This is a genomic window from Candidatus Enterococcus avicola (assembly GCF_047470845.1).
In the GTDB taxonomy this organism is placed as follows: domain Bacteria; phylum Bacillota; class Bacilli; order Lactobacillales; family Enterococcaceae; genus Enterococcus_D; species Enterococcus_D casseliflavus.
Genome location: NZ_JBLGTY010000001.1, coordinates 288,358 through 403,700, shown reverse-complemented (window position 1 = coordinate 403,700; position 115,343 = coordinate 288,358). Strand labels below are relative to the sequence as shown.

General features: G+C 44.1%; 121 protein-coding genes and 1 other annotated feature (2 of these 122 only partly in view). Of the genes, 17 read left to right on the top strand and 104 right to left on the bottom strand.

Features of this window, described 5'->3' with window-relative positions; all coding sequences use genetic code 11:
* A protein-coding gene (locus tag ACI3E5_RS01940) for an iron chaperone (RefSeq protein WP_081118262.1) crosses the window boundary here: on the top strand, positions 1-129 show its end. 231 nt of this gene lie to the left of the window's left edge; only the last 129 of its 360 coding nucleotides appear in the window; the start codon falls outside the window, past its left edge; the stop codon is at positions 127-129.
* A gap of 64 nt (positions 130-193) precedes the next feature.
* On the opposite strand, the gene ACI3E5_RS01935 is transcribed toward ACI3E5_RS01940, so the two are convergent.
* From ACI3E5_RS01935 to ACI3E5_RS01740, 40 genes are all read right to left on the bottom strand, one after another.
* The gene (locus ACI3E5_RS01935; protein WP_077453983.1) at positions 194-547 is read right to left on the bottom strand and encodes a hypothetical protein; all 354 of its coding nucleotides are present in this window, start codon (positions 545-547) and stop codon (positions 194-196) included.
* A 106-nt stretch (positions 548-653) separates the two neighbouring features.
* Positions 654-1,112 carry a low molecular weight protein-tyrosine-phosphatase gene (locus tag ACI3E5_RS01930; RefSeq protein WP_195265417.1) on the bottom strand — a complete coding sequence of 153 codons (459 nt, stop codon included), beginning with the start codon at positions 1,110-1,112 and terminating at the stop codon, positions 654-656.
* A gap of 3 nt (positions 1,113-1,115) precedes the next feature.
* On the bottom strand, positions 1,116-1,685 hold the full coding sequence (locus tag ACI3E5_RS01925; RefSeq protein WP_077453985.1) for a TetR/AcrR family transcriptional regulator: 570 nt from the start codon (positions 1,683-1,685) through the stop codon (positions 1,116-1,118).
* Between the two features lie 209 nt (positions 1,686-1,894).
* Positions 1,895-3,355: an AcpB/EbpR/MafR family transcriptional regulator gene (locus tag ACI3E5_RS01920; protein WP_498820742.1), complete on the bottom strand. Its 1,461-nt coding sequence runs from the start codon at positions 3,353-3,355 to the stop codon at positions 1,895-1,897.
* A complete protein-coding gene (locus ACI3E5_RS01915; RefSeq protein WP_077453987.1) occupies positions 3,333-3,824 on the bottom strand; it encodes a hypothetical protein in 492 nt (163 codons plus the stop codon). The genes ACI3E5_RS01920 and ACI3E5_RS01915 overlap by 23 nt, the downstream gene beginning before the upstream one ends.
* Positions 3,825-3,867: 43 nt before the next feature.
* Positions 3,868-4,662: a class A sortase gene (locus ACI3E5_RS01910; protein WP_244353423.1), complete on the bottom strand. Its 795-nt coding sequence runs from the start codon at positions 4,660-4,662 to the stop codon at positions 3,868-3,870.
* On the bottom strand, positions 4,652-5,734 hold the full coding sequence (locus ACI3E5_RS01905; protein WP_195265419.1) for a WxLIP family cell surface protein: 1,083 nt from the start codon (positions 5,732-5,734) through the stop codon (positions 4,652-4,654). Before ACI3E5_RS01905 ends, ACI3E5_RS01910 begins: the two co-directional genes overlap by 11 nt.
* A 67-nt stretch (positions 5,735-5,801) precedes the next feature.
* On the bottom strand, positions 5,802-6,542 hold the full coding sequence (locus ACI3E5_RS01900; protein ID WP_077453989.1) for a WxL domain-containing protein: 741 nt from the start codon (positions 6,540-6,542) through the stop codon (positions 5,802-5,804).
* An 11-nt stretch (positions 6,543-6,553) separates the two neighbouring features.
* The gene (locus ACI3E5_RS01895) at positions 6,554-7,354 is read right to left on the bottom strand and encodes a WxL domain-containing protein (RefSeq protein ID WP_096742140.1); all 801 of its coding nucleotides are present in this window, start codon (positions 7,352-7,354) and stop codon (positions 6,554-6,556) included.
* 37 nt (positions 7,355-7,391) lie between these two features.
* Positions 7,392-8,114: a WxL domain-containing protein gene (locus ACI3E5_RS01890; RefSeq protein ID WP_498820740.1), complete on the bottom strand. Its 723-nt coding sequence runs from the start codon at positions 8,112-8,114 to the stop codon at positions 7,392-7,394.
* A complete protein-coding gene (locus ACI3E5_RS01885; protein ID WP_077453992.1) occupies positions 8,047-8,415 on the bottom strand; it encodes an EF2685/EF0750 family sortase-dependent surface protein in 369 nt (122 codons plus the stop codon). The genes ACI3E5_RS01890 and ACI3E5_RS01885 overlap by 68 nt, the downstream gene beginning before the upstream one ends.
* A 14-nt stretch (positions 8,416-8,429) precedes the next feature.
* Positions 8,430-13,298 carry a hypothetical protein gene (locus tag ACI3E5_RS01880; protein WP_498820739.1) on the bottom strand — a complete coding sequence of 1,623 codons (4,869 nt, stop codon included), beginning with the start codon at positions 13,296-13,298 and terminating at the stop codon, positions 8,430-8,432.
* A gap of 635 nt (positions 13,299-13,933) precedes the next feature.
* Positions 13,934-14,893, bottom strand: coding sequence for a LacI family DNA-binding transcriptional regulator (locus tag ACI3E5_RS01875; protein WP_077453864.1), 960 nt, complete (start codon positions 14,891-14,893; stop codon positions 13,934-13,936).
* Positions 14,894-14,906: 13 nt separating this feature from the next.
* On the bottom strand, positions 14,907-18,197 hold the full coding sequence (locus ACI3E5_RS01870) for a GH36-type glycosyl hydrolase domain-containing protein (protein WP_498820738.1): 3,291 nt from the start codon (positions 18,195-18,197) through the stop codon (positions 14,907-14,909).
* Positions 18,198-18,212: 15 nt separating this feature from the next.
* Positions 18,213-20,363, bottom strand: a complete 2,151-nt coding sequence (locus tag ACI3E5_RS01865; RefSeq protein WP_498820737.1) for a glycoside hydrolase family 3 N-terminal domain-containing protein — start codon at positions 20,361-20,363, stop codon at positions 18,213-18,215.
* 6 nt (positions 20,364-20,369) lie between these two features.
* On the bottom strand, positions 20,370-21,149 hold the full coding sequence (locus ACI3E5_RS01860; RefSeq protein ID WP_498820736.1) for an endonuclease/exonuclease/phosphatase family protein: 780 nt from the start codon (positions 21,147-21,149) through the stop codon (positions 20,370-20,372).
* Positions 21,146-22,060, bottom strand: coding sequence for an acetylxylan esterase (locus ACI3E5_RS01855; protein ID WP_498820735.1), 915 nt, complete (start codon positions 22,058-22,060; stop codon positions 21,146-21,148). Before ACI3E5_RS01855 ends, ACI3E5_RS01860 begins: the two co-directional genes overlap by 4 nt.
* Entirely contained in the window at positions 22,053-22,655 is a 603-nt protein-coding gene (locus tag ACI3E5_RS01850; protein ID WP_144771022.1) for a DUF624 domain-containing protein, read from the bottom strand. The genes ACI3E5_RS01855 and ACI3E5_RS01850 overlap by 8 nt, the downstream gene beginning before the upstream one ends.
* 13 nt (positions 22,656-22,668) lie before the next feature.
* Positions 22,669-22,812, bottom strand: a complete 144-nt coding sequence (locus ACI3E5_RS01845; RefSeq protein ID WP_313151220.1) for a hypothetical protein — start codon at positions 22,810-22,812, stop codon at positions 22,669-22,671.
* 127 nt (positions 22,813-22,939) lie between these two features.
* Positions 22,940-24,541 carry a type 2 periplasmic-binding domain-containing protein gene (locus ACI3E5_RS01840; RefSeq protein ID WP_005227174.1) on the bottom strand — a complete coding sequence of 534 codons (1,602 nt, stop codon included), beginning with the start codon at positions 24,539-24,541 and terminating at the stop codon, positions 22,940-22,942.
* Between the two features lie 14 nt (positions 24,542-24,555).
* Positions 24,556-25,437, bottom strand: a complete 882-nt coding sequence (locus tag ACI3E5_RS01835) for a carbohydrate ABC transporter permease (protein ID WP_005227173.1) — start codon at positions 25,435-25,437, stop codon at positions 24,556-24,558.
* Positions 25,438-25,448: 11 nt separating this feature from the next.
* Positions 25,449-26,360, bottom strand: coding sequence for an ABC transporter permease (locus ACI3E5_RS01830; protein WP_005232388.1), 912 nt, complete (start codon positions 26,358-26,360; stop codon positions 25,449-25,451).
* A 352-nt stretch (positions 26,361-26,712) separates the two neighbouring features.
* Positions 26,713-27,714, bottom strand: coding sequence for a Holliday junction branch migration DNA helicase RuvB (ruvB, locus tag ACI3E5_RS01825; protein ID WP_005227171.1), 1,002 nt, complete (start codon positions 27,712-27,714; stop codon positions 26,713-26,715).
* Between the two features lie 14 nt (positions 27,715-27,728).
* Positions 27,729-28,319 (bottom strand): Holliday junction branch migration protein RuvA, encoded by a 591-nt coding sequence (gene ruvA, locus ACI3E5_RS01820; protein WP_005232405.1) that lies wholly within the window; start codon positions 28,317-28,319, stop codon positions 27,729-27,731.
* A gap of 181 nt (positions 28,320-28,500) precedes the next feature.
* Positions 28,501-28,932, bottom strand: coding sequence for a peptide-methionine (R)-S-oxide reductase MsrB (msrB, locus tag ACI3E5_RS01815; RefSeq protein ID WP_008376288.1), 432 nt, complete (start codon positions 28,930-28,932; stop codon positions 28,501-28,503).
* Positions 28,933-29,020: 88 nt separating this feature from the next.
* On the bottom strand, positions 29,021-29,419 hold the full coding sequence (locus ACI3E5_RS01810) for a GFA family protein (protein WP_269924151.1): 399 nt from the start codon (positions 29,417-29,419) through the stop codon (positions 29,021-29,023).
* 2 nt (positions 29,420-29,421) lie between these two features.
* Positions 29,422-29,982 (bottom strand): Maf family protein, encoded by a 561-nt coding sequence (locus ACI3E5_RS01805; RefSeq protein WP_201705669.1) that lies wholly within the window; start codon positions 29,980-29,982, stop codon positions 29,422-29,424.
* Entirely contained in the window at positions 29,979-32,087 is a 2,109-nt protein-coding gene (mutL, locus tag ACI3E5_RS01800; RefSeq protein ID WP_498820734.1) for a DNA mismatch repair endonuclease MutL, read from the bottom strand. The genes ACI3E5_RS01805 and mutL overlap by 4 nt, the downstream gene beginning before the upstream one ends.
* A 15-nt stretch (positions 32,088-32,102) precedes the next feature.
* Positions 32,103-34,655: a DNA mismatch repair protein MutS gene (gene mutS, locus ACI3E5_RS01795; protein WP_498855847.1), complete on the bottom strand. Its 2,553-nt coding sequence runs from the start codon at positions 34,653-34,655 to the stop codon at positions 32,103-32,105.
* The gene (locus ACI3E5_RS01790) at positions 34,639-35,028 is read right to left on the bottom strand and encodes a YlbF family regulator (RefSeq protein ID WP_005227164.1); all 390 of its coding nucleotides are present in this window, start codon (positions 35,026-35,028) and stop codon (positions 34,639-34,641) included. Before ACI3E5_RS01790 ends, mutS begins: the two co-directional genes overlap by 17 nt.
* 7 nt (positions 35,029-35,035) lie before the next feature.
* Positions 35,036-35,833: a TIGR00282 family metallophosphoesterase gene (locus tag ACI3E5_RS01785; protein WP_005227163.1), complete on the bottom strand. Its 798-nt coding sequence runs from the start codon at positions 35,831-35,833 to the stop codon at positions 35,036-35,038.
* Positions 35,834-35,982: 149 nt separating this feature from the next.
* Entirely contained in the window at positions 35,983-37,218 is a 1,236-nt protein-coding gene (gene pepT, locus ACI3E5_RS01780; RefSeq protein WP_096742125.1) for a peptidase T, read from the bottom strand.
* 37 nt (positions 37,219-37,255) lie between these two features.
* A complete protein-coding gene (locus tag ACI3E5_RS01775; protein WP_008376307.1) occupies positions 37,256-37,678 on the bottom strand; it encodes a methylglyoxal synthase in 423 nt (140 codons plus the stop codon).
* Between the two features lie 118 nt (positions 37,679-37,796).
* Complete coding sequence (locus ACI3E5_RS01770; RefSeq protein WP_498820732.1) at positions 37,797-38,573, bottom strand: Cof-type HAD-IIB family hydrolase; 777 nt, start codon at positions 38,571-38,573, stop codon at positions 37,797-37,799.
* 135 nt (positions 38,574-38,708) lie between these two features.
* On the bottom strand, positions 38,709-39,458 hold the full coding sequence (locus ACI3E5_RS01765; RefSeq protein WP_233618990.1) for a 5'-methylthioadenosine/adenosylhomocysteine nucleosidase: 750 nt from the start codon (positions 39,456-39,458) through the stop codon (positions 38,709-38,711).
* Positions 39,440-40,312, bottom strand: a complete 873-nt coding sequence (locus ACI3E5_RS01760) for a MetQ/NlpA family ABC transporter substrate-binding protein (protein ID WP_142424753.1) — start codon at positions 40,310-40,312, stop codon at positions 39,440-39,442. Before ACI3E5_RS01760 ends, ACI3E5_RS01765 begins: the two co-directional genes overlap by 19 nt.
* 33 nt (positions 40,313-40,345) lie before the next feature.
* Positions 40,346-41,119: an SDR family oxidoreductase gene (locus ACI3E5_RS01755; protein WP_081118858.1), complete on the bottom strand. Its 774-nt coding sequence runs from the start codon at positions 41,117-41,119 to the stop codon at positions 40,346-40,348.
* An 8-nt stretch (positions 41,120-41,127) separates the two neighbouring features.
* Entirely contained in the window at positions 41,128-41,601 is a 474-nt protein-coding gene (locus ACI3E5_RS01750; RefSeq protein WP_498820731.1) for an S-ribosylhomocysteine lyase, read from the bottom strand.
* A gap of 25 nt (positions 41,602-41,626) precedes the next feature.
* On the bottom strand, positions 41,627-42,757 hold the full coding sequence (locus ACI3E5_RS01745) for a 5-methyltetrahydropteroyltriglutamate--homocysteine S-methyltransferase (RefSeq protein ID WP_498820730.1): 1,131 nt from the start codon (positions 42,755-42,757) through the stop codon (positions 41,627-41,629).
* Between the two features lie 50 nt (positions 42,758-42,807).
* Positions 42,808-43,065 (bottom strand) — a binding site (T-box leader).
* A 98-nt stretch (positions 43,066-43,163) separates the two neighbouring features.
* Complete coding sequence (locus ACI3E5_RS01740; protein WP_077453877.1) at positions 43,164-43,961, bottom strand: formate/nitrite transporter family protein; 798 nt, start codon at positions 43,959-43,961, stop codon at positions 43,164-43,166.
* Between the two features lie 368 nt (positions 43,962-44,329).
* Between ACI3E5_RS01740 and rpsD the strand changes: the two genes are divergently transcribed.
* Positions 44,330-44,941 carry a 30S ribosomal protein S4 gene (gene rpsD / locus ACI3E5_RS01735; protein WP_005227158.1) on the top strand — a complete coding sequence of 204 codons (612 nt, stop codon included), beginning with the start codon at positions 44,330-44,332 and terminating at the stop codon, positions 44,939-44,941.
* A gap of 155 nt (positions 44,942-45,096) precedes the next feature.
* Here the strand turns inward: rpsD and spx are convergent, their stop codons facing one another.
* From spx to ACI3E5_RS01715, 4 genes are all read right to left on the bottom strand, one after another.
* Positions 45,097-45,546, bottom strand: a complete 450-nt coding sequence (gene spx, locus ACI3E5_RS01730) for a transcriptional regulator Spx (RefSeq protein WP_010748641.1) — start codon at positions 45,544-45,546, stop codon at positions 45,097-45,099.
* 50 nt (positions 45,547-45,596) lie between these two features.
* Positions 45,597-45,998: an Asp23/Gls24 family envelope stress response protein gene (locus ACI3E5_RS01725; RefSeq protein ID WP_005227156.1), complete on the bottom strand. Its 402-nt coding sequence runs from the start codon at positions 45,996-45,998 to the stop codon at positions 45,597-45,599.
* A gap of 287 nt (positions 45,999-46,285) precedes the next feature.
* On the bottom strand, positions 46,286-47,728 hold the full coding sequence (locus ACI3E5_RS01720; protein WP_498820729.1) for a M23 family metallopeptidase: 1,443 nt from the start codon (positions 47,726-47,728) through the stop codon (positions 46,286-46,288).
* A gap of 253 nt (positions 47,729-47,981) precedes the next feature.
* A complete protein-coding gene (locus tag ACI3E5_RS01715) occupies positions 47,982-49,343 on the bottom strand; it encodes a citrate/2-methylcitrate synthase (RefSeq protein ID WP_288308763.1) in 1,362 nt (453 codons plus the stop codon).
* Between the two features lie 234 nt (positions 49,344-49,577).
* Here ACI3E5_RS01715 and acnA point away from each other — a divergent pair, with 234 nt between their 5' ends.
* The 4 genes from acnA (at position 49,578) to ACI3E5_RS01695 (ending at position 55,122) form a co-directional block, all read left to right on the top strand.
* A complete protein-coding gene (gene acnA / locus ACI3E5_RS01710; protein ID WP_086293802.1) occupies positions 49,578-52,274 on the top strand; it encodes an aconitate hydratase AcnA in 2,697 nt (898 codons plus the stop codon).
* The gene (icd, locus tag ACI3E5_RS01705) at positions 52,267-53,517 is read left to right on the top strand and encodes an NADP-dependent isocitrate dehydrogenase (RefSeq protein ID WP_288308219.1); all 1,251 of its coding nucleotides are present in this window, start codon (positions 52,267-52,269) and stop codon (positions 53,515-53,517) included. Before acnA ends, icd begins: the two co-directional genes overlap by 8 nt.
* Positions 53,518-53,621: 104 nt before the next feature.
* Positions 53,622-54,476 (top strand): helix-turn-helix domain-containing protein, encoded by an 855-nt coding sequence (locus ACI3E5_RS01700; RefSeq protein ID WP_086293798.1) that lies wholly within the window; start codon positions 53,622-53,624, stop codon positions 54,474-54,476.
* Between the two features lie 106 nt (positions 54,477-54,582).
* Complete coding sequence (locus ACI3E5_RS01695; protein ID WP_086293796.1) at positions 54,583-55,122, top strand: biotin transporter BioY; 540 nt, start codon at positions 54,583-54,585, stop codon at positions 55,120-55,122.
* 91 nt (positions 55,123-55,213) lie between these two features.
* Here ACI3E5_RS01695 and ACI3E5_RS01690 read toward each other — a convergent pair whose 3' ends face one another.
* From ACI3E5_RS01690 to ACI3E5_RS01665, 6 genes are all read right to left on the bottom strand, one after another.
* Positions 55,214-55,780 (bottom strand): nucleotidyltransferase family protein, encoded by a 567-nt coding sequence (locus tag ACI3E5_RS01690; RefSeq protein ID WP_498820728.1) that lies wholly within the window; start codon positions 55,778-55,780, stop codon positions 55,214-55,216.
* A 24-nt stretch (positions 55,781-55,804) separates the two neighbouring features.
* Complete coding sequence (locus ACI3E5_RS01685; protein ID WP_498820727.1) at positions 55,805-56,554, bottom strand: 3-oxoacyl-ACP reductase; 750 nt, start codon at positions 56,552-56,554, stop codon at positions 55,805-55,807.
* Entirely contained in the window at positions 56,551-56,772 is a 222-nt protein-coding gene (locus ACI3E5_RS01680) for a DUF2829 domain-containing protein (protein WP_005227147.1), read from the bottom strand. Before ACI3E5_RS01680 ends, ACI3E5_RS01685 begins: the two co-directional genes overlap by 4 nt.
* 84 nt (positions 56,773-56,856) lie before the next feature.
* Complete coding sequence (locus ACI3E5_RS01675) at positions 56,857-57,750, bottom strand: metallophosphoesterase (protein ID WP_086293791.1); 894 nt, start codon at positions 57,748-57,750, stop codon at positions 56,857-56,859.
* Position 57,751: 1 nt separating this feature from the next.
* A complete protein-coding gene (locus ACI3E5_RS01670) occupies positions 57,752-58,129 on the bottom strand; it encodes an iron-sulfur cluster biosynthesis family protein (protein WP_005227145.1) in 378 nt (125 codons plus the stop codon).
* Positions 58,130-58,144: 15 nt separating this feature from the next.
* Positions 58,145-58,714 (bottom strand): GNAT family N-acetyltransferase, encoded by a 570-nt coding sequence (locus ACI3E5_RS01665; protein ID WP_077453888.1) that lies wholly within the window; start codon positions 58,712-58,714, stop codon positions 58,145-58,147.
* Positions 58,715-58,821: 107 nt separating this feature from the next.
* Here ACI3E5_RS01665 and ACI3E5_RS01660 point away from each other — a divergent pair, with 107 nt between their 5' ends.
* Positions 58,822-59,274 carry a YueI family protein gene (locus tag ACI3E5_RS01660; protein WP_086293789.1) on the top strand — a complete coding sequence of 151 codons (453 nt, stop codon included), beginning with the start codon at positions 58,822-58,824 and terminating at the stop codon, positions 59,272-59,274.
* A gap of 14 nt (positions 59,275-59,288) precedes the next feature.
* A complete protein-coding gene (locus tag ACI3E5_RS01655; protein WP_005232469.1) occupies positions 59,289-59,708 on the top strand; it encodes a hypothetical protein in 420 nt (139 codons plus the stop codon).
* Between the two features lie 71 nt (positions 59,709-59,779).
* Here ACI3E5_RS01655 and gshAB read toward each other — a convergent pair whose 3' ends face one another.
* The gene (gshAB, locus tag ACI3E5_RS01650) at positions 59,780-62,044 is read right to left on the bottom strand and encodes a bifunctional glutamate--cysteine ligase GshA/glutathione synthetase GshB (protein WP_086293787.1); all 2,265 of its coding nucleotides are present in this window, start codon (positions 62,042-62,044) and stop codon (positions 59,780-59,782) included.
* A gap of 246 nt (positions 62,045-62,290) precedes the next feature.
* On the opposite strand from gshAB, the gene ACI3E5_RS01645 reads away from it, so the two are divergent.
* Entirely contained in the window at positions 62,291-62,659 is a 369-nt protein-coding gene (locus ACI3E5_RS01645; protein ID WP_077453891.1) for a BlaI/MecI/CopY family transcriptional regulator, read from the top strand.
* A 282-nt stretch (positions 62,660-62,941) separates the two neighbouring features.
* Here ACI3E5_RS01645 and ftsY read toward each other — a convergent pair whose 3' ends face one another.
* The 14 genes from ftsY to ACI3E5_RS01575 form a co-directional block, all read right to left on the bottom strand.
* Positions 62,942-64,234 (bottom strand): signal recognition particle-docking protein FtsY, encoded by a 1,293-nt coding sequence (gene ftsY / locus ACI3E5_RS01640; RefSeq protein WP_201705654.1) that lies wholly within the window; start codon positions 64,232-64,234, stop codon positions 62,942-62,944.
* A gap of 1 nt (position 64,235) precedes the next feature.
* A complete protein-coding gene (locus ACI3E5_RS01635) occupies positions 64,236-65,054 on the bottom strand; it encodes a Cof-type HAD-IIB family hydrolase (protein ID WP_086293783.1) in 819 nt (272 codons plus the stop codon).
* 12 nt (positions 65,055-65,066) lie between these two features.
* Positions 65,067-68,645 (bottom strand): chromosome segregation protein SMC, encoded by a 3,579-nt coding sequence (gene smc / locus ACI3E5_RS01630; protein WP_086293781.1) that lies wholly within the window; start codon positions 68,643-68,645, stop codon positions 65,067-65,069.
* A gap of 15 nt (positions 68,646-68,660) precedes the next feature.
* Complete coding sequence (gene rnc, locus ACI3E5_RS01625) at positions 68,661-69,353, bottom strand: ribonuclease III (RefSeq protein WP_005227136.1); 693 nt, start codon at positions 69,351-69,353, stop codon at positions 68,661-68,663.
* 213 nt (positions 69,354-69,566) lie between these two features.
* Positions 69,567-71,351 (bottom strand): oligopeptide ABC transporter substrate-binding protein, encoded by a 1,785-nt coding sequence (locus ACI3E5_RS01620; protein ID WP_096742111.1) that lies wholly within the window; start codon positions 71,349-71,351, stop codon positions 69,567-69,569.
* A gap of 16 nt (positions 71,352-71,367) precedes the next feature.
* Positions 71,368-72,237, bottom strand: a complete 870-nt coding sequence (locus tag ACI3E5_RS01615) for an ABC transporter permease (RefSeq protein WP_153883525.1) — start codon at positions 72,235-72,237, stop codon at positions 71,368-71,370.
* A gap of 63 nt (positions 72,238-72,300) precedes the next feature.
* A complete protein-coding gene (gene opp4B, locus ACI3E5_RS01610; protein WP_086293775.1) occupies positions 72,301-73,257 on the bottom strand; it encodes an oligopeptide ABC transporter permease in 957 nt (318 codons plus the stop codon).
* A complete protein-coding gene (locus ACI3E5_RS01605; protein ID WP_077453896.1) occupies positions 73,257-74,201 on the bottom strand; it encodes an ABC transporter ATP-binding protein in 945 nt (314 codons plus the stop codon). Before ACI3E5_RS01605 ends, opp4B begins: the two co-directional genes overlap by 1 nt.
* Positions 74,202-75,209 (bottom strand): ABC transporter ATP-binding protein, encoded by a 1,008-nt coding sequence (locus tag ACI3E5_RS01600; protein WP_086293773.1) that lies wholly within the window; start codon positions 75,207-75,209, stop codon positions 74,202-74,204.
* A 323-nt stretch (positions 75,210-75,532) separates the two neighbouring features.
* A complete protein-coding gene (acpP, locus tag ACI3E5_RS01595; RefSeq protein WP_005227129.1) occupies positions 75,533-75,775 on the bottom strand; it encodes an acyl carrier protein in 243 nt (80 codons plus the stop codon).
* A 110-nt stretch (positions 75,776-75,885) separates the two neighbouring features.
* A complete protein-coding gene (plsX, locus tag ACI3E5_RS01590) occupies positions 75,886-76,905 on the bottom strand; it encodes a phosphate acyltransferase PlsX (RefSeq protein WP_077453897.1) in 1,020 nt (339 codons plus the stop codon).
* A 45-nt stretch (positions 76,906-76,950) separates the two neighbouring features.
* Positions 76,951-78,981 (bottom strand): ATP-dependent DNA helicase RecG, encoded by a 2,031-nt coding sequence (gene recG / locus ACI3E5_RS01585; RefSeq protein ID WP_142424743.1) that lies wholly within the window; start codon positions 78,979-78,981, stop codon positions 76,951-76,953.
* A 111-nt stretch (positions 78,982-79,092) separates the two neighbouring features.
* Positions 79,093-80,775: a DAK2 domain-containing protein gene (locus tag ACI3E5_RS01580; RefSeq protein WP_086293769.1), complete on the bottom strand. Its 1,683-nt coding sequence runs from the start codon at positions 80,773-80,775 to the stop codon at positions 79,093-79,095.
* A gap of 46 nt (positions 80,776-80,821) precedes the next feature.
* Complete coding sequence (locus ACI3E5_RS01575) at positions 80,822-81,184, bottom strand: Asp23/Gls24 family envelope stress response protein (protein WP_005227125.1); 363 nt, start codon at positions 81,182-81,184, stop codon at positions 80,822-80,824.
* A 266-nt stretch (positions 81,185-81,450) separates the two neighbouring features.
* Between ACI3E5_RS01575 and rpmB the strand changes: the two genes are divergently transcribed.
* On the top strand, positions 81,451-81,639 hold the full coding sequence (rpmB, locus tag ACI3E5_RS01570) for a 50S ribosomal protein L28 (RefSeq protein ID WP_003128045.1): 189 nt from the start codon (positions 81,451-81,453) through the stop codon (positions 81,637-81,639).
* Between the two features lie 162 nt (positions 81,640-81,801).
* Positions 81,802-84,450 carry a YfhO family protein gene (locus tag ACI3E5_RS01565; RefSeq protein ID WP_498820725.1) on the top strand — a complete coding sequence of 883 codons (2,649 nt, stop codon included), beginning with the start codon at positions 81,802-81,804 and terminating at the stop codon, positions 84,448-84,450.
* Positions 84,451-84,652: 202 nt separating this feature from the next.
* Here ACI3E5_RS01565 and ACI3E5_RS01560 read toward each other — a convergent pair whose 3' ends face one another.
* The gene (locus tag ACI3E5_RS01560) at positions 84,653-85,639 is read right to left on the bottom strand and encodes an Rgg/GadR/MutR family transcriptional regulator (protein ID WP_086293763.1); all 987 of its coding nucleotides are present in this window, start codon (positions 85,637-85,639) and stop codon (positions 84,653-84,655) included.
* Between the two features lie 303 nt (positions 85,640-85,942).
* On the opposite strand from ACI3E5_RS01560, the gene ACI3E5_RS01555 reads away from it, so the two are divergent.
* Positions 85,943-87,256: an MFS transporter gene (locus tag ACI3E5_RS01555; RefSeq protein ID WP_252704761.1), complete on the top strand. Its 1,314-nt coding sequence runs from the start codon at positions 85,943-85,945 to the stop codon at positions 87,254-87,256.
* A 57-nt stretch (positions 87,257-87,313) separates the two neighbouring features.
* Here ACI3E5_RS01555 and truA read toward each other — a convergent pair whose 3' ends face one another.
* The 34 genes from truA to thiD form a co-directional block, all read right to left on the bottom strand.
* Positions 87,314-88,060 carry a tRNA pseudouridine(38-40) synthase TruA gene (gene truA, locus ACI3E5_RS01550; protein ID WP_498820724.1) on the bottom strand — a complete coding sequence of 249 codons (747 nt, stop codon included), beginning with the start codon at positions 88,058-88,060 and terminating at the stop codon, positions 87,314-87,316.
* 155 nt (positions 88,061-88,215) lie between these two features.
* Positions 88,216-89,013, bottom strand: coding sequence for an energy-coupling factor transporter transmembrane component T family protein (locus ACI3E5_RS01545; RefSeq protein WP_005227113.1), 798 nt, complete (start codon positions 89,011-89,013; stop codon positions 88,216-88,218).
* Entirely contained in the window at positions 89,003-89,869 is an 867-nt protein-coding gene (locus ACI3E5_RS01540; protein WP_005232516.1) for an energy-coupling factor ABC transporter ATP-binding protein, read from the bottom strand. The genes ACI3E5_RS01545 and ACI3E5_RS01540 overlap by 11 nt, the downstream gene beginning before the upstream one ends.
* Positions 89,845-90,681: an energy-coupling factor ABC transporter ATP-binding protein gene (locus ACI3E5_RS01535; RefSeq protein ID WP_077453906.1), complete on the bottom strand. Its 837-nt coding sequence runs from the start codon at positions 90,679-90,681 to the stop codon at positions 89,845-89,847. The genes ACI3E5_RS01540 and ACI3E5_RS01535 overlap by 25 nt, the downstream gene beginning before the upstream one ends.
* A 271-nt stretch (positions 90,682-90,952) precedes the next feature.
* Positions 90,953-91,333: a 50S ribosomal protein L17 gene (rplQ, locus tag ACI3E5_RS01530; RefSeq protein WP_003128038.1), complete on the bottom strand. Its 381-nt coding sequence runs from the start codon at positions 91,331-91,333 to the stop codon at positions 90,953-90,955.
* Between the two features lie 70 nt (positions 91,334-91,403).
* Positions 91,404-92,342 carry a DNA-directed RNA polymerase subunit alpha gene (locus ACI3E5_RS01525; protein WP_008376367.1) on the bottom strand — a complete coding sequence of 313 codons (939 nt, stop codon included), beginning with the start codon at positions 92,340-92,342 and terminating at the stop codon, positions 91,404-91,406.
* Positions 92,343-92,421: 79 nt separating this feature from the next.
* Complete coding sequence (gene rpsK, locus ACI3E5_RS01520) at positions 92,422-92,811, bottom strand: 30S ribosomal protein S11 (protein ID WP_005227104.1); 390 nt, start codon at positions 92,809-92,811, stop codon at positions 92,422-92,424.
* Positions 92,812-92,838: 27 nt separating this feature from the next.
* The gene (rpsM, locus tag ACI3E5_RS01515) at positions 92,839-93,204 is read right to left on the bottom strand and encodes a 30S ribosomal protein S13 (protein ID WP_005227102.1); all 366 of its coding nucleotides are present in this window, start codon (positions 93,202-93,204) and stop codon (positions 92,839-92,841) included.
* A gap of 17 nt (positions 93,205-93,221) precedes the next feature.
* Positions 93,222-93,338, bottom strand: coding sequence for a 50S ribosomal protein L36 (gene rpmJ, locus ACI3E5_RS01510; protein ID WP_002288710.1), 117 nt, complete (start codon positions 93,336-93,338; stop codon positions 93,222-93,224).
* 32 nt (positions 93,339-93,370) lie between these two features.
* Positions 93,371-93,589 carry a translation initiation factor IF-1 gene (gene infA / locus ACI3E5_RS01505; protein ID WP_002288695.1) on the bottom strand — a complete coding sequence of 73 codons (219 nt, stop codon included), beginning with the start codon at positions 93,587-93,589 and terminating at the stop codon, positions 93,371-93,373.
* 188 nt (positions 93,590-93,777) lie between these two features.
* Entirely contained in the window at positions 93,778-94,422 is a 645-nt protein-coding gene (locus tag ACI3E5_RS01500; RefSeq protein WP_005227100.1) for an adenylate kinase, read from the bottom strand.
* A gap of 60 nt (positions 94,423-94,482) precedes the next feature.
* Positions 94,483-95,778, bottom strand: coding sequence for a preprotein translocase subunit SecY (gene secY, locus ACI3E5_RS01495; protein ID WP_144771003.1), 1,296 nt, complete (start codon positions 95,776-95,778; stop codon positions 94,483-94,485).
* Positions 95,778-96,218, bottom strand: coding sequence for a 50S ribosomal protein L15 (gene rplO / locus ACI3E5_RS01490; RefSeq protein WP_003128016.1), 441 nt, complete (start codon positions 96,216-96,218; stop codon positions 95,778-95,780). Before rplO ends, secY begins: the two co-directional genes overlap by 1 nt.
* 40 nt (positions 96,219-96,258) lie before the next feature.
* Entirely contained in the window at positions 96,259-96,438 is a 180-nt protein-coding gene (rpmD, locus tag ACI3E5_RS01485; RefSeq protein ID WP_003128015.1) for a 50S ribosomal protein L30, read from the bottom strand.
* A gap of 13 nt (positions 96,439-96,451) precedes the next feature.
* Positions 96,452-96,952, bottom strand: a complete 501-nt coding sequence (rpsE, locus tag ACI3E5_RS01480; RefSeq protein ID WP_003128014.1) for a 30S ribosomal protein S5 — start codon at positions 96,950-96,952, stop codon at positions 96,452-96,454.
* Positions 96,953-96,972: 20 nt separating this feature from the next.
* Positions 96,973-97,329 carry a 50S ribosomal protein L18 gene (gene rplR / locus ACI3E5_RS01475; protein ID WP_081118833.1) on the bottom strand — a complete coding sequence of 119 codons (357 nt, stop codon included), beginning with the start codon at positions 97,327-97,329 and terminating at the stop codon, positions 96,973-96,975.
* Positions 97,330-97,386: 57 nt separating this feature from the next.
* Positions 97,387-97,923: a 50S ribosomal protein L6 gene (rplF, locus tag ACI3E5_RS01470; RefSeq protein WP_005227095.1), complete on the bottom strand. Its 537-nt coding sequence runs from the start codon at positions 97,921-97,923 to the stop codon at positions 97,387-97,389.
* A 31-nt stretch (positions 97,924-97,954) separates the two neighbouring features.
* Entirely contained in the window at positions 97,955-98,353 is a 399-nt protein-coding gene (gene rpsH / locus ACI3E5_RS01465) for a 30S ribosomal protein S8 (RefSeq protein ID WP_005227093.1), read from the bottom strand.
* Positions 98,354-98,385: 32 nt separating this feature from the next.
* Entirely contained in the window at positions 98,386-98,571 is a 186-nt protein-coding gene (locus ACI3E5_RS01460; RefSeq protein ID WP_003128010.1) for a type Z 30S ribosomal protein S14, read from the bottom strand.
* Positions 98,572-98,589: 18 nt separating this feature from the next.
* A complete protein-coding gene (gene rplE / locus ACI3E5_RS01455) occupies positions 98,590-99,129 on the bottom strand; it encodes a 50S ribosomal protein L5 (RefSeq protein ID WP_005227088.1) in 540 nt (179 codons plus the stop codon).
* A 27-nt stretch (positions 99,130-99,156) separates the two neighbouring features.
* Entirely contained in the window at positions 99,157-99,468 is a 312-nt protein-coding gene (gene rplX, locus ACI3E5_RS01450; protein WP_003128007.1) for a 50S ribosomal protein L24, read from the bottom strand.
* Between the two features lie 35 nt (positions 99,469-99,503).
* Complete coding sequence (gene rplN, locus ACI3E5_RS01445; protein WP_003128006.1) at positions 99,504-99,872, bottom strand: 50S ribosomal protein L14; 369 nt, start codon at positions 99,870-99,872, stop codon at positions 99,504-99,506.
* A 60-nt stretch (positions 99,873-99,932) separates the two neighbouring features.
* Complete coding sequence (rpsQ, locus tag ACI3E5_RS01440) at positions 99,933-100,199, bottom strand: 30S ribosomal protein S17 (protein ID WP_003128005.1); 267 nt, start codon at positions 100,197-100,199, stop codon at positions 99,933-99,935.
* 24 nt (positions 100,200-100,223) lie between these two features.
* Positions 100,224-100,412, bottom strand: a complete 189-nt coding sequence (rpmC, locus tag ACI3E5_RS01435) for a 50S ribosomal protein L29 (protein WP_002288664.1) — start codon at positions 100,410-100,412, stop codon at positions 100,224-100,226.
* A complete protein-coding gene (gene rplP / locus ACI3E5_RS01430; protein ID WP_005226918.1) occupies positions 100,402-100,836 on the bottom strand; it encodes a 50S ribosomal protein L16 in 435 nt (144 codons plus the stop codon). Before rplP ends, rpmC begins: the two co-directional genes overlap by 11 nt.
* 2 nt (positions 100,837-100,838) lie before the next feature.
* Positions 100,839-101,495: a 30S ribosomal protein S3 gene (rpsC, locus tag ACI3E5_RS01425; protein ID WP_005226916.1), complete on the bottom strand. Its 657-nt coding sequence runs from the start codon at positions 101,493-101,495 to the stop codon at positions 100,839-100,841.
* Between the two features lie 13 nt (positions 101,496-101,508).
* Positions 101,509-101,856: a 50S ribosomal protein L22 gene (rplV, locus tag ACI3E5_RS01420; RefSeq protein WP_003127973.1), complete on the bottom strand. Its 348-nt coding sequence runs from the start codon at positions 101,854-101,856 to the stop codon at positions 101,509-101,511.
* A gap of 23 nt (positions 101,857-101,879) precedes the next feature.
* Positions 101,880-102,158 (bottom strand): 30S ribosomal protein S19, encoded by a 279-nt coding sequence (rpsS, locus tag ACI3E5_RS01415; RefSeq protein WP_005226914.1) that lies wholly within the window; start codon positions 102,156-102,158, stop codon positions 101,880-101,882.
* A gap of 42 nt (positions 102,159-102,200) precedes the next feature.
* Positions 102,201-103,034, bottom strand: coding sequence for a 50S ribosomal protein L2 (gene rplB, locus ACI3E5_RS01410; protein ID WP_005226912.1), 834 nt, complete (start codon positions 103,032-103,034; stop codon positions 102,201-102,203).
* A 39-nt stretch (positions 103,035-103,073) separates the two neighbouring features.
* Entirely contained in the window at positions 103,074-103,367 is a 294-nt protein-coding gene (locus ACI3E5_RS01405; RefSeq protein WP_005226911.1) for a 50S ribosomal protein L23, read from the bottom strand.
* Positions 103,367-103,990, bottom strand: a complete 624-nt coding sequence (gene rplD / locus ACI3E5_RS01400; protein WP_005226910.1) for a 50S ribosomal protein L4 — start codon at positions 103,988-103,990, stop codon at positions 103,367-103,369. The genes ACI3E5_RS01405 and rplD overlap by 1 nt, the downstream gene beginning before the upstream one ends.
* A gap of 29 nt (positions 103,991-104,019) precedes the next feature.
* Positions 104,020-104,649: a 50S ribosomal protein L3 gene (gene rplC / locus ACI3E5_RS01395; RefSeq protein ID WP_003127967.1), complete on the bottom strand. Its 630-nt coding sequence runs from the start codon at positions 104,647-104,649 to the stop codon at positions 104,020-104,022.
* A 22-nt stretch (positions 104,650-104,671) separates the two neighbouring features.
* Complete coding sequence (rpsJ, locus tag ACI3E5_RS01390; protein ID WP_003127966.1) at positions 104,672-104,980, bottom strand: 30S ribosomal protein S10; 309 nt, start codon at positions 104,978-104,980, stop codon at positions 104,672-104,674.
* 327 nt (positions 104,981-105,307) lie between these two features.
* The gene (gene thiD, locus ACI3E5_RS01385) at positions 105,308-106,138 is read right to left on the bottom strand and encodes a bifunctional hydroxymethylpyrimidine kinase/phosphomethylpyrimidine kinase (RefSeq protein ID WP_252704777.1); all 831 of its coding nucleotides are present in this window, start codon (positions 106,136-106,138) and stop codon (positions 105,308-105,310) included.
* Between the two features lie 107 nt (positions 106,139-106,245).
* Between thiD and ACI3E5_RS01380 the strand changes: the two genes are divergently transcribed.
* Together ACI3E5_RS01380 and ACI3E5_RS01375 are read left to right on the top strand one after the other, a co-directional pair.
* Positions 106,246-107,691: an aminotransferase-like domain-containing protein gene (locus tag ACI3E5_RS01380; protein WP_270273001.1), complete on the top strand. Its 1,446-nt coding sequence runs from the start codon at positions 106,246-106,248 to the stop codon at positions 107,689-107,691.
* Positions 107,675-108,400, top strand: coding sequence for a nitroreductase family protein (locus tag ACI3E5_RS01375; protein ID WP_086293747.1), 726 nt, complete (start codon positions 107,675-107,677; stop codon positions 108,398-108,400). The genes ACI3E5_RS01380 and ACI3E5_RS01375 overlap by 17 nt, the downstream gene beginning before the upstream one ends.
* A 130-nt stretch (positions 108,401-108,530) precedes the next feature.
* Here the strand turns inward: ACI3E5_RS01375 and tuf are convergent, their stop codons facing one another.
* The 4 genes from tuf to rpsL form a co-directional block, all read right to left on the bottom strand.
* The gene (gene tuf, locus ACI3E5_RS01370; RefSeq protein WP_005226902.1) at positions 108,531-109,718 is read right to left on the bottom strand and encodes an elongation factor Tu; all 1,188 of its coding nucleotides are present in this window, start codon (positions 109,716-109,718) and stop codon (positions 108,531-108,533) included.
* 148 nt (positions 109,719-109,866) lie between these two features.
* Positions 109,867-111,951, bottom strand: coding sequence for an elongation factor G (gene fusA / locus ACI3E5_RS01365; RefSeq protein ID WP_077453910.1), 2,085 nt, complete (start codon positions 111,949-111,951; stop codon positions 109,867-109,869).
* 80 nt (positions 111,952-112,031) lie between these two features.
* Positions 112,032-112,502 (bottom strand): 30S ribosomal protein S7, encoded by a 471-nt coding sequence (rpsG, locus tag ACI3E5_RS01360; RefSeq protein ID WP_003127957.1) that lies wholly within the window; start codon positions 112,500-112,502, stop codon positions 112,032-112,034.
* A gap of 70 nt (positions 112,503-112,572) precedes the next feature.
* Positions 112,573-112,986: a 30S ribosomal protein S12 gene (gene rpsL, locus ACI3E5_RS01355; RefSeq protein WP_003127956.1), complete on the bottom strand. Its 414-nt coding sequence runs from the start codon at positions 112,984-112,986 to the stop codon at positions 112,573-112,575.
* 303 nt (positions 112,987-113,289) lie between these two features.
* Here rpsL and rpiA point away from each other — a divergent pair, with 303 nt between their 5' ends.
* From rpiA to gpmA, 3 genes are all read left to right on the top strand, one after another.
* The gene (rpiA, locus tag ACI3E5_RS01350) at positions 113,290-113,964 is read left to right on the top strand and encodes a ribose-5-phosphate isomerase RpiA (protein ID WP_086293745.1); all 675 of its coding nucleotides are present in this window, start codon (positions 113,290-113,292) and stop codon (positions 113,962-113,964) included.
* A 151-nt stretch (positions 113,965-114,115) separates the two neighbouring features.
* The gene (locus ACI3E5_RS01345; protein ID WP_086293744.1) at positions 114,116-114,697 is read left to right on the top strand and encodes a recombinase family protein; all 582 of its coding nucleotides are present in this window, start codon (positions 114,116-114,118) and stop codon (positions 114,695-114,697) included.
* A 192-nt stretch (positions 114,698-114,889) separates the two neighbouring features.
* A protein-coding gene (gene gpmA, locus ACI3E5_RS01340; protein ID WP_005226871.1) for a 2,3-diphosphoglycerate-dependent phosphoglycerate mutase crosses the window boundary here: on the top strand, positions 114,890-115,343 show its 5' portion. The gene runs 233 nt beyond the window's last position; 454 of the gene's 687 nt are visible here — the first part of the coding sequence; its start codon is at positions 114,890-114,892; its stop codon lies beyond the right edge, outside the window.

Here is a 115,343-nt window from a genome sequence, read left to right as displayed (position 1 = left end):
GAGGCTCTACAACCCTACAAGACTAGTAAAGGGGCGGTCCAGTTCCCTTTTGCGCAACCGATCCCTTATGAACTGATCGCTATGATGACTGCTTGGCGACTCGCTGAAGTCAAAAACAAGCACGCTTAATTACCAATTAAAAAAACCGCTATGTCTAATGACCCAGCGGTTTTTTTGCTATGCATAGGCTTGATTACAAGCCGGGTTTTGTATTCAAGGTGCTGACTTTCAGCACATGATTCAGGGGAATAATTCGCAGCTGCTGACGGTCACTTTGTAATTTCAAGACAACTTGTTCTTTTGCTACCGTTTTACCGACGATCCACCCGGTAACGGTTTCAAAACCACCCAATTTCTCTGTCTTTACTTGCAACACCACCAGATGCTTCGCAGCAGCTGCTTCTTGCAGCGTTCGCTGGATCTCTTTCACTTTTTCAGACTGATTCTTCTTGTCAGCATCATCACTGAAGAAGGTATCTAGCAAGGTTGTGGATGTCATCACAATGAGTTTACCCAACTGTTTAATGGGTGATGGTTTCTTTTCCATTGGACATTCCTTTCTGCGCGTTACAGCAGTTTATAAAACCACACATACGTTCGCATTTCATAATCCTATTTTAGCAAATTTTTGATAAAATACAAGCGAACACGTCTTATTTCTCCGAAGAAATACTCTCTAGCCAATAAGGAATTCCTTCTTGTAGCAGTTGGTAGGTCTCTTCAAAATCCCCTGTATAATAAGGATCTGGCACTTCCTCAGTCTCTTTGCCGGGAACGACACTCATATACGAACGGATCTTGGCTGTCGTATTGGCTGGTGCCAGCCCATGCAGGTTTTTAACATTGCTCTCATCCATGCCAATGATCCAATCAAATTTTGTAAAATCTGCCTCTGTGATCTGGCGGGAGATAAGACCTTCGCTTGATAACCCCACTTGACGGAGCTTTTTCTGAGTTCCTGGATGAGCTGAGTGTCCGACTTCCCAAGAGCTAGTCGCTGCCGAATCGATCTGCCAATCCAATTTGCGTTTTGCTATTTCTGCTCTATAAATGGCTTCTGCCATGGGGGAACGGCATATATTACCTAAACAAACAAATAAAACTTTCGTCATCGCTCACTGCTCCTCTTTTTCATAGATTTGGTGGCCAAAAAATTCTACATCCTTCGCCAAACGAAACAATTGCGTTGCAATCTCTAATGGCGTCTCTGGAAAGTCGTTATGAATCCAATTTTCCAAAATGCCTCCGCAGCCGTAGGAAAAGAACCGGCTATAAAATAGAATGTCTTGTTTCGTCAATTGCTGCTCTTGATCGACCTCCAAGAATAAGCGCTGAAAAAGCGGTTCTGTGATCTGTAAAAAACCGTTCATTAAGATCTCGCGGTCATAAGCCAGTGATTTGCGGTAAAAGGCCGGCGCTTGTTTCATTGCTTTCAGCATGCGTAAGGCGGCCTCTTCCCAATTATCAAGGGCGACATCTTCAGTCGTCAAAAAAATCAGCGCATCTTGCCGATAGATCCATTGGATCAAGGCTTTCTTATCAGGAAAATGATAGTAAAACGTCTGCCGATTGACCTGCGCTTTTTCGGCGATCTCCTGCACGCTGATCTTATTCACTTCTTTGGTCTCACAAAGGGTGATCAATGTCTGGCCAATCACAGCCTTCGTTTGTTTCCCATCCATCATAGGGCACCTCTTTTTCTTCTCTTTCTATCATACCAAATTTTCTAGCAAAAAAAAATCCTATCAAATGTTCCTTTTTCACAACCAATAAGTGATACATTACAAAGATGACCGATTCATGATTGTTCTTTTGGCAATGTGATTCTCTGCAAAAAAAACGCCTGCCTCCTTGAGAGGACAGACGACGCTTTATTATTAAAACAGCGAGATGCTCATTGTGCCGTTTTGTTTTGAAACTGTTCCCTGCGGATCGCGCTGACTTTTTCTGTGAAATTGGCCCAATCAATAGGTCTAGGAGGGGCCAACCATAAGATATGGTCGATTCCTAAGGCACCATAAAAGGGGAGGTTTGAAAGAATCAAATGCGTATGATCATCTGGGTAACTCTGGAATTGCACATTCAAATCGAGAATTTTTTCGATATTCTTTTGGATCATCTGATTATAAGAATCACCAAAAGAAAAATCAACGCAGACATACAAGGGAACCAAAATCTCTTTTAAAGGAATCGTAGAAACTAATAAAATCAGGTATCTGAAAAACAAAAATTCCTTGTTGTTCCATAAGATTGGGCGATTGCGGTTTTCTTCTAAATAGTTGCGACAAAAGGCTGCATATTCGGGGTACGTCTCAAGAAAATACGTCACATCCATATATTGGTATTCATAGCGGGAACTAAAGGAAAACGATAAGAGCTGGTAATGGATCGTGGTCGTCTCGGTCTGAAGGAGTGTCAATGTTTCAGCCGTTAATGAGAACTGCTGTTGGACCGATTGAATAAAATCCGTGTTTAATTGCTGAATATAGGTTTGTTCTTGATCAATGTAGCTGTTATTGTCGATCAACCACCCTTCAACGATCAAAAAGCGTAAAATATCCCGTGCCTCACATTCTAGCACTTCTTGATCTGTGATGGCTAAAATCTCTTGTAACCAGCTTTTCAACTCATCAATAATCACCAAGTGCTTCGGCATGATCAAATCATTTTCTAGCGTATTTTGCATGTAATACCCTTTATCCATGCGGGACAAAATAATGCCTAAATAGTGTTTCTTGCGAATTCGCATGCGAGCAGACTGTTTGTGATTAAGCCAATTACTCTCATTGAATCGCGCAAAAGACTTTTCTTTTTCGAGGATCTCTTTTGGAAAGGGAGAATGATCCAAATAATATTCCTTCATAAAAAAGAGAAAAATAAATTCTCTGATTTCACTTTCCTCCCCCACCAGCTGAAACTCTTTCGTCACATCAATGTCGTATTCCTTCAAAATCAGTTTAAACTGTTTAAATTCTTTATAGACAGGATTGTGACTCAAATAATGATTGGTGGCAAATTCATATAGCGAAGACAATTGTTCAAAAAAACATTCTTTCAACATGGAAAATTTTAACGCTTGATCCAAATAATAAGTCAATAGCGTATCGGAAGTTGCCAGCCCGGACGCATTGAGTTTAATGACCGTCCCATCGGTCACGATCTCAAATTCCTCATTCAACCCTAGTTCATAAAAATCAAGATTCAATTCTTGAACGGTTTTGTTGATTAGAAATTCCGACATGGTCAATTGATCCATCAAGGTTTCTTTCGTTTCAGAAAGAGCGATGGCGTTTTCCAAATATTGTAACAGGACCAATTTTCGTTTGTCCGCTTTATTCAAAAATGTCACAAACATGCGTTTTCAAGCCTCCATTATTTTTTTGGCCATAAAGAACGTTTCCTGAAAATAAATAGCAGAGACTGGCAAGATACGAAGGTTTATCATCCCCATCGCCATCCGTATTATTTCCTGGGAGTGCTACATCCACTTTTAAACTATCCGATACGAAAACATCTTCTAGCATGACTCGTTGTCCAAAGTGTTTCTGTTTGTCCAAAAAATTACTTTCTGGAGATATGGATTGCTCCTGTTCTTTCTTCGGAACCGTTTCCGGTTCAGGAGCTGGTTGCTCTTCTGGTTCTTTTTTTTCAGCAGGTGGTTCATTCACTTTTTCTGGTACTTCTTCCGGAGGATCTGTCGGAACGATTTCTTCTGAGGGGTCCAGCGGATTATAGATGGTGGCAAAAACGACTTGTTCTGTAACAAGATCAATCAATCCAATAAACATGCAGGCACCAATGACAAAGCCAAATCTGCGTTTCATTTCTTCACCTTCCTTATCATCCGCGCACTTTCTGATGATCTTTCTATGACGCTGAACGTTCCAACAGTTTGTGAACGCTTAGCAGGCATCCACTAATTATAAATAAAATAACAAATAAAAGAAACCAATTTTTTTTAGATTGTTGTTTCCATTGCTTTTCTTGTTTTTCAATCATCCCATCCGATGATTGTGGCGTACTGCTCGACGATTTTTGCGACTGCTGGGCAGTTGTCTGCTCAACAGGAATCGCTGTCAGCACTAAACGTTCGTCCGTTCGCGTTGGTGTTGGACAAGTGATCAAGGTCAGCCTTGGCCCTTGGTCATCCGCTAAAACCGACAAGTCTGTTTCCTCCACGATTTTTTTATCGATGATGATATACTGTTGATTTTCCTCGAGATAGCTCACTGACACTTCCATCCCCACCTGTGCTTCTAGCAATTGACCAAATAACAAACTTTGTCTACCGAGATGATGCCCTAAAACGACAAAATTGCTATTTTTTAACAAACGCTGAGGAAACATCACGACACCGCCTTTCAGTAGCTGCTGATTGGTTATCCCCACCAATAGCGGCTGCTGGAACTCGATCGCTTCAATTGCAACAAAGCCGTACCCGGTGATCGTTGCTGGCTGTGGCGCTAAGACGTCCTCCAGAGTCGGTATCTGAATGGTTTCTTCTTCTGGAATCGTTGTCGGCAGCTGGGTCGCTATCGTCAATTCGCTTGTGCGTAATTGCCAACTGACGATGCTTTCTTTTAGAAAAGGAAGTGCCAACAAGAGGATACCTGCGATGATCAAGCCATCGATCAAATATTTCTCAAGGTGCTCACGCTTCATCCGTTTCATTTTTTTTCTTTCGTCGGTACCATAAAAGCAGCAAGAAGGCGAGCAATAACAACAGACCGCCGATCAAGAAGTAAAGCCACGTGTAATCTGTTTCGATCGTCACATCTTTCTGGTTCAGATCACGTGCGACATCGCCAGTCACTGTGAATTCTTTCTCAAAGGTCCACTTATAAAGATAGCTTTCTTCTTCGCCTTCTTCATTTTCAACTTTGTATTGTCCTTCTTCACTTTTCCCACCATAGGCAACGGAAGTCAACACGTAGGTCCCGGCTTCTAAACGTTGTCCTTCTAATGAGATTGGGTACGAGAAGTTGGAATTAGGTGCCATTTGCATCCGGGAAGTATCCGAAGAATACAAAACATCGCTATCGCCTTTTTTCTTCACTTCATTGATCAGGCGTAATGAATTCAAGTACGCTGCTTCAGGATTTTGAAGGGTGACATTGATGGTGTTACGAGAATTGACTTGTCCCGGTCCAACATCTAGTAGTTTCAGATCCGGCGCAACTTCTGCTGTATTTTGACGCAATAAAATCGCAACGACATAGGCATACTCGTTCTTGATGGCTAAGCCTTGGTCTTCTTCACTGTCAGCCGTAGCATTTTCCTCTGTCGTTTCTTTTAAGGTCAAGCCACCTGCGATGACTCCTTCAAAGGATTCCGAAGGCATAGTGATCTTTAAAGGCAAGGTGATCTGGGATTGTTTCGGGATCGTGATTTCTTTCTCCACTTCAATCAAGTCAGCCATATCATAAGGCAATGTTTCATCTGCTTTGATGTCGTTTTCGCCATATTCCACGACTCCATTTAGGTTTGTGGTAGCTGAAGCGATCACTGGTGCGATGACTACCTCTTGATCGGTATCATTACGCAATTGGACTTCCACAGTTTGGACCGTCCCCGGCGCCATTTTCAAGTCAAAATAAGTCTTTTCTTTATCGATTTGGTTCTCTGGAATCACTGGATTGACGGCAAAGTTAAATTCAGAAGCGGTTCCTATAGTTGGTACGAAAAAGAAAATACTCGCGAATAGGAGCGCCAAAAGCTGGTTGATTTTTTTCATGATGGATGTCCCTTCTTTCTATGTATTCTCCTTGAACCTCGAAAGGGTTCAAGGAGAAAGCTGGTACTTATGGGTTGGTTGGTGTGTCTGTTAGTAACCAAGTAAACGTGGTGTTGTATTGGCTGGCATATTTCGTCGTTGAGCCTGGAACTTCCAACTCAATACTATCCATGGCTGCGGCTAAACTATCGCCCCAACTCATTAGATAGGTTCCTGCTCCTTCACCATCTTGGGCACTCATCACTAAGGATTGGGCACCGTTTGGATTCAATGTGATCGTTGTGCTCACATTTGATGGTTTTGGTGACAATGACGGTGTTACCACAGTTCCCTTTGTCAAACGAATTTGCGCAGCAGTCAATTCTTGGTCTTCCGCTGTTTTGAACTGGCCATTTTGGCGAACATTCAATGTCCAACCGCTCTCTGTTCCCCGATTGTCTGTTACTTGGACGAAGTTGGGGCCTTCTTGATTTTCATTTGCTGAATCCACGTATTTTTGGGTTTCCGCATGATAGACCTCTGTTTTCGAGGTGATTTTTTGTGTGCCAAAGTAAAGGCTTGAAGCAAAATCAATCGATAGCGGTCCGTTGGTTCCCGGATTTGGTCCATCTGGGTCTGTTGGATCAACTGGTTTGATTGGATTTTCTGGATCTGGATCCGTTGGGCTGATTGGATTGGTTGGATCCGTATTTGGTTCAAAGGTGATTTGTCCATTTGAGTTGTATTCTGCACTGTCTGCTGCTTGTGCCAGCACTGGTGCTGCTAGGCTTAAGCCTAATACTGAGAGAAATGCTAGTGTCTTTTTCATATCTATACTCCTTATCCTTCCGTTCCTGGTGTATCTGATAATACCCAAGTTAGTGTAGTCGTGTAGCTAACGGCATCTTTTGGTGTGCTGCCGGGTACAGAAAGTGCGACCGCTTTGGTAACATCTGCTTGTACTTCTTGGCCATCTTTATCTATTTCAGTGACCGTTTCAACGCTTCCCCAAGCATTGACCCATGTTCCAGCCCCCGTTTGATTTGCTGCAGTCATCACCACTGATTCAGCACCTGCTGCATCCAATGTGATCGTTGCTTCCGCCACAGGAGCTGTGACACCTACCGCATTGGATCTAACTGTCGGACTTGTTAGGGTGATGACAGAACCTGTCAATTCTTGATTCAACGTTGACTCATTTTTGAACTGCCCATTTTGTTTCACAGACAACCGCCAACCGGCATTACTACCGCGATTATCTGTAACTTGGACATAATTGGCCGTTTTTAATGTAGAAGCTGTGTCATCGTCATTCAAGTATCCTTGTGCTCGTGCATAATAGACTTCGTTTTTATTTGAGATTTTATTGACACCAAAATCTAAGCTAGAGGCATAATCGATCGATAATGGGCCATTCGTTCCAGGATTTGGTCCATCGGGATCGGTTGGATCCACAGGATTGACCGGATTTTCTGGATCTGGATTTTCTGGATTGACTGGGTTCGTCGGATCAGTATTCGGAATAAAATCAACCGCCCCATTTGATGTGTAAGAAGCAGCTTCAGCTGCTGAAACCTCGGTTGCTGCACTCGCTGCTGCCAATACGGCAAGACTTACAAAGACCCACGCTGTTTTTTTCATTAATATATAACACTCCTTTTATTTTAAAGATCGTTTCTTAATTACTACCGATATTATCTGGGACATTCTTTAAATTCCAAGTCAATGTCGTCCGATACTCTTTGGCTAATTTTACAGAACTACCTGGCACGTTTAATTTTACTGCCGTTGCTCCTTCCGTTGCATCGGTCCCAAACTTGTAGATCCAAGTACCCATTCCTTTTCCAACAGGTGCGTTGACCAATGTGACTTCACTATCTGGTACAAAGGTATGACTTGTCGTAACCGTTGGTGCGTATTGCATATCGGTAACCGAAGTTGTAGCGCCAGAGGCGATCGATAATGAAGCGCCTACCAGTTCTTCGTCATCAGCCGTTTTGAATTGTCCATTTTGCACAACGCTCAATGACCAACCTTCTTGTGTTCCTCGTTTATCAGTTACTTGCACATAGTTTCGTCCAGCAGCGCCAGCTGTGAACTCTTGTAGCTGTGCGTAATAATCTTTTGTTTCAGAAGTGATCAGTTGGTTGCCAAATTGAAAACTTGAAGCAAAATCAATCGATAATGGTCCAGCTGTTCCAGGGTTTGGTCCATCGGGATCGGTTGGATCGACGGGATCCACTGGTTTTTCTGGATCGGTCGGATCAACTGGATTGGTTGGATTCGGGTCCGCTTCAAAAGTGATTGCTCCATTTGAGGTGTATTCAGCGGCATTAACGGTTGTTGGTAACAGAGCAGTGCTCATCAATAGAATGCCTGCCGTCAAGAAAAGTTTTTTCATTTTTTGTTCTCCTTTTGATTAAAATGATTCCTACTGCCAACAAAACGACAAGACCACTGCTTTGATAGCGATTAAAGTGATCTGACCCTGTTGCTGGCAAAATATTGTTGCCTTTTTGATTAACTTGTTTATTCCCTGGCTGTTCTTTTATGGGCTCTTCTGGCTCCTCAACGGGTTCTTCATAGACGCCGAAAAAGGAAGTGACACCATTGCTGTCATAGGCACCTGCTTCAGCTGCTGAAACGAGTTGAGGGAACAATAATAGATAGCCAGTAATAACACCGATCATGATTTTTTTCATTTGTTTTCCTGCCTTTATGGGTTGCCAGGTGCCGAAACCAGCTGCCAGCTCAAGGTTCCTTGATAGTCCCCAACTTTTTGCTGTTCGACTGGAACAGTAAGTTTGATGCCTTCATTTTCACTTTCGCCCCAGTGCTGATTCACGACGTAAGTGCCATTTTCTGTCAATTCCGTTTCCTCGATGATCATTTCCCCACTAGTTATCATCTGTTCTTGACCGTTTTTCACAAAGCGGAAGACATCGGTTAATTGATCTGTTCCATCCGTTAATGGCTGTTGCTCTTTGACCGTCAAGCGCCATGGACTTCGTTCGGATCCTCTGGTATCTTTCACCGCTAGTTCTCCTGTGATCGTTGGCCAATAATCTTGTGTTTCTGTGGCAACTTTTTGCTGCCCAAAATCAAAGGCTGTCGGCACACTGCTTAAAACAAGCTCGCCGGCAACTGCGACGTTGACGACTTTTTCTGCCCGTTGACTGCCTGCTTCATAATGGTAAGCCGTTGACACATTTTTCAACAACTCATCTTCCGTTGCTTGTTGGATCGCGGTAAAAGCTTGCGGATCGACAGTCGGTGGTACATTTTCGCGATTATCTGCAAAAATCGTGGTTGCTTGGGTATAGTCTGCCAGAGCTGCTTCATCGGTCAGCGCCGTTGCTTCCGGTAAGGTCAAACGGACATCTTTTGCATAGACGGCAAATTGCCGGTCGTCAGAAATGACACTCTCATTTTTGACCACCACCAAATTAACGGTGGTTTCTGCCTGATTCTGATCGTTTTCACCTACCGAGAAAGTGATCGCTTGTTTGCGATAGACCGCTGTTTCTAACGGTTCTTGAATTGCAGCTAAGACCTCTTCTGTCAGCGTGTCCTTAAAGAAAGGACGCCCGCTGGCTTCGAGATATGTCACGGCTTGTTCTTTGGTCAGCGATTGTGCCTCTTGTTCTGTAAGGATCACATTGCGGGCTTGAACTTCCGCCTTATTTGAGTAGCGTACGCTGATATCGTAACTATATTCCCCATCAGGACTCGTCCAATCAACTGGTTCTGAATCTGGTTGTTCCGTCAACTGCTGATCCGTGCTATCTAGCTTGCTGGATTTGATTTGACCGGCATATAACCATGAACCGGACGTTTGGGTTTCTGGTGTAAACGTCAATGTTGGCAATTCTGTGACCGTATAAGGAATCAATAAACGCCCTTTTTGCACTTGTGTCCCTGCTTGCTCCGTCCCCCAGGCTTGCAAGGTCAGCGGTGTATTGTTCTCTTTGACTGCTGTTACATTGTGACTAATAGCCCCGATCCCGTTCGCGACTCCCGGTGTTTCAACTTCGTAGTTAATGATCGACCCTGGTATCGCAATACCGTACCCGTTGGCTGCATTGGTCACATCGTTGTCCCCAATGAAGGTTTTCCCAGTCGCTTTTTCGATCCCACTGAAATTGATTGGGGTGATCGCTGCCGCATTAGCAGCAGTTGGATTTATGGTCAACACTTGGTAAGCACTAACCGCACCAAACCACGTTCCTTGACTATTGACTCGAGAACCTGCATCATTGGTCGTCGTTTTCAGCCACGTTAAGTGATCTTTATCCGTATCTGGTGTTGCGAAATCTGAGAGATTGATTCGCCCCGTTCCCGGCGGCGATTCGATAGTCCCTTCGTCTTCCACCGTTAACTTCGCGCCTGAAATCAAATTCGTTGCGGAAGAAATACCGATACCGGCATTTTTAGAAAGATGGATATCACCGAACTGATGATAGGTCGTTGCGTGATTGGCAGCAGTAGCTGAACGACCATTTTTGATGTCTCCCCCATTGGCCATTAGCTTGATGCCGTTTGTCACGTTCAATTCGGTAAAGTTGACGATCCCCAGACCCGTCACAGCGATCGGATCAGTTTGATAAGAAGCTGTCCCATCGACATTTTCACCAAAGTTCATCTTCACTTGATTACTGCTGTTGGCTACGATCGTGTTCGTAAAGTTATCTGACGCGTTTCCGCCTGAGATCCCATTGATACTTTTGGCTCCTTGAACCCGCATCTCGACATCTCTTAAAATTTGACTGGAAGAAATATTGGAATAGTACGTGGTGTATAAATTTCCGATACTTGATCCTTCCGCTTGGATATTCATATAAATTTTGCCGCTTCTCGTATTGCTAGCAGTCCGTCCACCATCGCCATAGATCGTTGCCCCATTCAGCGCATCTGACCCTGGTTTTGTGTATATGTTCAATGTAATCGTATTGGAGCTATCGGTCCCAACGATATTCGTACTGTTAAATGGATTGCCGCCTGAGATGTTTGTTCCAGAAGGAAGGGCAAACTCCCCATCATAATTTCTCAAATCCAATGTCAAACTGGCATTCCCTAATAACCGTCCATTGTTCGTAACACCGCCTGAAAAACCATTAGACCCTGTACGCGGGGTACCTGAGAAGTTTCCACCAAACACTCGATTATCTGAGTTTCCGTTAATGGTGTGAGAAGAAGCGACACCATAAGAGGCACCGAGTGAGGCATTGATCACCCCATCATAAACCGTTACTGCGACATTGCCGGTCACTAACAAGTCATCCCAGCCGCCACCAGATAAAAACCAGTCTACTTGCCCATTATTTACGGTCGTTCGTCCATCTCCATAAACGCGGCGTCCAGTATACCCTGTTCCTTCTAGCGTATCGACGATCCCAGAGTTTAAAGTATTGGAAGAATTTCCCTCAATGACACCTGAGAAGGAACCACCGTAGGTCCAGCGAGCAACCGTGTTATTCAAGATCGTTTTGGTATTTCCTTTAATATAGATATCCCATGCTGTTCCTGGATAACCACCGCCACCAACGATATCCCATCCAGAGGCGTTTCCTCTTGTTTTATTGGTCGTTGAGTAATCTAGATTCGTTGGTCTGGTGCCTGTATAAGCAATCCCATCTCCACCAGGACTACCATCCGAAGTGATCGTGCCAACTTCAATCGTTGTGTTTCCTTCAATATAGCCGCCTCGACCAGCTGCCGTCGAATAAATCGCACCGTTTGAAAAGGAACCACTGACTAGATGAGAAGTGATATCGCCATAAACTTTAAAACTTGCCGCTGCTTCTGCCAATGCTGCTCGTTGTTCCGGAGTATAGTTGTCATACGTCGTCGTATTCGAAGCCCCCATTGAACTTTGAGACAAGGTACTGACATTGTTTCCTCCACCGCCGTTAAAATCACCAATTCCCCCGACGCTGGCACTCGGCCCTGCTTTCACGGTGTTAACGATGTTTCCTATGATGGTACCAGTATTCCGATTGCCACCTTCAAATTCACTACGTCCAGTGGAATAACTGCTGGCATCAAGGTTGGTCACGATGGCATCCTTAGAACGGTCAGAGCCGATGTTGCCATAAAATGAACCGCCTATGAAACGATTGGCTGTGCCTGACCAACCGCCAGCACCAGAAATCGTACTACGGATGGTGCCACCGATATTGCCGTATTGAACACCACCAGCGAAAGCACTTAAACGGAAGCTTGCATTAGTCGTTTGAATCGTCGTTTCAACATTGCCTGTCACATTGGCTGTATTGGAAGCGTTCGTTCCAATACCACCGCCATAATAATTACTTAGGGTCCCATTCAAACGATTGATCGTGACACTGGTATTCCCATCAATCGTACCGATATTGGCACCTCCAGCGATCGTACTGATATTACCTACTGTATTATTTACGACAATCGCTGTATTCCCGGTCAAGGTACCACCGCTTTGATTCCCACCATAGATGTTCCAAGTTCCTGAACCTGTCGCATTTAGCGTGATCGTCGGGTTTCCAGTAAGGTCGCCATTGTTGCTTCCCCCATAAATCGCAAGGCCATTGCCGGTGGAACCACCGTTTAATGAAAGACTATGCCCATTCATGTACATCCTCGTACCCGTATAGTTGAGGTTTCGAATCACTACATCAGAACCAAAGTAGATGTCCGTGCCAAGTGCGACTGTTCGACTACCTGAAGTCAACGTTGTTGCATCTGTGATGGGATCATCGCCATGACCTGTGATGATCAAACGGCTGATTTTTCCTTGCAGCGCATAAAAAGTCATATTTGTATTATCGACTGTGGCTGGAATCGTCTTTGAAGTCAGATTCGCCGGCAGTGATAACGATCCACCCGAACCAACATACAAAGCAAATTCTTGGCCATTGCCGTTTTGATACATATCGAACAACGCTTGACGAATCCCTTCAGCACTATTGGTATATTCCGCATATGCTAAACCATCTCCAGCTGGACTTGGTACAGCGATCACTCTCGTTTTATCGGCTTCCGCAATGATCTCTTTGATTGATTGCTCCGCCAACGAAATGTTCGCCGCTCTTGCCTTAACAGTCGGTTTAAAAACAGCTGTCAAAGTTTGATTCTCCGTGAAAATCAATTCTGTCAACGCTTGGCTCGTGTAAACTGTCCCGTCTAACGCCCATCCTTCAAAATCAGTATCATCCTCAAAAACTGGTAGTTCACTTTTTTCTATTGCTTCCCCTTTGTTTTTGCTGACCTGAATGCTGGTTTCCCCAGTAGCAAATACATGCTCAGTATCTGTCAAAAAAGTCAATTGTACTTCTTCTACGGCTTCAGATGACTCTTCGGTCTCTGACGAAGATGTCTTCGCAGTTGCTTCTGTAGAATCTGTCGAAGCAGGTTCGCTAGATGCTTGCATTTCCGTTTCCTTCGTCTCTTCCAGACTGTCGATCGATGAAACGACGGGGTCAGAAGAAGACATACTTTGTTCTTCACTTGTTTTTGTAACACTTTCGGCTTGTGCCACTACCATTGCATATGAAAAACACGGACCTGATGTTAGTAGAAAAACAAGTAAAGATGTTAAAAACCGTTTCACTTTATCCCTCCTATCTTAAAAAAATTAACGTATCGCGCAGTGCACGCCATGTGTTACAACTCTTAGTTTAGCGATTTGAAGGAAGAGAATTGTAATTCTTTTTTTCTCCCGTTCAAAATTATGATTATAATTGTTTTTTCATAATTCCAATTTTAGTAACTTCCACATCTTACAGCTATCTGTTACTCATCGATTGAAAAAATCGCAAATTATCAGGATGAATCATCGATTCTTTTCAAAAAACTGCTTTTCTCCTTCATAAATAATACAAAAAACGAGGGATAAATCAACACCAACAATTAAATTAAGATGAGAAAAATAAATAAAAAGATAAAATATTTGACAAAATCCCGTGAAGAAAAAAGCTTTTCTATCTCCCAAAAATGATAAGTTAAAAGAACGCTTCCCATCTTCTCTCTGTAGATAATGATAATGTTATAATCAAAAAATGAATAAAAAACGTTATTTAAAAAAATCAGTACATATAAAATAACAAAATAAAAAATATTATTTTTTTTATAAATCACTGTTTTTGATAAAATAAGTAAAGTTATTGTTAAAAAAAACGCATAAAAAGCCTCAAACAGAGTGCTCTGTTTGAGGCTTTTTACATCTTATTTTCTTTATTGGATCGATTAAATAAATGATCCACCATCCACAAAAGTGGTATAAATATGCTCGTCCGCCACCGGTTCCCCTTGGATTGATTGTACGATTTTCTCAGCTGCCACCATGCCCCATCGATGTTTCGAATAGGAGATCGTCGCTAAGCGCGGCTGCACAAAAGCGCCTAACTCCGTGTTATCAAACCCGATAATGCGGATTTCGTTCCCGATGCGAAAGTCGGTCTCACGAACATATTTGTAGACTCCGATTGCCATTTCATCATTGAAGGCAAAGATATCAATGGGAAACTGGGGATCATTTGCTAAGAGCTGTTTTGCCGCTCGATAACCAGAAGGTTCCGTGAAGTCACCAGGAATGACTTCATAAGGAATACCAAAGCGCGTCAATTCTTTCGTACTGGCTTCCAAGCGCTCCCGACTGTCGTAGCCTTTTTCTGGCCCTGCTAAGAGGAAGACTTTTTGGCTTTGTCCAGCGATCAAGCGATCGATCGCCAGCGCCGCCCCTCCTTTGTTGTCTAACAAGACTTGATGGATATTTTCATGAGATAAGACACGGTCTAACACGACGATTTGATGCCCTCGTTGGGCGTATTGCTCGATTTCCTTTGCCGGAAACGTCCAATCCAAAATGATGGCACCGTCCACCATCCGCTCAGGAATAAACAAGTGTGATTTCTTGCCGCTGCAGACGATCATTTCATAGCCGAAAAGTTCCAGCCCTTTCTTGATGCCATCTAGCAATTCCCCATAAAAACTTCCAGCATAATCGGCGAGATAAACACCGATGATGTTGGTTTGTCTGCGTTTCAGTGTGCGAGCAGCCATGTTCGGAACATAGTTCAATTCGTTTGCGATCGCTTGAATCCGCGCGCGGGTTTCCTCGGTCACTTTTGGACTGCCATTCAATGCATACGAAACGGTGGATATGGAGACACCCGCTTTTTGGGCAATATCTTTGATTCCTACCATGGCTTCTCCTTTCTTAACGATAGATATCGATCGTATTGGTTTGGTTTTCGTTTAGTTTGGCGCAAAGTGTTGCTTTCTTCAGGACAAGCGCACCTTGACGGTAGCGGTTTTCCGCAAACTCAGTGGACATTTCTTCCCCGTTGATCAATACTTTCGGCGTACTTGCCGAATGATAGACGATTTCGACCGGCCGATCAAAGAGTCGATACGTCAGTGTCAATCCTGCTAATTCCGCTGGCAAGACAGGATCAAGTTCAACATGATCAACAAAGGTACGAATGCCTAACACATTGCTGATCAACTGATTCATATAGATCCCTGGACCACTAGAATAGATGCGCCAGCCGCCTTTGACGCCGACTGCTGCCTCCTTAAGTTTACCAAAATTTTCTTGGGCTTCAACCCTTGTTTTGAAATCGCCATCAGAACTGCTGAAATACGCATTTGCTTGACGGATCTCCGCGTTTTCGACCCGTTGAGCGATCTGGATCGGATTGATGACCCCAAGCGCTTGCCAAGTCTCTTCTTCACGACCTAATTTCGCCATCGCTTCGGTAAAGCGGATGTGGGCGTGAACGTACTGCAAACCGATTTCTCGTCCAAAGTTGGCTGCTTGTTCTGCTCGCTTGAAATTGGTGCTGACACCACCCGCATAAGTCGCTGGACGATTCATCAAGCGCACCCCATCTGGAAATTGCAAATGCTCCTTGATGATCGCCACATGATGATCGGCTTGTTCGGGAGATAACAGCTCACCGATCATGCTTTGCTGCATCGGCAGCAATCGGTATTGGATACCGGTTTTCTTGTCAGTCGGATGGACCATCAGTTCCACGTGCTCGCTATCTTCCATATAGACAAATCCTGGCAAAGTGCCATCAGCTAACATGTATTTTTCAAAGTCGTGTTTGATGCCCGCAGACAGTTCTGTTAAATGTTTGGCATACTCTGGGTCAACCGACTGCAACTGGCTGGCTAATTTTTTCAATACTTCATAGGTCAAGGCAACGGTCCAGCTGCTGGCCATTTGTTTCTTCAACTTACTGTTATTTGGCTGCAAGGTGTCATCCCAATCGCCATCACCATAACAAGACAGGTACGTTCCTTCCAAGAAGTTCGCTTCGATATACGCCACTTCTTTTTTCAAATGATCAAACAACGAAGCTTTGGTCTTGGTTTTCAAGAAGGTTGCGCGATCCGTATAAGGCAGTTCTTTTTCCAAAATCGCGAAATCTTTAGTTTTTTCGAGATAGTCACTAACGACTTTCATTGGCCAGACGATCACATCTCCGTGGCTCTCATCGGCTTTTTGTTTCTCATAGCGGTCAAACATAAACCATTGTGGCCAGTTGCCGTCATCTGCAAATTGATTTTCAAACAAATGCTCGATGATGGACGCCACCATTTCAGGACGATTAAGTGCTAAGAAATACTCAGTCGGTCCTTGGGAAACGTCTCGAGTCCCCCAAGCAGCACCACCGTACTGTTCAAGACCATGAGGAGACAAGTAATGAACAAGCATATTGTGGGTGTACCAACGTGCCAAGTGATTGAAGGATGCAACGTCTGCCTGCGAATGTTTCAATTCAAACTGATTCAATAAATCATCGACAAAGGCCGTATAGGCAGTGTCTTCTTGCTGGCGATCTAACGTTTCGGAAACAAAGGGTTCACCAGTCAGTGTGCCTTGGATCACGAAGGAAATCGTCGCCTGTTCTGCAAAGGTCAATACGGTCGTGCTATCGTCGGCTGCCACATTGAAAATCGTTTCATCGGTCAGTTCAAAAGGTTGAGCCGCATGGAGATAATACGTCAATTCTGGATAAGTTTCCGCAATCGGTGAATCCGCTGTTCCTTTGATGGTGAGCAATTGTTGATCTTGCGAAATGGTAGCAGTCGGTGCAGCTTCATCGATCCCCATCACAAATTGATTAGTGATGGCCCAGGTGTAGGCACGACCTTGTTCACTAGTGATGGTCGTTGCAATCGTGCGTCCATTTGCTTTCGTGAAGGTCGTTACTTGAATGACATCATCGGCTGTTTTGTAGTACCACGTCGCCGAATTCAAGCCCATTTCAAAGGCAGATGGCATCGTTAAAATCCGCCATTGATCGCCGTCTTTCAAATAGATCCGCTGACCGGAACGTTTGAACAGATTCAATGAGTTGCGGCTATTGCTCAACAATTTGTTCATGTTCGTATTGCCTAATACGATTTGGGAGTTAAACATCCCCGTCATGTAAACGGTCGTGCTCAAAATGGGTTGATCGACGATCAGATCTTGTCCGCTCATCAAAATATGTCCATGGGAGCGTTCCATCTGTCCTTCCTTTTCCTTCAACACGACATGGTGATAGTCAGGGGTAAAAAAGGAATACAGCTGTTCGTCAACGCTTTCCACTGCTTCTTGCTGAGGAAATCGCTCGTTGATTTCTTCTGTGGTAAATGTCAGCCCTGTGAGCGGTTGACCAAAGTTTTTTCGTGGCTGCGCCGTTGCTTGCAACGAGTCGAAGGACAAGGCTTGATACGTTTCTTTCAACGGTTCAAGTGCAAACTGCGGTTCATTGACTGCCGTCGCTTGATTGGCTTTGACCGCTGCGTAAAAAACGATTTCCGTAGGCGTCTCACTTACCGTCAACCATTGCGTTTGTAGTGCCGTATAGGCAAATTCGTATTGATACACTTCATTGGCTAACGTTTCTTGGCTAAGTGCAGCTGGTTGATTCGTTTCTTTGTAGCTGCGACCGAAAAATTGATAGCCATCCGTCGAGAAGCCTTTTAAGGCTTGGAAGCTGCCCTGTTCCACCAATGGAAATTGACCATTTTGTGGTTGATTTTGACGCGAAGAAAGCACGATGCGATCCTTATCATAGCTAACATGATGGTCGATATATTGCGAAACATAGGCTTCATTGGATTGAACAGCCCCTTTGGCTGCATTACCAAGATCTTGTCCGTAAACCAGTTCCGCTTCCCCAGAACCACTCAATTGAACCCGCCAGAACCAGCAATCTTGTGCCAATTGGAAATCAACTTGGTAATTGATGGACTGATACGTCCCGGTCCAGGTCAGCTGTTTGTCTGAGTAGGCAAAGGCACTGTCGGAATTTGAACCGATCAAGGGAATAAAGGACAATTCCCCCGCTTCACGCAGTCGTAGATAGATTTGATTTAAACTACCATCTAGCGCATTTCCGTTCAACTGATTGATCATCACACCGTGACTTTGGATCTCATATAAATCACCGTTTGGTAAAAACGTCACGGTCGTATTTGCATTATTCATCACTATTTTTTTCGTCATAGAAACCTTCCTATCTTACCTAACTAATTGCAGGGTTGTTTGTTGGGTGTCTCGGCTGTTCCCACCAATCATGATGTGGAATTTCCCTGGATCACTGCTTGCTTGTTGGTTGCTGTGAACATAGCGCAGCAGTTCTTCCGTGATCTCAAATTGAACGGTTGCTGATTCGCCAGCCTCTAGCCAAATTTTCTTAAAGCCTTTCAGTTCTTTCACTGGGCGAACCACTTCACCGACTAAATCGCGAATGTAGCATTGGACCGTTTCCCAGCCCGCTGCTGTTCCTTGGTTCGTAACCGTGATGGAAGCTGTGACCGTTTGATCTTTGGTCATGGTCGGCTGATCCAACGTCACCGCAGTATACGCAACTGGGCTATAACTCAAGCCGAAGCCAAAGGGATATTTGGCATAATTGGAGACATCCAAATATTTTGAGACATATTTTTCATCCGGTGCACTTTCATAAGGACGACCGGTATTGTCAACGTTGTAATACACAGGAACTTGTCCAACGGTTTCTGGGAATGACATACTCAAGCGACCGCTTGGATTGTATTCTCCCCACAGGATCTGAGCAAGTGCGTTTCCGCCTTCGGTTCCAGGGAACCAAGCCTCGACGATCGCTTTGGCTGCATCAACCCCTTGCAAATCAAGAGGACGACCGTTATAAAGAGTTACGATCAATTGCTCGTTGTATTCTTTCAAGGTTTCAACCAAGGACAATTGGGCTTGCGGCAAGCGAATGTCGCTGCGACTGGCAGCTTCGCCGCTCATCCATTCCTGCTCTCCTAGCGCTAAGACCACTTTATCCGCTGCCTTCACTAATTCGATCGCTTCTTGGATCGCCGCTTCAGACGGTGCAAAATAATCAAAGGGCTCTTGACCGATCAACAGATCCGCACCCAAGGCTTGAGCACCCTCCACTAAAGTCACTACTTCTTCTTGTTTCCCTTGCCAAGACCAAGCCCCTAATAGATCACGGGAGTGAGCACCTGGGCCCACGATCGCCACTTTTTCGGTTTTCTGCAACGGCAGGACACCTTCATTTTTCAACAACACCATTGATTTCTTTGCGATATCGCTGGCGATCTCTCGGTGTTCTTGAGACAAAACAGTGGCTGCTTCAGCGGCTTCATCAGCGCCGCGGTATGGATTTTCAAATAGCCCCAGCTCATTTTTTAAGGTCAAGATTCTTAGCACCGCTTCATCGACTAAGGCTTCCTCAACGGTGCCTTCTGCGATCAACTCTTTCAAGTTATCGGTGTAGCAAGTCGTCATCATCTCGATATCGACCCCAGCTTTGATGGCTAGTTCAGCGGCATGTTTTTCATCCTCCGCTGCGCCATGAGCGATCACTTCTTTGATTGCTGCCCAGTCAGAGATCACAACGCCTTCAAACCCGAATTCTTCTCGCAAAACATCGCGGAAAAGCCAGCGATTGGCCGTTGCTGGAATGCCGTCTACCGTATTAAAGGAGGTCATCACCAGCTTGGCACCAGCATCAAGGGCTGCTTTATAGCCTGGCAAATAACTTTCTCGCAGTTGACGTTCTGACATATTGACCGTGTTGTAATCGCGACCACCGATAGCCGCACCGTAAGCCGCAAAATGTTTGACGCACGCAGCCACGCGGTTGAAATCCGTTCGCAGATCATCCCCTTGATAGCCTTTGACAAAGGCTTCAGCGAAGCGACTGTTCAAGTAAGGATCTTCCCCTGTCGATTCCATGACACGGCCCCAACGTGGGTCTCTTACTAAGTCCACCATCGGCGAAAAGGTCACATGCAAGCCAGAAACAGCTGCTTCTTTGGCAGATACTTCCGCCATCTTCTCCGCTGCTGCCAAATCCCACGAACTACCTAATCCTAATGGAATCGGGAAAATCGTCCGAAAGCCGTGAATGATGTCCGCCATCAATATCGTCGGGATATTCAAGCGGTTATTGGCGATATACTCTTTTTGGACGCGGATCGCTTCTTTCGCACCAGAAACACCTAGCGTTGTTCCCGCATTGTTGATGTTCTCTTGTGTCAGTCCTAAGTCGCCCATTGGGCCGGTTTTCTCTTCTGCTTTATCTGAATAAAAAGCCGCTGCCAGTTGCAGCAATTGATCGATTTTTTCATCTAAGGTCATTTCTGAAAGTAGTTCGGTTAATTTCTGCTGTTCCATTTTTATTCATCCTTTGCTTTCTTCAAATTGGACTTCTGCTTCTAAAGGGAAATGATCGGAGGGAAAACGACGATCACAAGAATCCGTTAGACAGGCGGTTTTGACCACCGTGAAGCCTTTCGTATAGATATAATCAATTTCTTCTAATTCTTGCCATGGTAACGTATAAATAAAATTTTGATAGGAGCCTTTGGGTCCGTGATGCGGCTTTTGTCCATGTTCTTTGGCATTTTGAAAATGCTGCTCTAAATACCGATGCACCCGCTCCGTTGGCTCCGCATTCAAGTCGCCCATTAGTAATACTGGATAACGTTCGATCTGATCTGCCAGCTGCTCCAGGATCACTTTCATTCCTTCAAAACGAGCCATTTCTGAAATATTATCCAAATGAGTCGTGATAGCAAGAAACGGCGGATTCTTTTTTTCCTGCAAGACTGCCCAAACACATAAGCGTGAATAGGCAGCTTCTGGATGAATACTGGGTTCAGTCGGTGTCAATGACAACCAAAACGAACCTGAAGCTAATAACTCGAAAGCCTCTTTTTGATAATACAGTCCGATGCCTTCGCCTAAGCCATCACCGTCACGTTCAGCCGTGACGGAAGCATACTGCGCTAGCTTTACTAAATCTGCAAATTGACTAGGTCGGGCTTCTTGGATCGCCAGAACATCCCAGTCGTAGTAATCGATCAAGGAGCAGACCGCCTCCGATCGATAGTGCCATTGCCATTCTTGGTCATAGTCGGTATCGACTCGTAGATTGTAGGTTGCTACTTTCATCTTCATTCATTTCCTTTGAGTAATTTTGTGATTTGCTGCATTTCACGACGGATTTGTTTCGCTTCGCCGCCGCCATGCCCTTTATTTAAGTAAATACGCAATTCTTTCGGTCCAGGAATCTTTTTATAGGAAACGAAGAAATCTTCCATGGGACAGATCGGATCAGCACTGCCGACCGATGTATAAACAGGACCAGTTATCTGATGAGCAAAATACTTCAAATCAAAATAATTCATGACTTGATAGATCGTTTCCCGCGTTTCTGGAAATTGTTCGATATACTCTTGAATCACCTGGTAACTTCCTGTTTTTTGTTCGATCCGATGGACAAGATTGGAGTGGCTTGGCACATCGGCAAACGTCGCAAAAATCGGGACGTTCGTTAATGCGTTGACCAATAAGGCGATGCCGCCTCCTTGTGAGCCGCCTCTTAAAATAATGCGCTGCGGATCGATTTCCGGTATCTGTTGAAGGACTTCTAGTGTGCGCAGACTATCTGCGACCAATCGCTTCATATAAAAATCTTCTTTTTTCAAGATGCCGCGTCCAAAAGGCGCTTCATGCTGCGTGGTTTCATAAGGAACTTGATCTTTCGTGCGTCCTCCTTGTCCGCGATTGTCGATGACAAGACAGCCGCAGCCGATCAATAACCAATGAGCGAATTGGAACGGTTCTTGCACATGATTCATATAGCCTAAAAAATCAATCACGATTGGACAATCTGCCGCTTGTTCTGGCAGCAGCAGATGCCCATAGATCGTTTCATTACCAAGACTTTGAAAAGAAATCGTAAAACAATCGATCCCTTTTAGCAAAGGCGTTTGTTTGGTTCTTTCAAAGGCTAGCGAAAGGGCGTTAAGTTCTTGTTGGACCGAAGCCCAAAAACAGGATCGATCAGTCGCTGTGGATTTAGTCATTTGTCTCTTCCCCCTTCGCTAATACTTTATTGAAAAACAACACTTGGATAAAGGCTGAGCCTGAGATCCCTAAACAAACAAATAAGAATAGGTTCACTTTGCTGCACAATACAAAAACAATGATTGGGATCACCAGTAAAATGATCGCATTCGCCGTACTGCTAAGAACCGCATACGCCGTTTCTTTCGCTGTTTCTTGCAATGATTGCGTAAACAAGCTGTACAAGAGAACGAACACGACAAGATACAGCGCAGCCAAGCTGACGAGGATCACAGCTAGAACACCAAAGTAAGGTGTAATCATCATCAAGGAATAGATCAAACCGGCAAAGACTGCGACATACGCAATAACAAGACCTTCTAAGAAGAGCCCACGTTTGAGGTTGCTTAAGAATGCTTGCTTGTATCGTTGCCAAATCGGGACATCCCGTTCCTTGTACAATTGATCGATCGTCTGATACAGTGCGATCAATGCTGGTCCTGCGAGAATCAGCGTCATTGCTGGAATCATAAAGAGAAAACTAACAATGATCATATCTGCTAGAAAAGCAAAGACCCGATAGTACCATCCTTCATAAGAAAATAGTCGATTCATTATGATCCTCCAATCAAAACTTGCTGATTTGTGCTGTGAGTGCTGCGTAAACTTGTTTCTTGCCTTCTTGTGATTTTGGGTCGTTTCTCAACGCACAGTTTTCTGGGTTGCAGGTCTCACTCAGTGAGCCAGTTGCAGTGATTCTTTGTACGGTCACTACGCTCCCTGCGGTCGCCTAGTACTTTGAAACATCAGATTTTGCGCAAAGTACGCGCAAAACCTGTGTTTCAAAGCAAAGGAGAGGAAAGGTCTTTTTTTTGGCTTCCTTTCCTCTCCTATGGGGGTTATTTTAGTCGTTCGCGGTTTTCGGCCATTTTTTCAGTTTTAATGTCTTTGATTGCATCCCAGTTGTTTGAATCTAAGAAGCTTTCAAAGTCCGTTAGTGTGCTGTCAAATGTTCCTTCATCTTTTGAACGGATCAATGAGATGATCGTGCTGTTGATTTTGGTTTTGATGGCTGTGTTTGAACGTGCTTCAGCAGTTCCGGCATCTGGATCCGTATTTTCGATCACAAAGTGTGGATACAATTTGCCTTCGCCCCATTCTTGCATTTGAGTCAACGCATTTTCGGTTTTGACTTTCAGTGCATTGACACGGTCATTGTTAAAGTAGTTGAAACGGCTGATACCATATTTTTTGTTATAGCCTTCGTTGTCGGTTTGTTCCATTTCTTTGATTTCTGGCAAGTAATCGATTTTGCCTTCATCGTTGTATTCATACGTCACGCCTTCAACACCGAATTTTGTCAAAATTTGTCCTGGTTCATCGATCAAGTACGTGAAGAGTTGGGTTACTTTTGCTGGATCCGCCGCATCTTTTGTGATGTAGTTGATCAACCAGCCAGAGATTCCTGTTTGGTTCAAGGTTGCTTCACGACCAGACGTGCTGGCAGGGCCATCGATTGCGATGTAACGTGTGTCAGAGTTTTTCATGAATTCGGTGAAGTTCCCACCTTGTCCACTCGTTCCTGCGACTAAGATCGTTGCATAGTCCCCTTGTTTTACTTTTTCATCATAGGTTGGGCCGTCATCAGTAAAGCTGTCATCACTGATGTTGCCGTCACGATACACTTGATTGAAGGTTTTCAACCATGAGATATATTCTTCATCTAAGTTACGGTCGTAGAAAGCACCATCTTCATCTTCTAATGGAACACCTAAGAAATCTTGCAATTTATCTAAGAATGGTCCTGCTGTTTCGCCGATCGTTGTGAAGCCCATCGGTGTCAAATCAGGGAATTTCTCGCTGATTTCTTTCATGACTTTCACATAGTTTTCTGGAGTCGAAACATCTGGTTTGCCTAATGCTTCATAGACATCTTCACGGATCACAAAGTTGTCATTGACAGGAATATTGCCGCTTTCGTAGTCCGCTGCAGTGTTGGAATAGTTTGGATAGCCATAAGTTTTGCCATCATCTAAAGCAAACCATTTGAAGGTATCTTCGGTCACGACATTCATCAAATACGGATCGTATTGTTCCGCTAAATCGTTTAATGAGTATGCCCAGCTATCAGCTTTTGTGGCTGCTTGACTGGTTTTATCCATCAACGTCACGATATCAGGCATATCACCACTTGAAATCAAGGCATTTAATTTCGAATCATCCCCTGAAATAAATTCAATATCAATGTTCAAATCTTTTTTGATTTGGGCTGTCGTCACATCTTCACCAAATGGCAAAGCTGTCCAGTCTGAATTGATGTACCATGTGATCTTGGTTGGTTCTTCTTTGGTATCGAGTTTCCATGCTGGTGTCTTTTCATCTAACTCATACCGATCTTTGATAGAAAAATCCGAACTGCTGGCATTGTCTGAGCTGCCGCCACATGCCGCTAAGCTGAGTAATGCTGATGCTGCCAATAAACCGCCTACTACTTTTTTCATGTCTATCCCTCTTTCTATTCTTTTACTGCACCGGCCATCATACCGCCGATAAAGTGTTTTTGAAGCAATGGATATATAATTAAAATTGGCACTGTCGTGATGACGATCGTAGCCAACTGAACCCCACGGGTCGTTGCTTGGACGATAAAGTCAGTACTACCGCTTTCAGTCATCGTACTCAAGTTGGATTGGACGATGATTTCATAAATCTTCATTTGCAGCGGATAGAGATACTCTTTTGTGATATACAGTTTTGTCGTCATAAAATCATTCCATTGGCCAACCCCGTTGAACAAGATGATGGTTGCCAATGCCGGTTTCGTTAATGGTAAGAAGATTTTATAGAAGATTTGGAATTCACTTGCACCGTCTATCTTCGCCGATTCTTCGAGTGAAGGCGGAATCTCACGGAAAAAGTTCATTAAAATCACGACATCATAATAGCTGAACAAAGCTGGAATAATGTAGACCCAGAAAGAATCCAGTAATCCTAGCGAGCGAATCAGCAAGTACGTTGGAATCATCCCACCACTGAAGTACATGGTGATGACCCCCATCGTTGTATAGATGTTGCGGCCAACCAAGCGTGATTTACTCAATCCGTAAGCTACGATCGCACAAAACAAGGTATGGGTCGCAGCCCCAAGAACCGTTTTTAACACTGAGATCAAGAAGGCACGAGGGATACTTGCGTCGGAAAAAACTTTCCGATAGTTTTCCCAGGTAAAGCCTTTTGGCCATAACACGAGGCCGTTGCCCGCTAATCCAGAACTAGAAGACACGGAGGAAACCAAGATATTCCAAATCGGTACGATGATCATCAATGAGAATAAAATCAAGATCACGGTATTGAAGAAGTAAAACCATGTGTTTTCTTTTGCTTTTCTTTTGATCATGTTTTTTCCTCCTATAAGATAACTGAATTGCCGTTGTTCAACTTGCGGGTCACTCGATCCGTGATCACCAATAAGATGACGGAAATGACCGCGATCCCCAAGCCGACAGCAGTTGCATAAGAGAAATCACCTTGCGTCAACCCCATTTTATAAACAAAGGAGTTGATGACTTCTGAACGGTTTTGGTTCTGTGAATTCATCAAAACTAATGTTTGATCTAGGTTTGACCCTAAGATACCGCTCACATTCAGAATCAAGTTTAAGGAGATGATCGGTGTCAGTAAAGGCAATGTGATCGAACGAATTTGTCTTAGCTTGCTGGCACCATCGATTCGTGCGGCTTCATAAAACGTTGGATCGATCCGCGACATCCCTGCCAAGTAAAGGATCGTTCCCCAGCCGACTTCTTTCCATAGATCAGAAAGGACCGCGATCCACCAATATTTGCTTGGATCCAATAGATGATTGACCCCTTTGTCCATCAATCCTACAGACATCAGCACTTGGTTGATAAAGCCGTTCGTTGACAGCCAAGAAATCATCATCCCACCTAGCACGATCCATGAGAAAAAATGGGGAATGTATGAAACCGTTTGAATAAATTTCTTCAAGCGGCCATCTTGCATTTCAAAAATCATAATGGCTAACACAATCGGGATCGCAAAACCTAATCCTAATTTCAATAAGCTGATGGCTAACGTATTTCTAACCGCTTCCCAGAAAAAACTGTCATTCATAATGATACGGAAATTCTCTAACCCGACCCATGGTGCTGATGAAATGGTGTCAATCACCGTATAGTTTTTGAAAGCGATTATAATTCCGTAGATCGGAATATAATTAAATACGATCATAAATGCCACGCCGGGAAAAACCATCCAGTGAAGCTGCCGTTGACTATAAAACTTTTGCAGTTTACTCATACACAAAATCTCCTTCTTTCTATCCTCGCAACACTACGAATATCTCCACACTTCGGTGAAACGTTTCTACAAAAAGATTATATCCGCTGCCATTCAAAAATGCAAGCCTTTCCAATTATTTTTTTCAGCTTTTCTTTTTTCACAAATCTTGTTGGGTTCCTCACAAACATAAAAGCTTTTATATCAATGTTTTAAGATGAAATCATTTCCCTAAGAACTTCTAATTAATCAAATTTCACAAATATCACATTTTTCAAACATCGATTACTCCTCAGAAATTATTAAAAAATAAAAAGAAACGTTTCACCAAATGCACAAAAAAGCAGCAATCATTGCTGATTGCCGCTTCCTTCTATTCGCTTCTTTGCGGATAGCCAAAATGGTCATACGCTAACGGTGTTGCGATCCGCCCACGTGAGGTCCGTTTCAAAAATCCTTTTTGGATCAAAAACGGTTCGTACATATCTTCCACTGTTTCGGTTTCTTCCCCGATATTGACAGCGATCGTACTTAATCCCACCGGGCCGCCTTGATACAATTCGATCATCGTCCGAATCAATTTCTGATCGATATAATCCAAGCCAGCATGATCGACTGCCAAAAGCGCCAATGCCTGATCAGCAACGGTGCGATCGATCAAGCCATCTGCTTGCACTTGCGCATAATCGCGAACTCGTTTAAGCAACCGGTTGGCGATCCGCGGGGTGCCTCGGGACCGACGGGCGATTTCGATCGCCCCTTCTTCCACGATATCCGTTTCAAAGATGGACGCAGTCCGCTGCACGATCTCTTTTAAATCATGGTCTTCATAATATTGCATATGCGAAATGATCCCGAAGCGATCCCGTAGTGGTGCCGAGAGCATCCCCGCCCGCGTCGTTGCGCCGACTAAGGTAAATGGCGGAAGCGGAAAATGAACTGGGTGAGCCGTTGTCCCTTGCCCCACCATGATATCCACATAAAAATCTTCCATTGCCGAATAAAGCATTTCTTCGGCGACACGAGGCAAGCGATGGATCTCATCGATAAACAGAACATCCCCTGGCTGTAGCTCATTCAAGATCGCAATCAAATCCCCTGGTTTTTCGATCGCAGGACCGCTGGTCGTCTTGATTTGCACCTGCATCTCGTTGGCGATCACCATTGCCATCGTCGTTTTCCCTAAGCCTGGCGGACCATATAAGAGGACATGATCCAACGCTTCTTCTCGATTTTTCGCCGCTTGGATATAAATCGAAAGCTCCTGCTTGACTTTGTCTTGTCCGATATATTGGGCAAGGGTTTGCGGACGCAAGGATTTTTCGATGATCTCTTCTTGTTCAGTACTTTCTGGCGAAACAATTCGTTCATCCATCGTCTACTTGCTCCTTACTTTTTCATCATCAATCGGAGAGCTTCCCGCAAGTACTCATCCGTCGATTTTGTCGTATTCGCCGCTAATTGTTTTTCGGCTTTCTTGACTTCTTTTTCGCTATACCCCAATGCTTTCAAGGCTTCCATCGCTTCATCTAAAGCAGTCGTTGCCACGCTTAGAGGAACGATCGCTTCTTCTCCCACCAGTTCAGCCACTTTGCCTTTCAAGTCTAGGATCATTTGCTGCGCCGTCTTTTTACCGACACCTGGGAACTTAGTCAAATAGTTGACGTCCCCATTTTCGACTGCCGTGATCAACCCCGTATGGTCTTCATTGGCCATGATTGCTAACGCACTCTTTGGTCCAATACCTGAGACACTGATCAATTTTAAAAACAACTGCTTGCCTTCGATCGTGGCAAAGCCGTAGAGACTATGGGCATCTTCACGAATCACTTGGTGCAGATAGATTTTTACTTCTTGGTTCAACTTGCCGCTAAATGAATACGGATTGCCAAAAGCGATCTGATAGCCGATGCCATGGGTCTCAACGACGATATACGCCGGAAAGATATCCGTTACTTTTCCTATGATATATTCGTACATGTGCTTTCCTTTCTGTACATACGTTCCCTTTATTGTAGCACAGACGAGAGGGCAAAAAAAGGACTGTGAACGAAGGAAAAGGCTTAGCAGGAAACAAACGGAGGAAAAACCGTTGTTTCAGTCGCATTTTTTCAAACGAGACATGCTGCTGCGTCTTTTTTTCGCACACAGTTCCTAATACTTACTCAACGAGTGATTTGAATTCGCCATAGCCTTTTTCATCCATTTCTGCCAAAGGGATGAACTTCAATGCTGCCGAGTTGATACAATAGCGCAAACCGCCTTTGTCCTGAGGACCGTCTGAAAAAACATGTCCTAAATGAGAGTCAGCTTCTTTGCTGCGGACTTCTACTCGATGCATGCCGTGAGAAAAATCGGCTTTTTCTTGAATATCTTGGCGACTGATCGGCTTCGAAAAGGACGGCCAGCCACAACCAGCGTCATATTTATCAGTAGAAGCAAACAATGGTTCTCCGTTGACGATATCAACATAGATCCCTTTTTCATAAAAATCATCATACTCGCCAGTAAAGGGGCGTTCGGTTGCATTTTCTTGGGTCACCGCATATTCGATCGGCGACAATTTTTCTTTTAATTCTTTTTTATCTGTCATTTTTTCACCTGCTTTTCCTCTAGACTCATCCTGTATGCTCTATCATGCCTTTTTTCTTAGCGAATGTAAAATGACTTGCTCAAATTGTTTAAGGGTTTTGCAGCTTTTGCCAACGAGTCGTTGGTTCCGCAAAGTGGTAAAAATGCGGTTGGTCTTTTGTATAGATTTCTTCGGTTAAGACAGCTTCTGGCAAGTTGCCAAACAACCCAGCCGCAAAAAAATAGGTGTGTGCTTCTTTGAGGTAAAAGAACAGGCTCGAGCCGCATTGACTGCAGAATCCTCGCTGTGCCCACTCAGAAGAATCGTAACGTCGCAGCCACTTCGCTCCTTGAAGAGTCATCTGGTCCTCCGAACATGGCGCAAGAGCAAACATCGGTCCGCCGTGAAATTTCTGGCAGAGACTACAATGACAAACCGTGATTTCTTTCGCAACTCCCGTCAAGTTGATCGTGACTTTGCCGCAAAGACAACTACCAGAAACATCCATCCTTATTCCTCCTCCGTAAACTCTTGCAACAACTGATAGACCGCAGCGACAGGAAATCCTACGATCGTATAAAAATCGCCGTTTATCGATGAGACAAATATTTTGGCTGCCCCTTGGATCCCATAGGCGCCCGCTTTGTCTTGGTACTCATCTAAGACAAGATACTTGTCGATCTCTTGATCCGTCAAAGGACGAAACACAACTTCCGTCGAAACCACTGCTTGGCGTTGCTGTTTGCCTTTTTGCAAAACGACGGCGGTATGCACCCAATGGGTCCTTCCGCTCATTTTTCGCAACATCGACCGAGCATCTTTACGGTCTACTGGCTTTCCTAAGATTTCTTCATCCACCACGACCGTCGTATCGCTCGCGATCACCAGATCTTCAGGATATGCTTGCGTAATAGCCGCCGCTTTTTCTGCTGCCATCCGTTGGACATAAGGGATCGCCGCTTCGTTCGGTCGGACCGACTCGTCGATATCCGCTGGTATGACCGCAAATTCCGGGACTAACTCCGCTAATAATTCTTTGCGCCGCGGCGACTGTGAAGCCAAAATAATCATTCCATGCCACTCCTTGCTCGATGAGGATCTTGAATTCGTTTGAACATCCGCTCCATGTCGCTGTTGGTGAAATGGATCAGCACCGGACGGCCGTGGGGACAGTTGAAGGGATTCTCGCATTTCGCTAAATCTTGCAACAAGATTCGCGCTTGTGCTTCATTCAAATAGTGATTGGCTTTGATGGATCGTTTGCAGCTCATCATGATCGCGGTTGCTTCACGAAACTTTTTGACACTGACACTTCCTGTCGTCAATAACATATCGATCATTTCGCGGATGATGGCTTCTTCTTCACCGCTAGGGTACCACGTCGGGTGCGCTCGGACGATGAAACTATTGGTCCCAAAAGATTCCAGATGGATCCCGACTTCTGCCAGCTTGTCGCTTTGTTCTTGTAATTGCAGTGCATCGCTGTTGGGATAATCCAAAACGATCGGCACCAACAATTCTTGCAGGTCATTGGTCACTTCGCCGATTTTTTCGCGGTAATACTCATATTTGATTCGTTCTTGTGCCGCATGCTGGTCGACGATATATAGCCCCGCCTCGCTTTGGGCAAACAAATAGGTCCCATGCATCTGCCCAAAATAATCCAGTTGGGGAAAACGCTCCTTCGCTGGTTCTTCTTCCAGCAACCGTTCGACCGTTTTCAGGTAGTTGCGGTCATCCCCATGCATTTCCGGGTGCAGAGTCGCTTGACTTTGCAGATCTTGCGCCGTAAGCTCTGGCGTCTCATCTGGAAGAAAGGCAGGCGCTTCTGGCAGCGGCGCTTTTGTTTCCGTCTGTTCTTCCACAAATGGTTTTCGGACAGGCTTATTTGGCAACGTCTCTTCCAAACTGCGAAAGGTTTCCTCAGTTTCTTCCAACAAGTTTTCGCTAGATTCCTGTGGCATTTCTGGAAGTTTTCCACCTTCCTCCACAGGCTTTTCCACAGAGTTATCCACAGTCTGTTGATAAGTACTGCCCTGCACCTCAAATTTCCCGGTTTCGCGATTATAAGACAACCCAGAAGTCGAATTTCCTGCTGACTCCAGTTCCAAGCCAAGCTGCTGGGCTTTTGGCTGATCGGCAACTTTTTTCTTAAACCACAGATTGTCAGCGGCGTTAGGAATCAAATTGATTTCCCACAGCGCCTCATTGATGGCTTTACTGATTAGTTTGGTCAGTTCTTCTTCTTTTGACAAACGAACTTCTTGCTTAGTCGGATGAACATTGACATCGACTAATAAGGGATCCATTTTGATTTCAAGGACAGCTAATGGAAAACGACCGACCATCAATTTTGATCCGTAACCAGCAACGATCGCTTTATTCAAAGCGAAGTTGCGAATATAACGACCATTGATGATCGTGGATAAATAGTTGCGGCTAGCTCGGGTGACTTCTGGCAGTGACACAAAGCCAGTGACTTTAAAGTCGAGGTCCTCAGTATCGATCGCGATCATTTTTTTGGCGGTTTCCACCCCGTAGATCCCGGCGATAGTTTGTTTTAACTGCCCACTTCCAGTGGTGCTCAACATCTTATTGCCTTCATGAACGAGACGAAAAGCCACTTCTGGATGGCTCAGGGCGATCCGATTGACGATATCGCCGATATTTGCTAGTTCCGTTTGCAGCGTCTTGACATATTTCAAGCGTGCCGGTGTATTGTAAAAGAGGTTTTCGACAGTGATCTTGGTTCCTTGCCGCAAGTTGGCAGGCAAATGCTCTTCAACAGCGCCGCCTTTTAAGCGCACAAAGGAGCCTTGTTGGGCGCCTTTGACTGCCGTTTCAATCGAGAGGATCGAAACCGAAGCGATACTAGGCAAAGCTTCCCCGCGAAACCCGAGGGTACGTATTCGAAACAAGTCATCTCGATTGTGGATTTTACTGGTGGCGTGGCGTTTAAAGGCAGTCAAGACATCCTCTTCTGCAATTCCTTCGCCATTATCGATGACTTGGATTTTACGCAAGCCTGCTTCTTCAATAAAAATATCGATTTGGGTACTGCCGGCATCCACGGCGTTTTCAACTAATTCTTTGACGACAGAAGCTGGTCGCTCAACGACTTCTCCTGCCGCGATTTGGTTCGCCAGACGTTCGGATAACTCTTGGATCTTTCCCATCTGCTGACCTTCTTTCTAAATTCGTTTTTGCAGCTCGTACAATGTATTCAGAGCATCCATCGGGGTCATTTCCAACAGATTCAATTTCTTCAACTGATCGATAACCCCGATTTCTTCCGTAGATACTTCGCTAAACAACGACAACTGCTGACTTTCTTCGACGACTGGTTTTGGCTGTACCGTCGGTTCATGTTCTTCCAGCGCTTTTAAGATCGTGGCTGCGCGCTGTAAGAGTGCACTTGGCAGTCCAGCGATTTTGGCTACATGGATCCCATAGCTTTTATCTGCGGGCCCTTCCATCATCTTATGCAAGAAGACGACTTCGCCTTCTTTTTCAACGGCACCAACATGGACATTGCGCAAGTGTGCCAATTCCTCATCTAAAACCGTCAGCTCATGATAATGGGTGGAGAAAAGTGTTTTGGCATGAACTTCTTTGTGGATATATTCAATGATGGCTTGTGCCAATGCCATCCCATCATAGGTCGCAGTCCCACGCCCTAACTCATCAAACAAAATCAAGCTGTTAGGCGTTGCATGACGCAGCGCTTGGTTGGCTTCCATCATCTCCACCATAAACGTACTTTGACCGGCGATCAGATCATCGCTGGCACCGATGCGAGTAAAGATCCGATCGAAAATCGGCATCTCTGCAGATTGTGCCGGTACGAAACAGCCAATCTGCGCCATAATGACTAGCAAGGCAAACTGCCGCATATACGTACTTTTCCCAGACATATTTGGTCCTGTGATCAACAGGATCTCTGTTTCTTCATCCATTACGATACTATTCGGAATGTACTCTTGGTGACCAAGGACTTTTTCCACTACAGGATGACGGCCGTCGATGATCGATACCGCTCGTTTTTTCGCTACTGTCGGCCGCACGTATTGGTAACGTTCCGAAACCGTGGCGAAACTTTGTAGGACATCGACCGCGCTGACGGCTTTGGCTAACTTTTGTAGACGGGTGATACTCTTTTTCACTTCTTCACGGACGTCAAGAAACAGGCGGTATTCCAAATCCACCGATTTCTCTTCGGCTTCTAAAATCAAAGTCTCCAGTTTTTTCAACTCGGGTGAAATAAAGCGTTCCGCATTGGCTAACGTTTGCTTGCGCTCGTAGCGAGAGGTATCTAAATTCACTAGATTGGCTTTCGTGATCTCAATGTAATAGCCAAAGACGCGGTTGAACCCAACTTTCAAGTTTTTGACCCCCGTCGCTTGGCGTTCGTTGGCTTCTAATTCCGCCAGCCATTGCTTGCCGTTACGCATCGCTGTACGGTATTCATCTAATTGTTGATGGAACCCATCTTTGATGATGTTGCATTCTGTGATCTGCAACGGGGCATCTTCATCGATCGCCGCATCGATCAGTGCAACCAAATCATCTAGGGGCGTTAATTCCAGCAGCAAGTCATTCCACTCGCCACGGTTGATGCCTTGCAGCAATTGCGCGATCAAAGGCACTTGCTCCAAAGAAGATTTCAACTGCAGCAAATCGCGGCCATTGACATTTCCGAAGGCAACCCGTCCGACTAAGCGTTCCATGTCATAGACTTTCGTCAGCGCTTCTTGCAGATCTGCTCGCTCAAAGAAACTGTCTAGTAACGATTGGACCATTTCTTGGCGGGCAGTGATTTTCTTTGGCTGGATCAAGGGACGGTCCAACCATTGCTTTAACAAACGTCCCCCCATTGAGGTTTTTGTCTCGTCCAGCAACCACAAAAGAGTCCCTTGTTTTTTGCCAGTTCGAATCGACTGCGTCAATTCTAAGTTGAATTTGGAATAATGATCCATTTTCAAGGCATGATCGGGCTGATATTCCACGGCTTGTTGAATATGCGCTAAACTGCGTTTTTGGGTGATCGCCAAATAACTTAGCAACTTCCCTGTGACTACTTTTTCTAACTCTTGGGAGAGAGGTTCTGTTAAAAATTGAAATTCGGCATTTTCTTCCAACGTTTCTTGCTTAGAAAACACGACATTCAAGCGATTGGTCAGTGTTGTTTGCAATGACTCAGGGATCTCGCTGCACAAAACGACTTCTTTCGTTTGCAGAGCGGCTGCCTCATTGACGACAGCTTCTTCATCTTCCAATTGCGCTGCTTTTAATTCACCGGTACTTAGATCGACATAGGCAAAGCCAAAACGCTCCCCTTGCTGCAAAACAGCTGTCAAAAAGTTGTTTTCTTTGGCGGATAGGCCTTTACTGTCCATCACCGTTCCCGGCGTGATCAGTTGAACGACTTCGCGTTTGACCATTCCTTTGGTGGTTTTTGGATCTTCCACTTGCTCACAAATCGCTACTTTGTAGCCTTGCTCGATCAAGGTGTCGATGTAATTGCTGGCGGCGTGGTAAGGCACCCCACACATAGGGATCGGTTCCTCCGCATTTTTGTTGCGGCTGGTTAACGTCAGTTCTAAAATTTGTGCTGCCTTGACAGCATCCTCATTAAATAATTCATAGAAATCCCCTAAACGATAGAATAAAAAAGCATCTTGGTACTGAGCCTTGATGCTTAAATACTGTTCCATCATCGGGGTATTTTTAGTTTTTTGAGGCATTGGTTTCATCCTCCTCGATGGCTTTATTCATTTTCTTTTGGATCTCCGTCGTGACATATTGCAGCAATTCATCTGCTTGCAGTAACGCTTGGCGATAAGCAACCACTAAAGGATGCTGCTCGTATTCGTTTGTCAATGACGCATAACGCTGCTCGGCAGCTTTTTTTGCTTCAGGTTTCTCATAATGCTCAAATTGAACGATCTCTTTTTGCGCTTGCTTCAGCGCTTCTTCCAGCTCCAATAGCCCTTGGTTTTGCAAGGCTCGTGCTTGGATTTCTTGAAATTCTTGAACGATCGGATGATCAGACAAGAGCTTTTGCAAAGCAGCCAGCTCTTGGGCAACGTGTGGTTCTTTGACTAATTGCTCTTCCATGCTTCTCCTATTCTGTAAACGGGCGATCTTCACTGATTTGGATCGGACGGATCGATTTTGCTTTACCAGTGGCTTCATCAATCTCAAGCAAGCAAGCCGACAAAATACTGCGGCCTTTTTCAATCACTTCAAATCGTTGCGGCAACGCCGTCAAAAATTTCTCAATGACTGGTTCGCGTTTCATTCCCAAAATCCCATCATAAGGACCAGTCATACCGACATCTGACAAATAAGCCGTTCCTTGGGGCAAAATCCGCGCATCATTGGTCTGGACATGGGTATGCGTGCCGACGACTGCCGAAACACGGCCATCCAAATACCAGCCCATCGCTTGTTTTTCGCTGGTGGTTTCCCCATGAAAATCCACAAAGATAAACGGTGTACGTTTGCGGGCAATCGCAACCAGTTCATCCATTTTGCGAAACGGATCATCAAGGTCTACCATGAACGAGCGAGCTTGCATGTTGATCACCGCCAATTCAATGGTGTTGACTTTCACAAATACCATGCCGACGCCCGGTGTTCCTTCTGGAAAATTGGCTGGACGAATCATTTTCTTCGCATCGCCAATAAATTCAAAAATGTCACGGTTGTCCCATGTATGATTGCCTAATGTCACGACATCGACACCATCTTGCAAAAATTTCTTATAGATTTTACCAGTGATCCCACGACCCGCCGCTGCATTCTCGCCGTTTGCGATCGTCACCTGTGGTCGATACACCTTTTTTAATTTTGGAAGGTACTCCGTGATCGTTTCTCTTCCTAATGAACCAACTACATCTCCAATGAATAATACCCGCACACATTTTTCCTCTTCTCTTTTAGCTTCTTTTCTATTATAAGGGTTTTGGTCCAGAAAAAAAAGGTTCTTTCACTTGCGGTTCTTCCCTGCAGCAGGACAAAAAAACACGCTAGACTCTTTCGCATCAGTCTAGCGTGTTGCCGCGTTCTCTAGGAAACGGTAGTGTCTTCTTTCCCGACATGTTCCACGATCGCCACGATCAAATCACGGGCTTTTTCCATCGCTTCCACGGTAATAAATTCATACTGGCCATGGAAGTTTTCACCGCCGACAAATAAGTTCGGTGTTGGAATGCCTTTATAGGTGATTTTCGAGCCATCGGTCCCGCCACGAAACGGTGCTTCGATCGGCGTCACGCCAATCGCTTGCATCCCTGCTCGGGCAGCTTCGATACTGCGGGGATCTTTCTTGATCAAATCCCCCATATTGTAATATTGATCATACAGCGTATAGGTGATACGTTCTTGCCCATAGGCTGTGTTCAGTTCATCAATGATCCCTACGATGTTGGCTTTTCGCTGTTCAAAAAGCGTATGATCGTGATCACGAATGATATAAGAAACTTCTGCTCGACCAATATGTCCCGTCAAATTGTGCAGCAGGTAGAAGCCTTCATACCCGCGGGTGCGTTCAGGAACTTCCTCTGCTGGTAATGCATCATCGATTTGATGCGCGATTTTCAAGGCGTTGACCAAACGACCATAGGCAGTCCCAGGATGCACACTCGTACCGTCGATCGTTATATCGATACGAGCCGCATTAAAGGTTTCATACTCCATATGGCCCACGCGACCACTGTCCATCGTGTAAGCAAATGCTACTGGAAAATCCGCCGCATCAAAGCGATCAGCGCCAGTCCCGATCTCTTCGTCAGGACCAAAAGCGACCCAGACATCGCCACGCTTATGCGCATCCATCGTTTGTAAGATCCGCAGCGCATCAATGATCTCTGCGATACCAGCTTTATCATCTGCACCCAGCAGGGTCGTTCCATCCGTTGTGATCAACGTTTCGCCGACATAATCTTTGAGATTCGGAAATTCAGCAGTTGTCATATAAATGGCTTTTTCTTTATTTAAACAAACATCCTTGCCATCGTAATTTTCATGGATCTGCGGCTGAATATTTTCAGCTTCGAAATCTGCCGTATCTACATGGGCAATAAAGCCAATCGCCGTTTTTTCAGGATTACCAGGTAGACGTCCGATCACAAAACTATTCTTTTCGTAGTAAGCAACATCCGCTACCCCCATCTCGATCAACTGATCTTTCAATAAAAGAGCCAACTCAACTTGTCCCGGCGTCGTTGGGATGCTCTGACTCGTCGCGTCCGAGCGAGTATTCATTTTTGCATAGGTCAAAAAATCCTTTAAGATTGCTTTCAATTCTGCACGTCCTTTTTCTTCAATTATTTTGTTCTCCCTATAACGACAAGGGTCGATTGTCCGTTTCGTGGATCACTTGTCGAAAATCAGCAAAGCCAGCTGCTAACCCGCGCAGCAAGATTTCTGCCGTTCCCATATTGGTGGCTAAAGGAATCTCGTATACATCCGACAAGCGAATCAATGCCGTTACATCTGGTTCATGGGGTTGTGCGGCTAAAGGATCGCGCAAAAAAATCACCATGTCCAAGTCATCTTGCGAAATCATGGCGCCAATTTGCTGATCTCCTCCCAGCGGTCCTGATTTGTAGCGGTGGACAGGCAACTGGGTTGCTTCTTCAATTCTCTTTCCCGTAGTTCCTGTTGCAAAAAGTTCGTGCTGCGCTAAAATTTCTCGATAGGCAGTCACTAATTTTACCATTACATCCTTTTTTCGATCATGAGCAATCAATGCGATTTTCATTTGCTGCATTCCCCCTTTTTTTCTATTGTACCAATTTATTTTCTTTGCGACCGAGAAAAAACAAAAAAACATAGCACAGATGCCGCAAACCGGCTGTGCTATGTCTAAAGGATTCCTTTTAAATCAGTTGTAATTCTTTTAAGGCTAACCAGATGCCATCTTCATCATTGCTAGCGGTCACCATATCTGCGACTTGTTGGATCTCAGGGACCGCATTGCCCATGGCCACACCGACACCTGCGGCGGTCAGCATCTCACGATCGTTTTGGCCATCACCAAAACAGATCACATCTTCTTGCGCTATCCCTAATTGTTCCGCGATACACAGGATCGTTGCTGCTTTGGAGCCTTCTTTTGGAACGACATCCACACTGTTTTCATGCCAACGCACAAAACGCAGTTTGCTGTATTTCTCGTCAAAGAAATGCTCATACTCTTTTCCGTAAAAAGCCAATGCTTGATAGACTTCTTTTTCTTCGGGAAAATCCATGTCCAACTCAGGAAGTTGGGCACCAAAGGAATGCATCGCTGCTTCCATTTTAGCAATATCCAACGAAGACGCTCGTTTCGCTGTATCCATCCCGACAAATGCCGTGTCAATCCCAAGCTCTTGGGCTTCTGCCACGAAAGCAGCCAATTGCGTTTCATCGAGTAAGTTTTTATATACCTGCTGATGCGAAAGAAAAGCAGCTGCCCCATTACATAAAATGTAATTATCAAAGGACAACGAACGAATAATATCTTGGGCGTGGAAACGACTGCGCCCAGTGGCAACGGTCACGAAATGGCCGGCATCTCGCAGAAGATCAAGGGCTTTTAGCGTACTGTCTAGTGGCTGTTTGTTCGAGTCAAGCAAGGTTCCATCAATATCAAAGGCAAAGAATTTCCGATTCATAAAAGGTTAAGGCTCGCTTTCTATTAAGAAGTAACTAAGATTTTGGTCTTGGTTGCGGTCATTTTTACAAAAAACAGCAAGAAAAACCGTACATACTTATTCTTAACACAAATAGGCGCTGATTTCAACGCTCCGTTAAGGGATGATAGCTTCTTTCAAGAGAAATTTCAGAAACTGCTGAACTTCTATGAAGGCATGTCTCGCAGCAGTAGCTAGCTGCTGCTCAAAAACTTGCGGTGCCTCTGCCCCCGCAAGATCGGAGATCCCACGAATATTCACTACAGGTACCCGATAAAATTTTGCTATTTGTGCAATCGCTGTACTCTCCATATCCGAAGCCAGTGCCTCAGGAAAACGCGTTTTTACTTGCTCAACAAAGGCAGGGCTACTCATAAAGGAATCCGCCGTCAAAATCATTCCTTGGTGGCGCTTATAGGTTGCAGTTGATTGCGGAGTGTCGAAGTACCTTGTGATTTTCTTTTGCCAGTCTGACGGTAATGGATACACAGCAGGCATTTGCGGTACTTGTCCGAAATCATAGGAAAAACCCGTTGCATCCACGTCACTGTATAGCAGTTGTTGGGCAAAAACAACATCTCCTACAGCACACTTAGGATTCAGCCCACCTGCTGACCCCGTGTTGATGATGACATCCGGACGAGCCCCTTCACAGAGCAGGCCAGTCGCAAATGCGGCATTGGCTTTTCCAATGCCTGTTTCTATTAAAACCAGTGATCCTGTCATCGCCTCGTAGAACCACTGACTCTCAGTGATGCAACATTTTCCTTGTTTTCGTAACAGCTTTCCAGGATATATTTGATGAAAGGGTGCCAGCTCCTCCGACATTGCCGCCACAATTGCGATCGTTATTGGAGTTCTTGCCATAAGGGTTCAATCTCCTCTTGTACATCTACTTTCGTTCCACCAAAGTTTTCTTCAATATATTCTTTAACCGCCTGACTGTGGTATAATGCAGCCAATTTTTGGAGCGCTGGCTCTGCTTGTCTGTCTTTTGTCGTGACTAAGACATTGATGCTCGTTTTCGTATTTTGGTCGATCTCTTCTTTATAAAGGGAGTCTGTCAGCACATTCAGTCCTCCTTCAAACGCAACAGTGTTGCTGATCAATGCTAAATCAACGTCTTGTAAAATACGCGGGCCGGTTGTGTCATCGATCAAGCGAAACGAGAGATTTCTAGGATTGTCACTAACGTCTGAGGGTGTCCCTGTGCCATTATCAAAATCAGCAGATAGCGTAATCAATCCTGCCGTCTCCAACAAACGAAGCCCTCGTGCGGTATTAGCGGGATTGTCAGCTATTGCCACAGTAGCTTCTTCGGGAACTTCGGATAACGCCTCATATTTGTCAGAATAGATACCCATCGGTTCCATGTACGTCGTAGCAATCGGCACCAAAGCCGTCTCACTGTCTTGATTGAAACTCAGTAAATACCCTAATGACTGGAAGGCATTGACATCTACTTCACCATCAACTGTAGCAGTGTTAAGTTGGGGACCACTATCAATCTCCTTGACTTCGATCGTCAAACCGGCTTCACGAGTGGCATCCAGATCAGCGATAAATTTCCATATCTGAGCATCGCTGCCCACCGAACCAATCACAACTTTTTCTGTCTCCCCTTGCTCCTTTTGATCCTCTGTTCTTGTTTCTACTTGTTGCCCACAACCAACCAATAAAAGACCTGCACTCACTAAAGTTAGCCAAATCGCTTTTTTCATTACACAACCACCCTTTCTACTTTGATCCTTTTTTCATCCATGCATCGTCATTCCACCAGTAACGTTGATCGCCTGCCCTGTCAGATAACTAGCTAAGGGACTAGCTAGGAATAAAACCACATTCGCAACATCTTGTGGTGTCCCTGTACGTCTTAAGGGCACTTGTGAAGCATCTTCTGCTTCAATTTCTGCTACTGTGAGCCCCCTAAGCTTAGCACCGTCAACTCGTTCACGCTGTTTCATTTCCGTTTCAATGATCCCGGGGCAAACAGCATTGACCTGAATACCGTCAGCAGCTACTTCTAACGCCAAATTTTTCGTCAACCCAATGACCGCATGTTTAGAGGCTACATAGGCTGTCATCCCGCGATAAGGATTTTTCCCTGCTTGTGAAGCAATAACGACTACCCGGCCAGCTTTTTTGACCTGTTTCATCTCAGCAGTAAATGTTCGCAAAACGAGGTAGGCACCTCGCGTGTTGACAGCAAATACCCGATCGAAGTCTTCCGTTTGACTTGCTAAAAAATCATCCATGATCGAAATTCCCGCGACATGAATCAAAACGTCAGGAACCAGTTGCCGTTTAACTAATTCATCGCGCAGTCTCAAAACGGATGCTTCTTCACAAATATCGAGAAAACATTGGTAAGCATTAGCCGATGTTTGACTGAACGTATCTTTGTATTGACGATCCGCATCGATAACGACCGCTGATTCCGTCAAAAATGTACGCCGAACCGCTGCACCAATCCCTTGAGCACCACCAATGACAAGAACGATTTTCTGCTTTAATTGGGGAAATACCATATCGTCACCTAAACAACTTTCCGTTCAAAAGCATCTTCACTGATTCCTTGTTCGAGTACTGATTTTGCCCATTCTTTTGCAGAAAATAATGAATGATCTCGATAGTTTCCACAGCTTTTCGCATCTGTTCCTTGAACGTCTTCCCACTCGATCTCCGTTACGATTTGGGTCAATGTATCTTTTAATACCCGTGCAACTTCAGCTGGCTCATAGCGTTCCCAAACAAGCAAATGAAAGCCGGTACGGCAACCAAAAGGAGAAATATCAATGATTCCTTCTAACCGATCCCGCAACAGTGCTGCTAACAGGTGCTCCAATGTATGGATCGCTCCAGTAGGGATCTCTGCTTTGTTGGGTTGAGCAAAGCGCAAATCGTAGTTGGTGATGGTATCTCCCTTTCCTCCAGTTTCTGTCGTGATCACACGAACATATGGTGCAATCACTTTGTTGTGATCCAGTGTAAAGCTTTCTACTTCTGCCATAGTTGTTCTCCTACTTTCTCATTTTTTAAACAGCGGGTACTCCCTGAAGCCCCCAAACTTCTTGGGCAACTTCCGTAATCAAGTTTATTTTTTTCCATTGCTCTTCTTCTGATAAAATATTGCCTTCTTCTGTTGAAGCAAAACCACATTGCGGGCTCAGGCTGAGACGATCAAGGGGGATATAGGCACTGGCTTCATTGATACGAGCAATTAGGGAAGCTTTGTCTTCTAATTGGCCGTCTTTGCTCGTCACTAATCCTAAAACAACCTTTTTGTCAGCCGGCACGTAACGCAATGGTTCAAAGCCACCGGAGCGCTCGTCGTCAAACTCTAAGAAAAAGGCCTCCACAGTCTCACGACCAAACAAAGTAGCCGCTACTGGTTCATATCCCCCGGAAGTAGCCCACGTCGAGTGATAATTGCCACGACAAATGTGGGTCGTCACATGAAGATCCTCTGGTAGATCTACTAACGCACGATTATTCAACTCCACGTATATTTCTTGTAATGCGGTTGGATCGAATGAACCATTGGTCATCGTTTGCCAGAAATTCTGATCAACTAGCATTCCCCACGTACAATCATCCAGTTTGATCTGTCGGCAACCAAGTGTATACAAGGCAAGGATCGTTTCTCGATAGGCACGACCAATATCCTCAAATAATACTTCTCGATCTGGATAAAAGCGGTCTACATAAGCTTCATTTGTATCACGAACCAATTCTGTATAAAACTGTGCAGGCGCCGGTATGCTTTGACGCACCGGTACTCCCTCGGCAACTTTGGCCGCAAACCGATACTCATCAAATACAGGATGCGAAGGATCAAAGGCAACCTTGCCAACAAGTCGCGCTGAATCCGCTCGAGTCTCTTCTCCCTGGAACAAGTATCCTTGCTCCATGAGCGTATGCTCGACCCCAGCAAGCCCCCAGAAGAAGTCAAGGTGCCAATAACTTCTCCGAAACTCGCCATCGCTTACCACCTTCAGGCCGGCTGCTTTTTGCTTAGCAATCAACTCCTTGATTGCTTGATCTTCCACTTCTTTCAACTCTTTTCCAGAAATAACACCTGCGGTATAGGCCTCTCTGGCTTTCTTGAGGGGTTCTGGCCGCAGAAAACTTCCAACGATTTCATGGTGATTGATTGATTGACACATCTGAATTCCTCCTTTTTTTGGGTAAAAAAAAATCCTTAAGAGAGTATTCTCCTAAGGATGTAATAACTTACATGGTACCACCTTTGTTTGTATCTGCCTTACAGCAAACACCTCTGCTCCAATGCGACGCTACTGCGTGATATTGGGATCCATGATAACGGAGATCGCCGTGCACCTCTAAAAAAATTTTTCTCGAAGTACCCACTCAAAAGCCATTTTCAGATTCGTTTTCTTCCGCCCCTTTTCAGCTGTCAGGGCTCTCTGTCAGGAATTCCGCAAAATCTTACTTTCTTTATCAACGTGTTTTCTGTTTGATTTTTAACAAGGATAGCAGAAGGTCGAAGAGCTGTCAATCCACTTTTTCGTAAAAAAAAGAAGCATCGCTGCTTCTTTTCCTTGATTATGATTAGTCGACATAGGTCGATTTTGAGTTGTTCAACCATGCGTAACCTAGCCCCATGACCAAGCCACCGCCGATATAGTTGCCGATAAAGGCAAAGACTAAATTATGGATCACACTGCCGACAGTCATACCTGCCAAGTGTCCGCCTGAAGCCCAGAAAGCTAAAGTAAATGCTGGGAAGTTAGCAATAACGTGTTCAAAGCCTAAGAAAGCAAAGATAAAGATGATGAAAATGATGGCCGCTATTTTTCCGGCGTCATCTTTCATCCGCATACTTACTAACACGGCTGTGTTTACTACGATATTGGCAAACATCGCTTCTACTAAAATTTGGATAGTGGATTTTTCTAATTTCGCAGTGATCGAGGTCAGCATAAAGTTATCTGCTGTCAGTCCTTGGAACGGACCTGTCAGCGCAACGATCGAGCCAAAGATCACGCCGCCGATCAAGTTGAATAAGACGCACGTAAACAAAATTTTCAATGCCAAAGGAATACTTAGACGTTTCCGGTAAACCCCAACAGTCATATATAACATATTCGATGTTCCTAATTCTGCGTTCATATAAAGAATCATGACTAAAGACCAGCTAAACATAAATGCATACAAAATTTTTCCTAACCCGTGAACCATCGATTCACCTTTCATAGCGATCGCAAAAGCAATAGCTGTTCCGAGGGTCAAGAATAAACAAGCCATCATCGCACGTACAGCGTAACGCAAATAACTACTCTTGATCAGATCGATTTTCTTTTCTATGGAAGAATCGATCTTCTCAAATAATGGGGATACTGGATTCATTTTTTCTACTCCTTTTATGAATAATTTCACTTCGTTATCATTTGCACAATACTTTCATATTCTAATGACGAAAAGCTGTTTTGTAAAGAGATATTTGAAAATATAAGTAATTAATGAAAAATTTCAAGATTTGTTTTCATCAAATCCAAAGTCAGCTCCATCTTGACTTTTGCCCCTAGTTTGTCGTATACTATTCCTTGTGTAAAATAATGCAGCAGGAAAATAACAGCTCGTCACCAGTTCGTTGCCCCTCGGGTGCAATTGCGTAACCGCGGCTGCAAAGGTGAAGATTGAAGAACGAACTGCACGAATGTGAGTTTTTCAACGGATTATTTTACTCCAAACTATTTTATTGGAGGAACTAAATTATGTCTCGTTATACAGGACCATCATGGAAAATTTCTCGTCGTTTAGGAATTTCTTTATCAGAAACTGGAAAAGAATTGGCACGTCGCCCTTACGCTCCAGGTCAACACGGACCAAACAGCCGTGGCAAAAAATCAGAATACGGCATGCAATTAACTGAGAAACAAAAATTGCGTCATATGTATGGTATGAACGAACGTCAATTCCGTACATTGTTTATCAAAGCAAGCAAAATCAAAGAAGGTAAACACGGTGTTAACTTCATGATCTTGTTAGAACAACGCTTAGATAACGTTGTTTACCGTCTAGGTTTAGCAACTACTCGTCGTCAAGCACGTCAATTAGTAAACCACGGTCACGTTTTAGTTGATGGCAAACGCGTTGATATCCCTTCATACCACGTTGAAGTTGGACAAGTCATCAGCGTTCGTGAAAAATCACAAAACATCTCAACAATCAAAGAAGCAGTTGAAGCAACAGCTGGCCGCGCGTCATTTGTAAGCTTTGATAGCGAAAAATTAGAAGGTTCATTAACTCGTTTACCTGAGCGTGATGAATTGTCTGCAGAAGTTGACGAAGCACTAGTCGTTGAATTCTACAACCAAAAACTTTAAGATTTCAACCGACACGATTCCTTTTTGGAATCGTGTTTTTTTGTGGAATCAACGGATTTACGGATCCTCTTAAGAAGACCCTTGAAAAAAATACTAAAAAAACCGACAATGATACATCGCTGTATTCATTTGCCGGTTTTGTTCCTATTATTTTATTAGATAAAGTTCGCAACAGATTCGCCTTCTTCTTGCTTTTGGCGATAATTAAACATGAGCAGCTCTGTTTGGCGTCGTTTGAAAATGATCTTTCGTAAGTTTCGTGGCACGAATTTACGAATATCTTCTTCATTGTACCCCACTTGGAGCTTGTTCTCATCTAATATAATTGGTCGTTTCAATAAGTTCGGGTATTTTTCGATCAATGAAAGCAGCTCTTCTAGCTTCAACTCTTCTAAATCAATGTCTAACTTTTGGTACACTTTCGAACGAGTAGATATAATGTCTTCCGTTCCATTTTTCGTTAAAGAAAGAATCTCCATTAGTTCATCACTATTTAATGGATCGCTAAAAATGTTTCTCTCTTTAAATGGTAGTTCATTTTCGGTCAACCATGCACGGGCTTTACGACATGACGTACAGCTGGGTGTTGTATATAGTGATATCATTTGTTCATTCTTCCTTTCTCTTTGATGTACTTCGATTTTTTGTCTGGTGCTCAACCTTCGATTTGATCGATCGTTTCCTGTTTGACGATATCGGCGATTCGAATATTGATCTCTTTGACTTTCAAAGAAGTCAAGCGGCTAATTTCTTCTAAGACCACTTCTTGGACTTGCGCAAAGAGTTTGGGGATATCTTTGCCGTAAGCCACGATTACTTCCAAATCAACTGCAACCTCTTCTTTGCCAACTTCGACATCAATACCAGAAGCGACTTGTGGCTGTTCTTCAAGGTTTTCGGTCATATCTGAAAGAAATCTGCCATTTACACTAATCAAGCCATCAATTGACTGCAAAGCGACACCAACAATTGTTTCAATGACTTTCTCCTCAAAGGACAGTGGACTTGCTTGCGCTGCTTCATTAGACACATTCGTTGTTTGCTGATCGTCAGTCATTTTTCACACTCCTTGGTTAAATAAGAAAGGATACTAGAGACATCGCAAAGTCGCACATACGACCTTGTCTAAAGTGGACATTCCTCTTGGGAATTTTTTTCCCTACCTTTCTAGCATAAATTCTTTTTGTTTTTTTTACAAAGAAAAACACTTGTTTTCGGAATAAATTTATCATGCGAAATAAAATGAATGCGCTAAAAAAATCTCAAAGCATAATTTTCTTGAAATGATTCATTTTTCTTGACAAAAAAAAAGAAAGCAGCTACACCGCTCTCCTTTTTTCTTTGTTATTTTGACAAGGCATCTAATGGATCAATCAGTTGATGCCGGGCTAAACTAGGTGAAAGACTAACTTCAAAATGCAAGTGAGGACCTGTACTGTTCCCCGTACTTCCCATGGAAGCAATCACTTCGCCTTGTTCCACCGTCTGCCCAACCTCTACTAAATTGCGGTGATTGTGAGCATACAGTGTCGTCAAGCCATTTTGATGTTCGATCGCTACATAATTCCCCCAGGAAGCATGATATTCTGAGCGAATCACCGTTCCTGAAAGACTAGCCATGATCGGGGTTCCTTGAGGTGCTGCAAAGTCGACCCCACGATGGAACCCGCTACCCCGTGGACCAAACATTGATGAGATGACCGGATCACTAACCGGATAAATCATTTTTTCATTACCCGTTGGCAACTCTGCTTTCTCTTTGTCATAACTCGTCAACGCATAAGCTTCGATCAAAGCGTTCAATTTTTCATTGTATTGCGTATCTGATGCATACCGTCCCGTCAAATATTCCGTGGCATCTTCATAGGTTTCGGTTTCTGACTTCCAAGCGCCTTTATAAAAATTCGGATTGTGAGCCAATCCTTCTTTCAACAATTTCGCATAATCTTTTAAAGAAGATTCGATGCTGTCATACTGACGGAAGGTCGAACGGATGGTGTATAAATTGCCGTTTCCATCGTCTTCTTGTGTTGGGAAAGAAACCCCATTTCCTTCATATAGTCCTTTGATCCCAAAAAGATTATAGAACGGCTCCTGACTCAACTGACTTTGCGCACTACCGGATTCTAAGATTGCTTGGGCAATCATCACAGATGCGTAAAGATCTTCTTCTAAGCCGACTTTACGGGCATCCTCACCAATCTTCATAATAAAGTCCCATGTTTCTTTGACTGGGGTGACTTCAAATTTTGACGTGCCACCAGTCTGAGGTGTTGTGATTGTCAATTCAGGTACATTGGGCACTTCCTTGATCTCAGGTGTTGGCTGGCTCGGGTTCGTTTCTGGTTTTGTCGGTTGACTTGGTTCTCCCTCTGGATCTTGTTCCTCCGGTGCCGGTTCCGGAATTGGCGTAGGCTCGGGTTCTGGTGTCGGTTCCGGATCAGGCTCAGTTGGTTCTGACGGTTCTGGACTTGGCTCTGGTTCCGGTGTTGGTTCCGGACTCGGCTCCGGTTCTGGTGTTGGCTCCGGGCTGGGCTCTGGTTCCGGCGTCGGTGCTGGTTGTGCCGGAACAGCTTCATCATTTTCAGCTGGCGTTCTTGGCACGTCAGACTCTCCGGTCGATGCTTCTGTAGTTGTTCCTCCGTCTTCACTTGACACAGACATCAATGCACTCGTTTGATCAACATTTGATTCACGACTCACAGCAGAAGCCGCAGCAGAAACCGGCAATAGTGTCAACAATTGACTGGAAATGACAGAGATTGCCATCCATTTTTTCATTTTCATTAAATAAGTCATCCTCCTTTGTCACACCTTCTATCATACCTAAAAAGCACCTAATTTTATAATCATTTTTTGCATCTCTGTGTGAAAAAAAGAAAAACACTGATATAGTGCCGTTTATAACAATTTTCTTCACCAAATCTAGCATTTTATTCTCTTTTCTTCTATAAAAAATACGCCAAAAACCTGCTTTATTTATGTAAAATGTGCTTTTCCTATGAAAAACAGCAGCGAGCGTCCTCCCTGCTGTTTTGCTCTACCTTGATTCAATATCGATATATTCGCGATCGCTGGACACTTCTTTATAGGCGGGGCGCATGATTTTTTGTGCGTTAACCAGCTCTTCGATCCGATGGGCGGACCAACCAACGATCCGTGCAATAGCAAACATTGGTGTATACAGTTCTTCTGGTAGATCCAACATGTTATAAACAAACCCGCTGAAAAAGTCGATATTGGCACTGACTCCTTTGTAGATTTTGCGCTTTTCATTGATGACTTGAGGAGCAATACGTTCCACCATCGTATACAATTGATATTCTTGCCAAGCTTCTGATCCTTTTTCTTGCGCCAGCTTTGCCACATAATTTTTAAAAATCGCCGCACGGGGGTCGTTGTCGCTATATACCGCGTGGCCCATGCCATAAATCAAGCCTTTACGGTCAAACGCCTCTTTATCTAAGACTGCTTCCAAATAGCTGCGGATCGACTGTTCATCAGTAAGGTCAGCAACGTTGCGCTTCAAATCCCCCATCATTTCCGTCACTTTGATATTGGCGCCACCGTGTTTAGGTCCTTTCAAAGAACCTAGTGCTGCGGCAATCGTTGAATAGGTATCCGTCCCACTGGAGGTAACCACTCGTGTCGTAAAGGTCGAATTATTCCCGCCGCCATGTTCCATATGCAAAACGAGCGCCATATCCAATGTTTGGGCTTCTTGGAAGCTATATTCTTTCGTTGGGCGCAGCATAGTCAAAATCGTTTCAGCTGTACTCAACTCTTCGGTCGGGCGGTGGATATACATACTCTCCCCTTGATTGTAATGATTGTAGGCATGATAGCCGTAGATTGCCAAGAGCGGAAAGACACTGATCAGCATCAGACTTTGTTCCAATACATTTTCAATGCTGATGTCATCTGCTTGTGGATCATAACTTGCCAGTGTCAAGATACTGCGAGATAAACTATTCATGATATCAGAAGAAGGTGCTTTCATAATGACGTCACGAACAAAATTGGTCGGCAAAGTACGTTTTTCTGCTAATAGGCAATGAAACGCCGCAAGATCTGTTTTATTTGGCAGTTCGCCAAAAAGTAATAAATATGCAACTTCTTCAAAGCCAAAGCGTTTTTCATTGACGAAGCCTGCAACTAACTCGTTGATGTCAATCCCGCGATAACGCAGTTCGCCACAAGCCTCGATCGGTTTTCCGGCAATGATTTTTTCTGGATAAATAGTCGAGATTGTCGTTAATCCAGCTAATACACCAGTTCCATTCAAATCCCTCAGTCCACGCTTAACGTCATATTCTGAATAAAGATTCACATCGATCAAATTGTATTTCTCACATCGCGATGCCAGATATGCCATTTTCTCTTTCTTTTCTAATCTTTCCACGGTGATGTTACCTCCAATCTTTCTCCGAACCAGCTACTTTAATGTTATTTAACCGTATACAAACATCGTTAAAATAACCATCCGATAGAATCGCTGCTTTTTAACAAACTTTCACACATTATAGCATGATGTTGAGAAAATGAAATATTTTTCATAAATTTAATTGATTTTTTAAATTATCAACGTATAATTATTCCTAATAAGTACGATTATCTTCGTAAAAGGAGGATTCTTATGAAGTGGCAAACTCAATTAACCGTCAATGACACGCAATACACGTATATTGACTTAGCGAAAATCACCCAATCTTTAGGAGCTGATTTATCTCGCTTGCCCTACTCCATTCGAGTTTTATTGGAAAGTGTTGCTCGTCATCAAGACGAGGAAATTACAGAGGATTATTTACCATTTTTAGCGAATTGGCAGGCAGAAATCCCTACTGGCGTCGTGCCATTCAAACCAGAGCGGGTCGTCTTGCAAGACTTTACAGGGGTACCGGCAGTCGTTGATTTGGCTGCCATGCGGGATGCGATGGTCGCTTTAGGCGGTGCCGCAGAAGACATCAATCCTGAGATCCCCGTCACACTCGTCGTCGACCACTCTGTGCAAGTCGATCAAGCTGGTACGCCTGGGGCGATCGCTTTTAATACGGAGCGGGAATTTGAACGCAACGCAGAACGCTATCAATTCTTGAAATGGGCGCAAGGTTCTTTCGACAATTTCGAAGTCGTTCCGCCTGAAACAGGGATCATTCATCAAGTTAACATTGAATCATTGTCTGATGTGATCTTGCAAAAAACACACGAAGACCAACGACTACTGTTTCCTGATACATTGCAAGGAACCGATTCTCACACCACGATGATCAACGGTTTGGGGGTCCTCGGTTGGGGGGTTGGCGGTATTGAAGCGGAAGCTGCGATTCTTGGCGAGCCTTCTTTCTTCCCTACACCTGAAGTCATTGGAGTGAAGTTTATCAACGAGATGCCTGCAGGTACCACCGCTACCGATTTAGCACTAAAAGTAACTGAAGTGCTGCGAATCGAAAAAGTGGTTGGAAAATTTGTCGAATATTTTGGTCCGGGCTATCGTCATTTAAGTTTAGCTGATCGAGCAACGCTAGCAAACATGGCTCCCGAATATGGTGCGACTTGCGGCTTTTGTCCGATCGATCAAGAGACCTTGAACTACTTAGCAACGACCGGTCGCTCCACCAAGCTGATCGAACTCGTTGCCGCTTACGCCAAAGCCAACCATTTCTTTTATGATGAAACGACCGTGCCGACCTATACTAAGACGATCACCATTGATCTAGCAGAAGTTCAGCCGGCATTAGCGGGCCCAAAACGCCCGCAAGATCGGATTTTGCTTCCGGCGGTCCATCATGATTTTGAGCAATCTGTCACGGCAGCCGTTGGTCCTAAGGGCTTTGGTCTTTCGGAGGATGAATGGCAAAAAGAAGCCAGCGTTACTTGGCCAGATGCTGCACCTGACAAATTAGCGACCGGCGATATCGTTTTGGCGGCAATCACTAGCTGTACGAATACTAGCAATCCTTTCGTCATGCTCTCTGCAGGCTTATTGGCCAAAAAGGCCGTTGAAAAAGGTCTGACTGTTCCGCGTACGGTCAAAACCTCCCTTGCACCTGGCTCCCAGATCGTGACCACCTATTTGCAAAACAGTGGTTTATTGCCGTATTTAGAGCAACTCGGCTTTTATTTAGTGGGCTACGGTTGTACTACCTGTATCGGAAATTCCGGTCCTTTAAAAGCGCCGGTCGCTGAAGCAATTGAGGCAGAAAATCTATTGGTAGCATCGGTTCTGTCAGGCAATCGGAATTTTGAAGGAAGAATCCATCCACAGATCAAAGCCAATTATTTGGCTTCACCGCCGTTAGTAGTTGCCTATGCGATTGCTGGCAGCATTCGCAAAGATCTGACAAAAGAACCATTAGCTATCGTCAATGATGAGCCGGTGTATTTGTCTGATATTTGGCCTAGCAATGAAGAAGTCAATGCTTACGTTCAAGAATACGTCGGACCAGAAGCATTTCGCGCTGCCTATGAGCATCTTTTTGATGCCAATGAACGCTGGAATGCGATCGAAACCACCACGAGCGCATGTTATGAATGGGAGGAACATTCCACTTACATTGCTCATCCACCCTACTTTGAAACATTGACCAAAGAATTGCCTAAACCAGATGTCTTAGCCGATCTGAAAGTCTTGGCAAAATTGGGTGATTCGGTCACCACTGACCATATTTCTCCTGCTGGCAGCATCAGTATGGATTCTGCAGCTGGAAAATTTTTACAAGAAAAAGAGGTTCCGTATCGTGAATTCAATTCCTTTGGTTCGCGGCGCGGCAATCATCAGATTATGATGCGGGGGACTTTCGGCAACATACGTCTGCAAAACCAGCTGGTTCCTGGCAGCACTGGCAGTGTCACGCATTATTTTCCAACTGGGGAAACTTTGTCGATATTTGACGCCGCTATGAATTACCAAAAAGCTGGTCAAAGCTGTATCATTTTAGCCGGTAAAGATTATGGCATGGGTTCTTCTCGCGACTGGGCCGCCAAAGGAACACAATTGTTAGGCGTTAAAGTCGTTTTAGCAGAAAGCTTCGAACGGATCCATCGCAGCAATTTGGTCATGATGGGGATCATTCCTCTTGAATATCTGGCTGGTGAAAGTGCCGCCTCGTTTGATTTGGACGGCAGCGAAGCATTCTCGATCGCTTTGCCAGAAGAGCCAGTGGTCAAGCAGCTGATCGAAGTCACTGCGCAACGGACCGACGGAAAGACTGTTTCCTTTATGACCCGCCTGCGCTTTGATGCCCCTGCAGATATTCGCTATTGGAAGCATCAAGGAATTTTGCCAATGGTCATTCGAAAAAAAGCGGAATTAGGAGGAGCTGCCCATGTCTAACCAAACAACCCATCAAGCAACGACTATCACCATTCCTTACATTGCAGGAGATGGCATCGGTGCCGAGATTTGGCAGGCTGCGCAACCTGTGATTGATGCAGCTGTGAATAAAGCTTATGACAATCAGCGCCACATCGAATGGCTAGAAGTTTTAGCTGGAGAAGCCGCCTTTGAACAGACGGGGGAATGGCTGCCGCAAGCAACCATCGATACGATCAAGGCCCAGCAATACGCCTTAAAAGGACCGTTGACTACCCCAATTGGCGAGGGCTTTCGCTCCTTGAATGTCACCTTGCGGCAAACGCTGGATCTTTATGTCTGTGTCAGACCTGTTCGCTATTTTACAGGAGTCCCTTCGCCTTTAAAACAGCCAGAAAAAACCGATATGGTGATCTTTCGAGAAAATACTGAAGATGTTTATGCTGGCATTGAATTTGCCAAAGACGACGACGCAACACAGCGTTTGATCCAGACACTGCAAGCAGACTTTGCCGTCAAGGCGATTCGTTTTCCTAAAACTGCCGCTATTGGCATCAAGCCGATCTCTTTAGAAGGCAGTCAGCGCTTGATCGCTGCTGCCATTGAGTATGCGATCGCTCAAAAGCGGCCCACGGTGACACTGGTGCATAAAGGCAATATCATGAAGTTTACAGAAGGCGGATTTAAAAACTGGGGCTATCAGCTTGCAGAGACCACGTATGCCGCCCAGTGTTTTACAATGAATCAATACAACAAAATCAAAGCAGAAAACGGCTCAAAAGCAGCCGAAGCCGCCCTTGCCTCGGCAAAAGCGGCTGGGAAAATCGTTGTTAACGACGTGATCGCCGACAACTTTTTACAACAGATCCTTTTGTATCCAGAAAAATTCGACGTCATTGCCACTTGTAATTTAAACGGCGACTACATCTCTGATGCACTGGCTGCACAAGTTGGCGGCATCGGGATCGCCCCCGGCGCCAATATCAACTACGATACCGGAGCAGCCATCTTTGAAGCTACCCACGGAACGGCACCGGATATCGCAGGACTTGGCAAAGCCAATCCTTGTTCCCTGTTGCTATCGGCGTGCATGCTATTAGAACATTTGAACTGGCCGGAAGCTGCTGCGATACTGACGCAAGCCATTGAACAAGCCTTGCAAAGTCAGCACGTCACTGCCGACTTCGCACAGTTGATGCCAGAAGCGGTCTGTTTAACGACACAAGCGTTTGGTGAACACCTCCTTCAGCTCATCCATTCGTAAACTCAAGCTGTGATTGAGTCGGCATTCGCCTGCTCAATCACAGCTTGATTGCGTTTCCACCTTCTGAGAAACTATACTTAGAGCATGAAAGGGGGAATTCATTTATGAGTGAATTCAACATGAGAAAAATTGGTCAGCAGATCGCTACCAAACGCAAAGAAAAAAATCTGACCCAAAGCAACTTGGCAGACCAGTTACTCGTCAGCTATCAGGCGGTCAGTAATTGGGAGCGGGGCAACTCACTGCCGGACATTGAAAAATTGCCGCAGCTAGCAGCGATTTTAGACTTATCCATCGATGAGCTGTTAGGGAAGCCAGCAGCTGCGGTTCAACATTATCAAGCAGGAACCGCACAGCCAGAAGAAATCGCCGAACTAGCTCCGCTGATCAAACCGCAAGAATTGTCGGCATTGATTCAAGAAGAGCCGTTTCAAGAAACTTCTTTAGACCTAGACTTATTGCCTAGACTAGCACCTCATTTGACCAGCGCCGACTTACAACACCTGTTAAATGGCGCCGAGAATATCCCAGAAGATATCCTGGAAGAACTCTTGCCGTTTTTGAAAAAGCCCCAAATAGAAGAGCTCCTTACAGGCAACCACTATTCCATGGCTTTTTGGGAAGAGGCGGCGCCCTTTTTAACCCCCAACTTTTTGGCGGGAGAAATCAAAGGTTGGCTTGAAACCCCTGACTTTCGCTTTTCTGAGATTGAAGAACTGTTGCCCTTTTTACCTGCACCGTATCTGGATGAGCTCCTGCTGACCGCCCTGGAACAGCCAAACGTTGTCGCTTCAGAGCGCTTATCTTATGATGAAATCGAAGAACTGCTGCCTTTTCTGACAGAAGCAACGATCTGCCGGCTTGTTCAAGCACTGCCCTTCTCAACAGATGAGTTGGAAGAAATCGCTCCTTTCCTCTCCTCAAAGAACTTACTTGTCCTATTAAAAAAAGGACACTAAAAAAACAAGATTCTTCTTTACTTTTGGTAAACCACCGTTTATAATTTCGTTAACCAAATAAATCATTTTTCAGGTTAACGAAATTATTATGAGAGAGAAGGATTCGATGAAATTATCATTACGTGAACAAATCCATGCCGCATTATTTGCGATCATTATTGCTGGTCTTTCCCAATTGACGATTCCGTTAGGTTTGATCCCATTGACAGGACAAACCTTTGCGATCGGCCTGGCGGTGACTTTCCTTGGCACGCGAACAGGAACGATGGCGATCATCATCTACTTGCTGTTAGGATTGATCGGTTTGCCCGTTTTCGCTGGTTTTTCCAGCGGTATCGGTGTTTTGTTAGGACCAACCGGAGGCTATTTAGTCGGCTTCCTCTTTAACGGATTGCTTACTGGATTGGTCGTAGAAAAAACGGCGTTTCGCTACACAGGAGCAGTGATCGGCAATATTGTCGGTGCGCTGGCAACTTTGTTGTTTGGTACATTATGGCTGAAATGGAGCACGGGCATGGCATGGCCGGCTGCTTTTAACGGTGGTTTTGTTTTGTTTATTATCCCCGGGATCATCAAAGCCGTTGCCGCAGCTTATCTAGGTATCTTTTTAAGAAACCGCTTGGCGCAACCATTGGCTTTGCGTTAATAAAAAACACTCGCGTCATATGCAGCGATTCCCATCAGTTAGCTTTTTCGTCTAACTTTTGGAAATCGCCGCATCACGCGAGTGTTCTTTTTTAGTTGTCGATCTCTTCAATCGACAACTGCGGCCAAATTTTCTGCCACAGCTTGATCGCTTGGCGTTGTCGGTAAACCGCAAGGTACTGTTCATTTTGGGCGAAATGCGGTGTTGGCCGCACCCGAAAACTGCAAACATCCTGCCAACCAAAAGGCGCCATCAATTCAAGCTTACCTTGATTCATTCGTGCCGCCACCGCTGTACAACGCTCTGGAAATTTCGTTAAAGCATCGAAGGTACTTGTATAAGGCGGCTCCTCGGCAAAATTGTGCTGGTGCATCACCGCTTGATTTCGAACCTCCCAAGGAAATTTGGGAAACGAACGGCGCAGTTGCGCTTCGATCGCTGCTGTTTCTTCTATGCTTACAGTCGGATCATAAAACACGACATCAATATCGGTCAGCGGCACCTCCGCTATTTTTCCGCTGAGAAATCCCCATAAATAATTCCGCAGGTACCCAGCACACAGCCAGCAATCCGGCAGCTGCAACGCTTCAATGATCGTAAGCAGTTGTCGACATTCACGATTTTTTGCAAGCAAGTGCTGGATCGCTTGTTCCTTCATTGGCGTCCTCCTCTAATGGGCTCATTATTTCAAGGTCCAACCACCGTCGATGGGCACGATCGCCCCCTGCAAGTAACTAGCTTGCGGACTGGCAAGAAAAAGGGTCAGTGCTGCAACTTCTTCTGGTTGCGCCCAACGCTTGACTGGCGTCTCTTCTGCCACCCATTGCGCCATTTTCCCGTCACCGGCAAAATCAGCCGCAGTCATCGGCGTTCGAATCGCACCTGGCGCGATGCCCTTCACCGAGATCCCTTGATCTGCAACATCCAATGCCAACTGTTTGGTAAACCCGACGATCGCGTGTTTTGCGGTTGTATAAGCGATCCCACCTCCACCTGCGACCATTCCAGCGATCGACGCCATATTAATGATCGTTCCGCCGCCATTGGCTTGCATCAGTGGCAAGATTTCTTTCGTTAAATAAAACATGCTGGAGACATTGGTTTGAAATATCTCCTCCCACTCCATTGAGGTCGTCTCAGCGATCGTATGATAGCCGTCAAGTTTCCCAGCTGTATTTAACAAGACCGTAATACCGCCAAAGTGCGTCACACAAGCTTGGACCGCTGCAAAACAATTTTCTTTCACCGCTAAGTCACAACACGTGCCGAAAAAGCGGGGTTGGGCTAAAAGCGTATCGGGAAACGATTGGCAGTCAACCCCAAATACTTGGGCGCCTTCTGCAAGAAACGCCTCTGCTTGTGCTTTGCCGATGCCTGAAGCAGCACCTGTGACAAACACAATCGTTTTGTCATTGATCCACGGTGCTGTCATTCCACAATTTTCCAATCTTCCGCAAGAATGTCGCAAACAGTCGGTGCGAAACTCGAGAATCCTTCATCTGCTGTTTTGATCAAAAAGTAAGGGGTGACTGGTGCATTGTCGTACACTTCTCCTTCAACGAATGTCACATAAAGTTCAAAGCCACCCCAACCTTCACGAATGATTTTTTTGCCGGCTTTTAATTCTGGTAAGATTTCTTCAAATGTCATGATTTTTCTCCTTTGTGTGTTTCTTTTGTGTTTTAAATTGCGTGGGAATTCAATTACGAAAACAAGCAGGACTCGTTTGCTGCGCTAATACGGCAGCAGCGTGATCGCTTGCGCCAATTCCTCTACAAGATGCGCCGTTTTATAGTCCTCAAATGCCTCATGATGGTTTCGCAGCAGCGTCCGAACTTTCGTTGGCGAATATGCTTCTGCTAAGTGGTTTTCCAAAACGAAGCGTCGGGTCAACTGCCATTCATAATAGTAGCCGAAGGGACGGCAATAGTAGCTGGTTCCCGCAAGCTCTTTTTTCTCAAAGCGTCGATGGGTATGCCCAAAGACGACTGCCCGCACATTGGCGTACTGATCGATCACTGCGCCAAAATCAGGCGACCCCAAAAACGCATTTAGGTGGTTCCAGCGGGCGTACTTGCCGGTCTGCCGCACAATAAACGCTTCTTGAGGCACAAAATGGGTAGAAAGAAGAATTTCTTGGTCTTGCGGCAAATGGGCCAATGTTTCCGCTAAACGCTCATTGATGGCTTGGCTGATTTCCTTATCCGATCCCTTTCGTTGAATCATGCGGTCATACCAAAACAGATTTTTCAGCCGCAAGATCTCAGCTTCACTGGTCAAATCAGAATATTGGTAGTCATACCAGCCATTGATTCCCAACAGCAGTGTTTTTTCTGATAAGCGATACGTCTGAAAATTAAGAAAGGCGGGATCATCGAAAGCCTCGATCTCTTGTTCCGTCAAGTCCACCATTTCATGATTGCCCCAGTGAAAGGTTGTTGGCATCTGTCGACTTTGAAAAAATGCGACCACGTCTAATAGCCGTTGCTTTTTATTCGCCACATCTCCTGCCAGATGCAGATGGGTCACCTGATTTTGCTGCAAATAATCAGCGATCAGCTGCAGATGGGGGGCGAATAATTGGTTGATATCGACGTGCAAGTCGCTAATAACCGCCAGCGTGCCCATATCAGCGGCCTGCCGTCTGCTTTTCGATCCGTAACAATTGAACATCATTTGCTAAGATCCCGCTATTTCCCACCAATTGCAACCGTTGATAGGTCGGTTCCACCTGCATCCGAGTCTGTTCTTCTAAATACACCTGAGCCCCTTGCTTCAACCAAATCGTGCCTAAGGGTGTCGTTAAAGGGGTGTCGTAGATCGCCAATCCTTCTTCTGGATAGCTCTGCGGCACGATGATCAGGCGAAAATGGATGTCCAAACGGCAGGTGATCTCCGTTGCAGGAAACGGACCGACGCCGTCTTCAAAATCCAAATAGAGACGATCATCTGGCTGCACATAAGGGGTTATTTTTTCAATTGCTGCTGGCTCAATGTTCAGTTCCATGACGAGAGCCCTCCTTTACATGATACGTTTTTTCCATTCCTCTAGGGTGATGCCGCGCGTGACTTCATCGATGATTTCTTCACCCGATTTGCGGGCAGCTGGGATCGTTGCTTCCAATTTCATCCCAATTTTCTCCATGACCCGTCCAGACTTGGGATTTCGAGCATCATGTCGAGCAAAAATTCGAATCAATTCGAGTGTTTCAAAACCGAAATGCAGCAGTGCCATTGCCGCTTCTGGCATGATCCCTTGTCCCCAATAATCGCGACTTAATGTATAACCGAGCTCAGCGATCTCTTTTTCTGATTCTACTCGCAAATCGATGGTCCCAATCATTTTGCCTGAGTCTTTTTCTTCGATCGCATATTTTCCTAAGGGTGCAGCAACAAAATACTCGGCGATGCGTAGTTTTGTTTCTTCAACCGACCCATGTCTAGCAAAGACGAAGGTCGTCGTTTCTTCATCATTTGCATAGGCAAACATGTCCGCTGCATCTGCCAAGGAAACAGGACGCAAGAGCAGCCTCGGTGTCTCCAACTGCTGATTTTCTGCTAATAATAGCAAATGTCGTTCTTTTGTTGTCATAGGATCCCTACTTTCTATCAAAACTCTCTCACGATCGCACCCCTCTTTTGCTATTTGCTGGATATGCTATAATAAGCATAAGTAAACGCTTTGAGGAGGATACTTCAATGTCAGACGAATTAGAAAAACGCCTTGATACAGGAATGTATGGGACGCCTCGCGTCAACCCAGATGAACAGCGCAAGTATTTAGGCACGTTTCGTGAACGGTGTTATCTTAGTATGACAGTAACAGAAATGAAGAAGAAGGACAACCAGAAAACGCTCTTGAACGCCTTACCAGATTATCAAGGAGCGCTCGTGTTGCTTAACGGAAAATTGCCAGAATCGATCCAGACCGATTACATCACTTTACTGACTCAACAACAGATGGAATTTCGGATCGTCTCCGATGCACAAGATGCCGGTCCAGACAGTATCGGCTTGCTGATTGCCGGGAAAGAAGCCGTCAATCAAGACGTCATCGATATCGAACAAAAATACCCTGCAGCTACTACGCAATCGGATAAAGAGCACGAACAACCAGAGAAAACGTCATTTTGGAAACGTCTTTTCCATTAAAAGGAGGAACTATCATGGAACAATCAACACCGCCCTACCTTTCATTAAAGAAAGAACTGCTTGATGCTTTGGATCTGCATATCGATTTGTTGAAAACGGCCCCTACGATCGAATCGAGCCATCTGGATGGCGTATTGTTCATGATGCGCAGCTTGGGTTTTATGCTGGATCGCGCTCCGAAAGTACTCCTACTGGAGGATCAGAATGAAATGAACTTTATGATGTTTCAATATTATAGCCTCCTATCGGAACTGAAGTACAATCTCGTTTTAAACTTTCCCTATGCCTCGATTCAAGGCGTACCGTTATTGACCTTGATCCAACGTTTTCCTACCACGTATGAAAAAGAAATGAAACAATGGTGGGAAGCCCGAACAGGTCTCAAGGTGGAAGAAACAAAACAAACGATTGAGATCGCTGCTTTTGAATCCTAATAAAAAAGACTGCACACTTTCGAAGGGAATCACCTTCCAGAGTGTGCAGTTCTTTGCTCTCTGAGCTTCCATCAGCTTTCGAAGACTTCAGGGAACAACAGTCGTAAAACAGACATAGTTAAGCGTCGGCCTTTCCCGCTGTATGGATAAACGTGCATATGCATCGCTGGGTTGAAATTGGCTTCAATGATTCCATAAGCCCCCGGTTCATTGGCTGGCTTGGTTTTATCTGGAATAATCAGATCGATTCCGCTGATAGATGCTTGTAATGCGGCTACCGCATCGACTGCTACTTGTTTGTAGTCATCGTTGAAGTCATCCGTTACATCGATAGAATCACCGCCAGTACTGATATTCGAGTTTTCTCGCAAATAAACGATCTGCCCCTCTTCTGGCACTGAATCAACTTGATACCCTTGCTCTTTTAACATCAGTTGTTCCAGTTCCCCTAATTGAATCAACTCTAATGGAGTCCGATGATGGGTGCCGCGCAATGGATCGAGATTTTTCTCTGCGACGAGTTCCGTGATCGTGCGCTTGCCGTCACCCACGACATTGGCTGGGATACGTAATAAAATCGCATCAACTCGCCCATCGATCACGAAGAACCGATATTCCGTCCCTGATAAAAAGGTCTCAACGAGGATCGAATCATCTTCCGCAAAGGCAATGGCGACCGCCGCCCGATAATCCGCTAAAGAAGCACCTTCTTTGAAAATCGAGATACCAATCCCATAGTTGGTGGTTTTCGGTTTTACCACAAACCCGCTGTGGGCGATCTGAGGATAAAACGCGATCGCTTCTTCTGCCGAAGCGAATTCAGCGCCACCTGGTACATGAAAGCCATTTTCGGCTAAGATTTTTTTGGTGACCGTTTTATTCGCCATGATCAATGGGACGATGTACTGATCCTTACTGGTCATATTGGCATTTTTAACATATTCAACGTGGTCTTTCACGGCTAATTTCAAGAACTGATCCGTTTCATCCAGTACCGTCACTTCGATACCTTTTTGGATCGCATCGAACAAGAGAATCTGGGTCGACAATTCCATTGCTCGAAAACCAGCCAATTGATACGGTTTTTCCCAAGCAGCATGATGATACTTTTGTCCCAGCAATGTTGCTGTCTGCGCTTGGCTGGTTGCTTGACTCGCTGAGAAAAGACGTCCAGCGAAGGTTCTTTCTGGTTCAGCCAGCATCTCAGAAAGCTGATCCAAAAATGGCGGATGCGGCAGCTCAAGGGCTTGGGCAAAGTCCATCATTTCAGCAATCAGTGCTTGCGCTTCTTGCTGATAAGTCGATGGCGCTAAGGGATGCTCTAATGCCACCTGATCATTTTTCTGATTGCCTTCTTCGATCCACGCATCGGCATCGTTGCCTTCTTCTTTTGTACTTAAAAACAATAAGAAGAAATGTAAGAACGCGACTTGCTCTTTGGAAATGCCATAGCGGGCAAAGGGATCGATATCGATATTTCTTAACTCAATATAACGGATACCAGCTGAGGCTAGATCTGCGACCCGTTTTCCCCCACGTAAACGCACTGGCGCATAAAATTCTTTTTCTTCTGAAAGCTTTCCTGTCTCCACTAATTTGGCAATATCTGCAAGATAGGTCTCTAACGAAGCATAAGATACCTTGACGTCTTCGTGATTCGTGTAGCCATAACGGCTATTGCGAATACTGCGGACTGGTTCTTGCGGTCCGTTTTCTGTCGTAAAATAATTGGCTTCTGAAGCAGGGGTCGCCCCAAAGAAATACGTCAAAAACCAGCGATAATGCAAATAATTGCGAGTTACTTTTAAATAAAGCGCCGTTTTAAAGTCTTGATAGCTTTCATTCGTTTCAGATAAAGCATACAGTTGCTGCAAAAAGTCTTCCGCAAATTCAAAATTGAAATGTATCCCACTGACCATTTGCTTACGGCGACCATACGTTTTGGCCAAATAGCGGCGGTAGAGCACATCTTCAAATTGGTCTAATTTTGCAATGACGATGTCTTCTTCTTTTTCTGGTAAAGCTGGTGGCATGCTCAAAGGCCAGAGCATTTCTTCTGCTGCCATTGAACGATATGCCACATCGTGGATGGCCCCTAAGAAACGGAACAATTCATCCACTGAATCCGCGACCGGCGTGATCAGTTCCAGTTGATTTTCCGCAAAATCCGTTTGGATATAGGGATGGAAGCGACGATTACCTAGCTTTTCAGGATGATTCGTTCCAGCAAAGGTTCCGTCTAATCGTACCCGCTGTGCTTCTCGCTCAATCCCGTAACGCCCTTTCAATAAATAAGGAAAAAGCTCTTTATGTGATAATAATGTTTTTATTTTCATGCGAATGCCCTCTATGTTCTTCTACTAGATTTTTTCTTATAATCTGTTTCTTTCCATCCATTATAGTGAAAAATGGCGAAAAAAGCAGGAATTTGCTCTTCACTTGTAGTATCTCTGAATAAAATTACCAAGAATTTATAAAATACTTGAATAAATTTGATATTTACCTTCAAAATAAAGTATACTGCTTATAGAACAGTAAAATATTATGTCCATATTACTCTTTTTTGAAAGGAAGAATAGTGAATGAAGCCACTTAATCTTACCAAACGTGAACGTCAAATCATGAATATCTTTTGGAATTCAGACAAACCTCTTTCTGCAAATGACATTGCTGTCCAACAGCAAGATCTAAGCAAGAATACCATTCAAGCAGTCGTACGTAAACTAAAAAACCACGACTTATTGAAAGTAGCAGATATCGGCTACAGCGGTACTGTTTTGACTCGGTTGTATTCTCCGAATGTGACCCAAGAAGACTTCTTAGCAGCAGAGTTGTCTGATCAATCGTTATTGAATTTGATTACGAACTTTATCGAAACCAATAAAGATATCGATACGTTGAACAACTTAGAAAAAATGATCATCGAGCGCCAAGGGGAGCTAAAAAAATAATTATTTGTAGCTGAGCTTTTCATTTTATTCTATCTGATACTTCCCAGACTTTAGAAGAACGAAAAATGTTAGCCACTCAAAAAAAATCGTTTTATGCTTTAAGGCAAATTCGTACATCGCTGTATCCGTATTTGACCTAGCTAAACATTGTAACCTTTCCGCCCCAGATTGATCGGCAATAGCTGAACGGCAAATCGTTTGCTATTGCCTTCATTTGAAATAAAAGCAACAATAAAGGAGAGCCATGTGCAGGTATTTTACCTGACACAGGGCTCTTCTTTTTTATTCCTTGATCAAGCCTTTGAATAAGCCGACAACAAATTCATTTGGATCAAATGGCTCTAAATCATTGATGCCTTCTCCAAGTCCCACTAATTTGACTGGCAGCCGTAGCTCGTTACGGATCGCCAAGACGATCCCCCCTTTGGCTGTTCCATCAAGTTTCGTTAAGACGAGACCAGAAACATCCGTCGTTTCTTTAAATTGTTTTGCTTGATTCATGGCGTTTTGACCCGTTGTTGCATCCAACACAAGCAGGACTTCATGAGGGGCCGTTGGGTCCACTCGCTGAATGATCCGTTTGATTTTTTCTAATTCGTTCATCAAATTGACTTTGTTTTGCAAACGACCAGCTGTATCTACTAATAAAACGTCAGCATTTTCTCGTTTTGCGCGCTCCATCGCATCAAACACGACCGCTGCTGGATCGCCTCCGGCATTGCCACGAACGACTTCAACACCAGCCCGTTCACCCCAGACCACTAATTGATCGATGGCACCGGCACGGAAAGTATCCGCTGCAGCCAATAAGACTTTCTTGCCTTCGGCTTTGAATTGGTGGGCTAATTTCCCGATACTGGTGGTTTTTCCAACACCGTTCACGCCAACAAATAAAATGACGGTCAACCCCGGCTGCATATTCAATTCGTTGACTTCACCGACACCCGCTTCCCCATACAGGTCAACTAATTTCTCGATGATGACATTTTGGACATCCGCTGTTTTCTTTACATTACGTAGTTTGACTTCTTGTCTCAATGCATCCGCGATCTTCATCGCCGCATCAAAGCCAACATCTGCACCGATCAACGTTTCTTCCACTTCTTCGAAGAAGTCTTCGTCCACCGTACGGAAATTGGCGAACAATTCGTTCATCCGTTGCCCAAAGGTTTTTCGTGATTTCGTCAATCCTTTGGTATATTTGTCCTGCACACTTTCCGTCTCTGGCGCTGGTTGAAGGATTGGTTCAGAAGCTGGTGCATCCTCTGATGGTGTGTTTTCGGTCACTTCTACTGGAACACTTGGTGCTTCTTCTCCTTTATTCGCTACCGTTGCTTCTTGCTGTGGGGACGCTTCGGCAGTTTCTTGCTCTGCCTTCAAATCACTGGCGTCGGCGGCAGCTGTAGGTGCCACTGCTTCTGAAGCTTCTTGTTCAGCAGGTGTTTGTGCTGGCTGGCTTTCTTCTGAAGGCTGATTCTCTGGTGAATCAGCATCAACGACTGGTTTGTCGGCTTCTTGCTCTACTTCTTTGGTTTCTCCAATCAGCGCTTTTTTGATTTTGTCAAAAAATCCCATCTTACGCACCTCCTTTTAAGACATATTCTTCAATCACTGCTGCCACACCGTCTTCTTGGTTTGAAACCGTGACAACGTCAGCCGCTTCTTTAATGATTGGCACGGCATTGGCCATCGCTACGCCAATCCCTGCATAGCGAATCATTGGCAAGTCATTTTCTTCATCACCGATCGCCATCACTTCTTCTTGCTTGATTCCTAAATCTTGCGCCAATAGGCTGATACCATAGGCTTTGGTGATTCCTTTAGGCATAAATTCTAACAGGTTATTTCGGCTTTTGATGATTTCATATTTCTCGCGGATCTCTGAGGAAATCTCAGGGATCTTAGGATCCAAGACTTCCTGATGGTAGGCGATCACCGCTTTATTATAGAGCATCGATTCATCCAGATCAGCTACGGCAAAAGGACGACAATCCAACAAAGGGTTCAACGAGCCATAAATCGATGGATGCGCTGCTGAAGTCGGTAAACTCAAGACAATCTCTTCTGATACCACGTCTAGAGGCAAATTCAAGTCTTCCGCCACTGAAACCAATTCATGGATATCTGCCAGCTGCATCGCTGCTTTTTCAATGATCTCGCCAGTCTCATTTTTTTGAACCAAACCGCCGTTAAAGGTGATGCTATAGTCGCCGGGTTCTTTCAGCGATAATTCTTCTAAATAGGGACGGATCGCCCGCAATGGACGTCCGGTACAAATGACGATTTTTACGCCTTGTGCTTTGGCACGAGCAAGTACCTCTTTGTTGCGAGGAGTCACTTCTTTTTTCTCATTCAATAACGTTCCGTCTAAATCGATCGCAATCAGTTTAATCATATCATTCCTCCTCTATGCTTGATCTGCTGCAAAACTACCGCCTTCACGCACTTCTTCTAAGCGTACGGACACGGTCTTCGACACTCCAGATTCTTGCATGGTCACACCATACAACACATCTGCGGCTTCCATCGTTCCTTTGCGGTGAGTTACGACGATAAACTGCGTATCATTTTGGAAAGCACTCAAGTAATGACCGAAACGAGAGACATTGGCTTCATCCAATGCTGCTTCCACTTCGTCAAGCACACAAAACGGTACTGGACGAACTTGAATAATGGAAAACAATAACGCAATCGCAGTCAGCGCCCGCTCGCCCCCTGATAGCAAGCTGAGGTTTTGCAATTTCTTGCCCGGCGGTTGGGCTTCGATCTCGATCCCAGTGTTCAATAAATCTTTCGGATCTGTTAAGACTAATTCCGCATGACCGCCGCCAAACATATTAGGAAATACTTGTTTGAATTGCAGACGGATCGCATCGAAGACTTCGCCAAAACGGGTTTTGACTTCTTCATCCATTTCAGACATCGTATCAAACAGCTGTGCTTTAGCCGACAGCAGATCATCTCGCTGACTCGTTAAGAACAAATGCCGTTGATTGACTTGTTCATATTGTTCGATCGCATTTAAATTGACTGGACCAATTTGCTCGATCGCATGTTTTAGTTCCTGAATGTCGACTTTGGCTTGTTCTGCATCCTCGATTTCAGGGAAATCTTGCGCTGCCTTTTCAAAGGTGAGATTGTATTCTTCTTGTAAATACAACAAACGATTATCCATCACCAATTCTGCGCGATTTTTTTCGATCTCAACTTCGGTTTTTTCTGACAGCTTTTCTTTTTGCGTTAAGTTTTCAGCACTCAGGGCTTCGTCTAATGCGCCGATTTCTTGTTGAACGACTTGACGTTGTTCCCGAATCACCGTCAATTCCGCTGTTACCTGCTGCTTGGTGGTTGTGAAGGCCTCAATTCGCTGAAGAATGCTTTCTTCTGAAAACTCATGATCGCTGACGTTGCTTGTCAAGGCAGCTAACTGCCGTTCTAAGGATTGTTGACGCGCTTCGTTTTCTTCCAATGCTTGATTCGTAGCGGCAATTTTTTGCTGCAAATGCGCCACTTGTTCTTTTTGAACGGCGAAAGCTGCCTGCAAGCGTGCACTTTCTTGTGCTAAGGTTTGGCGTTTTTCCTCAATCAAGTCTTCTTCAGCATTCATTTGATGAATATCTTGATCGATTTTCGCCAATTGCGCCGCAATATTCTTTTGCTGTTCTTCCAAACTCGTCTTCTTCTCATCGTATTCCTCAAAGAAGGCTTGCACTTCGCGATGTTCAAAATCAAACACTTGCTGCTCTTGCTTCAAGCGGCTCAGGTCATTCTCAAGATTTTGTAAGCGGCTTTGCAGCTCATGCTCCGTCATGCGAGCCTGTTCGCCTTGCGTCCGCAATTCTTCTAGTGCTGCTTGTGCTTCTTTAGTCGCTGCTTCAAAGTGCTGGACTTGCTTTTCTGTTTTTAAAAGCCGCTCATCCAATTGCGCCGCTTGTGCCGTCAATTGTTGTAGCTCATTGTTTTGGCTAAACAAACTACCGGCATTTTTCTTCGTTGCGCCACCCGTCATGGAACCACCAGCATTCATGACATCCCCTTCTAAAGAAACGACCCGATAGCTATAGTTCAATGCTCGTGCTAACGCATTAGCACTTTGCAAGTCTTCGGCAATCAAGATACTGCCTAACAAGTTATCCGTAATGGTTTGGACGTGTTCCGGCGACTGGACCAATTCGCTGGCAACGCCGATAAAGCCGGACACTTGCTTGGCTTGATTGCGGGCATAATCTGGCAAATGACGGGCTTTGATGGTCGTCAGCGGTAAGAAAGTGGCACGACCGCCGCGATTTTCTTTCAAATACGTGATGGCTGCCCGAGCATCTCGTTCATTTTCAACGACAACATGCTGTGCAGCGGCGCCTAATGCGGTCTCGATCGCCACGGTATAGTCTTGTGGCACATCGATCAACTCCGCTACTGCGCCAACGATGCCGCTGATTTGCTGTTTGTTTTTCAAAATCAAGCGAACGCCTTGATAAAAGCCGCTATAATTTTCTTGAATATCTTGCAGACTGCGCTGTTTCGCTCGTACCTGCTGCACTTGACTCATTAACTGATACATTTTCTTTTGTTCTTCATCAAAGCGTTTTTTGTTGGTTTGAGCTTTTTCTTGAAGATGGATGTATTGCTTGCGTTGTTCTTCTAAAATCGCCTTAGCCTGCGTCAGTTGTTCTTCCACGATTTGCGCTTCCGTCGTCTTTTCTTTCAACGACGTATTCATTTGCGTCTGCTTGCTTAACGCCGTTTGATTTTTCGCGGCTTCTTGCTGGTATTGACGCTCCAAGTATTTCAATTCGTTTCCGATCGTTGCCTGCTCCTGCATGGCTTCGACATATTGGCTACGCAATTCTTCAATGATTTCTTTTGCTGAACGTTGGTACTTTTCCTGCTCTTGCTGACACGCCAGCATCGCTGCTTCAACTTCCTGCACACTACGATTCTTTTGTGAAAGCAAGCCGATCAGTTCCGTTTTTTCTTCATTTAAAAGTGTGACCCGTTCTGTGACTTCCTCTAAGGTTTCTTGGTATTCCGCAGAGCTTTTTTGCGTATGTTTTGATCGCTCATCCAAGACTTCTTTTTGTCCTTCGGCTTGCTTCAGGCCTTCAGTGACCTCTAAAAGCTGCTGATTCAAACGCTCCAACGTTTCATCAAAGGCGGTACGTTGTTGTCGCAAAGAATGTAGCGACAGTTCCCCTTGATTGATCTTTTCGGAAATCTGCGCCAGTTCTTGGTTAAAGGTACTTAGTTGAGCTTTGGCTGTCTCCCACGCTTCTTTTGCTTTCGTGATCTCTAAGACTGCATAGGCCACATCAACCGTCGTCAATTTTTCTTTTAACGCTAAAAAGCGGTTGGCTGCTTCACTTTGGGCTGCCAAAGGCACCAACTGATCTTCTAGTTCATAAATGATATCTTGTAGACGGCTTAAATTGTCTTCCGTTTCAAACAACTTTTGCTCAGCTTTCTTTTTCCGCTGTTTGTATTTCAATACCCCCGCCGCTTCTTCAAAAATCCCACGACGATCTTCTGGTTTGCTGCTGAAAATTGCTTCTACCTTGCCTTGGGAAATGATCGAAAATGATTCTTTCCCCAACCCAGAGTCCATAAATAACTCTTGGATATCCTTTAAGCGGCAAGCTTGTTTATTTAAGAAAAAGTCGCTTTCGCCGGTTCTTCTCAAGCGGCGAGTCACGCTGATCTCACTGTAATCCATCGGTAAATAATGATCGCTATTGTCTAAAACGATCGTCACTTCCGCTATATTTAGCGCTCTGCGGGTGTCAGAACCTGCAAAAATAACATCAGGCATTTTGCCACCACGTAGATTTTTGGCAGATTGTTCTCCTAAAACCCAACGAATCGCTTCGGTAATATTGCTCTTGCCGCTGCCATTTGGTCCGACGACTGCAGTCACACGATGTTCGAAATCAATGACTGTGCGGTCGGCAAAGGATTTAAAGCCGGCAATCTCTATTCGTTTTAAATACACTCCGCCAGTCCTCTCTTACTGTTCAAGATCTGCCAAGGCATTCGCCGCGGCGTCCTGTTCTGATAATTTCTTCGATTTTCCTTGTCCTTTTCCGATCAAGGTATCATCGCAATAGACTTCCGTCCAAAAAATCCGTTCATGGGCGGGGCCTGCTTCTTTGATCAAACGATAATTGATGGAAACATCGCCGCCACGCTGCAAGACTTCTTGCAAGCGGGTCTTGTGATCCATCTCATGGGAAAAAGCACCTGCTTTTACTTTTGGAAAAACAACTTTCGTCAAAAAGCCGCTGACACTTTCCAGTCCTTGATCCAAGTATAACGCACCTAAAAAGGCTTCAAATAGATCACAAAGCAAAGAAGGTCGTTTACGACCGCCAGAGTTTTCTTCCCCTTTGCCTAGACGAATGTATTCATCGAATCGGCAATCTTTGGCAAACATGGATAAACTGTCTTCGCGAACGATTGCCGCCCGTAGCTTCGTCAGCTTACCTTCGGGCAGATCTGGCAATTCACGATACAAATACCGTGAAACGATCAACTCTAAGACAGCATCGCCCAAAAACTCTAAACGTTCGTTATCTGACAAGTGCAAGTTGCGGTGCTCATTCACATAAGATGAATGCGTAAACGCTTGTTCAAGCAGATCTACATCATGGAACACAATATCAAACTTTTCTTTTAGTTCTTTCGTTAATTGTGTATTCATTTGTCACATTCCTTCATTAGTTTATCGACACTTCCCTATTATACTGGTTTTTGCCGAATTATGAAATGTTTCCTCCAAATTCTTGGAAAGACCGTAATAAAAATTTATCTACTTAATCTTCTCCTGTATAAAAAAGCCTGTTTTCCTCAGATACCCGCAAAAAAACAGAAAAAAAAGACGTCCCAGAAAGGACGTCTTTTCACCGATCATTGATTAACGAGATTCAGCTGTAACTGAAACTGTTGCCCATGTATTATGGTCTGCATCATATGCCCATGTAAAGTCTTTCACGCGGTTTGAAATTGGTAAAACTTCATTCCGATAAAGTGTTGGGATTACGAATGCTTCATCTGCAGCATATTCTTGCCATGCATCAAATGCTTCTTTACGTTTTGTTTCGTCAAATGAATCTTTTGAATCGATTGCTTCTAATAGCTTCGTGTTTTCTTCAGATTCAAAACGAGTGTAGTTGAATGCTGAGTTTGGTCCATAAAGGCCAGTTGGAGAAGGATCTGATCCAGTTCCCCATGCACCTTGGTAAACATCAACTTCAGGATCATCATTTTTCAACTTGTCATAGAATGCTTGGAAGTCGATCAAACGACCTGTGGTGTATTGTACATCAAGTCCGATTTCATTCCATTGTTGGATGTAGTAATCTGCTAATGGTTGTGCTGTTTCGCCACCTGACATTGAAGCAAAGTTGATGGTCAATTTCTCACCATTTTTGTCTTCACGCATGCCATCACCATCAACATCTTTGTAGCCAGCATCATCAAGTAATTGATTTGCTTTGTCGATGTTTAAAGTGTAGCCTTCTACTTCGGTGTTGTGCAATGTGCCGAATACTGGTGGGATCAATGTCGTTGCATTTGTACGCAAGCCATTGTAGAAACGACTTCCGACAGCATCATTATCTAATGCATAGCCCATTGCTTGACGCAATGATTTATCCGCCATTTTTGAATCAGGATCGTAATTAACTTTTCCTTCTTCATCATTCCAAGTTCCCAATTTAAAGCCGATATAAGTATAGGCTTGTTCAGGACGACCTAAGATTTGGTAGCCATCTGTATCTTTGTATGTTGGGTACGTATCTGTTGGCATTGACAATGCAATATCATATTGTTTTGCATTCAAAGCTTCTACGATTGAAGAAGTTGGAACAGCTTTAAATGATAATTTATCCATTTTAGGAGCGCCGCCGTAGTAGTACTCATTTGGTACATACTCAACAGATTCTCCCGCAACGATATTTGACATCACATAAGGACCAAAGACGATTGGATTTTTACGAACAGGATCGCTTGATTCCATATCTTTGACTTCAATTCCTTCAAAGGCGTGTTTTGGTAATGCTGAAGACCAAATACCGCCACCGGCTTGCATCATACCAGGGTGAACTTCTTTGTATTGAATTTTAACGACTTTGTCACTTTCTTTGGTGATACCAGAAATTGTATCAGCTTTGCCATCATGATAATCTTCCATACCAACAATGTTAGTAAAGTTATTATCGTAACGGATACCTGTATAATCTTTATGACCGATTACTTCATAAGAAAAGATCACGTCATCTGCCGTTACATCTTCACCGTCAGACCATTTCAAGTTATCACGCAATGTGATCGTTGCTGTGTTGTTTTCTTCGTCTAATTCAAGATTAGCCGCACCACCATCAACGATTCGGAAATCAGCGTCTGTTAAGAATAAACTTTCATTACTTGGTTGCATAAATTGTGCATCATAGTTATCTTGATAAAATTCTGTTTGGAACAACCCTTGGAATTGCGTATCCATCACTACTGCAACATCCAATGTTCCGCCTTCAATTGCATCCTCGTCATTCTTGACTTCTGTTGGCATTGAGCTGATATCTTCTGTTTCTGTCGCTGAATTACCGCCACCAGAAGAATCGGTTCCGCCGCCGTTGCTGCCACACGCTGCCAATGCTAACACTGACAAAAGAGTGACCATACCAAAAATATTTTTCTTCATCCTGTATCCTCCTTGTTTATCCTAGTCGTTGGCGCGCATCCGCTGAACGCTTAAATGCTTGACCAACGTAATTGATACTCAACATCAAGACTAAAATTAGAATTGATGCGGGTAACCAGATCCACTGTCTGTTGACCAGCACATCACCGCTGCTGGCATACCCGATCAGTGTCCCCAAACTTGGAACATTGGTCGGCAGACCAAAACCTAAGAATGTTAGTGTCGTTTCAATACCGATATTCGCTGCAAAGTTCATTGTTAAGTTGGTGATGATCAATGAGCTAAGGTTCGGCATGATTTCGCGGAACATGATGACAAAGTCATTGGTTCCGAGAGTTTTCGATGCACTAACATAGTCGCGACGGCCTTCTGAAAGGGTCTTACTTCGGAAGAGCCTTGCTTTTCCGACCCAGTAAAAGGCACTCATGACCCATATAAAGGTCCAAACGTTATAACGAGGTACGATCGATACGATAACGATAATGATCAGCATGATCGGTAAAATCATAACGAAGTCAACGATACGCATCAAAATATTATCAATGATACCGCCATAATAACCTGAGATGATCCCTAGTCCGACCCCAACGATCGACGTAATGATCGTGATTGAAAAACCAATCAAGATTGAGTTACGCGCACCGATGATCAATTGTCCCCAAACATCACGGCCACCTTCATCCGCCCCTAAAAGGTAGGTGCCGCCGTTTGGCGAAATCGCGCCAGGTACAGCGTATTTATCAAGGATGCTGACACGCATCACTTGTGATTGATCGATAACTGCCGAGCCGATAAACACGAATAATAAAACTGCGACTAACAAAACTAATGAAAAGATCGCCATTTTATCTTTTAAGAATTCGCGAAAAATCATTTTCAATCCCATAGGCGGGATGCTCTCTTGTTTTAGTACTTTTTCTTTCTTTTCAGACACATTTATCCCCTCCTATTACTGGATTCTGATTCTTGGATCGACAATACTCATGATGATATCTGACAGTAGCGTACCGATCAAGGTCGCTAGTCCTAAGATCAATGTTAGTGAAGTGATCACGGCATAGTCCCGTTGGACGATACTATCGATAAACAGTTTTCCGACACCTGGGTAGGCGAAGATTTTCTCAATGACCACAGAACCTGCGATCAATGACGTGATCTCGTAGCCCATTTGTGATGCGATCGGCAACGATGCATTCCGGAAAACGTGACGTGAGAAGACTTTATTCGTTGGTACCCCTTTTGAACGAGCGGTACGAACGAAATCCAATGATTTCGAATCAATGACTTCACTTCGCAAGTATTGGATCGTCACTGCTGTTCCTAATAATGCAGAAGTGATTGCCGGTAATAGTAGGTGATACAAACGACTCCAAAACTCAGCCATGCCGCTGACCCCCGGTGCAACGGAACCACCCGTTGGGAACCAAGCCAATCGGTAACCGAAGATGAACAATGCGATCAACGCAAAGATAAACAACGGTACGGCGAAACTGAAGAAGTTGTAAACAACGACGACTTTATCAAGCAATGAATTTTGGTAACGTCCTGCCCACATCCCTAAAGGAATGGCAATCACGTAAGTCAAAATGACCGTCAATAAAGATAACCACAATGTATTGCTGATACGTCCTGCTAATAATGTTGAAACAGGCAATTTATAGATAAAGCTTTGTCCAAAGTCCCCTTTTAAGGCATTTCCGATCCAACGGAAATACTGGGTATACCATGGGTCATTCAAACCAGCGGCTTCACGCATCCGCTCAATAACAGCTGGATCTTGGTTTGGATTGATCAAACCAGTAAATGGATCCCCAGGCATTGCTTGTGCGATCAAGAAAATCAAGATACTCAAAATAATGACTTGCGGGATCATCAACAACAAACGACGTAGAATTGTTTTCCACATTATTCAGCACCCCCGTTTTTCAATGCGACTTGGTGCGACTCGGTGATTTTACGCAAGTCATACACTCTGCCAGATTCGTCGTAGTAATCTTTTTGATGGGTCACATATTCCAACTCGACCTTGCGACGGTTTTCTTTGTGAGCATCGCGATTTTTTACGTCGATTTGAGGAATCGCTGATAATAAACGTTTTGTATAGATGTGACGCGGGTCTTGGTAGATGTCTTCCCGTGTCCCGATCTCAACGAAGCGGCCTTTGTACATGATGGCGATATTGTCGCACATGTGTTTTACGACCCCTAAGTCATGAGAGATAAATAAGAAACTTAAGCCAAATTCTTGCTGGATCCGTTTCATAAAGTTCAGTACCTGCGCTTGAACGGATAAGTCAAGGGCTGAAACCGGCTCATCGGCAACGATCAGTTTTGGATTGGATGCTACCGCGCGGGCAACCCCTAACCGCTGACGTTGTCCACCAGAGAACTCGTGAGGATATTTGTATAGGGCATCTTCTGGCATCCCAACGATATCCAACAAACTTTTCACACGTGTTTTCTCTTCTTGATCGCTTAAGCGTTCAAAGTTGCGCAATGGTTCTGCGATAATGTCTACCACGCGTTTTTTAGGATTCAAGCTAGACATTGAATCTTGGAAAATCATTTGGACATCTTTGTTGTAGTTCATTTTTTTGCGGACGGAACGTTTGGTCACGTCTTGCCCATCATAAATGATTTCGCCACTGGTGATTTTTTCTAACCCAACGATGGCTTTACCCGTCGTGGATTTACCAGAACCAGACTCACCAACCAATCCGTAGGTTTTTCCTTTTTCTATGATGAAGTCCACACCGTCAACGGCATACACATGGTCCGTGACACGGTTGAAGAATCCGCTGCGAATAGGATAGTGGACTTTCAGATCTTTGATTGTAATTAATTCTGTCATCTACACTTCTCCTTCTTCGTCTCTAAAATGAAAATGCTTGTAGCATGTGCAACGGACCAAATGATCAGGTGCTACTTCATGCAAGACTGGGTTTGCTTCGTGGTCGCTTTCAGCGATCCAAGGAATCCGTGCGGCAAACCGACAACCGGTCCGAGGCATATTTTTCAAGGAAGGAACCACGCCCTCGATCACATGCAGTTCACTGTCTTGTGAGTTTTCTTGAGGGATCGAGTTAAGCAGTGAGCGGGTGTATGGATGTTTCGGATTGGCAAACAACTCTTCGGCTGTTGCGACTTCCACAAACTGTCCCCCGTACATTACGGCTACTCGGTCGGCCATCTCTGCTACGACACCTAAATCGTGGGTGATCAAAATGATCCCCGTTTGCGTTTCTTCTTGCAAATCTTTTAGTAGATCAAGGATCTGTGCTTGGATCGTCACGTCCAACGCGGTCGTTGGTTCATCGGCAATAATGATTGGTGGTTTACAAGCAATCGCGATCGCAATGATGACCCGCTGACGCATCCCACCTGACAATTCATGAGGGTATTGACGTCCTACTCGCGGTGGATTCGGGATCCCAACTTGTTCTAATAATTCTAATGCCCGTGCTTGGCGCTGTTCGGCATTCATATCTGTATGATAAGACAAGCCTTCTTTGATTTGGTCTTCGATCCGCATCAACGGATTCAGTGCAGACAACGGATCTTGGAAAATCATCCCAATATCATTTCCGCGAATTTTGTTGTATAACGTTTCGTTTAAGTTTGACAAGTTTAAATCTTTATATAAGATTTCTCCAGTGATTTTCGTGTTGTTTGGGTCATGTAGCCCCATGATCGTTGTAGCTAACGTACTTTTTCCGCAACCAGATTCTCCTACGATTGCTAAGATCTCATTACGATCCAGTGTAAAAGAAATACCATCTACTGCGTCATAGTAATCGTCTTTGATACGAAAACCTGTGTGAAGGTTTTGAACATCTAGTAATTGATTATCTCTGGACAATCGAATACCCCTCTCTACTTTCTAAGATGTCTTGCGTTTTAATGTAAAAAAAGAAGGAACATGCATTTCATTTCCAAAAGCTTTCTTAACATTGTATAATATATTCTTAATAATTATATAGAAATGCTAACAATAATGCAAGTCCCAGAAAACTTAAAACACTGAATTTTCAGAAAATTTACATTACGCTTCCAACGCCGCTATGTCAGGTTTAACCATCGTTTTTTAGATTGCATTTTTGAAGAAAAGCCGCCCAAATCACGGCGGATCAATTATGAGAAAGAAAGAGCTAAGTCATCTAGGACTTAGCTCTTATGTCTGTCTTAAGCAAGATGGCTTGAAATATAATCAACCGCTCCACCGACTGTTTCGATCTGCTCGGCATCTTCATCAGAAATCTCTGTACCAAATTCATCTTCTAGTTCAAGGACGAATTCCATCACACTGATCGAATCAGCGTTCAAGTCGTCTTTAATGCTCATCGTATCCGTTACGTTCTCTGCGTCAATTTCAAAATGATTGGCGATCACGACCGCAACTTTCTTGAATACTTCATCTCGTGTCAACTGGCTTCACCTCCACGCGTTTGCACAAAACATAGAATGGCTAACAAACATTGTACTGCTTTCTATGCTTTTTGTCTAGATATTTTTGCAATTTCATTACAATGATTGCATTATGATTGCGTTTCGTCTTTTGCAGTCGGCATTTCTTCAAAGTGGGCGACTAATTGGGCCACAACATCTGTTGCTAGCATCGTATGGATCTGCTTGATGGTGTACGCTACCGCTTCTGGTCCTGTCGCCCCATGGGTTTTGATGACTGGTGCTTTCAAACCAAATAATACGGCCCCGCCATGTTTCGCATAATCCATCTCATTTTTTACTTTTCGCAACGCATCCTTCAGTAACAACGCCCCTAATTTCCCTTTGGTACCTGAATCAAGAATCGATTGCTTCAACAACGCCATTAAGTTCAAGGCAGTTCCTTCGATCGATTTCAAAACAGCATTTCCAGTAAAGCCATCTGTCACGACGACGTCAGCTGCACCATCCAATAATTCCCGAGCCTCGACATTGCCGATAAAATGGATCGTAGGGTCTTGCGAAAGCAGTTCAAAGGCTTTTTTCGTCAATTCGCTGCCTTTGGTTTCTTCCGTTCCGTTATTTAACAAGCCGACCCTTGGTCGATTGATCCCGCGAACTTTTTGGGCATAAAAGGACCCTAAGACGGCATAGTTTGCCAAATGTTCTGGTTTATTGTCGGCATTAGCGCCTAGATCCAGCATGTCAAAGCCAGCATCTTTGCCGATCACTGGCATTGTGGACATCAATCCGGGACGGTCGATCCCTTTGATCCGACCAACGATGAACAACCCGGCCGCTAATAAAGCACCGGTATTTCCGGCTGAAAAAATCGCATCTGCTTCGCCATTTTTCACTGCTTGTGCCGCTAAGACCATTGAGGCCGTTTTTTTTCGTCTGATTGCTTTAACAGGTTCATCATCACTATTGATTTTTTCATCTGTGTGGATAATAGTGACATTTTTATCATCCGTCATGTATTTTTTGATTTCATTTTCTTTTCCGTAAAGGAGGAATTCAATCTCTGGAAAATCTTTTTTCGCCAGCATAACCCCTTCTACGATCGCTTTTGGGGCGTTGTCTCCGCCCATTGCATCAACAGCAATCCGCATCTCGCTGCCACTCCCTTCATTTTCCCAATCAGTATAGCATATTCTTTAATCAAAAAATTGTTTGTCTGCTTTTTTTGCTGCTAAATAGTTCGCCAACGCCGTGAATTCCGGCAATAGCTGCCAGCCATTTTTTTGCCAAAGCTGGGTTGCCTCAACTTGAGCCACTTCTAGAATGTGGGCATCCGCGACTAAATCGGCAGCCGCAAACTCTGGCAAGCCCGATTGTCGATTGCCGAAGACTTCTCCTGGCCCCCGCAACTGCAAGTCTTTTTCGCTGACTATAAAGCCATTGGTGGTTTCTGTCATGATCTTCATTCGTTCGACCCCCGTCTCATTTTTCGGGTTCGCGATCAAAATACAGTAAGAAGCATCGGCGCCGCGTCCTACCCGTCCACGTAATTGGTGGAGCTGGGCTAACCCGAAGCGATCAGCGTCAATGATCAGCATCACTGTCGCATTAGGGACATTGACACCTACTTCGATGACTGTCGTGGAAACCAAGATCTGCAGTTGATTTTCTTTGAAGGCTTCCATGATGCTGTCCTTTTCTTGATTCTTCATTTTCCCATGCAGCATTCCCACTTGATAAGTAGGAGAAAAGTAACTTTGCAGCTGCTCATAAATCTCCGTGGCATTCTTGACATCCAGCATTTCGGATTCTTCGATCAAAGGACAGATGACATACATCTGATGCCCCTGTGCCAATTCTTTTTGCGCCCACTCTAAGATCGATTCAAACTGCGGCGGTCGGACCCAGCGCGTCTCTACAGGAATCCGTCCTGCCGGCATCTCATCGATCACCGAAACATCCATTTCGCCATAAGCCGTGATCGCTAGCGTACGAGGGATCGGCGTGGCGGTCATAAAGAGTACATCAGGAAGATAGCCTTTTTCCCGTAAGACTTTTCGCTGATTGACCCCGAAACGGTGTTGTTCATCGGTGATGACTAAGCCAAGATGTGCAAAGTCTACCCCTTCTTGAATCAGCGCATGGGTCCCAACTATGATGTCGATCTCCCCAACTGCTAATTGTTCTAAGATGACCCGCCGTTCTTTTGGTTTGGTCGAGCCTGTCAAAAGAGCGGTGGTCACTTCTAAGGGGTCAAAGAGTTGATTCAAGCTCTCTAGGTGCTGCTGGGCCAAAATCTCAGTCGGCACCATCAGTGCGCCCTGAAAGCCAGCCGTCATCGTAGCATAGAGGGCGATCGCCGCCACGACTGTTTTCCCGCTTCCTACATCTCCTTGCAAGAGTCGCTGCATGTGCTGCGGACTTTTCAGGTCATGGCAGATTTCATTGGTCACGCGCTTTTGCGCATTCGTCAATTCAAAGGGCAGTTTACGAGTAAACTCTTTCAAGCGTTGCACATCATAATCGATCGCCAAGCCGTTTTTCTCGGCTTTTTCGCTTTTCTTCAGTCCTTGGATCTGCATCTGGAACAAAAAGAACTCTTCAAAAATCACCCGCCGCTTCGCTTGATGACTCTCTTGGGGATCTTTAGGAAAGTGCATCGCAAACATCGCGGATTTCCGATCCAACAAGCGATATTTTTCGATCAATGACAAAGGCAAGATCTCTGTGATCTGATCACCAAAATCAAGGAATGCCTGTTTGATCAGTTCGATCAACACACTTTGACGCACGGCTTTATTGACATGATAAATGGGGGCAAAGTCTTCTGCGCTCTTGCTGCCAAGAATTTTCATCCCCGTCAGTCCTTTGCGTTTGGCGTCCCATTTGCCATAGACGGCGATCTCTTCTGAGACCTCTACTTTATCTTTCAAATAAGGCTGATTGAAAAAGGAGACATTAAAGACATCGTGGTCTTGCATCATGCGAAATTGCAACCGACTTTTTTTATAGCCAAAGCGATTGACGACCGGCGGGGAAACGACGATCCCCTTGATCGTTACTTTTTCTTGGTCTTGAATCTCCGCTAATTGCCGTTCTTGAATGTCTTCATAACGAAACGGATAATACTTTAGCAGGTCTTCGATGGTTTCGATTCCTAAACTCGCCAAGTCTTGGGCGCGTTTTTCTCCGACACCCTTTAATACCGTAAGTGGCTGATTCAGCATAGGTACCCTCCTTTTCCAAAGTGATTTTATTTATTGCAGAGATTCCTGCATTCATAGAAAAAGACGGAGCCAAAAATCATCTACGATTTTTGCCCCCGCCGCCTAATTTGTTTATTCTGCTGAGAAAAGATACGGATAAACCGGCTGATCTCCTTGATGGATCTCTACTTCGATCTCAGGATGCAGTTCAACGATCGCTTCTTCGATTTTGGCTGCTTCTTTGGCTTTGCCTTCTTCACCGATAATGATGGTGACGATCTCAGTATCTTCTGTGATCATTTTTTCTAAGGTAGTCATAGAAGCAGAGAAACGATCAGGAACAGAAACAACGATTTTGCCGTCGACCATTCCTAAGAAGTCGCCTTCTGTGATTTCGATGCCATCGATTGATGTATTACGGATCGCATGAGTCACTGATCCGCTGACAACACTTGCTAAGACATCGGTCATGGCTTGCTGATTTTCAGCTAGTGTGGACTGCTCGTGGAATGCCAGCATCGCCGTCATCCCTTGAGAGATCGTCCGTGTTTCAACAACCGCTACTGGAATCTCGGAAACTTCCGCTGCTTGCTGCGCCGCCATAAAGATATTTTTGTTGTTCGGTAAGACGATCACTTGATCAGCATTGACTTCATTGATTGCCACCAAAATGTCTTCTGTACTTGGGTTCATCGTTTGGCCACCACTGATGACATAAGAAGCGCCTAGGCTAGTAAACAATTCTTTCAAGCCTTCCCCCGCCGCGATCGCAATGATCGCAAATGGTGTCCGCGGACGTTTTACTGGTGCTGGTTTTGCTTCTTGCTGATCGTGTTCCAAGATTGTTTCATGCTGAAGGCGCATGTTGTCGACTTTGATTTTCACCAATGAACCAAATTTTTGCCCATAATTCATGACTTCGCCGGGATGTTCCGTGTGAACATGGACTTTGATGATCTCATCGTCGTTGACCACTAATAAGGAATCTCCCAACTCGTTTAAGTAATTACGGAATGTTTCATAATCGAATTCACTATCAACGGTCGGACCTTCACCAATTTTCACCATGATTTCTGTACAATAACCAAAAGTGATATCTTCAGTCGCTAATTGCCCTTGGACACTGCGATGATGTTCCGCATTGACCATTTCATCCATTGCAGCTGGAGATGGTTCAAAAATTTCATCGGCTGGGTATTCCCCGGTCAATGCATTTAAGAAGCCTTCATAGATAAACAACAGGCCTTGACCGCCACTATCTACCACACCGACTTCTTTTAAAACCGGTAATAGATCAGGGGTTTTCGCCAATGACCGTTTTGCGCCATGAACCACTGCTTTCATGACTTCGATACAATCATCAGTGGTTTGGGCTTTTTTCTCGCCATATTCAGCGGCGATGCGTGCCACAGTCAGGATGGTTCCTTCCACAGGCTTCATGACTGCTTTATAGGCGGTTTCTACTCCATGAGTAAAGGCTTGAGCCAATTCTGGTGCAGTGAGTGTTTCTACGGTTGGAATTGCTTTAGAAAAACCGCGGAATAATTGAGACAAAATGACGCCGGAATTCCCACGTGCGCCCATCAATAGTCCTTTTGAAAGTGTAGCGGCAAGATCGCCGACGTTTTCTGAAGTCGCATCTGCGACCGCTTTTGCTCCACTGGTCATGGATAGATTCATGTTTGTCCCGGTATCTCCATCTGGAACAGGAAACACATTCAATGAGTTGACAAACTCTGCATTAACTTGTAGACGAGCCGCGCCTGCCTGCACCATTTCTTGAAACTGACTTGCGCTGATATTCGTTACCTTCACTTAGATAGTCCTCCTTAAAATCATCCGCCATGAACGGATCCCTTGCCTAATCTGGCAGTACACGTACGCCTTGAACAAATACATTTACCGAGTTCGCAGATACACCTAGCATCGTTTCTAAGTTGTATTTCACTTTTTCCTGCACGTTGCGGGAAACTTCGGAAATCTTTGTTCCATAGCTGACGATCGTGTATACATCCACTGCAATGCCGTTTTCTTCTTGGCGGACAACGACACCGCGAGAATAATTTTCTTTTCGTAAAATTTCATTGATGTTATCTTTGATTTGTTTCTTGCTAGCCATACCAACAATGCCGAACACATCTGTTGCTGCGCCTCCGACCACTGTTGCAATGACTTCATTGCTGATTTCAATAATACCTGATGAGGTTTGAATTTTTACAGCCATTTTATAGCCTCCTTCAATGGGCATGACCCATCTTTCTTCTTACATATTTTATCATAGCTGTACCGCAAATAAAAGGATGAGACATATGAAAAGGGGCTTTCTGACCAAACGTCTTGCATTTCGACCTTGTTTAATTTACAATGTTTACCGGGAAAAGTCAATGTTTCTTGAAAATTACTCTTGCTTTTTTCACCTTTCTGTGATAAATTCAGATGGTATGAGCTGAAATAGCGCTCCAACATCAAGGCAAAGGAGGAAATAACCACATGGCTAAAGTTTGTTACTTTACTGGACGTAAAACTACAAGTGGAAACAATCGTTCTCACGCAATGAATGCGACAAAACGTACTGTGAAACCTAACTTGCAAAAAGTTCGCGTTATGATTGACGGAAAACCTAAAAAAGTTTGGGTGTCAACTCGTGCTTTGAAATCTGGAAAAGTTGAGCGCGTATAATTAGACCTTTTCGGCCGTTCGTTTTGAACGGCTTTTTTTGTACCCTTTTTTCTTTGGTGCGCTTTCACTTAGGTTTTCATTAAAGAAAATAGGTCTTTGTTTTTTTAATCGATTCACCTGTGGTAAACTAAGAAAAAATTGATAAAGAACAGGTGACTTCTTGTGACGAAAATAAAAACATTTGCCAAACAACATTGGCCTTATATGCTTGCTAGTTTCTTCTTGCCGTTTCTTATCATGGCAGTGATCTATTTGACCATTGGCATCTACCCCGGCAGCAGCCGCAGCGTCTTAGCCAGTGATGCCTTTTCGCAATTCTCAAACTTTCATGCCAGCTTCCGCAATATGCTCTTAGGCAAGCAAAGTATCTTTTATACGTGGAACGCCTCCTTAGGCTTAAATTATCTGGCATTGATCTCCTATTACTTAGGCGGGATCTTCACTCCCCTGGTCTTGTTATTCCCGAATCAGCTGATGCCAGATGCGCTGTACTTTTTGACCTTGATCAAGATCGGCAGTGCGGGCTTGGCGTTTTGGTTTTATGCCAGCCAAACCTTTAAGATCCAACGTTGGCAACACGTGACCTTAGCCGTCTGTTATGCTTTGATGTCCTTCATCACCGCCCATTCGGAACTGATCATGTGGCTTGATGCCATGATCTATCTGCCACTGGTGATTTTAGGCATTGACCGTTTAGTGAAAAAGAAAAAACCAGTCCTGCTGTTTATCAGCTACTTGCTGTTATTTTTATCCAGTTTTTACATGGGCTTTATGATTGGTCTCTTTTCCGTGATGTATTTCTTGGTCCAATTGGGCCGCAACTGGAAACAAGCTCACGGGGCGATCATCCCTTACGGCATCACCTCCTTGTTAGCAGGGGGCGCCTCAATGGTGATCATCTTACCTGCCCTGCTGGATTTGCGGTCGAACGGGGAAGAGTTGACGACGATTTCTTCCTTTAAAACCGAAGCCACCGATGTCTTTGACCTTGTAATGAAAAACATGATTGGAGTATACGATACAACAAAATACGGCTCCATTCCCTTCATCTATATCGGCTTATTGCCGTTGCTGTTATGTATTTTATATTTTGTTTCGAAGAAAATCCGCTTGAAGGATAAATTCTTATACGCTGGCATGTTTGCTGTTTTGATTGCCAGTTTTTATATCGTGCCGATGAATCTTTTTTGGCACGGGATGCATGCCCCAAATATGTTCCTTTTCCGTTATGCCTATTTGTTCTCCTTCTTAGTGATCATGCTGGCGGGATACGGGTGGGAGCAGCTGCAGCAAAAAGATCGTGGATTGTTTCTCATTATTGGTCTTTCTACGATCGTGGTGTTTGCCCTCTCCTACGCATTGAAAGGACCTGGAACCTATGAATATGTTTCCGCTACTTCTTTTGCGCTAACGATCGTATTCTTTGTTCTTTACTTGTTATGTATTGGGTTCGGGCAATTAGGTCTTTTAACACAAAAACGAGTGACGATCTTGATGCTGATCTTCGTCTGCGGAGAAATGGCCGTCAATACCAGCGGCATGGTTCGCGGAATTTTGAATGATTGGAACTATGCTTCTCGCAGTTTGTATACAGAACCTTATCCGGACATCAAAAAACTAGTCACTCAAGCCAACGACGACAATGATACCTTTTTCCGATTAGAAAACCTTGACCCTGTTTCTTCCAACGACAGTATCAATTATGGCTACAGCGGGGTCAGCATGTTTTCTTCGATCCGTAACCGCAATTCTTCAAGCTACCTGGACAAACTGGGCTTTCGGTCCCGCGGCACCAATTTAAATATCCGCTATCCGAATAATACCTTGCTGATGGATGCTTTTACAGGAATCAAATACAATATCTCCAAGCCAAATCTCACCAAATACGGCTTTCAACGAGTCGGGGAATCTGGTGAATACAAGCTCTATGAAAATCAAAATGCATTACCTTTAGGTTTCTTGGCTGAACCGACCATCGAATCGATTGAACAGCCGCAAAACGACAACTTGACGAGCCAGAAAAATCTTTTCAACGGCTTGGCCGATTTAAATTTAGAGTATTTTGCCTTTCAGCCGATCACGGTGATCCATAGTAAAAATACAGATATCACCAATGACGGCATGTATATGAAATTTACCGAGCAAGAAAGCAATGTCGCAAAAGAAGTGACTTGGCAAGTGGAGGTTCCGGCGAACTCGCAAGCGTACTTGAGTCTCTTCCCTGCCAACTTCGGAGAATTGGAAAGCTCATCTGCCACCGTAACAGTCAACGGCCAGCAGCGAGAAACGCAAATCAGTATCAATGGTCAATACTACGACTTAGGGCACTACGAGACCGATACGACGGTTCAATTCACCGTCAGCTTCTACGGAACACCTGAGATCTCCTTCCAAAACCCGCAAGTCGTCACCTTGGATACCAACGCCTACCAACAAGCAATTGATGCGATCCAAGATCGAGGGGTCGCTATGACTGTCGGCAAACGCAGTGCCAAAGCCGATATCACGACTGAAAAAGAGCAGCAGCTTGTGACGACCATCCCTTATGACAAGGGCTGGACTGCTACGCTTGATGGCAAAGAAGTCCCAATCACGGCCTTTCAAGACGGCTTTATCAGTGTGACGATCCCAAGTGGTAGCCATCACTTGGAACTGTCCTTCTTGCCGCAAGGCTTTGTTATCGGTGTTTTCTTGTTCTTCGGCTGCATCGCATTGTTTATCTTGTTTGCTTGGTTTTACCAGAAACAAGTAGCCAAAAAGCAAGTCTTGGCCGAACAACGTCAACTCATGGATCAAGCGCCAGAAAACTAATCGAAAAAGAACCAACTCGTCCCTTTGAGGTGATCCCCTTAAGTTAGAGCAAACGCTGACTTATGGGTGTCCCTCAATGATCGGTGAGTTTGGTTCTTTTTTTGTGCTGGGGTTCCGCAGCTGTTCGCTCTAGTGGTCTTAGCATCCACTATCGACTAGGTCCCCTTCGATTCGGGGGCCAAATACCTAGCCCTTAGAGCGTTTAGCGAAACATAAGATAACTGTTAGGTTCTTCCGCATTTTTCTTGATGGAGTGCAACGATCGCTCCCATAATTTAACCATTTTGGTTTGTTTCAAGATGCGAAAGATCGAAAGCCCTTGGTCGATTTTCAACAGTCCTTTTTCTTGATCTCCATAAATATACCAATACCATCCTTGATAGCAAAGGAGATGCGTGCTGTTTAGCATGTCTCCGCGATCTGCCAATAATTCCTCCGCAATGGTCAACACCTCTTTTGCCCACTCCAGACGGCGAAAATTGACAAACGTCGTAAAACAACTAAAAATCAAATCCATTTGTATTTCTCGCATCATGGACAAACCTTGTTCTTTTTTGGTCCGTGAAATAGCAACCTGCAGTAAGTGATAGGAGGTTTCGACAGGAAACAAGAATTGAAAATAGCGAAACAGCAAAATCTCATAGACGCCCCAGTTGTCTACTTTCATAAGGTAGGAGATGACGGGTCGGGTTTTGATGCGTAGCTTTTCCATATATTCATCGGGTGAGCGGTCGGGTTTAGAACCTGAGAGATTGATTTCATGTATCTCCTTTGTAATCTCAAGGTACAGAAAAACAAAAGAATGCTGTTTGGAAGCGGCGATCAGTTCGCTGCGCATTTCCTCCAGCCCTTCTTTGCTTCGCTGGGCGTGGGCGTTACTCAAGTAAGCTTCTTTGTTGATCCCTAAGATTCGATCCAGTAAATCCATAAATTCGCTCGTCATATAGCTAGGGAAACTCATCAGGTTGTCGTGACTTTTTACGCCCTTTTGTTGTGCACGTAAATAATAAAACTCCTCCACCGTAACATGGATATTTTCTAATAGGCGTTCCAATCGATGAATACTGATACTTGAAGCACCTTGCTCAAATTTACTGATAAACGAGCGACTGTTTTGTTCATCCGCCACTTGAGCGATCGTATAGCCGCGCTCTTTGCGCAATTGTCGGTACAGTTTTCCTTCTTCCATAACCATCCTCCTCACAGCGATCGATCTGCAAACGCCAAACCAATCTTGCTTTACGAATGAAACTCTGCAATTAAATGCTACTATATTTAGATTCAAATTTAGATTCAACCCTATAAAATATTGAGGAACAAAATCTACGGTACCCTATTTATATGCCACTCTTTTAGCTGTTAGCCACTCGTGACAGTAACCTCTGGTATGCTCCTGGTACATTTAAATTCCACTATAGTGGAATATTTTCTCTTCCTAGTATAAAGCATCCTATACTGATTTTACAACGTAGAACGTGAAAGGATGATTTCGATGAAAGAATATCAACAAAACAAAGGCTATCGTGCCTTAGTCAACGCCGCCTTGCTCAGCGGCATCGGCATGAGTTTATTTAATATCGTCTTTGTAGTTTATGCCAGTACATTACCCTTTAATGCCCTTGCTGTTTCCTTAGCCTCCATGGCCCTGCTGGTCCCTGATCTCTTACGAATCCTGACGGGCTATCTAGCCGATCGTACCAAAAACAAAGTGCAATGGATGATCAGCAGTCGACTATTACAAGGAGTACTTTTTGTAGCACTCACTTTTTTGATCCAATTGCCGCCTAGTTTATGGTCTTTCTTCCTTTTGCTAGGCATCAACATTGTATCTGATTGTTTGGGCGCTTATTGTTCTGGGTTACAGTTGCCCTATGTTCGCCGTCTTGTGCCTGCTGACGCCTTAGACAGTGCCATGGGTTTTCAAATGGCGTGTCAAACCACCGTTCAAATCGTCTTTCAAGGGATCGGTGCTTGGGGGATCGTTTTACTGAATAATAATTTTGCCGCTTTTGGTTTGATCAATGCCGTGACGTTTTTCTTAGCCACAATCGTGATTTTCTGGAACCGCTCGCTCTTTTATGCGGTGCCTGGGAAAATCAATCAAGCACCAACACCACTCTTTCAGAATTTCTCGGAAACCTTTAAATTATTGACTGGTACGGCTTTTCTTAAAAAGATGATCCTATTTGCCTTATTGATCAATACCTTAGCCGCTAGTACGAGCGGTCTACTAAATCTCCAGTTGTTGGATGACCTTGCGCTTTGGTTTGCCACTTATGGTAACACCGTTGCGATGGCAGGTATCGCTACTTCGATCGGTATGGTCGCCGGTGCCTTGTTTGCTGCCGACTGGTTCAAGAATACCGGTCTGGTTCGCTTGATTACGTATACCGCTTTCGTTTTATGTCTGTTGACCTTGAATTTTCTCTTCCTGCATAACCGTTGGCTCATGATTGTGCTGCTCTTTGCTGAAGGCTACCTGATTGGGAAAATCAATCCCCGCTTTTCGGCACATCTGATTCGTGAGATCGATGAAGAACATCTCGCCATCAGCAGCGGGATCTTTTCCACCATCGTGATGCTAGGGGGACCCGTCGGTCAAATGGTCTTTTTAGGCATCGGCAATCGCTATCACGTTGCTTGGAGCTGGCTGCTTTACTTGCTTTTCGCATTTTTAGTAGCCATCGCCGCCTTAGTCGCTGCCAGTACTTTAGAAAAAAACCCCACTACTGCAGCACCTAAAAACGCGGCGGCAAGGACTGAAGATTGGCAAGAAACTACCCCTGTTTTGCCTGAGAAAAAATAAAAACACAAGCTTTCGCTTTCTCTTGTTGGATAAGAGCAGCGAAGCTTGTGTTTTTCCTTATTCATAGGCAACGTGAACCAAATACAATCCTTCTGGATGAGCTGTGGGTCCTGCCGCATTTCGGTCTTTTTGCGCAATGATTGCAGGAATACTGTCAGGTGCGAGGCATCCATTGCCGATTTTCAGCAATGTGCCCACCATGATCCGAATCATCTTATACAAAAATCCATCGCCGCGAAAGGTAAAAATCAACTCATCTCCAGCGTCATTGACCGCCATGGACGCCTCATGGATCGTCCGTGTTTTGTCATCGACGGAACTGCCCGTCGCACAAAAACTGGTAAAGTCATGGGTGCCTAAAAAATCTGGCAACGCTCGTTGGATTTTTTCCAAATCTAGCGGATACGGATAATAGCTGGCATAATGGCGGCGGAAAGGACTGCGGGGTTTCCCAATATCTACCCGAAACTGGTAGGTTTTTTCAATGACTAAGTAGCGGGCATGGAAGGTATCGTCAACGATCTCCACCGATTTTACCGCAACATCTTCTGGCGTTTGGGTATCTAAACCAAAGCGCATTTTTTCCAGTGGACGCTTTTGAGGGAAATCGAAGTGGATCACTTGCCCTTGCGCATGGACCCCCGCATCGGTGCGGCCAGAGCCATGAATCTGGATCGGCTGCCCATTGTTCATCTTCGTTAATGTCTTTTCAATCTCTTCTTGAACCGTTCGTCCATTGGGTTGACGCTGAAATCCTTGAAAATTCGTGCCATCATAAGCGATCGTCGCTTTATAGCGGACCATTGAATCACCTGTTTCTTTCTATTTTTTCAAAAAAAGGCCTATGAGAAAAGTCTGATCGATCGACAGGCCTTTTCGAACCAGCCGCTGGGATCGCCAGCAGCCTCGTTGCTTCGTTAAGAACCTTTCGTGGGTTGACTTCAATCATAGGTCTTCGATTATCCTCTTAAGAACACTAATGCTACTGTAAAGAGCGCAAAAACGATGACAACCAATGTGTCCCGTTGATGCCAGTGCAAAATACGATACTTGGTACGCCCTTCGCCGCCTTGATAGCCTCTGGCTTCCATAGCGGTAGCTAGATCTTCCGCACGGTTAAAGCTGCTGACAAATAAAGGAATCAATAAAGGAACGATCGCCTTCATCTTCTGCAACAGTCCCCCTTCACCGAAATCGACCCCGCGGGCACGCTGAGCATTCATAATTTTTTCTGTTTCATCCATCAGGGTCGGCACAAAGCGCAACGCAATCGACAGCATCAGTGAGATTTCATGGACAGGGAACCGGATCGCTTTTAAAGGACGCAAAATGTATTCGATCGCATCTGAAAGCTCTAATGGGGGCGTCGTTAACGTCAACAGAGTCGACATGAAAATGATCAAAACAAAACGACAAAAAATAAAGATCCCATTTTGGACACCAAATTCTGTGATGTTAAAGATCCACCAAGACCAGTAGACGTCGCCGCCGGTAGTAAATAAAATCTGTAACGCCACGGTAAACAAAATCAGCCAAATCAAAGGACGAACGCCGCGAATAAAGAAGCCAAAATCGATTTTTGAAAAGGAAATACAAAAGAGCGTAAAAGCACCCGCTAATAAATAGCTTTGCCAATTATTCGCCAAAAAGATAATCGCGATAAAATAAAAACTAGCAATCAATTTGACCCGTGGATCTAAACGGTGGATCAAGGAGTCCCCGGGAATAAAACGACCGAAAATCAATTTATTCATCATGGGCAGTCGCCCCCTTTGCTACTAAAACATCTGCCAGCTCATCAGCTGTTAGTGGTAACTGCTCAAATGCCAGTCCTCTGGCTTGTAGTTGTTCCGCAAATGCGGTTGCTGTCGGTACCCCCAACTGCTTTTCTTGCAACCAGGCAGTATCTTGAAACACAACGGACGGCGTGCCGGCTTTGACGAGACGGCCCTTTTCTAACACATAGACATAATCAGCATAGTTTGCCACATCATCCATCAAGTGGGTCACTAAAATGATCGTCATGTTCTTTTCCCGATGCAGGCGATCAAACATTTCCATCATCTCTTTGCGTCCTTGTGGATCTAAGCCCGCTGTCGGCTCGTCTAAGACCAAAACTTCTGGTTCCATAGCTAAGACCCCAGCAATCGCTACACGGCGCATTTGGCCCCCTGAAAGGTCAAATGGTGAACGTTCCAGAAAACTTTCATCTAAACCTACCAATTGAATGTATTCTTGGGCTAATCCTTTGGCTGCTTCTTCGGAGACCCCAAAGTTTTTCGGTCCAAAAGCGATATCTCTCGCCACGGTTTCTTCAAATAATTGGGATTCAGGAAATTGAAAAACGATCCCAACTTTTTTACGTAACGGTTTTAGATTTTTGTTGTCTGTCTCGGGTTTGATGACTCGCTCACCGATCGTGACCGTGCCAGTCGTTGGTTTTAATAATGCATTCAAGTGCTGCAGCAACGTAGATTTTCCGCTACCCGTATGACCGACTAAGGCGGTATAAGAGCCTTCTTTGATCTCTAAATCGATATCGAACAAAACCCGTTGTTCAAACGGAGAATGCGGTTGGTAGGTGAATCCTACTTGTTCAAAACGGATGTCCATAGCCAATCCACCATCCCTTCTTCAGTTAAGTACGCTTGTGGTACCGTGATGCCCCGCTGTTTTAGTGCCGCCTTTAATTTTTCAGGAAACGGCAGATCTAAGCCTAGCTCAATCAGTTCCGGACCTGCAGAAAAAATCTCTGCGGGTGTCCCTTCGCGAACGAGCTCTCCTTGACGCATCACTAGCACCCGATTGGCGTTGGCTGCTTCATCGATATCATGGGTGATCGATAGCACGGTCAAATTGTTTTTCTCTTTGATTTTTTTGATCGTTGCGATCACTTCTTCACGGCCTTCTGGATCTAGCATACTAGTGGCTTCATCAAGAATGATGATATCTGGGCGCAATGCAACGACGCCGGCAATGGCTACCCGCTGTTTTTGACCACCAGAAAGACGCGCGGGTTCCCGGGTCGCAAACTCGCTCATCCGTACTTGTTCCAGAGCGTCTTTGACACGAACCAGCATTTCTTCTCGCGGGATTCCTTGATTTTCCAAACCGAAAGCCACATCATCTTCCACCGTCGAACCAACGAATTGATTGTCAGGGTTTTGAAAGACCATACCGACCATTTTTCGAATATTCCAGATATTTTCTTCATTCAAAGGCAATTCGCCGACAGAAACACTGCCTTCTTGTGGCAAGATCAAGCCATTGATGGTTTTTGCTAAAGTTGATTTACCAGAGCCGTTATGGCCGATCAACGCCACCCATTCCCCTTTGTTGATGGAAAAGGATACGTTATTTAACGCGGCACGCTCTTCTTCGCTATAACGCACAGTAATAGCATTCAATTCAATGATTGGCTTCATGATAGACTCCTTCATTTGCGATTAATTCTTTCTAACACTACCAAAAAAGCGCACGTTTTTCAATGATTCACGCACGATTTGTCTCCAGATCTTTTTTTCACTTGCCATCACCTGTCTTGACAGGTAATCGAAAGTAAAAAAAAAGCACTTTATGATGAGTGCGTACACCTCGAAATACATCGAGGTGTAGGCGCTGAGCTAGACTCGGAAAGTTTCTTCCAACATCATAACACTCTTAGTAAACATCTATAAAGTGATGATAAGTGTGATTTTAAACAAGTTCTAGGATAACCATTGGTGCAGCATCTCCGCGTCTTGGTTCTGTTTTCAAGATACGAGTATATCCACCTTGGCGATCTGTGTAACGAGGAGCGATATCATTGAATAATTTTTGTAATGCTGATTCAATAACTACTTCTTCGTTTTCTTCACGTACACTTGCAACTTCATTACGAACGAATGCTGCTGCTTGACGACGTGCATGCAAATCACCACGTTTACCTAAAGTGATCATTTTTTCTGCAGTTGAACGAACTTCTTTCGCACGAGCTTCAGTCGTAACGATACGTTCGTTAATGAATAAATCAGTTGTCAAATCACGCAACATCGCTTTACGTTGGCTAGATGTGCGTCCTAGTTTACGATAACTCACGTGGTTTCCCTCCTTCACTTTCGAATGTTGTATCGGTCAGACGAACCGAACTAACGTAATCGAAAACGGTTTAATCGTCTTTACGTAGTCCTAAACCTAAATCATGTAATTTCACTTTGACCTCTTCAAGAGATTTACGGCCTAAGTTTCTTACTTTGATCATTTCTGGTTCAGATTTGTTTGTCAATTCTTGTACAGTATTGATTCCTGCACGTTTTAGACAGTTGTATGAACGAACAGATAAGTCTAATTCTTCGATCGTCATTTCCAACATTTTTTCTTTTTGTGTTTCTTCTTTTTCAACCATGATTTCAGCGTTTTTCGCTTCATCCGTTAGGTTAACAAAGATGTCTAAATGTTCAGTCATGATCTTCGCAGACAAACTCATTGCTTCCAATGGTTCGATTGAGCCATCAGTCCATATTTCCATCGTTAATTTGTCGAAATCATCCCGACGACCGACACGTGTGTTTTCTACTTGGTAGTTGACACGACGTACTGGTGTATAGATTGAATCGACTGGAAGAACGCCGATCGGCATGTCTTCTTTTTTGTTTTCGTCCGCTTGAACGTAGCCGCGGCCAGGTTTCACTGTTAAGCGAGCATGGAACGTAGCACCTTCAGAAACGGTACAGATATACATATCTTTGTTAAGGATTTCTACATCACTATCAACGATGATATCGCCAGCAGTTACTGTAGCAGGTCCTGAAATATCAATTTCAAGGGTCTTTTCTTCATCCCCGTACATTTTCAATGCAAGACCTTTAATATTCAAGATGATTTGAGCAACGTCTTCCCGAACACCCTTAACAGTTGAGAATTCGTGTAAAACTCCATCGATTTGAATATTGGTGATTGCCGCACCAGGTAAAGAAGATAATAAAATACGACGTAGGGAATTTCCTAGTGTAGTTCCGTAGCCTCTTTCAAGAGGTTCCACGATGAACTTGCCATAATCTTTGTCTTCATCAATCTTTGCGATTCTTGGTTTTTCGAATTCAATCATTCTTATCTATTACCCCTTTCAAAACGAAAAGTGTCTTGTTCAATGACGTTTTTGTTACACTCAAAATGAGCAGCACTCATTAAACACGACGGCGTTTTGGAGGGCGGCATCCATTATGAGGGACTGGAGTCACGTCACGGATCGCACTCACTTCCAAACCTGCTGCTTGTAATGAACGAATTGCTGCTTCACGTCCAGAACCAGGTCCTTTAACTGTTACTTCAACAGTTCTTAATCCGTGTTCCATTGCTGCTTTGGTAGCTGTTTCTGCTGCCATTTGAGCGGCAAAAGGAGTAGATTTTTTGCTTCCTTTGAAACCTAATGAACCAGCTGATGACCATGCTAATGCATTACCATGAGTATCAGTGATCATTACGATTGTATTATTGAATGTTGAGTGAATATGTGCAATACCCGCTTCAATATTCTTTTTCACACGGCGTTTACGACTCACTTTTTTTGCTGCCATGAAGTTTTAACCTCCTTCACTTAGGAATTATTTTTTCTTGCCTGCGACTGTTTTAGACGGGCCTTTACGAGTACGTGCATTGTTTTTCGTGTTTTGTCCACGAACTGGCAATCCACGGCGATGACGGATCCCACGGTAAGAACCGATTTCCATCAATCGTTTGATGTTTAAGTTCACTTCACGACGAAGGTCACCTTCAACTTTTAATTTATCAACTTCTGCACGGATAGCATCTGTTTGTTCATTCGTTAAATCACGAACGCGAACTTCTTCAGACACGCCAGCGTCAGCTAAAATTTGTTTTGCAGTCGTGTTACCAATACCATAGATATAAGTAAGTGAAACGACCACACGTTTATCACGAGGAATATCTACTCCTGCAATACGAGCCATATTTGTTACACCTCCGATTATCCTTGACGTTGTTTATGTTTTGGATTTGCTGGGCAAATCACCATAACGCGTCCTTTACGACGAATTACTTTACAATGTTCGCACATTGGTTTTACTGATGGTCTTACTTTCATGATAATACCTCCTGTGGTTTTACGGAGTACAATTATTTAAAGCGATAAGTAATGCGGCCACGGTTCAGATCATACGGGGATAATTCCACCGTCACTTTGTCTCCAGGTAAAATACGAATGTAGTGCATCCGGATCTTACCAGAAACGGTCGCTAGAACTTGGTGTCCGTTTTCCAATTCTACTTTAAACATTGCATTCGGCAAAGTTTCGACGACTGTACCTTCGACTTCAATCATATCTTCTTTTGCCACGCACAGTACCTCCTTGTACTTGTGATTTTCACACGATAAAATGGCGGAAACTCGGTTCCCACCTGATATTCTCAAACTATGCTCCTACTTAATAAAAAGTAGAAGTCGGACTGACATATTCTATCATATCCTGTCAAAGATTTCAAGAGAAAGTTTTAAGCTGCAAGTTGGACTCGGGCAATCTATGATTAGTCAATGATCTTTTGAACATCTTCGAATACAGCGTCGATGTCGCGATCCCCATCAATCGATTGCAATAACCCTTTGTCTTTGTAATAAGTCAAAATTGGTTCACTGCTTTTGATATTGACAGCTAGACGATTTTTGACCGTCTCAGGCTTATCATCTTCACGCTGGTAGAAGTCATGACTTCCACATCGATCACATGTTCCTTCCTCTTTTGGAGGATTGAACAATTTATGATAAGTTGCCCCACAATTGCGGCACATGAAGCGGCCGGCTAAACGTTCTACAAGAACTTCTTCAGGAACATGAATATCAATAACGGCATCAAGTTTTTTGTTAAGGTCAGCTAGCATCTCATCTAACGCTTTTGCTTGATCCAATGTACGAGGAAAACCATCTAATAAGAAACCTTTCTCGGTATCAGGTTCAGCTAAACGTTCTTTAACGATCCCATTTGTAACCTCATCAGGAACTAATGCGCCTTGATCCATGTATGATTTTGCTTTTAGGCCTAGTTCTGTTTCGTTCGCCATCGCAGCCCGAAACATATCGCCTGTTGAAATATGAGGAAGACCGTATTCAGCAACGATACGTTCTGCCTGAGTACCTTTTCCAGCACCAGGTAATCCCATTAAAATGAAGTTCATTCTAATTCCTCCTGTAAGTTTTTGAATAGTGTTGAGGAAATCCTCAACACTTCAATAACTTTAATTGATGAAACCAGTATATTTCCGTTTCAGCATAAGCCCTTCTAACTGCTTGGCAGTATCAAGTGCCACACCGATAATGATCAATAGACTCGTTCCACCTAGTCCGATCGATTGCGGTAGATTCCAAGCCATCTGAGCGATGATTGGAAGTAAAGCAACCAATCCTAAAAAGATCGATCCAACCGTGCTTAATCGCATCAACAAACGCGATACATATTCTTCGGTTCCTTTACCAGGACGCACACTCGGAATGTAACTTCCTTGTTTTTGCAAGTTTTCCGCTAATTTCTCAGGGTTCACTTGAACAAATGCGTAGAAGAAAGTAAACGCAACGATCAAGACAGTATAGATGATCGCACCCGGTACAGTGTTGTAACTAAAGATCGTTTGCACCACTTCGTACCAAGTTTCTCCTCTATATGAACTACCTAATGCTTGAATGATCGCATTTGGTGTTGTAATAAAAGAACTGGCAAAGATAACTGGGATAACCCCGGCAGCATTTACTTTCAAAGGAAGGTAACTGCTGGTAGGCGCTCCTGCTACCCGTTTTGTATATTGGATCGGAATCTTGCGTTCTGCTTGTTGAACATACGTTACTAAAGTAATGACGATCAACACAGCGATCACAAGCAGCGCCATAAAGATAGCATTTAGCCAGATATCCGATTGTTCCACGTTAATGAAGTAATCTTCAATCAATTCTTTGATGCTTGCTGGTAAGCGTGAAATGATCCCTGCAAAGATGATCATTGACACACCGTTTCCGATACCACGCTCGGTGATCTGCTCTCCTAACCAAGTGACTAACATCGTTCCGGCTGTTAAAATCAGACCGATCACGATATAGGTTGCCATATTAGGATTGTTTACAAACCCGAGTTGAGTGTAATAGTTAAATCCAGCCGTTAATGTCATGGATTGGACAAAGCCCAATACCAACGTCAAGTAACGTGTTGCCTGATTTAATTTCTTACGACCCACTTCACCTTGCTTCGACCATTCAACAAATTTAGGGACGATATCCATCTGCAACAACTGAATGACAATTGAGGCAGTGATGTAAGGGGAAACCCCCATCGAGAAAATCGAAAATTGTTGCATGGCGCCACCACTTACCAAGTTCAACATGTTTAAAAATGGTAGATCCGCGATGGTATTTAGGCGACTTGCGTCTACGCCTGGCACAGTAATATGTGTTCCCAGACGAAAGACAAACAAGATTAAGACGGTGAACAATATTCTGGATCTAATATCCTTAACCTTAAAGGCATCCTTCAATAGTCTGATCATTAGATCACCTCGATTGATCCACCAGCAGCAACGATTGCTTCTTCAGCTGCTTTTGAGAATTTAGCTGCTTTCACAGTCAATTTCTTCGTTAATTCTCCGTTAGCTAATACTTTGATTCCAGCTTTTTCGTCTTTGACGATTCCAGCTTCGTGTAAAGCAACAGGTGTTACTTCAGCACCGTCTTCAAAGCGGTTCAAGACATCAAGATTGATGACTGCATATTCTTTGCGGTTCACATTTGTAAAGCCACGTTTTGGTAAACGACGGAACAATGGTGTTTGTCCACCTTCGAATCCTAGACGTACTCCGCCGCCTGAACGAGCTTTTTGACCTTTTTGTCCACGTCCAGCTGTTTTACCGTTACCAGATGAAGTTCCTCGACCGACACGGTTACGTACTTGGCGTGAGCCTTCTGATGGTTTTAATTCATGAAGTTTCATAGGTTTGGCACCTCCTTAATCAAACTAGATCTGCTGATCCTTAGACCTCTTCAACGTCCACTAAGTGAGAAACAGTGTTAACCATGCCTTTGATTGCATCATTAGCAGGTTTTACAACTGTTGAATTCAACTTTGTAAGACCTAACGCTTTGACAGTATCACGTTGGTTTTGGGGACGTCCGATAATACTGCGTTTTAAAGTAATTTTCAATTCAGCCATTATAGTGTCCTCCTTAACCGATTAATTCTTCTACTGATTTGCCGCGAAGTGCTGCCACTTCTTCAGCGCGTTTTAATTGTTTTAAACCTTCAACTGTTGCGCGAACAACGTTGATTGGTGTGTTAGAACCTAAAGATTTAGATGTGATATCAGCTACCCCAGCTAATTCCAATACGGCACGAACTGGTCCACCAGCAGCTACCCCAGAACCTTCTACAGCAGGTTTCATAAGGATGCGTCCGCCGCCGAATACACCGATAACTTCGTGAGGGATTGTAGAACCAACCATTGGTACTTCCACCAAGTTTTTCTTCGCGTCTTCGATTGCTTTACGGATTGCTTCTGGTACTTCTTGTGCTTTACCAGTACCGAAACCTACGTGTCCGTTTTTGTCACCGACAACAACTAATGCAGCAAAACGTAGACGACGTCCACCTTTAACAACTTTAGTTACACGGTTGATCGCAACAACGCGGTCTTCTAATTCCAAATGTTTTGGATCAATATAAACCATGAATGGTGTTCCTCCTTCTCTTAAAATTCCAGTCCATTTTCGCGAGCTGCTTCAGCTAAAGCTGCTACACGGCCATGGTAAAGGTATCCACCACGGTCAAAGACTACTTCTTTAATACCTTTTGCTGCTGCACGTTCTGCGACTAATTTACCGACAGCTTGTGCTTGTTCAGTTTTTGTTGCACCTGAAACTTCTTTGTCTAAGGCAGAGGCACTTGCTAGCGTCACACCCGCTACGTCATCAATTACTTGTGCGTAGATGTTTTTGTTCGAACGGAACACGTTTAAGCGTGGGCACTCAGCAGTACCAGAGATTTTGTTACGTACACGACGATGTCTTTTCTGACGTGTCTTGTTTTTATCTGGTTTTGTAATCACAATTTGTCACCTCTTTTAATTTTGCTAGCCTAAGCTGCTAGTCGTAAAGAATTACGACTATTTACCAGTTTTACCTTCTTTACGGCGTACAAATTCGCCAACATAACGAATTCCTTTGCCTTTATAAGGTTCTGGAGGACGAACGCCACGGATATTGGCAGCCAATTCGCCAACGACTTCTTTATCTGATCCTTTAACGATCACAGAAGTGTTTGAAGGAACTTCGATTTCGATTCCAGCTGGCGCTTCGATTTCAACTGGATGAGAGTAACCAACGTTCAATACAAGTTTTTTCCCTTGTAATTGAGCACGGTACCCAACCCCAATTAATTCTAACGCTTTTTGGAAACCTTCAGAAACACCAACAACCATGTTGTTGAAGTTTGCACGGGTAGTTCCGTGGATAGTTTTCATTTCTTTACTATCATTTGGACGAGTGAATGTTACTTCGTTTCCTTCGATATTCATTGTGATATCAGAAGAGAAAGTACGTGTTAATTCACCTTTAGGTCCTTTAACTGTAATGTCGTTTCCGTTTTGCTTGATTTCAACACCAGCAGGAAGAACGACGATCTTATTACCGATACGACTCACTTAGAGGCACCTCCTTGTGGAATATTTTAAATTACCATACATAAGCGACTACTTCGCCGCCAACATTTTTTGCTCTAGCTTCTTTGTCAGTGATTACACCGTCAGAAGTTGAGATAATCGCGATTCCTAGACCATTCAATACTTTTGGTACTTCGTCAGCTTTGACATAAGCACGCAAGCCTGGTTTAGAGATACGTTTTAAGTTTGTGATAACACGTTCACCGTTTTTACCGTATTTAAGAAATACGCGGATCACGCCTTGTTTGTCATCTTCAATGTATTCAACATCGCGAACGAAACCTTCACGTTTCAAGATTTCAGCGATATCACGTTTGATTTTTGAAGCAGGTACTTCTAGGCTTTCGTGTTTAACCATGTTTGCGTTACGCACGCGCGTTAGAAAATCTGCAATTGGATCTGTCATGACCATGGGATAATTTACCTCCTTTATGCGAGTATAGTTTACCAGCTAGCTTTCTTCACGCCGGGAATTTGTCCTTTATAGGCAAGTTCGCGGAAGCAAATACGGCAAAGATGAAATTTACGATAAACTGAATGTGGACGTCCGCAACGTTCACAACGAGTGTATTCTTGCGTTGAGAATTTAGCAGGGCGTTTGTTTTTAGCAATCATTGATTTTTTAGCCACGTAGTTCGCCTCCTTTTTTTATTTTTGGAATGGCATGCCTAATTGTGTCAACAATTCACGAGATTCTTCATCTGTGTTTGCTGTTGTTACAATCACGATATCCATACCACGTACTTTGTCGATCAAATCATAATCTACTTCAGGGAAAATCAATTGTTCTTTGATACCTAAAGTGTAGTTTCCGCGTCCGTCGAACGCTTTTTTGCTCACACCGTGGAAGTCACGGACACGTGGCAATGACACACTTACTAGTTTATCTAAGAATTCATACATTCTTTCGCCGCGTAGTGTTACTTTCGCACCGATTGGCATTCCTTCACGTAAACGGAATCCTGCGATAGATTTTTTCGCTTTTGTGATCAATGGTTTTTGACCTGAGATCAATTGTAATTCTTCAACAGCTTTGTCTAAGTTTTTAGCATTAGAAACAGCGTCACCGACACCCATGTTGATAACGATTTTATCAACTTTTGGTGCTTCCATGATTGAGCTGTAGTTAAATTTGTCCATTAATGATGGGACAACTTCTTTTGAATATTTTTCTTTAAGGCGGTTCATCTGTTAGCCCCTCCTTCCTTCATCAGATTATTTATCAAGAACTTCTCCGGTTTTCTTAGAAACGCGGACTTTTTTGCCGTCAACTTCTTTGTAACCGACACGCGTAGCTTCACCGTTCGATGGATCAACCACCATCACGTTAGAAACATGAATTGGTGCTTCCATTTCAACGATTCCGCCTTGAGGAGCAGTTTGAGAAGGTTTTTGGTGTTTTTTGACAACATTGACACCTTCAACAACGACTTTGTCTTTTTTAGGAAACGCTGCTAGCACAACGCCTTCTTTGTTTTTGTCTTTACCAGTGATAACTTTAACTTTATCGCCTTTTTTAACAAACATGTTTGTTTCGCACCTCCTTTAGATAAGAATCACTATTACAATACTTCTGGTGCTAGGGAAACGATCTTCATAAAGTTGCCTTCACGCAATTCGCGGGCAACTGGGCCAAAGATACGAGTTCCACGAGGGCTCTTATCGTCACGGATAATAACCGCAGCATTTTCATCGAATTTGATGTATGAACCGTCTGTACGACGAGCTCCTGATTTAGTACGAACGATAACGGCTTTAACGACGTCACCTTTTTTGACAACCCCACCTGGCGTTGCTTGTTTAACCGTAGCAACAATCACGTCACCAATATTGGCAGTTTTACGACCAGATCCGCCAAGGACTTTGATCGTTAGAATTTCACGGGCACCTGAGTTGTCCGCCACTCTTAATCGGCTTTCTGCTTGGATCACGATGTGTATCCTCCTTTCAGATTTTGCAATTCACAATCTATATAGGAAAATCTCGTGTGATTAGATAATCACTGCCTTTTCAACAATCTCTACTAGACGGAAACGTTTCGTAGCTGATAATGGACGAGTTTCCATAATTTTCACGATATCGCCAACTTTTGCTTCGTTGTTTTCATCGTGTGCTTTGTATTTCTTAGAATAGTTCAGACGTTTGCCGTAGATAGGGTGGTTTTTCTTTGTTTCAACGACAACAGTGATAGTTTTATCCATTTTGTCTGATACCACGCGACCTTGGTAAACTTTGCGTTGATTTCTTTCTTCAGTCATACGCTAAATGGCCTCCTTCCACTATTACTTAGCTTGTTCACGCAATACTGTTTTAATGCGTGCAATCGATTTACGTACTTCTTTGATACGTGCAGTGTTTTCTAATTGACCTGTTGCTAATTGGAATCTAAGATTGAACAATTCTTCTTTCAATTGTTTTTCTTGATCTAGCATTTCGGCAGTGGTTAATTCTCTGATTTCTTTAACCTTCATTCGATTCACCACCCATTTCCTCACGTTTTACGATCTTCGTTTTCACTGGTAATTTGTGAGAAGCAAGACGTAGCGCTTCGCGCGCAACTTCTTCAGGTACACCGGCAATTTCAAACATGATTTTACCACGTTTAACTGGTGATACCCATCCTTCAGGAGCCCCTTTACCAGAACCCATACGTACCCCGATAGCTTTGGCAGTATAAGATTTGTGAGGGAAAATTTTGATCCATACTTTCCCGCCACGTTTCATATAACGAGTCATTGCGATACGGGCAGCTTCGATTTGACGGTTTGTGATCCAGTGTGATTCAACAGCTTGTAAGCCGTATTCACCGAATGCTACTTCTTTTCCGCCTTTCGCTTCGCCACGCATTTTTCCGCGGAACTCACGACGGTGTTTTACACGTTTAGGTACTAACATGTTTATTTCCCTCCTTTCTCAGTGTTCTTTTTAGTTGGAAGAACTTCTCCACGATAAATCCACACTTTAACTCCTAGTTTTCCGTATGTTGTATCTGCTTCTTCCCATGCGTAATCAATGTCCGCACGTAATGTATGAAGTGGAACGGTTCCTTCTGAGTAACCTTCTGAACGCGCGATATCCGCACCATTTAGACGGCCAGAAACTTGTGTTTTGATTCCTTTAGCGCCAGAACGCATTGTGCGTTGGATCGCTTGTTTTTGCGCACGACGGAAAGCAACACGGTTTTCTAATTGACGTGCGATTCCTTCGCCTACTAATTTAGCATCTAAATCTGGTTTTTTGATTTCAACGATGTTGATGTGAACTCGTTTGCCAGTTAGGCTATTTAATTCTTTTCTTAGGTTTTCGACTTCAGATCCGCCTTTACCGATAACCATACCTGGTTTAGCTGTGTGGATTGAAATATTCACGCGGTTTGCTGCACGCTCGATCTCAACTGTAGACACAGCGGCATCAGCAAGTTTAGATGCGATAAATTTACGGATTTTCAAATCTTCATGTAGAAATTCAGCATACTCTTTTTCAGCATACCATTTAGCATCCCAGTCACGGATGATGCCTACACGCATTCCAATTGGATGTACTTTTTGACCCACTGATTGTCCCTCCTTATTTTTCTGATACGACTACAGTAATATGACTTGTACGTTTGTTGATCGGTGAAGCTGAACCTTTCGCACGTGGACGGAAACGTTTCATCGTTGGTCCTTCGTTTACGAATGCTTCAGAAACAATCAAGTTTTCAACATCTAAGTCAAAATTATTTTCTGCATTGGCAATAGCTGACATCAAGACTTTCTCGATGATTCCAGCTGCTTTATTTGGTGTGAACTTTAAGATCGCGATTGCTTCAGCAACGCTTTTCCCTCTGATTAAGTCAATAACTAGACGAGATTTACGAGGAGAAACGCGGACTGTTTTAGCAGTTGCTTTCGCTGATGTGATTTGTTCTGCCATTTTTGGATATCCTCCCCTCAAAATTAGCGTCTTGTTTTCTTATCATCGGCAGCATGTCCGCGATAAGTTCTTGTTGGTGCAAATTCACCTAATTTGTGTCCTACCATGTCTTCTTGGATGTAAACTGGTACATGTTTCCGTCCATCATACACAGCAATTGTAAATCCGATAAAATTAGGGAAAATTGTAGAACGACGTGACCAAGTTTTGATCACTTTTTTCTTTTCAGCGCCTTCTTGTGCTTCGACCTTTTTCATCAAATGGTCATCGACAAAAGGTCCTTTTTTCAAACTACGACCCATGGTGTACCTCCTCTCAAAATGTGCGACACACGGTCAAGTATATTACTTAGTTTTACGACGACGAACGATAAGTTTGTCTGATTTTGCTTTTTTGTTACGTGTTTTGTAACCAAGTGCAGGTTGTCCCCAAGGAGAAACTGGTGCTTTACGTCCGATTGGTGCTTTACCTTCACCACCACCGTGTGGGTGATCATTAGGGTTCATTACGCTACCACGTACAGTTGGGCGTTTGCGCATCCAACGAGAACGACCGGCTTTACCGATGTTGATCAATTCGTGTTGTTCATTACCAACAGAACCGATTGTTGCACGACATGATGCTAAGATCATCCGTACTTCACCAGAGTTCAAGCGGATCAATACGTATTTGCCTTCTTTACCAAGTACTTGAGCACTTGTTCCAGCTGAACGAATCAATTGTCCACCTTTACCAGGTTTCATTTCGATGTTGTGGATAACAGTACCGACTGGAATATTTTCTAGTGGTAATGCATTCCCTACTTTAATATCTGCATCTGGACCAGAAACGACAGTCATGCCAACTTCTAATCCTTTAGGTGCTAAGATGTATGCTTTTACTCCATCCTCGTAATGTACTAACGCAATGTTAGCAGAACGGTTTGGATCATATTCAATCGTTTTAACCGTAGCAACGACGTTGTCTTTGTTACGTTTGAAATCGATCAAACGGTATTGACGTTTGTGACCGCCACCTTGATGACGAACCGTGATACGTCCGTTGTTGTTACGACCAGCATTGTTTTTCAAAGGAGCTAACAATGTTTTTTCTGGTGTTGAAGTTGTGATTTCAGCGAAATCAGAACTTGTCATATTACGACGGCCGTTCGTGGTAGGTTTGTACTTTTTAATCGCCACGTCTTTTTCCCTCCCATGTAAAGTTTATGCGTGAGTTGCTTATTCAGCAGCTTCGAAAATTTGGATTTCTTTAGAATCTTCAGTTAAAGTCACAACAGCTTTGCGACGTTTTTTTGTATATCCTGCATATTTACCCATGCGTTTGAATTTCGGACGAACGTTGATGATGTTCACGTTTGCCACTTTCACTCCGTCAAAGGCAGCTTCTACAGCTTGTTTTACTAAAGTTTTGTTAGCTTTTGTGTCCACTTCAAAAGTGTATTTCTTGTCATCCATGGCAAGCATTGATTTTTCAGTGATCACTGGGCGTTTAATAACGTCTAGTAAGTTCATTATGCAAGCACCTCCTCGATCTGAGTAAGAGCAGTTTGTGTCACTAACATTTTGTCGTTAGAAACGATGTCTAAAACACTAATGTTATCAGCAGTAACTACAGAAACTTTTGGCAAGTTGCGCGCAGATAAAGCGGCAAAGTCGTTTTCAGATTCTAAAACTACCAATACTTTAGAGTCAATTGTCAAGTTAGCTAAAACTTGTTTGAATTCTTTTGTTTTTGGAGCATCAAAGCTTAATCCTTCTACTGCTACCAAGTTATTTGAAGCAACTTTTTCTGACAATACAGATTTCATTGCTAAGCGACGAACTTTTTTAGGAAGTTTGTAGCTGTATGAACGTGGTGTTGGTCCGAAGACTACGCCACCTCCACGCCATTGTGGTGAACGGATTGAACCTTGACGGGCACGTCCAGTTCCTTTTTGGCGCCATGGTTTACGGCCACCGCCACGAACGGCACTGCGGTTTTTCACAGCGTGTGTTCCTTGTCTTAATGAAGCGCGTTGCATGATGATTGCATCATAGACAACTGATTCATTTGGTTCGATTCCGAAGATTTCTTCGTTCAATGTAATTTCGCCATTTTGGCTTCCATCTTGTTTGAATAATGCTACATTCGGCATTCCTTAGTTCCTCCTTTCTTCCTATCTACTTATTTAGCTTTCACAGCTGATTTGATTGTAATCAATGATTTTTTCGCGCCAGGTACATTACCTTTGATCAAGATAACGTTGCGTTCTGCGTCTACGCGTACGATTTCCAAGTTTTGGATCGTGATGCGATTTCCGCCCATACGTCCAGCAAGACGTTTGTTTTTGAATACACGGTTAGGTGCAACTGGACCCATTGATCCAGGACGACGGTGGTAACGAGAACCGTGAGCCATTGGTCCGCGGCTTTGTCCGTGACGTTTGATAACGCCTTGGAATCCTTTACCTTTCGAAGTGCCGGTTACATCGATGATGTCTCCTGCTTCAAAAATATCAACTTTGATTTCTGATCCTACTTCTAAGCCCTCTAGCTCTACATTCTTGAATTCGCGAATGAAGCGCTTAGGAGCCGTGTTTGCTTTTGCAACATGACCTTTCGCAGGTTTGTTAGACAAAACTTCACGCATATCTTGGTAGCCGACTTGAATTGCTTCGTAGCCGTCATTTTCGATTGTTTTCACTTGTAGCACTACGTTTGGTGTAGCTTCTACTACAGTTACTGGAATCAATTCGCCAGATTCAGTGAAGATTTGAGTCATTCCCACTTTTTTCCCTAAGATTCCTTTGGTCATGATTACACCTCCATCTTAATTATTATAGTTTGATTTCGATATTAACACCGCTTGGCAAGTCTAGCTTCATTAAAGCATCAACAGTTTTTGGTGTTGGATTCACAATGTCGATTAGACGTTTGTGTGTACGCATTTCGAATTGTTCGCGTGAATCTTTGTATTTGTGCGTCGCACGGATGATCGTGTACAAGCTGCGTTCAGTTGGTAATGGAATTGGACCAGATACGCCAGCTCCAGTTCTCTTTGCAGTTTCTACGATTTTATCCGCTGATTGATCTAAAATACGATGTTCATACGCTTTTAAACGGATACGAATTTTTTGTTTTGCCATTGTTTTCCCTCCCTCGCCTATTTTGAAAAGTAGACATAGCTCCACGAAAATTTTCCGTCACGCTCGTCCATGGCAAAGCGTCCGGGCGTGTCGCAACCTCTCGTTTCGTAGCCGGCAGAAAATTTCTTTGCTGCCAGTGTGACTTACGTATTTACGTAAACAGCACCTTTATGATTATATTACGGATAAACATTGATTGCAAGCTTTTTTTATGGGAAAACCGGGATTCTTTTGCATTTCTTTCAGAAAATTTTCTTTTGGTTTCGTAACACAAAAAAAGAAGCGTTGACCGCTTCTTCATTTCCTATTTATATAGAAGAAAACCTGCTATTGCGGCGCTTCCTCATTCATACGGCTTTGGGCGTGGGTATAGGCACCATGCCACACATGGCCCACATAAGGATTGATGACCACTCCTTCTTTGATCGCCGCTGTGACAAAGGCTTTCGCTAAGCGAACACTTTCCTCGACGGGTTTGCCTTTTGCAAGACCGGCAGCGATTGCCGCTGAAAAGGTGCAGCCTGCCCCATGATTGAAATCAGTAGCGATTTTTTCACTTTCCAACAGGAGGAAGGATTCTCCATCATAAACAAGGTCGATGGCTTTTGCTCCTGGCAATCGATGACCGCCTTTGATCACGACGTATTTAGCACCTAATTTATAGATTTTTTCAGCAGCTTGCTTCATGGCTTCCACACTCGTCAAATCACCCAAACCTGAAAGAATCCCCGCTTCTACTAAATTAGGGGTGACAACATCTGCTAAAGGCAACAAATGCGTGATGATGGCATCAACACTTTTCGGCTGTAAGATTTCTGCAGTCCCTTTACAAGCAATGACGGGATCGATCACCACATTTTTGACTTGCTGCTGTTGAATCATCTTCGCTGCCTGTACAATATTGTCTTCATTGCCTAACATCCCCGTTTTAAGGGCATCCATCGGATCACCTGCAAAGGCGGAGATCAATTGTTTTTCGACAAGCGCTGGTTCCATTGCTGTTACTTCATGGCTCCAACCCGCTTGTGGATCCATCGTGACGATCGAAGCGATCGTGGCAAAACCAAAGACACCATACTCCTGAAACGTTTTTAAATCTGCTTCGATACCGGCACCACCGGTTGAATCGGACCCGGCAATTGATAGGACTTTTTCCATCTTCTTCATCTCCTTGTGCTTTTTGCTAAGTATAGTCAATCTTCCCCTTGACGAAAAGAGCCATTTGGCTTATTTTTAAACCATCCAATTGAAAAAGGTGGTGCAGGATGGCTTCATCAAGTATTGACAAACAAAAGAAACAACCGATTTACCAGCAGATCGTGACCCATTTTATTGAAGAGATCCAAGCAGGAACCTATGGGCCTGGGGATCGTTTACCACCAGAGCGCAGCTTGGCTCAGACTTTTGACGTCAATCGTTCCACCGTCGTCAAAGCGTTAGATGAATTGAAGAGCTTAGGATGGATCGAACGAAAACAAGGCAGTGGTTCTCGAGTATTAGAAGGCCGCTGGGGGAACCGTCAAACCCCACTTTCTTATTTACGCTCGTCTTTAAGCAGCCCTTACTTGCAGCAAGACCCTTACCTTCAACAAATCCAACATTTGCGTGCTGAAAAAGATGTGCTGGATCTGTATACAGGTGATCTACCTGCCGATCTGATCCCCGACTTCACGTTTCCTGCCTTTACATGGGAAGAGATTCGCAAAGAAAGCACCAAAATTTTGCCAACTGGTTACGAGCCTCTGCAAGAAATCTTATTGCAGCACCTTGCGGATTCCTTCAATTTGCCCACTAGCGGTCAAAAACTAGTAATTACTGCCGGTTCGACGCAAGGAATTACGTTACTAATGCAAGTGCTGCTGCAAGCGGGGGACTGTATCGCGACAGAGGATCCTTCTTTCTTGTTCTCTCTCCCCTTGTTTTCCACGATGAATGTCCAGTTGATTGGGATCAAACAAGATAGCGAAGGGATGCGACCCGCCGCGTTGGAGAAAGTGCTGAAGGAAAAGAAGATCAAATTCGTCTATCTGAACCCCACCTTCCAAAACCCAACGGGCCATACTATGAGTGAGCATCGGCGCCAAGCGATCATCCGCCTTTGCCAGACCTACCAAGTACCGATCATTGAGGATGATGTTTTTAGCGAGTTGGCTTTTGAGGAAGTACCGCCCAAGCTAAAATCCATGGCTCCTGAAACCGTCATTTATTTAGGCTCGCTTTCAAAATTACTTGGGTCATCAATCAAAATCGGCTGGCTTTTGGTGCCAGAAGCGTTAGCCGACCAATTTGCCCAAGCGAAAAAACGGATGGCAATTGATACCACGATCTTCCCGCAAGTCCTTGCCAATATCGCCCTACGCTCCTCTGATTACCACCAGCAGCAGCGGACACTGCTTACAGAAATGGCCCAGCGCCAGCAAGACCTACATCAACTCTTGCTGGCATTTCAGGAGGATTGGCAATGGCAGCCGACGAAAGGCGGTCTTTACCTGTGGTTGACTTGGCGTCACCGCACATTGACTCGCAAAGATTGGTCGCTCTTTTTGGCGAACGATTGCTTAGTAGCACCTGCTTTTCTTTTCAGTAACGATACGAATGGCTTGCGTTTGAACTATACCCGCTTAGCCAAAGATGATTTACCGCTATTTCAAGAACGATTCACAAAAATCACCCAACAGTTAAAGGAGCAAACCTATGAACGAAACCATTGAGCTTTTGCATAATCACCGCACTTACCGACAATTTGACCCTGACTACCGCTTGAGCCAAGAGCAAGTAACCGCGATTTTGACTGCGGCTCGTCAAGCACCTAGCTGGATGAACGGGCAAGCCTATTCGATCTTAGTGATCGACGACCCGCAGATCCGCCAACAAATGGTCGAATGGAATCCTGGCAATCCTCATATCGCAGCAAGTTCACTCTTTCTGCTATTTTTAGCTGATTTAAATCGAACCAAAAAAGTTGCTGACGAAAAACAGACGCCCTATCCAATCGATGAGGGCTATCAGCCATTATTGATCGCCACAACTGATGCCAGCATCGCTTTGCAATCTGGTGCGATCGCTGCTGAATCACTGGGCTTAGGCACCGTCATTTCTGGCAGTGTCCGCAAAGACAGCGCCAAAATCGCTGAATTGCTGCACTTACCGGAATACGTCTATCCTGTGGCTGGCTTGAGCATCGGTAAACCAATCGTAGAAATGAAGGTCAAACCTCGCTTGCCAGAAGAAGCGGTCATTCATTACAACCACTACCAGGACTATTCTTATGATGCGATCGAAGCCTACGATCAAACGATGACTGCTTTTGGAGAAGCCCGTGAGACCAAACCATGGTCAGAAAAATTTGCTGGTTTTTACAGCAATCGCCCTGACCAAGGATTTGACGCCTTCTTGAAGAAGCAAAAACTAATAAAATAAAAAGCACCGCTCTCTTTAGCTTCGATGAACCGTAACGGATTCATCAACGCTAGAGAGCGCGGCTTTTTTTCTACAAGAGTCGAAAAAAAAGAGCAAAAGCGCGTACGCTTTTGCTCTTCGATCAATCAAATTAAGCTTGGATTGAAGTTACAACGCCTGAACCAACAGTACGTCCGCCTTCACGAATTGAGAAACGAGTTCCGTCTTCGATAGCGATTGGGTGGATCAATTCAACGTCGATTGTTACGTTATCACCAGGCATAACCATTTCAGTTCCTTCTGGTAATTCAACAACACCAGTTACGTCAGTTGTACGGAAGTAGAACTGAGGACGGTAGTTAGTGAAGAATGGTGTATGACGTCCACCTTCTTCTTTTGTTAAAACGTAAACTTCAGCTTTAAATTTTGTATGAGGTGTGATTGTACCAGCTTTAGCCAATACTTGTCCACGTTGGATGTCTTCACGAGCAACCCCACGTAGCAATGCACCAATGTTATCCCCTGCTTCAGCATAGTCTAACAATTTACGGAACATTTCAACACCAGTTACAGTTGTTTTAGCAGTTTCTTCAGCAATACCAACGATTTCAACTTCGTCACCAACGCGAACTTGTCCACGTTCAACACGGCCTGTAGCAACAGTACCACGTCCAGTGATTGAGAATACGTCTTCGACTGGCATCATGAATGGTTTGTCAGTGTCACGTTCTGGAGTTGGAACGTATTCGTCAACTGCAGCCATTAATTCCATGATTTTTTCTTCGTATGAAGCATCGCCTTCAAGAGCTTTCAAAGCAGAACCAGCGATTACAGGAACATCGTCGCCTGGGAAGTCATATTCTGACAATAAGTCACGAACTTCCATTTCAACTAATTCTAGTAATTCTTCGTCATCAACCATATCCATTTTGTTTAAGAAAACAACGATGTATGGTACACCAACGTTACGTGATAACAAGATGTGTTCACGTGTTTGAGGCATAGGACCATCAGCAGCAGATACTACTAAGATCGCGCCGTCCATTTGAGCAGCACCAGTGATCATGTTTTTAACGTAGTCCGCGTGTCCTGGGCAGTCAACGTGAGCATAGTGACGTGCTTCAGTTTCGTACTCAACGTGAGCAGTTGAGATAGTGATTCCGCGTTCGCGTTCTTCTGGAGCGCCATCGATTTGGTCGTAAGCTGAAGCTTGAGCCAAACCTTTTTTAGATAATACAGTTGTGATAGCAGCTGTAAGTGTAGTTTTACCATGGTCAACGTGTCCGATCGTACCAATGTTTACGTGGGGTTTAGAACGGTCAAATTTTTCTTTTGCCATTTTAAAATGTTCCTCCTAAAAATGCAGTTTATTTTTTATATTTGATAGGTAGGGAGCCGCAGCTCCCCATCCCTTATCATCGATAATATTGTACACGAAACTCAGAAAAAAATATAGCTTTTTACTTAATTTCCTATACTTCCATCAATTATTCAGCTTTGCCGCCGTTTTTCTTGATGATTTCTTCTTGAACAGATTTAGGTACATCTTCATAGTGATCAAATGTCATCATGAACGTACCGCGACCTTGTGTTGATGAACGAAGTGTTGTTGCGTAACCGAACATTTCAGCTAATGGCACGATTGCGTTCACGATTTGTGAGTTACCGTGTGCTTCCATTCCTTCTACGCGTCCACGACGAGCAGTTACGTGACCCATAACATCACCTAAGTAATCTTCTGGTACAGTGATAACTACTTTCATCATTGGTTCAAGAATTACTGGGTTTGCTTTCTTCGCTGCAGCACGTAAAGCCATAGAAGCTGCAACACGGAAGGCAGTTTCACTTGAATCGACATCATGGTATGAACCATCATAAAGTTTTGCTTTGATGTCTACTAATGGGTAACCGGCTAAGACACCGTTCGCCATTGAGTCTTCAAGTCCTTTTTCAACTGCTGGGATGTATTCACGAGGAACCACACCACCGACAATCGCGTTTTCGAATTCGAAGCCTTTACCTTCTTCGTTTGGTGTAAATTCGACCCATACGTGACCGTATTGACCTTTACCACCAGACTGACGTACAAATTTACCTTCCGCTTGTGTTGCTGCACGGAATGTTTCACGATAAGAAACTTGAGGCGCACCTACGTTTGCTTCAACTTTAAATTCGCGACGCATACGGTCAACTAAGACGTCCAAGTGAAGTTCTCCCATACCAGCGATAACAGTTTCGCCTGTTTCAGCGTTTGTTTCCACACGGAATGATGGATCTTCTTCAGCAAGTTTTTGTAAAGCAACCCCCATTTTATCTTGGTCAGCTTTTGATTTAGGCTCAACAGCGACTTCGATAACTGGTTCTGGGAATTCGATTGATTCAAGGATTACTGGTGCTTTTTCATCACATAGTGTATCCCCAGTTGTTGTGTCTTTCAAACCAACAGCAGCGGCGATATCGCCTGAGTATACTGTTTGGATTTCAGCACGTGTGTTGGCGTGCATTTGTAGGATACGACCGATACGTTCGCGTTTGCCTTTTGAAGCATTCAATACGTATGATCCAGAGTTCAAGATACCTGAATACACACGGAAGAATGTCAAACGACCTACGAATGGGTCAGTCATTACTTTAAATGCTAATGAAGCAAATGGTGCTTCATCGTCAGCCGGACGATCAGTTTCTTCGTCTGTTTTAGGATTTACCCCTTTGATCGCAGGAACATCAAGTGGTGAAGGCAAGTAGTCGATGACTGCATCCAACATCAATTGAACCCCTTTGTTTTTAAAGGCAGATCCGCAAAGAACAGGGAAAAAGTCAACAGTCAATGTTGCTTGACGAATACCAGCTTTCAATTCTTCTTCAGTGATTTCTTCACCGTCCAAGAATTTCATCATTAGTTCTTCGTCAGTATCCGCAACAGCTTCGATTAATTTTTCGCGCCATTCTTCAGCTAATTCTACGTATTCTTCAGGAATTTCAGTCTCTTGGATTTCAGTTCCTAAGTCATTTGTGTAGATTTCAGCTTTCATTTTTACTAAGTCGATAATACCAGTAAAGTCATCTTCCGCACCAATTGGTAATTGGATTGGGTGAGCATTTGCTTGTAAACGATCATGTAAAGTTGATACAGAGTATAAGAAGTCTGCACCAATTTTGTCCATTTTGTTACAGAATACGATACGTGGTACGCGGTAGTCTGTCGCTTGACGCCAAACTGTTTCTGTTTGAGGTTCTACACCTGATTGTGAGTCCAATACAGTTACAGCACCATCAAGTACACGCAATGAACGTTGCACTTCGATTGTGAAGTCCACGTGTCCTGGTGTGTCGATGATATTTACGCGGTTTTCTTTCCATTGCGCAGTTGTCGCAGCAGAAGTGATTGTGATCCCACGTTCTTGTTCTTGTTCCATCCAGTCCATTTGAGAAGCACCTTCATGTGTTTCACCAATTTTATGGATTTTACCTGTGTAATAAAGGATACGTTCAGTTGTCGTTGTTTTACCAGCGTCAACGTGGGCCATGATCCCGATATTACGAGTTTTTTCTAGCGAAAATTCTCTTGCCATTCTAGGTTGTTCCCCTCTCATTCTTACTTAACTTAAGCTAAGGTTGTCTCAGTACCTTCCAATAAAAAGCAGTGAGGATCTTACCAACGATAGTGAGCAAATGCGCGGTTGGCTTCCGCCATTTTGTGTGTGTCTTCGCGTTTTTTCACAGAAGCACCAGTGTTGTTTGCTGCATCCATGATTTCTTTTGCAAGACGTTCTTCCATTGTGTGTTCGCCACGCAAACGAGCGTAGTTTACCACCCAACGAAGACCTAGAGTTGTACGACGTTCAGGACGTACTTCTACTGGTACTTGGTAGTTAGAACCACCGACACGGCGAGCTTTAACTTCCAAGACAGGCATAATGTTTTTCATTGCTTGTTCGAAAACTTCCAATGGATCATTTCCTGTAGATTCTTTGATAATGCCAAAAGCATTGTAGATAATATTTGCAGCAACACCGCGTTTACCATCAACCATTACACGGTTGATCAAACGAGTTACTAATTTTGAGTTATAAATAGGATCTGGTAAAACATCACGTTTTGCAACAGGACCTTTACGAGGCATCCGTAACTCCTCCTTCCGAGATATCAGTTCTGATTTAAATAAGATTCATTTGATCTGTTTGTCTTAAAGATTAAGCTTTAGGACGTTTTGTACCATATTTAGAACGAGATTGTTTACGATCGTTAACACCGGCAGTATCCAATGCACCACGAACGATATGGTAACGTACCCCTGGTAAGTCTTTTACACGTCCACCACGTAACAAGACCACGCTGTGTTCTTGTAAGTTGTGCCCGATACCTGGAATATAAGCTGTCACTTCAATCAAGTTTGACAAACGAACACGCGCATATTTACGTAGAGCTGAGTTCGGTTTTTTCGGTGTCATAGTTCCCACACGAGTAGCTACCCCACGCTTTTGAGGTGAGTTAACATTCGTTTGAGCTTTCTTGAAACTGTTATATCCTTTGTTCAATGCTGGTGAATTTGATTTTTCAACCTTGGATTTACGAGGTTTACGTACTAATTGATTAATTGTAGGCATCCCTAGTTGTCCTCCTTCCTTGATTCGCTTTATAGTCCCACACATCCAGGTGGTTCTTTTTTTGCGATAAAAAATAATGCACTCTCTGCATTCATATCAACTATGCTTTGATAGACAGTCAGCACGTCTCCAACGAGAGACCTGTAGATAAAGCACCTTTGATAGAATATCATGCTTATTCTTACCTGTCAAGTATCCTCCTAAGCTTTTTTCAAAAGAAATCTGTTACAAAAAATCCGCAAATTTTACGCTTCTTCCTATATAATAGAGACAAAGCATCTATTAAAAAAAGGCGGGAAGAAAATGAACCTAAAAGAAATGGTCGGCATTGAAGCGGCTAGTTATGTAAAAGATGGCATGGTGGTTGGCTTGGGTACTGGCTCAACAGCCTACTACATGATTGAAGAACTGGGTCGACGGGTAAAAGAAGAAGGTCTATCGATCACTGGTGTCCCAACTTCTTGGGCATCGAAAAAACAAGCAGAAGGATTAGGTATCCCGATTCGCACCATCGATGAAGTGGATGCTGTGGATCTAACGATCGACGGTGCAGATGAGATCAGCAAGGATTATCATGGCATCAAAGGCGGCGGTGCAGCCCTTTTATTTGAAAAAATCGTGGCGTCTAACTCCGAAAAAGTCTTGTGGATCGTTGATGAATCGAAAATGGTCGAAACACTTGGTGCCTTCCCGTTGCCAGTGGAAGTGATCCCTTATGGCAGCCAACAGCTGCTGCGTCTGTTCGAGAAGAAAAACTACCATCCAAAACTACGTCTGAATGAAGAAGGCGAACCGTTAAAAACCGATTGCAGCAATTACATCATTGATCTTCATCTGGAAACGATCACCGCTCCTACTGAGTTGGCACAGGAATTAGACGCTACAGTGGGCGTGGTTGAACATGGTTTGTTTTTGGATATGGTTCATACGATCATTGTCGGATTACCTGAAGGACCGAGTACTAAGCACGTTAGATAATGGAAACCAAAAAAGAGGAGCGATAGCGCTTCTCTTTTTTTCGTTACTTTTCTTCAATTCGCTTAAATTTTATTATTTTTTGTGCAAATTACCCTATCATTTAAGAAATAATTATGATACATTCAATAAAAAGGGAAAGGTAGGAGGGTTTATGAAAATCATAGGCTATGCTCGTTCAACGATTACCGATAACTCAACAAGTGAACAAATAAACAAACTTGAGGAATTCGGTTGTAATAAATATTTCCACGAAACGTATAGCGTGGAAGAAAGTGAAGAAAATCATTCATTGGAGTCAGTGGTAGCACAAATGCACCCCGGTGACACCTTAGTCGTTACGGAACTACATCGTTTAGGGAAAACGACCAGACAACTGACCGATCTCACTGATCTATTAAAACAGCGAGAACTTCATCTGGTTTCACTTGCAGAACAAATCGATACCCGCGGTCCGATGGGGCAGGTTTACTTCAATTTGATGGAAGGACTTGCGAACATGGAACGCTCACTCATCAAAGAGCGCACGCTAGTCGGCTTAAACAAAGCCCGCAAAAAAGGCAAAATTGGCGGTCGTCCGAAGATCGATCCGAAGACGATCAAGAAAATCCGTCATTTGTACTACGAGAAAAAAGAAACGATTCAATATATTTCTGAGAAATGCGGTGTTTCTGTAGGTACCTGCTACAAATACATAAAATTATCCGAAGAAGAATGGCGCAAGTTACGTTCATAGTTGTCGACTCTCCTAGAACAGCATAAAACAAAAGCGGTCCGTTTTTTAAAGATCCTCATTTGTTTTTCCTTAAGAATGGCGTTTTCCCCAGCTTTTCCTCCAAAACCATGGAAATTCTTTGAGAAAGAGTGTACAATAAATACGGAATTGAAAATTTCAGAAAAATATCGAATATCTAAAGGAGAGTTTTACATGCCAAAATTAGTATTTTCTCGTCATGGACTAAGCGAATGGAACAAATTAAACCAGTTTACCGGTTGGGCTGATGTTGATCTAGCGCCAGAAGGTGTCGAAGAAGCAATCGAAGGCGGACGTAAAATCAAAGAAGCAGGCATCGAATTTGACGTTGCTTACACATCTGTTTTAACTCGTGCCATCAAAACTTGTAATTACATTTTAGAATATTCTGATCAACTTTGGGTACCAACGATCAAATCATGGCGCTTAAACGAACGTCATTACGGTAAATTACAAGGTTTAAATAAAAAAGAAACTGCTGAAAAATACGGTGACGAACAAGTACACATCTGGCGTCGTTCTTACGATGTTTTACCTCCATTGATGGAAGCTTCAGATGAAGGTTCTGCTGCAAACGACCGTCGTTATGCAATGCTTGACCCTCGCGACGTACCTGGTGGAGAAAACT

Bases quoted from the DNA above. Each gene is read 5' to 3' on its own strand.
- ACI3E5_RS01935 (WP_077453983.1), bottom strand. From the start codon at position 547: ATGGAAAAGAAACCATCACCCATTAAACAGTTGGGTAAACTCATTGTG.
- ACI3E5_RS01930 (WP_195265417.1), bottom strand. From the start codon at position 1,112: ATGACGAAAGTTTTATTTGTTTGTTTAGGTAATATATGCCGTTCCCCC.
- ACI3E5_RS01925 (WP_077453985.1), bottom strand. From the start codon at position 1,685: ATGATGGATGGGAAACAAACGAAGGCTGTGATTGGCCAGACATTGATC.
- ACI3E5_RS01920 (WP_498820742.1), bottom strand. From the start codon at position 3,355: ATGTTTGTGACATTTTTGAATAAAGCGGACAAACGAAAATTGGTCCTG.
- ACI3E5_RS01915 (WP_077453987.1), bottom strand. From the start codon at position 3,824: ATGAAACGCAGATTTGGCTTTGTCATTGGTGCCTGCATGTTTATTGGA.
- ACI3E5_RS01910 (WP_244353423.1), bottom strand. From the start codon at position 4,662: ATGAAGCGTGAGCACCTTGAGAAATATTTGATCGATGGCTTGATCATC.
- ACI3E5_RS01905 (WP_195265419.1), bottom strand. From the start codon at position 5,734: ATGAAAAAAATCAACCAGCTTTTGGCGCTCCTATTCGCGAGTATTTTC.
- ACI3E5_RS01900 (WP_077453989.1), bottom strand. From the start codon at position 6,542: ATGAAAAAGACACTAGCATTTCTCTCAGTATTAGGCTTAAGCCTAGCA.
- ACI3E5_RS01895 (WP_096742140.1), bottom strand. From the start codon at position 7,354: ATGAAAAAAACAGCGTGGGTCTTTGTAAGTCTTGCCGTATTGGCAGCA.
- ACI3E5_RS01890 (WP_498820740.1), bottom strand. From the start codon at position 8,114: ATGAAAAAACTTTTCTTGACGGCAGGCATTCTATTGATGAGCACTGCT.
- ACI3E5_RS01885 (WP_077453992.1), bottom strand. From the start codon at position 8,415: ATGAAAAAAATCATGATCGGTGTTATTACTGGCTATCTATTATTGTTC.
- ACI3E5_RS01875 (WP_077453864.1), bottom strand. From the start codon at position 14,893: ATGGTAGGAATCAAAGATATTGCCCAAAAAGCGGGTGTCTCCATATCC.
- ACI3E5_RS01870 (WP_498820738.1), bottom strand. From the start codon at position 18,197: ATGACGAAAAAAATAGTGATGAATAATGCAAATACGACCGTGACGTTT.
- ACI3E5_RS01865 (WP_498820737.1), bottom strand. From the start codon at position 20,363: ATGGAACAGCAGAAATTAACCGAACTACTTTCAGAAATGACCTTAGAT.
- ACI3E5_RS01860 (WP_498820736.1), bottom strand. From the start codon at position 21,149: ATGAAGATGAAAGTAGCAACCTACAATCTACGAGTCGATACCGACTAT.
- ACI3E5_RS01855 (WP_498820735.1), bottom strand. From the start codon at position 22,060: ATGACTAAATCCACAGCGACTGATCGATCCTGTTTTTGGGCTTCGGTC.
- ACI3E5_RS01850 (WP_144771022.1), bottom strand. From the start codon at position 22,655: ATGAATCGACTATTTTCTTATGAAGGATGGTACTATCGGGTCTTTGCT.
- ACI3E5_RS01840 (WP_005227174.1), bottom strand. From the start codon at position 24,541: ATGAAAAAAGTAGTAGGCGGTTTATTGGCAGCATCAGCATTACTCAGC.
- ACI3E5_RS01835 (WP_005227173.1), bottom strand. From the start codon at position 25,437: ATGATCAAAAGAAAAGCAAAAGAAAACACATGGTTTTACTTCTTCAAT.
- ACI3E5_RS01830 (WP_005232388.1), bottom strand. From the start codon at position 26,360: ATGAGTAAACTGCAAAAGTTTTATAGTCAACGGCAGCTTCACTGGATG.
- ruvB (WP_005227171.1), bottom strand. From the start codon at position 27,714: ATGGATGAACGAATTGTTTCGCCAGAAAGTACTGAACAAGAAGAGATC.
- ruvA (WP_005232405.1), bottom strand. From the start codon at position 28,319: ATGTACGAATATATCATAGGAAAAGTAACGGATATCTTTCCGGCGTAT.
- msrB (WP_008376288.1), bottom strand. From the start codon at position 28,932: ATGACAGATAAAAAAGAATTAAAAGAAAAATTGTCGCCGATCGAATAT.
- ACI3E5_RS01810 (WP_269924151.1), bottom strand. From the start codon at position 29,419: ATGGATGTTTCTGGTAGTTGTCTTTGCGGCAAAGTCACGATCAACTTG.
- ACI3E5_RS01805 (WP_201705669.1), bottom strand. From the start codon at position 29,982: ATGATTATTTTGGCTTCACAGTCGCCGCGGCGCAAAGAATTATTAGCG.
- mutL (WP_498820734.1), bottom strand. From the start codon at position 32,087: ATGGGAAAGATCCAAGAGTTATCCGAACGTCTGGCGAACCAAATCGCG.
- mutS (WP_498855847.1), bottom strand. From the start codon at position 34,655: ATGCCTCAAAAAACTAAAAATACCCCGATGATGGAACAGTATTTAAGC.
- ACI3E5_RS01790 (WP_005227164.1), bottom strand. From the start codon at position 35,028: ATGGAAGAGCAATTAGTCAAAGAACCACACGTTGCCCAAGAGCTGGCT.
- ACI3E5_RS01775 (WP_008376307.1), bottom strand. From the start codon at position 37,678: ATGAAAATCGCATTGATTGCTCATGATCGAAAAAAGGATGTAATGGTA.
- ACI3E5_RS01770 (WP_498820732.1), bottom strand. From the start codon at position 38,573: ATGAATCGGAAATTCTTTGCCTTTGATATTGATGGAACCTTGCTTGAC.
- ACI3E5_RS01765 (WP_233618990.1), bottom strand. From the start codon at position 39,458: ATGGCAAGAACTCCAATAACGATCGCAATTGTGGCGGCAATGTCGGAG.
- ACI3E5_RS01760 (WP_142424753.1), bottom strand. From the start codon at position 40,312: ATGAAAAAAGCGATTTGGCTAACTTTAGTGAGTGCAGGTCTTTTATTG.
- ACI3E5_RS01755 (WP_081118858.1), bottom strand. From the start codon at position 41,119: ATGGTATTTCCCCAATTAAAGCAGAAAATCGTTCTTGTCATTGGTGGT.
- ACI3E5_RS01750 (WP_498820731.1), bottom strand. From the start codon at position 41,601: ATGGCAGAAGTAGAAAGCTTTACACTGGATCACAACAAAGTGATTGCA.
- ACI3E5_RS01745 (WP_498820730.1), bottom strand. From the start codon at position 42,757: ATGTGTCAATCAATCAATCACCATGAAATCGTTGGAAGTTTTCTGCGG.
- ACI3E5_RS01740 (WP_077453877.1), bottom strand. From the start codon at position 43,961: ATGAATCCAGTATCCCCATTATTTGAGAAGATCGATTCTTCCATAGAA.
- rpsD (WP_005227158.1), top strand. From the start codon at position 44,330: ATGTCTCGTTATACAGGACCATCATGGAAAATTTCTCGTCGTTTAGGA.
- spx (WP_010748641.1), bottom strand. From the start codon at position 45,546: ATGATATCACTATATACAACACCCAGCTGTACGTCATGTCGTAAAGCC.
- ACI3E5_RS01725 (WP_005227156.1), bottom strand. From the start codon at position 45,998: ATGACTGACGATCAGCAAACAACGAATGTGTCTAATGAAGCAGCGCAA.
- ACI3E5_RS01720 (WP_498820729.1), bottom strand. From the start codon at position 47,728: ATGAAAATGAAAAAATGGATGGCAATCTCTGTCATTTCCAGTCAATTG.
- acnA (WP_086293802.1), top strand. From the start codon at position 49,578: ATGAAGTGGCAAACTCAATTAACCGTCAATGACACGCAATACACGTAT.
- icd (WP_288308219.1), top strand. From the start codon at position 52,267: ATGTCTAACCAAACAACCCATCAAGCAACGACTATCACCATTCCTTAC.
- ACI3E5_RS01700 (WP_086293798.1), top strand. From the start codon at position 53,622: ATGAGTGAATTCAACATGAGAAAAATTGGTCAGCAGATCGCTACCAAA.
- ACI3E5_RS01695 (WP_086293796.1), top strand. From the start codon at position 54,583: ATGAAATTATCATTACGTGAACAAATCCATGCCGCATTATTTGCGATC.
- ACI3E5_RS01690 (WP_498820728.1), bottom strand. From the start codon at position 55,780: ATGAAGGAACAAGCGATCCAGCACTTGCTTGCAAAAAATCGTGAATGT.
- ACI3E5_RS01685 (WP_498820727.1), bottom strand. From the start codon at position 56,554: ATGACAGCACCGTGGATCAATGACAAAACGATTGTGTTTGTCACAGGT.
- ACI3E5_RS01680 (WP_005227147.1), bottom strand. From the start codon at position 56,772: ATGACATTTGAAGAAATCTTACCAGAATTAAAAGCCGGCAAAAAAATC.
- ACI3E5_RS01675 (WP_086293791.1), bottom strand. From the start codon at position 57,750: ATGGGCACGCTGGCGGTTATTAGCGACTTGCACGTCGATATCAACCAA.
- ACI3E5_RS01670 (WP_005227145.1), bottom strand. From the start codon at position 58,129: ATGGAACTGAACATTGAGCCAGCAGCAATTGAAAAAATAACCCCTTAT.
- ACI3E5_RS01665 (WP_077453888.1), bottom strand. From the start codon at position 58,714: ATGACAACAAAAGAACGACATTTGCTATTATTAGCAGAAAATCAGCAG.
- ACI3E5_RS01660 (WP_086293789.1), top strand. From the start codon at position 58,822: ATGTCAGACGAATTAGAAAAACGCCTTGATACAGGAATGTATGGGACG.
- ACI3E5_RS01655 (WP_005232469.1), top strand. From the start codon at position 59,289: ATGGAACAATCAACACCGCCCTACCTTTCATTAAAGAAAGAACTGCTT.
- gshAB (WP_086293787.1), bottom strand. From the start codon at position 62,044: ATGAAAATAAAAACATTATTATCACATAAAGAGCTTTTTCCTTATTTA.
- ACI3E5_RS01645 (WP_077453891.1), top strand. From the start codon at position 62,291: ATGAAGCCACTTAATCTTACCAAACGTGAACGTCAAATCATGAATATC.
- ftsY (WP_201705654.1), bottom strand. From the start codon at position 64,234: ATGGGATTTTTTGACAAAATCAAAAAAGCGCTGATTGGAGAAACCAAA.
- ACI3E5_RS01635 (WP_086293783.1), bottom strand. From the start codon at position 65,054: ATGATTAAACTGATTGCGATCGATTTAGACGGAACGTTATTGAATGAG.
- rnc (WP_005227136.1), bottom strand. From the start codon at position 69,353: ATGAATACACAATTAACGAAAGAACTAAAAGAAAAGTTTGATATTGTG.
- ACI3E5_RS01620 (WP_096742111.1), bottom strand. From the start codon at position 71,351: ATGAAGAAAAATATTTTTGGTATGGTCACTCTTTTGTCAGTGTTAGCA.
- ACI3E5_RS01615 (WP_153883525.1), bottom strand. From the start codon at position 72,237: ATGGGATTGAAAATGATTTTTCGCGAATTCTTAAAAGATAAAATGGCG.
- opp4B (WP_086293775.1), bottom strand. From the start codon at position 73,257: ATGTGGAAAACAATTCTACGTCGTTTGTTGTTGATGATCCCGCAAGTC.
- ACI3E5_RS01605 (WP_077453896.1), bottom strand. From the start codon at position 74,201: ATGACAGAATTAATTACAATCAAAGATCTGAAAGTCCACTATCCTATT.
- plsX (WP_077453897.1), bottom strand. From the start codon at position 76,905: ATGCGGATTGCTGTTGATGCAATGGGCGGAGACAACGCCCCAAAAGCG.
- recG (WP_142424743.1), bottom strand. From the start codon at position 78,981: ATGCTGAATCAGCCACTTACGGTATTAAAGGGTGTCGGAGAAAAACGC.
- ACI3E5_RS01575 (WP_005227125.1), bottom strand. From the start codon at position 81,184: ATGGCTGTAAAAATTCAAACCTCATCAGGTATTATTGAAATCAGCAAT.
- rpmB (WP_003128045.1), top strand. From the start codon at position 81,451: ATGGCTAAAGTTTGTTACTTTACTGGACGTAAAACTACAAGTGGAAAC.
- ACI3E5_RS01560 (WP_086293763.1), bottom strand. From the start codon at position 85,639: ATGGAAGAAGGAAAACTGTACCGACAATTGCGCAAAGAGCGCGGCTAT.
- ACI3E5_RS01555 (WP_252704761.1), top strand. From the start codon at position 85,943: ATGAAAGAATATCAACAAAACAAAGGCTATCGTGCCTTAGTCAACGCC.
- truA (WP_498820724.1), bottom strand. From the start codon at position 88,060: ATGGTCCGCTATAAAGCGACGATCGCTTATGATGGCACGAATTTTCAA.
- ACI3E5_RS01545 (WP_005227113.1), bottom strand. From the start codon at position 89,013: ATGATGAATAAATTGATTTTCGGTCGTTTTATTCCCGGGGACTCCTTG.
- ACI3E5_RS01540 (WP_005232516.1), bottom strand. From the start codon at position 89,869: ATGGACATCCGTTTTGAACAAGTAGGATTCACCTACCAACCGCATTCT.
- ACI3E5_RS01535 (WP_077453906.1), bottom strand. From the start codon at position 90,681: ATGAAGCCAATCATTGAATTGAATGCTATTACTGTGCGTTATAGCGAA.
- ACI3E5_RS01525 (WP_008376367.1), bottom strand. From the start codon at position 92,342: ATGATTGAATTCGAAAAACCAAGAATCGCAAAGATTGATGAAGACAAA.
- rpsK (WP_005227104.1), bottom strand. From the start codon at position 92,811: ATGGCAGCAAAAAAAGTGAGTCGTAAACGCCGTGTGAAAAAGAATATT.
- rpsM (WP_005227102.1), bottom strand. From the start codon at position 93,204: ATGGCTCGTATTGCAGGAGTAGATATTCCTCGTGATAAACGTGTGGTC.
- rpmJ (WP_002288710.1), bottom strand. From the start codon at position 93,338: ATGAAAGTAAGACCATCAGTAAAACCAATGTGCGAACATTGTAAAGTA.
- ACI3E5_RS01500 (WP_005227100.1), bottom strand. From the start codon at position 94,422: ATGAACTTCATTTTAATGGGATTACCTGGTGCTGGAAAAGGTACTCAG.
- secY (WP_144771003.1), bottom strand. From the start codon at position 95,778: ATGATCAGACTATTGAAGGATGCCTTTAAGGTTAAGGATATTAGATCC.
- rplO (WP_003128016.1), bottom strand. From the start codon at position 96,218: ATGAAACTTCATGAATTAAAACCATCAGAAGGCTCACGCCAAGTACGT.
- rpmD (WP_003128015.1), bottom strand. From the start codon at position 96,438: ATGGCTGAATTGAAAATTACTTTAAAACGCAGTATTATCGGACGTCCC.
- rpsE (WP_003128014.1), bottom strand. From the start codon at position 96,952: ATGGTTTATATTGATCCAAAACATTTGGAATTAGAAGACCGCGTTGTT.
- rpsH (WP_005227093.1), bottom strand. From the start codon at position 98,353: ATGGTCATGACAGATCCAATTGCAGATTTTCTAACGCGCGTGCGTAAC.
- rplE (WP_005227088.1), bottom strand. From the start codon at position 99,129: ATGAACCGCCTTAAAGAAAAATATTCAAAAGAAGTTGTCCCATCATTA.
- rplX (WP_003128007.1), bottom strand. From the start codon at position 99,468: ATGTTTGTTAAAAAAGGCGATAAAGTTAAAGTTATCACTGGTAAAGAC.
- rpsQ (WP_003128005.1), bottom strand. From the start codon at position 100,199: ATGACTGAAGAAAGAAATCAACGCAAAGTTTACCAAGGTCGCGTGGTA.
- rpmC (WP_002288664.1), bottom strand. From the start codon at position 100,412: ATGAAGGTTAAAGAAATCAGAGAATTAACCACTGCCGAAATGCTAGAT.
- rplP (WP_005226918.1), bottom strand. From the start codon at position 100,836: ATGTTAGTACCTAAACGTGTAAAACACCGTCGTGAGTTCCGCGGAAAA.
- rplV (WP_003127973.1), bottom strand. From the start codon at position 101,856: ATGGCAGAACAAATCACATCAGCGAAAGCAACTGCTAAAACAGTCCGC.
- rpsS (WP_005226914.1), bottom strand. From the start codon at position 102,158: ATGGGTCGTAGTTTGAAAAAAGGACCTTTTGTCGATGACCATTTGATG.
- ACI3E5_RS01405 (WP_005226911.1), bottom strand. From the start codon at position 103,367: ATGAACTTACTAGACGTTATTAAACGCCCAGTGATCACTGAAAAATCA.
- rplD (WP_005226910.1), bottom strand. From the start codon at position 103,990: ATGCCGAATGTAGCATTATTCAAACAAGATGGAAGCCAAAATGGCGAA.
- rplC (WP_003127967.1), bottom strand. From the start codon at position 104,649: ATGACCAAAGGAATCTTAGGGAAAAAAGTGGGAATGACTCAAATCTTC.
- rpsJ (WP_003127966.1), bottom strand. From the start codon at position 104,980: ATGGCAAAACAAAAAATTCGTATCCGTTTAAAAGCGTATGAACATCGT.
- thiD (WP_252704777.1), bottom strand. From the start codon at position 106,138: ATGGAAAAAGTCCTATCAATTGCCGGGTCCGATTCAACCGGTGGTGCC.
- ACI3E5_RS01380 (WP_270273001.1), top strand. From the start codon at position 106,246: ATGGCTTCATCAAGTATTGACAAACAAAAGAAACAACCGATTTACCAG.
- ACI3E5_RS01375 (WP_086293747.1), top strand. From the start codon at position 107,675: ATGAACGAAACCATTGAGCTTTTGCATAATCACCGCACTTACCGACAA.
- tuf (WP_005226902.1), bottom strand. From the start codon at position 109,718: ATGGCAAAAGAAAAATTTGACCGTTCTAAACCCCACGTAAACATTGGT.
- fusA (WP_077453910.1), bottom strand. From the start codon at position 111,951: ATGGCAAGAGAATTTTCGCTAGAAAAAACTCGTAATATCGGGATCATG.
- rpsG (WP_003127957.1), bottom strand. From the start codon at position 112,502: ATGCCTCGTAAAGGTCCTGTTGCAAAACGTGATGTTTTACCAGATCCT.
- rpsL (WP_003127956.1), bottom strand. From the start codon at position 112,986: ATGCCTACAATTAATCAATTAGTACGTAAACCTCGTAAATCCAAGGTT.
- rpiA (WP_086293745.1), top strand. From the start codon at position 113,290: ATGAACCTAAAAGAAATGGTCGGCATTGAAGCGGCTAGTTATGTAAAA.
- ACI3E5_RS01345 (WP_086293744.1), top strand. From the start codon at position 114,116: ATGAAAATCATAGGCTATGCTCGTTCAACGATTACCGATAACTCAACA.